The organism is [Borrelia] finlandensis, from assembly GCF_000181875.2.
Lineage (GTDB): Bacteria > Spirochaetota > Spirochaetia > Borreliales > Borreliaceae > Borreliella > Borreliella finlandensis.
The window spans coordinates 1-115,343 of the sequence record NZ_ABJZ02000005.1; the positions used below are offsets into that span (position 1 = coordinate 1).

The following is a 115,343-nucleotide window of genomic DNA, read 5'->3' on the forward strand; positions in this document are numbered from 1 at the left end:
AAAATCTCAGGAGAGGGATCAAATGGGGGATGTATAATTCATCCTTCAAGGGTAAGAGACCCAATTACTACTTTACTTAGTATCGTAAAATTATTAAAAATGAAAGAACTTTACCAAATATGGTGTAAATTGTCTAAAAACCACTATAAAGAAAAGTACAACTTAAAAGATATTTTAAATACAACAAATTTTTATAGTAATGTAATAGTATCATCCAAGAAAGCCAATTTAACAAATCTAAAAATAGAAAATCAAGAAATTTTAAAAAGCAATTATGAAAATCTATTGATTAAAGAGATAAAAAGCAATAAGTTATTTCAAGAATTATCAGTAGTTGATTATGAAATCATTAACTATGAAGGCAAAAGACAATCTAAGATTAGAACAGGAGATTCTTCGGGAGGATTAAAGGTATTGTTAAAAACTAATAAAGAAATTGTTGCAACCTTATGGATGAGAATCTCAAAGACAGAACCAGTAACAAGAGTGCTCAGCGAAGTTGCTTATGCAAAAAGAAATATTTTGTTCAAGCTACTAGAATTTAACAAAAGATTAATAAAAAAGGCAAATCTACCTAAATAAGTTAATTACTAATATAAGTCTAGCATAAAATCAATAATTTTCATTCTTCATTTTTAAATTTTTTCTCAGCACTATATTTTATTCCATTCCAAGTTTTTGAAAGCCCTATTAAATCCTTAACATCTTTTACTACTTTATTTGCAACAAACCTCGCCTTGCTTGTACCATCAAAAATAATTTCATCAATGTAATCTTTTTTTTTGGCTTCATAAAAACTTCTTTTATCTCTTATTGGTTTTAAAAAGCTATTCAAAGCTAAAAACAATTTTTTCTTAACCTCAACATCACCTACTTTACCCTTCTTATACCTACTTTTAAGATCTTCAACTTCTTCATGATTACCATTAAAAAAACTGTGATATATAAAAACGGGATTACCTTCAACATTACCAGGAATATCTGCCCTTATCCTATTTGGATCCGTATACATAGACATAATTTTTTTTTCTAATAAATTTTCATCGTCGTTTAAAAAAATTGCATTATTAAGGCTCTTACTCATTTTATTTTTGCCGTAAATACCCACCAAAGGACGAGAATCTGTGAAAACAGATTCAGGTATTGGGAAAAAATTATTTTTGTACAAATGGTTAAACCTTCTTGCAAGCTCTCTTGCAAATTCAATATGAGATTCATTATCACGCCCAACGGGAACTAAATTTGCTTTTGTCATTAAAATATCTGCACTCATAAGAACAGGATACCCCAAAAGGCCATAAGGAATCTCTTTAAGTCCAGCTGCAATGCTCATGTCTTTTATACTTGGAATCCTTTGCAAGCGCGCAACAGTAACAATCATTGAAAATATTAAATGAAGCTCAAAAAGCTCAGGTATGGCTGATTGCAGATATATACTAACCTTATCAGGATTAATTCCACAAGCAAGATAATCTAAAACCATTTCTCTAACATTAGAAGGTATTGTACCGATGCTCTTCAAGTCAGGCTTTGTAGTCAAAGTATGTAAATCGGCTATAATAAAATATGTTTCATACTCTTCTTGAAATTTTAACCGATTTACTACAGACCCCACATAGTGTCCCAAATGAAGAGCGCCAGTAGGCCTATCTCCCGTAAGCATAACCTTTCTTTTCAAAATCAAATCTCCTTACCTTTACTTGAAATATGGCTAATATTACTTAAAATCTCAGAACCACCCAAAAATACAGAAAAAGACTTAAGCCAGCTCACATTATCAACTATTACCTTTACAATCACAGTAAAAGGATACGATATTAAAAGACCCACGATACCCCAAAGCCATCCCCAAAAAAACAAAAAACATAAGAGCAAAAATGGTGAAATATCAAGTCTTTTCCCCTGCATTTTTGGTTCAAGAATATTTCCAATCAACATTTGAATAGAAGTATTATATATAAAAACATAAAGCACTATGTTTAAATTTGGATAAAATTGAATTAAAGATGTTATTACAATAAAAAACACAGCCAATATGGACCCAATGCTGGGAATAAAATTGAAAACAAAGGAAAGAACTGCCCAAACAAGAGGAAAATCTTGCCCAAACAAAGTTAATCCAATAAACACTAAAATGCCCGTTAAGCAACTAACAAGAATTTTTATTCCCAAATATTTGCCAATTTGATTATTAATGGTATCTAAAGCCCCAATAAATCTAGTAGATATCGGCTTTTTAAAAGCTTTATCAAGTTTCATTTCAAAAACATGTATTTCTGAAAGCAAAAAATACAACAGCAAAAAAACTACTACCAAACTGCTTGTAAATCCGATAATTTCATTATAAGCTCTTGTTAGAAAAGGATAAATGTAACCAGAAAAATTCACATCATTAATAACAGAGCTATCAACTTTATATCGACTAAGCACATCTTTCATGATAAATGCTAATTGGTTTTGATAGTATGGCAATTGCTTCATTAAAACAGTAACGCTGTAATAAACAAAACTAAAAATCAAATAAGAAAAAGAAAATAATAAAAAAAATATAATAAAAACTATTAAAAATTTTGGAACTTTGAATCTTGCTAAAAAAGTATAAACAGGATAAACTAAAAATCCCAACACTATGGAAATAGCCAAAGGTTTAAATACGGCTTCTGCTATTTTAAAGGCCCCAATAAATATTAAAACTATAACAATACAATAAAAAACAGATTCCACTCTCCAAGGCTTTAACCCTTGATTTGTATTTAAATCTTTAAGCATATTCCCCTCTTTTCGTTTTTTTACTGCTTTTATCAACTAAACAAAAGTAAGTTACATGAATCATACGCTCAAGCAAATTTTCTCCATTATCCAATTATACAATTTAGTACCCTTAGTATAATTGGCCTCAGCAAAATCTCCAACTCTATTCTCATAAAACAATTTTTTTGCATTCTTATCATTTCCATGATACACTGTCAAAGTATTTCTACAATGTTTCAAAATATTATTCAAGATTTCAAATGCCGGAACATCGCTAAATCCATCTGCAATGTAAAATATATTTTTAAAAGGAATTTGTCTTTTGCTCTTTGGCACTCTCTCATTAATCTTCTCATAAGACCCTTTATTGATTTCAAAAATAACTCTGGTTTTTATTGTATGATCTACAAAGTAGCAAACACTGCTTAAAATCTTATTTTTAGAAAATTTATCATCTCTGAGCTCGTAAAAAGGCATTAAATAAGAATCTATAAACTCACATGCCCACACTTTACTCACATAAGGCGCAATTTTACTTCCCAAAATCATTTGTCTAAACCCACTTGAAACAATGTAAATTTTAACCTGCGAATTACTATTTTCCAACTTCTTATTTATTTCAGATATCTCATCAAATAAGCCAATAACCCCTTCAAAAAATCTTAACTTAGCACCCAAATTAAATAATGCTCTATTATCCAGACTTTCAAAAAACCCTTCCCTTACGTAGGTTAAAAAATGGGATAAATATATCATTTCATTAGAAATTATATTATAACCGTTTTGCTTATAAACATACTCTAAACCTTCAACTTCTCTCCAAAAAGAACAAGAATCAACACAATACTCATCAAACAGTACTTGCTGCATATTGCCATAAATAAGAGTATTGTCAAAATCAAATATTAAAGCTATAATATTTTCTCTTTCATTCATAAATTCAAAAACAATTTAATTTAATAATTACAAACTGTGCTTATTTATATATTTTATATTATACTAATATAGGTTAATAAGTACAGTGTTTTAACATTGAGTAGAAAATTTATGATAGACATAAATGATTTAAATCAAATAAAAGATACTTTTTCAAGAATCTTAGATCTAAGCTTAATTAGCATCCTAGTATACTACATATATAAAAACGTAATCAATTCTTATTCTACAAATCTATTAAAAGGAATGTTGATCATCATCTCTGTAGGAATTATCTCCTATTATTTAAATCTCTATACTATTAGTTGGCTGTTAAATTATATAGCCAACATATTACCAATAGCAATAGTCATACTTTTTAATCAAGAAATAAAAAAAATAATAATGCAAATTGGAAATTTCAATTTGGCCTTTAAGCTTTCAAATAAAAAAGAAGAAACTTTAAAAGTTATTTCTGAAATCCTAAAAGCAGTCAAACACCTATCTGAAAACAAATCTGGCAGCTTGATATGCATTGAAAAAAAAATACAGTTGGAGCAAATAATAAACAAAGGAACTAAAATTGATGCGCTAATATCTAGTGAACTGCTAATATCACTATTTGAGCGCGAAACTCCTCTTCACGACGGAGCTGTAATAATTAGCAAGAATAAATTAAAATACGCAGGCTCATTTTTACCATTATCTAATGTTGATTCTATTAGCAAAGCATTTGGAACAAGACATAGAGCAGGACTTGGGATTTCTGAAAATTCTGATGCAATAACAATAATAACCTCCGAAGAGACTGGATCTATTTCTATTACAATCAATGCAAAATTGGAATACAATTTAAGCTTAAGTGAAATTAGAAATAAGTTAAATCTCGAGCTAATAGAGTAAAATAATGAAAATAGGCAAAAAAATAATAAATATAATAAAGTTGCTATTTGATGATTGGCAAAACAAAGCTATTTCCATTTTAATAGCTATTTTAATGTTTGTAGCATTTAATTTTAATAAAATAGAATCAATAACAACTGAAAAAGAATTCAAAATTATCTTGAATGATCAAATAGCTCTTGGGAAAATACCAGACTTTAGCAAAATCAAGATTACAATAAAAGTCAACAAAGATGACTTAAAATACCTTGATCTTAATAAAATAATATTATTTATTGAAGCATCAAACATAAAGATTCCTGGAAGCTATAAGCTACCAATAAAAATAAAAAATCTTAACTCAATACACATTGCAGAATATAAGCTTTCAAAAACAAGTGTGTTGCTAAATCTTGATAACAAAGTCTCTAAATTAGTTAAAATAGAGCCCAAGTTTAAACTTATAGAAAAAGATGGCAAAGGAGAATATTTTATTGCAAAATACAATATATTACCTGAGAATTTATTAGTATATGGACCTGAGCAAGAGCTCAAAAAAATAAACACCATTCAAACCAACGTAAAAGAGTTTGACACAAGAACTCTATTTGTATCAGATTATCTTGAAGTAGTTCCACCAAATCCTCTAGTTATGCTTGAAAAAAGTCATGTGGTAGTCAATATTTATTTAAATAAAAAATATTCAAACACAACAATAAAATCTCCTAATCTTATTTTTAATAATCTTAAAAATGGCCTTGAAATTAAAGATAAAGAAAAAATAATAAACTCAGAAAATAAAATGTTCGTAAAAATAAAAACAAGACTTTCTGAAAAACAAATTAAAGCTCATATAAACAATCAAAATATAAGCCTTGCTTTTGATTTAGCAGATATAAAAACTCCCGGAATTTATAACATTACTGCAAATATAATTCTTAAAGAGAATATCAATGAAACAGAAATATATGATTATGAACCCAAAAAAATAAAACTAGAAATAATTGAAAGCTCAGAGATCAAACCATGAAGTCAATAGGATGTGATATAATAAAAGTAGAAAGATTTAAAAATTTTTTAGAAAATAAGAAAAAAATGGAGAGGTTCTTTACACATAAAGAAATTGAAAATTTTAAATTAAAGGGGGGCAGCATTATAGAAAGTTTAGCTGGAAAATTTGCAGCTAAAGAATCTTTAATTAAAGCATTAAGTCCACTGTTGAAATATAAAATAAATTATACCCTTAAAGATATTGAGGTAATAAAATCTTTAAAAGGAAATGCAGAGTTTTGTTTGCATAATGAAGTTGAAAAATTTGCAAAAAAAATGAATTTAAAGCTATACCTAACAATATCCCATGAAAAGGAGTACGCTATTGCATTTGTAATAGTAGAAAGTTAATTCATGAAAAAAATATCATATTTTACAAAAGAAAAAATTGAGTGTCCTATATGCTCTTTTAAATTTCAAAAAGAAGAATTTTTGACCGGAAGCAGTAGATTAATAGCCGGGGAGTTAAAAATTGACCTAAAAAGAGAATATATAAAAAACGACAAATATGGCAACATTTATCCTAGAATATATTCTATAACAGTATGCCCAAAATGCTACTTTGCAGCATTCCCAAGCGAATTTAATTCAGTCCCTGAAAATAAGAAAGAAATTTTGCAAAATAAAAAATACGAAAGAAAAAAAATAAATACAATTTTTGACAACATGATCAACTTCAGCAAACCTAGGACATTAAAAGAAGGAGCTGCAAGCTATATTCTTGCCATGCTGTGTTATGAGCATCTAGAAAAGAATTATAACCCCACATTAAATCAGGCAAAATCAGCAATAAGAGCCGCTTGGACATTCGAAGACCTTGAAAAAGAAGAACCAAACAAAAACTATAATTATCTTCAAAAAATATTTTACCACAAAGCTGCATACCTTTATAAACTAGTTATTGAAAAAGATAAAGACAATTCAGAACCTGTTAGCGCATCAACCATGTTTGGCCCAGATACAGATAAAAATTATGGCTATGATAGTGTACTATACTTATCAGGCCTTCTAGAATACTTTTATGGGAATAAAGACAATAAAGAATACAGATATAAACAATTAAACGACATAAAAACCACTCTTTCCAAAATAGCAGGCATGGGTAAATTTTCAAAAGAAAAGCCTTCAATACTTTTAGATAAAATCAAAGAAGTTTACTTTAAAATATCAAAGGAAATGAAAAATCTTAAATAAATGAAAAAAATATTGGCTGAAATCGCTTATGACGGATCTATATACCATGGATTTCAAATACAACCAACAAAGCCTACAGTTCAAGGAGAAATTGAAAAAGCTCTAACGAAAATCAACAAAAAAAAAGTAAAAATTCATTCATCCGGAAGAACAGATAAAGGCGTTCATGCAAAAAGACAAATAATAACGTTTGATATAAAAATCAATATTCAGCTAAACAATCTAAAAAAAGCTTTAAATGCAATATTATTAAAAAACAGCATAAAAATACTAAAGCTCAGGTATGTGAAAAATTCATTTCATCCACGTTTTAGCGCTCAAAAAAGAAAATATAGCTATTTTATATTAAACAACGACAACTACTATCCTTGGGAAGGCTATCAAGCTCACTATGTAAATAAAAAACTAAACATAAATAATTTAAACCAAATGGCCAAAACATTGATTGGAAAACATGATTTTACCACATTTTCATGCATAAAAGATAAAAGCAAATCTAAATTTAGGCATATACATTTTGCCAAATTTAAAAAAAGAGGAAAATATATTATTTTTGAAATAATAGGATCTTCTTTTTTGTGGAAAATGGTAAGATCAATAATAGGCACAATGCTGGACATTGAAATAAAAAACGAATCAATTTCTACTTTTGAAACAATACTAAAATCAAAAAATAGAAACCTTGCAAGAACAACTGCGCCTGCAAATGCTTTATTTTTAGACAGAGTTTACTATGAATAATGGTGTTTTAACTAAAAAACTTTTTTTACTTAAAATATTGACAAATAATATAGAAGGCAAAATTACAGAAAATTTTGAAGAAATAGACAATGAAATTAAACAAAAAATAGAAAAAGCTAAAAACACTAAAATTTATCAAAAAAACGAAAATATTAAAGAACCTGCAAAATTACCTTTGGAAAACCAAAATTCAAAAAACATATTATTAAATAATAGCTTACAAGAAAAAGGTATCAGCGATCACATCATAATATATGTAAACAAAAACTATCTCAACGAACCTTCAAGGGATATTATAACAAAATGGTGCAAAAGCATAAACATATATAATTATAAAATAATAGATACTATTGAATCACTTAACTTAGAGATCAGCAACAAAAATCCTAAAGCAATTTTATCTTGCGAAGAAATAGATTTTTTCTTAAATCAACCACTAAGAATTCACATTGTAAGAGGAATAGAGCTGAGATTTAAAGGCATTCCATTAGTTTTCACATATCTTCCTACAAATCAAATAAAAAATCCAGAATTAAAAAAAGAAATATGGCAAGATTTAAAAATAATAAAAGGCATAATAAAATATGGTTGAGCATTATTATTCAACTTATTACTATGAAATAGCAATAAATATTCCTTTAAATAAACTTTTTTTTTACAAATTTAACTTAAATCTAGAAATTGGAATAAGAGTAATGGTTAATTTTAATGGCTCCAATAAAATTGGAATAATTATTAAAAAATATTTTGAAAACGAATTTAAAGAAAAATTTGAATTTAAAATAAAAGAAATTATTAAAATAATAGATACAACTAAAATAATAACAGAACATAACATTGATTTAGCACATTGGATTAGTAAAAAAACATTTTCGGGATTTGGAGAAACTTTATTCTTTGGGTTGCCCCAAAATTCAAAAGCTAAAAAAAATCAAACATTATCTTCAATAAATGAGCATCCAGATCATAAAAAATGCCTTGAGCTAAACAACGAACAACAAAATATTTACAAAGAAATTATCGGGTCAGAAAAAACTAATGTTTTTTACCTTTTTGGAATACCTGGATCTGGAAAAACTGAAATATTTATCAAATTGTGTGAATACTATTTAGCACTAGAACAACAAGTGCTTTTTTTGATTCCTGAAATATCATTAGGATATCAAATAATAAAAAGAATAAAATATGCATTAAATATGCACCATAAAATTTATGAATATAACTCCAAAGTTCCGAATTCTAATAAAAATTTAATATGGAATAAAGTTCAAAATGGAGAAAGCCTGGTTGTCATTGGTATCAAAAGTGCTTTAATACTACCCTTCACCAAATTGAAATTAATAATTATGGACGAAGAACACGAAACTACATACAAATCTGAAAACATTCCAAGATTTCACTCAAGACACATATCATTTTTTTTACAAAAAAAATTTAATGCTAAATTTGTAATGGGAAGCGCAACGCCTTCTCTTGAAGCATACCATGCAATGAAAAATAACCAAATAAAAAAAATAATAATGCAAAACAAATTCTCTCAAAGCAAAATAGAAGATATAAAAATAATAAATATGAAAAAAGAACCTAGCACAATTTCATCAGAACTATTATACAGTATACAAAAAAGTTTAAATGAAAAAAGACAATCTTTGATTTTCATTAATAAAAGAGGATATCTAAAAAATCTCGAATGCAACGAATGTGGGCATATAATTTGTTGTCCAAATTGCTCATTTGGTTTGATTTATCATAAAAAAGAAAACAAACTTTTATGCCACTATTGTAGTTATAAAACAAAAACAGCAAGCCATTGTCCTCAATGCGAATCAAAAGACATTAAATACAAAACTTATGGAATTCAGCTTGTTGAAAAAGAATTGAAAAAATTTTTACCAAATGCAAAAATTGCAAGAATAGATTCTGATATTACAAAAATAGAAAATATAGATTCAATAAATAAGTTCGAAAATAAAGAAATAGACATACTTATCGGGACACAAATCATTGCAAAAGGATTTAATTTTGAAAATATAAAAACGCTAGGTATAATCAACGCTGACATTGGAATGGGACTGCCTGATTTTAGAAGTGGTGAAAGAATTTTTACAACACTCTCACAAATTATGGGAAGAGCCGCACGATTCAAGGATGACAACACAATTATTATACAAACAAAAAATCCCAATTATTATGCCATAAAATATGCTTATAAGAACCAATATGAACAATTTTACGAAGAAGAACTAGATATACGAAAAAAATTGAACTATCCGCCGTTTAACAAAATTATTAGAATAATATTTAGAAGCAAAAATGAAGAATCTGCTAAACAAAAATGTTGGGAATTTTTTGAAAAATCTAAAGAATTTTTGCAAGAAGAAATTGAACACTTAGGCCCATCAGAAGCTATTATGAAGAAAATATCTAAAAATTACAGATACAATATAATATACTTGTCAAAATCCTACAGCCTGCTTGAAAAACTAGTTAACAAGACAAAAGAAAAGGTAAAAATGACAAGCACTGTTTATATTGAGATAGATTATTACCCAATATCATTAATTTAGGTAAAATCTAACCCTTCCTTACTTAAAGACTTAAGAAACGTTGAAAGCACATAGAGCGCTTTATCATTGTGACCTCCCTCAGGAATAATAAGATCAGCATATTCTTTGGTAGGCTCAATAAATCTATAATAACCCCATCTAGTGGTATCTAAATACTGATCAATCACCGATTCCACAGTACGTCCTCTTTTGGAAATATCTCTTCTTAAACGCCTAATAAATCTAATATCATTGGGGGTGTCAATATATATTTTAAGATCTATTAAATTTCTTACTCTCTCTTCAACAAAAATCATAATACCCTCAACGATAACAACAGGAGTTGGAACAACCAAAACCGTTTTAAGTTGTCTTTTATGATTAATAAAATCGTAAAGAGGCATATCTATTGGACTATTTTTTTTTAATTTTTTTAAATGTTCATAAAACAAATTATTATCAAAAGCATCCGGATGATCAAAATTTACCTTAGAAAATTCATGCTCATAATCGCCTACACTCTTATAGTAATTATCTTGAGAAATAAGGACAAATTCTGGAATAAACTCACTAATCTTGCTTACAACTGTAGTTTTTCCGCTTCCAGAACCACCAGATATCCCAATAATCTTAGCCATCAAACAACTTCTTTTTTCGCTTGTGGCATGTCTTTCAAGGTACCAGCAACAAATACATTCTTAAATCCCATGCTTTTTAAAACTTTTTTAGCCTCGTAAGACTTATTAAAACTTTTACCATAAACAATTATTGGGGACTCAAAATCACCTAATTTATCCTTTTTAGCAAATAAATTATTAAAAGGAATGTTAATTGACTTAAAATAATGAGACTTACTATATTCTTTGGGAGACCGAATATCCAAAATTTTTGCTCCATTTTGGATTTTTTCTAACAAAAACAGATTAGTTCTTTTCATCCTAAGGATAATAAAAAACCAAATATAAAAAAAAAGCAGAACTATTAATACTGCAAATCTTGCATAATTCATCGCCATAGTTTCATGAACATGATATCAAAAAAAATAAAAAAAGTGAATAAAATTGTTTTTTTTGCAAAATTAATATAGAATTCAAGTAAATTACTAGCTTGTAGCTTAAAAGTGGCTCTAACATTAAGATGAAAAAGAAAAAAAAGATACGTTGTCGTAGAATTAAAAAAAAACTCAAACTATTATTTCTAATACTAATAAAAAAATTAAAGACTATAACTAAAAATCCTAAATTAATATTTGATAGCACAATACAAATAACTTTAGGATCTGCGCTAATGGCAATTTCCACCAATGTTTTGTATATTCCTCATGGACTTCTTAGTGGTGGAATTGGGGGCATTTCATTAATGCTGCATTACCTGTTAAGCTTCAATTTGGGATGGACAATATTTGCATTAAACATACCATTATTTCTTATTGGAATAAAATTTTTAAACCTAACATTTATAATTCAAAGCTGGATTTCAATGGGATTATATTCTATTATCATAAACCACTCCCAGTTTTTACAAAATAAAATACATCTTAATGATATGATGCTGGTATCAATACTAGCTGGACTTATTTCTGGACTTGGGCTTGGGCTAATATTTAAGGGCAAAGGATCTTCAGGGGGATCAGATATAATTGCTATGATCATTAAAGAAAAATATTCAATTAGTATTGGAACAACAAACTTCGTAGTTAATCTTGTGGTATTAATACTTGCAACCTTTTTCTTTAATATTGAAATAGCCCTTTATACACTAATAGCATCATTTGTAACATCTATTATGACAGACAAAACAAGTACTGGATTTGGCAATCAAAAAGCAATATTAATCATTTCGGATAAAGGAAAAGAAATTGCCTATCTTCTTACAAACAAGTTAAAATTAGCCGCTACATTAATAGACGGAAAAGGTGCTTGGGCAGGAACAGAAAAAACTATAGTATTTATAGTAGTCCCAATAATGCGTTTATCAAGAATTAAATATATATCACAAAAAGTTGATCCAAATTGTTTCATTACCGTTATTAACACTAATGAAATCACTGGGGGTAAAATAATAACTGACCCAATCTCATTAAAACAAGAAATTTAAAATTAAAAATCTCTTAAAAAAAGAACCAAATTGTCAATAATCAAATTTAATTCATCACTCTTGTAAAAATTCGACAAAAAAATAACAAATCTTTTGGGAAATTCAGAAATAAATTTCTTAAAAGAATTTTTTCCAACATCAATTTCAAGCTTATAAGAATGAAGCATCAGCGTTATTTTTTTCAAACTGCCATCTACTCTGCCATAAACCTCATCTCCCAATATTGGAAAATTAAGATATTTCATATGAACTCTCAATTGATGAGTACGGCCGGTTTTAGGCTTTAAAGCTAAAAGAGAATATTCCCCAAAATTGAGCAGTAATCTATATTCTGTTAATGCCTTTTTTCCTCTATCCTTAGAAACACTAAATTTTTTCCTGTTGTGTTTATCTCTATCTATAAAAGATTCAATGCTTCCAAAAAAACTATTAAAATTACCCTTAACAATTGCAATGTAAACTTTATTTGTTCTTTTATCTTTAAACTGCTGAGCTAAAAATCTTAAGGTACTAATGTTTTTTGCACAAATTAGAACTCCAGAGGTATCTTTATCTAATCTATGAACAATTCCGGGTCTAATTTTTTCTTCATTAAAATTAATTTTCAAGCTTTTTATATGATATAAAAGAAAATTTACAACAGTATCATCCCAATGTGATATTCCAGGATGACTCAAAATTCCTTGTGGTTTATTCAAAACAATAACATTGGAATCTTCATAAATTATAACAATAGGGATATTACTCGGCCTAAGGCAATCAACTTGACTACTCTCCTCGTCAAATTCAATTAGTATTTCATCGTCTTTAAAAACAGGCTTGGATAATTTTATCTTTAAAAATTTTCCATTACTCTTTTTAAACGCTTCTACATTTCTTCTTTTGATCTGACTTCTGGTAAAAACTTCAAAATTGCCTGATAGGTAAAGATCCAATCTTAAAGCATTTTCTTTAACGGTAAATTCTCTCTTAAGTCTTATCATATCATTAAAGAAAATAATCAAGCAAAGCAATGGTTAATGCAATTATTGCTCCAATAGAAGCTGAAACAATAAATTTTTTATAAATCTCATCTTTTGAAAAACTAGGACCATTTGAAAAAGGATATGGAACGTAATTTGCATTCATTCCGCTATAAAAATAGTAGCCCACATCAAAAAAAAATAAGCTCAAAAATAAAACTATTGGAAAAGATCCAATACTAATAGCTGAAAACCTAAAAAAATCTTTTGCTGATTTTGACTCAAGATCATTCTCAAGATTTAAAGCTTTATTCTCTTGAATATTTTTATAAAGAAAAGAATCGTCATTATCAGCAACAGACATATTATTATTTTTTTTATGAGAAACAAAATTGCCATTGGAAGTCGATTTGTCTTGCAATGGCAAACTTTTAGCATCACTTAACTTTAAATAATTAAAATTGAACTTGAAATAATCAAGTGAATTTGAATAAACATTTAAAACACTAAAAAGCAACAACAGGCTTCCAATAAACATAAATTTACTACTTCAATAATTCTAACTTTAAAGTCTCAGTTATCTCATCAACAATCTCAGAAGAGCCAAAATACTGTACAGGCCCTGGATATAAATACAAATTATCTAAAGCCCACTTATCACGATTTTTAACAAACTCTTTAAATGGTCTTCCTTCTAAATCAACTAGAGCTTTTTTTATAACAGGTTTTTTCTCTCCATACCTTTCTTCCATATTCATCAACATTGTTAGAGGCACTCCCCCTGCAATCCAATCTGTTGGTTTTAAATTTAGATTTTTTATACAAGACATATAGCCTGTTAGACCATTTAAAATAAGAACAACAGCATTATAACCTAAGCTATAACAATAATCACTATCAAAATTAGAGGGAAAAGCGCTTCTGCCTTCATAGCCAAAAAAATGATCAACCGGAGTAAAACTTCCCTTATATTCTCCCCTTTTCTTCAAGTCATTTAATCTTGATTGAATCATTTCAATAAACAATTTTTCAGTAGGAACTCTTGAAACATTAAAATTCCCATGAGGATCTCTTTCTAAAATTGATTTTATAAGTTCAAATTGAATAAACAAAGGCAAAGATAGATAAACTCCCTTCATATAATCACTAAGCTTGGCAACAAAAATTTCTTTCATTTTTTCAATATTAAGCCCCTTAAACTCACCTTCATTTTTATCAAAAATATCACATAATTCAAGCATTAAGGACTTAACTTCTGGAATAAACTCAATTAAACCTTCAGGAACTATAACTACTCCAAAATTATCTCCATTTAAAGATCTCTTTAAAATAACAGACACCATTTCATCGATAATTTCAGACAAAGTCTTCTTTTTAGCTAAAACCTCTTCAGATACAATACAAATGTTTGGATGAGTTTTTAAAGCACATTCCAAAGCAACATGAGATGCGCTCCTGCCCATAAGTTTGACAAAATGCCAATATTTTTTAGTAGACATAGCATCTCTGCACAAATTACCTATCAACTCAGAATAAATTTTTGTAGCAGAATCAAAACCAAATGAAATTTCAATATGATCATTTCTTAGATCAGCATCAATTGTCTTTGGAACTCCAATAACTTGAATATTTTCCCCATTCTTTTTAAAATACTCTGCAAGAATAGCAGCATTGGTATTTGAATCATCACCACCAATAATAATAATTGCATCAAGATTGTTTTCTTTAGCAACAAATAAAGCTTTGTTATAATGTTCTTCAGTTTCTATTTTTGTTCTCCCAGAAGATACAATATCAAAACCCCCAGTATTTCTGTAAGAATTTATTAAACTCTCAGTAAGTTCAATTTTGTCATTCTCCAAAAGGCCTAAAGGGCCTCCCTTGAATCCAAAAAGCTTTGAATTTGGATTAAATTTTTTTATTGCATCAAAAACACCAGATATAACATTATGTCCCCCAGGAGCAGGTCCTCCAGAAAGAATAATTCCAATATTTAAAGCTTTTGAAAAAGATAAACTTGACTCACCTTCGGTAAAACTTATAATTGGCAATCCATAAGTATTCTTAAAAAATTCTTTTAAAGCCTGCCTATCTTGAATTGCTTCAGTATTTTCTCCATAAACTAAACTAATATTATTAAAATCTTTTTTTAAAATATTTGGTAATTTGGGAATATACTTTTGCCTTTCCTGCTTAAAAAGAGAAGTATTCATACATTTTCCTCCTAATTAATTAATTAAGCCTTTATCATAAATTAAATATTAAAATAATTTACAACTAATATCTATATATGATTTAGAATTAACATAGCATCACCATAAGAAAAAAATTTATAACCTTTATTTATAGCTTCTTCATAAGAACTAAACACAAAATCTTTGCCTGCAAATGAAGAAACCAGCATCAAAAGAGTAGATTGAGGTGTGTGAAAATTTGTAAAAAGCATGTCAACAAACTTAAAACAATAGTTCTTGCCAGGATAAATAAAAAGATTTGTACTTTGCTGACCCGTTTTAATTTCTTAAGGTTATTATCATAAGATGACCCCAAAGCCCTAAGCGCTGTGGTAACAACTGACAAAATTCTTTTACCAAGAAGTTTTGCATTCTGCAATCTCTCAGCCACAAAATCTTTTATTAAAAAAGTTTTAAAATACATATTATGTTCTTCAACTTTTTTAGATCTTATAGGAAGAAAAGTCCCAAGCCCCCCACATGAAGAGTGATAAAATCATATTCAATATTGTTATTTTCAAAAGAGCAGAAAACAAATCTCTGCTAAAATGTAACCCTGCAGTTGCAGAAGCTGCAGATCCAACATATTTAGAATAAATAGTTTGATATCGATTTTCATCTATCTTATCATAATCTCTTTTAATGTAAGGAGGCAAAGGAACAAAACCATGTTTTTCAAAATAATCTTCACCAACATCATTGTTAAATTTTAAAACAACCTCACTACTACTTTTTGACAAAATTTTACACATTAACCCTTCGGGGAATTTGTAAAAATTGCCAATAATTTGCTTTTTTGACTTAGAAACTAACGTAGTGAATAAATTAGTGCCAATTCTATTTAAAATTAAACATTACTGCTCATCTCTGATTCTGCATATATTCTTGATTTTCTAACTTTTGAGTTATTAAAAATATTACTATTTCTATATTTTAAAATATTGTTTATAGAATTTTCATGGTAAATTTTTTGCAATTGAGGCTCTAGCACCACTAACCTTGAAGATTCTCTTTTTTTCACTTGGATATTGCGCTATTAAAGAATGGGATAAATTAAAATGAAACTCTTTGGTTTTCATTAAGACCATCCTCTTTCATCTCTAAGTTTAAGTGAAGGTATGCAAACTCAGTAGCTTTACGACCTCTGTGAGTTCTACTGATAAATCCTTTCATAATTAAATAAGGCTCATAAAAGTCTTCAAGAGAATCTGCTGTTTCTCCTACAGAAATAGCTAAAGTATCAACACCTACAGGTCCTCCATTAAATTTCAATATCAAACTTCTTAAAATATTTCTATCTTGCTCATCAAGGCCTTCCCCATCAATTCTAAGCATTTCAAGCCCAATTGAAACAATATCACTTGTAATAACCAAACTTCCAGTTACCTGAGCAATATCTCTTATTCGTCTTAAAAGTCTATTTGCTATACGAGGAGTCCCTCTTGAGCTTCTTGCAAGAAGAAAAGCAGCATCCTCTTCTATTTCAATATTTAAAATAAGAGAATTTCTCTTTATTATCTCAACAAGCTCTATTTCGCTGTAAAGTTCAAATCTTGCAGTAATTCCAAATCTCGAATAAAGTGGAGATGTTACTTTTCCTGGTTTAGTAGTAGCTCCAATCAATGTGAATTTTGGAAGTGGCATTCGAACAGTTCTTGCATTGGCTCCTTGCCCTATTACCCAATCCAGCTCATAATCTTCCATGGCAATACAAAGCATTTCTTCTATTATTGGTCTGAGCCTATGTATTTCATCAATAAATAAAACACTCTTCTCATCAAGACCTGTTAAAATTCCAATAATATCTTTTGGTTTGTCAAAAGCCGGAGCTGAAGTAATCTTAATAGAAGCATTCATCTCAAAGGCAATAATACTTGCAAGAGTAGTTTTCCCAAGACCCGGTGGGCCGCTTAAAAACACATGATCTAGGGCCTCATCTCTCTCTTTAGAAGCTCTTATAAAAATACTAAGGGTTTCTTTAACATTAACCTGACCTTTAAAATCTTCAAAAACTTTAGGCCTAAGCTCATTTTCACTCTTATCATATAAATAATTTTCATTAGAGCTTAAAAAGCTTATACTATTTTCGTCTTTCATAAACATTCCTTAAAAACTATTTTATAACTATAAAAAACTAACAATTAATTCGATATTCTTTTTAAAACCTCCTTAAATAAAAACTGCTCCTTTTCAGAATCTTTTAAATTTGCAAATTCAGCTAAATTGAAAGCCTCTCTAATCTTGCTATTAACAATTTTTCTATCAAATCCCATACTAACAATTGATTCTTCTAATTCTTTAAATCTAAAAAGACCAGTGGATTCAAGCTCACTATTAATCAAAAGCTTACCTTGAAGATGTAAAAACATTTTACCAGCCATTTTTTTACCAATGCCTTTGATTTTAGAAACAAGTTCAATATCCTCTCTATCAATAGCCTCCTTAAACTCATTATACCTTATATTGGATAACACTCTTAAAGCAGCCCTTGGGCCTACTCCGCTTACTCCAATAAGCTCCTTAAAGATCTCTCTTTCATCTGAATTTAAAAATCCAAAAAGTTTTAATTCATTTTCTCTCGTATAAAGATAAGTAAACAACTCAACTTTGTCTGACAAATTAAAATTAGCAAGGCAAAATGCACTAACTAAAAGCTCAAAGTCAAAAACAGTAGTCATTAAAACTAAACTAGATTCTTTTTTTTCTATAACTTTACCATGAATCTTATTTATCATATAATTAAATTATAAATTATATTACACAGAAACATTCAACACTTTAAAGCAAAAGCCTTAAGTAAAAAAAGGACACTAAATGAAAAATCAATTTTTAAATAGCTATTTTCAATTAATTACAACTATTTTCTTAATCTCATCTGTAACTATAGCAGCAGAAGAAAGAATAAGCACACTAAAAGTTCCTAATGGATTTAAAGTCGAAATTTTTTTAAACAATACAATTGAAAAACCTAGAGGAATCACAAGCGATCAAGATGGAAATATATTCATAGGATCTGGAAGCACTTTTGCATACCTTGTAACAAAAAACAAAAAAATTTATACCATAGCAAAAACCTTGCAAAAACCTATTGGTATTGCTTATTGGGATAATAAGCTCTACATATCTTCTGTCGATAAAATATATGTAGTTGAAAATGTAAAAGAAGAAATTAATAAAAGCATAAAATCAAATAAAGACTATATATGGAAAATGCAAATTTTTTCACTTTTGCCAAAAAATAATTCTCAAATGCATGCAGGACGTTACATTAAAGTAGATTCTAAAAATAACAAATTAATAGTAAATATAGGATCCCAGCATAATGTTAAAATTCCCCTAAAAAAAGAAGCAGTAATCCTTAGTATTGATTTAAAAACAAAAAAAGAAGAAATAGTAGCTTTTGGGGTGAGAAACTCAGTTGGGTTTGATTTTCATCCAATTAGCAATGAAATATATTTTAGCGACAATGGCCAAGACAGATTAGGAGACGACATTCCCCCAGATGAAATAAACGTAATAACCGAATATAAAGAACATTTTGGATTTCCCTATGTGTTTGGAAAAAATCAAAAAAATTACGGTTTTTATAACAAAGCACCCAAAAACACTAAGTTTAGTCCATCTATTTACGAACTTCCCGCACATGTAGCTCCACTTGGAATACACTTTTATCGGGGAAATAACTTCCCAAAAGAATACATAAATAAATTATTCATAGCAGAACACGGCTCGTGGAACAGATCTTCTCCTGTTGGCTACAAAATAACAACACTAGACATTGATTCTAAAAGCAGAACAGCAAAAAATTACAAAACTTTTTTATATGGGTTTTTAAAACACGACAACTCTAAATTTGGACGCCCTGTTGATATAATCACATATTATGACGGTTCAATTCTTTTTACAGATGACTTTGGAAATAAAATATACAGAGTTTACTACGAAAAGATTTAAATAAAACTAACTTAATTCTTCTGGGATCTCCAAATTATGAATTACTTCCTGAACATCATCAAAATCTTCAAGCTTTTCAACAAGAAGAATTATTTTTTCTGCTTGCTCTTTGTTTAAAGAAATTTTATTTTCAGGAATTAAAGCTATTTCTGCCACCTCTTCTTTAAATTTGGTTTTTAAAAAAGATAAAACTTTGTCAAAATCATCAGGACTTGTTATAACTTCTGCCTCATTGTTTGAAACTAAAATATCTTCAGCACCAACTTCTAATGCAAATTCCATTATTTCATCTTCAAGATATTTTTCTAAATTGTAAACAATAAGACCCTTTCTGTAAAACATATATGAGACTGAACCTGGGGTACCAAGAGATCCTCCACCTTTTGCAAGAACACTTTTCACATCGCTAGAGGTTCTGTTTTTATTATCCGTTAGGCATTTAATCATTAGAGCCACTCCATAAGGAGCATAAGCCTCATAAGTTATTTCAAAATATTCAACCCCTTCATTACCGCCAATACCCTTTTTTATTGCCTTCTCAATATTATCTTTTGGCATATTGGCAACCTTAGCCTTATTAATAGCTACCCTTAGTCTCGGATTAGATTCAATATCCCCACCCCCTATTTTAGCTGCAATAGTTATTTCTCTTATTAGCTTTGTAAAAATTTTATTACGCTTTGCATCAAGAGCACCTTTTTTTCTCTTTATTGTTGACCATTTACTGTGACCAGACATTTACACCTCCAACAATTTTTCCAACCGATCTAAAACGTCAAACATCCTATTATTAATCAAATGAGCTTTAATTGTATTAAACATTAACATAAGAACCGTAACAGGACCTACTCCCCCCTTAACAGGAGTAATAAATTTAACGCACTCTTTAATATTGTCAAAATCTGTATCGCCTGAGAGAATTTTTCCGTTATCAGTCTCAATTTCAGAAATGCCAATATCAATCACATAAGGCTTTCCGCACAACATGCTTTTATCTATTAACCTAGGCTTACCAACAGCAGAAATAACAATATCTGCCTGCCTTAAATAAACATCTAAATAAATGCTCTTGCTGTGACAAGCAATAACAGTTGCATCATAAGGTTTTGATGAGAGCAATATTGAAATAGGCCTTCCTACAAGAGGACTTCTACCAACCACAACAACCGTTTTTCCCGATGTTTTTATCCCTTCATCTCGCAAAATCTTTAATACAGCAAGAGCTGTACAAGGAATAAATCCTTTTTTATCGCCCAAAATCATTTTTCCTAAATTAACAAAAGATAAGCCATCAACATCTTTTGAATAAACTATGCTATTTAAAATAGAATTTAAATCCATGCCTTTCAAAAGGGGTAATTGCACAATAATTCCATCTGTACTTAAATTTTTATTTTCTCTATCAATTACTTCTAAAATATCGCTTTGAACAGAGTTTGCAGAAAATTTAATTACTTCAACATTCAAGCCAATCTCTTTTGCAACTCGACTCTTAATTGAAACATAAAGATTGCTTGCAGGCTCATCATTTGCTAAAATAACTTTTAATGCAATTTTATCTCTCAAGTCATGCTGTTTTAAGAATTCTTTGAGCATTAAATAATACTTATTCGCAAAATCTTTCCCATTAAACACAATATTCAAAATATACCCCTTAAACCCCAATAAGATTACCTTAACATTATACTTAGATTGTCAACATAAGGAAAGTCAAACAACCAAATTTCAAATTGTAATTAAATTTATTTTAAACTATAATAAACAAGGATAATAATTTTAAAAGAATGGAGAATAATGAGAAAGTATCTTTTTATAATACTAATTGCAGTCTTACTAATTGGTGTAAACATAAAAAAAATTGCGGCTGCAGCCAATATTGATAGGCATACAAACTCCACTTTAGGAATAGATTTAAGTGTAGGAGTTCCTATTTTTTACAACGACTTATCAAAAGCTTATCCTACCAATTTATATCCAGGAGGTATTGGGGCAATAAAATACCAGTACCATATTTTAAACAATTTAGCAATTGGACTTGAACTAAGATATATGTTTAACTTTGATATTAATCATTCTTTTAATATATTAAATCCAGATTCAAGTGTAGGTAAAATTTTTTATAGCGTGCCTATTACATTTTCAATAAATTATATATTTGATATAGGAGAATTATTTCAAATTCCAGTATTCACAAATATAGGGTTTTCTCTTAATACATATGGAGATAGAAACAACAATATTACAAATTTAAGAACTTTTGATGCACTCCCTACAATCTCTTTTGGATCTGGAATTTTATGGAACTTTAACTATAAATGGGCTTTTGGAGCAACAGCATCTTGGTGGATGATGTTTGAATTTGGAAATTCTGCTAAAATGGCACATTTTGCACTTATATCATTATCAGTTACAGTGAATGTAAATAAATTGTAGGATAAAAATGAAACAAAAATATGAAAACTATTTTAAAAAAAGATTAATTTTAAAACTATTAATATTTTTACTACTAGCATGCTCAAGCGAATCCATATTTTCACAATTAGGAAATCTGCAAAAAATCAAACATGAATACAATATTTTGGGCAGTTCAAGCCCAAGAGGAATTTCTCTAGTAGGAGAAACTCTCTACATTGCAGCCATGCATTTATTTAAAAAAGAAAACGGCAAGATTGAAAAAATTGATTTGAGCAATTCTTATGAGTTTATAAACGACATTGTAAATATATCTGGGAGAACCTATCTTTTAGCGCAAAACAAAGAAGAAGAATTAGAAGTTTGCGAGCTAAATGGAAAAAATTGGACATTAAAATTTAAAAAACCCCTAAAAGCATATAAATTCTTAAAATCCGTAGGAAGAGATGGCGTAAAAGAAGCATATATTTTAGCTATAGATAAAAATAATCATGAGAAAATTTTTGATCTACAAGGAGCTGACAAAACACCACCACAAGCTACTGAAAATGACAAATTTTATCAAATATCAAATGAAGAAAACTTAATTACAGGGAATTCACTCAAAATATGGCAAATGAATAACAATACATACACAAATATAGACTATCAACAGGCCAAAGAAATAATGCCTATCATTAAAACAAGCATTAGGGGTTCTTCTGAAGTTTTAGTAATGACTGGTGGTTACAATAATTTAGATACAAAATTTAAGGTTTACTCAAATGTAAATAATTACACAACGCCAATATTTATTCAAGATGAAGTAGGCGAATTTAGCAGCTACTTTGCAAGAGAATTTAATGATGCGATATTAATCGGAAGTAATAATGGATTTGCAGAATTTACAAAAAATAAAGAAGGAATTTTTGCCCTACGGGCACCCTCAAAATCTGTAGAACCTGGGGCTTATAACGGATCTCAGCTAAGCAAAACAGGCCTTAATGATATTATTCCTGTATCAAGCAACACGATTTACATATTAACTCAAGGCAAGGGTTTGTGGAAATTGGAAAACAGAAAATTAACTAAAGAATAAAGAATAAAAATTCGTTATAAATTTTTCATATCTAGATTTATTAAAATCTTCATCATAATATTTTTTAATCTTAATTTTCAAATTGAAATTAATCTTAGATCTAAAATATAAATAATTTATATTATTTATATCAAAAATTCGACCTTCATCATTCATAACCTTAGCCCCAAGATCTAAAAGAAGCTTGGCAAAAAAAATATCTCGAGTAATCACAAGACTGTATCTATCTGCTAAATTCAAAATAAATGAATCAACATTGTCTACCACTTCCAAAGCAACATTTTCTGTTATTTCCAGGCTTAAAAACTTATTAGAAACTACAATGAGTTTTGATTTATTGTGCAATATAAATTTTTGTAAAAATTTTATTATCTTAAAATTACAAGAATCAGCATCAACAAAAATTTTACTTAACAATCTTATAGTCCACTATCTTAAGAGCCAAAAAAGAAACAATAGCATTTTTATTAATGGGTCCAAATATTCTAGAATCATTTAAAACACTTAAATTGTCATTTAATAAAAAGAATTCATTTTTTTTCAAAGTAAAACATTTAATCACTTCGTCTGCATTAAAAAAATCATTCAACTTGTAATAGCTAACCAAATTGCCATTCAAATAAAAAAAATTTGTATCCTTTTTATTTACCAGGACATTCAAACCTCTAACATAAACAGAATCGCCCTGAACAGCTGCTATTCTTGATACCTTATAGCTTGCTCTTTTAAAAATTTTATTTAAAAAAAAGAAATCTTTTATTAAAGTTAACAAAAAATTATTACTTAACCTAAAATCCTCATAAAGAACAATATCATTCATTTTCAAAGGAATAAAAAAAGAAGTTATGTGTGTTGCTACAAAAAATAAACTGGCATTTTTTGTTATTGTTGGCAACATCTCATTACTTTTAATCATAAAAATTTGCAAAACAAACTTTGTGAAAAAAAAATTTAAAATTAAAAATGTTAAAAAATATTTTAAAAAAACTTTTCTTTGCTTTTTCCTTAAAAGCCTTTGTTCGAAAGTTAAATATGGAGCCACTTTAAATAAATCCTACTCTAGAAAATGGAAGATATATTATCAAGGTTCTTCCAAGTACTTTATTCTTATTGATTACTCCAAAAAACCGACCATCATGAGAATTGTCTCTATTGTCTCCAATTGGCAAAATATATCCATCAGGAACATAAATGCCATAATCTCTCATTATAGCTTTTTCCATATAATAATCCACATAAGGCACAAAAGCAGATAAATACTTATATTCCAATCTTTCAAACTCAAACCTATCAATCATTCTAACATCAAAAAATGAAAAATCGGGAGTGCTACTTAAATTTATATTTAACTGGCTAAGAGCAACAAACATAGCAAAATCACCATAAATCCCATAGTCCTCATTTGCCACAATTTTTTTAATTTTAAAATTTTTATCAACCAAATCCCAATAAGAATCTTCTAAAATAAAATTTTCCTCGCCTTCTCTTTTAATATAAGCTTTACCGTTATTAAATCTAACAATTTTACCATCTGCAAATGCACCTCTTTTCACAAGAAATCTAACATTGGGATTGCCATATTCATCTCTATCAAGATCAATAAAAGATAATGTTAACATATAAAGTATTCTTTGAAAGATATCAAAAAAAACACCCTTTGATTTATACTCTGGATTTTCAAAAATAATAATATCGGATTCTTCTGGGGCTTTAAAGCCATTAATTTTAAATAACCCTGGTAAAAGCTCAGGACCGTAAGAAAATTTATCTACAAATAAAAAATCCCCTATTTGAAGAGTATTTTCCATTGACCCTGATGGTATTTTATAAGCTTGAACAAAATATTGATTTATTACCAATACAAAAATTGCCGCTGCTATAAAATCAAATAAAAAGTTAAGCAAAAATCCTCGTTTCTTAGCCCTTAATTTGGAAAAATATTTCTTTCTTTTTCTATGTGTCAAATATTTCTCAACAATGTGTACCAAAAAAGATGCAAATTTATCCAATCTTCTTAAATACATAACCTAACCTCAAGAATTAAATCATACAAAATATTGACACTTATTTAAATACTTTTCTATACTTTAAAAGATGAAAGAAGTTGACGAGAATTCAAATGTTGAGCTTTTTGAAGTTAAATTAAAGCCAATCCTAGGAATAGCCCCTAAGGTTTACGTATTTCTTACAACAACAATATTGCTTTTAAGCTTAATATCAACTTTAATAATCATACCTAAATTTAAAAATCCAGGAGCATATTTAAAAATAGATTCCAATATTGGAAACACTTACATATATTTAAACGAAAAATATATCGGTAGAACCCCGCTTAACAAATATATAAATGCCACTGAAGGAATTATTAGAGCAAAGAGAATGGGATTTAAAACTTACGAACAAAAGATAAAAATTCACAACAAATTTTTTGGAAACTACAGTTTGCAAATAAATTTAGAGCTGGTTGATCCTAAAAAAATCATTAAACAAAGACAAAAAGAACTCTCTATAATGGTGAAAATAAAAAATATTAATGAAAATACAAAACTAATTCCTGTTTTTTCATTAATATCTAGCGAACTTAAAGAACATCCCAAATACATTAAAAAATTTCTAAAAGATTCTATACCTTACTTAAATTCAACCGAAATGTTTAAAGACTTTCTAAATTCATATAAAGCTATATATTCAATAGACCAAGACAACAGTAATCAAGAAGAAATATGGAACTCTTTGAAAACAAATTTTGATTTAGAAAGTAGAGCCATCTTTTGGTTTTTAGAAAATTTAGATAAAGATTTAAAAATACTAACAAAAAATGAGCCTTGGGTTAAAACATTAGCCAAAACTCTAGACAATGAAAATATTCAATTAATTTCTAAAAATGAAAAAATTAATATAAAATTACCTGGATTTAAAAAAATAAATTCAAATAAAATAGAAAAAATTCAAAATTATGAATTAGATTCAAAAAACATTTCACTAAAATCTACCTATAGCATAAAAGAATTTCTTATTCAAGAACAAAATGTTACAAAATACGAGTATCAAGATTTTTTAAAAGAAAATCCAAAATGGGCATTAAATAACAAAGAAAATTTAATTAAAGAACAACTTGTAGATGAAAATTATCTTAAAAATTTTAATCAAATAGGCTTAAATGAGGCTATCACCGGAATATCTTATTTCTCAGCAATAGAATACGCCAACTGGTACTCTAAAAAACTTCCCACAGGGTTCAAAGCAAGACTGCCTATATCACAAGAATGGGAATTGTGCCAAAAAGAACTAAGCAAAAACCCATTAAATATTAATGAAATATCAAAAAAAGTTGGATTTTGGAATTTAATGCAAAATCCAACTTTTAATGAAATCGCAATATTTAAAAATGAAAAAAATTTTTATAGCGAAAATTCAAATTTTTACTCATTGATCACAGAAATTAGAACATATTCCCAGCAAAATAATAATTTACTAAATCCATCAACCAAAGCCTCTTTTTTGAAAAACTGGAGTTCTCCAAACATTGGTTTTAGGTTGATTGTATCAAAGGAATAAAAGGAATAGATTTGAACACAAACACTTTGCTTCTTGAAAACAAAAAAGCAAAATTTAATTACTTTATTGAAGAGAAAATAAGTTGTGGAATAGTGCTAAAAGGAACTGAAGTGAAATCAATAAAGGCAAGAAAATTATCATTTAACAATAGCTTTGCAAGCATAAAAAAAGAAGAATTGTGGCTTGAAAACTTGCACGTATCAAAATATAAAGAAGGTAATATCTTCAATCATGATGAATTAAGGCCCAGAAAACTTTTAATCAAAAAAAGAGAATTGCAAAGACTAAAAAAATTTAAAGAAAAAGAGGGATATACTTTAATTCCTATTAGTTTTTATTTAAAAAAATCAATAATTAAAGTAGAAGTTGGAATATGTAAAGGAAAAAAATTGTATGATAAAAGAGAAATATTAAAACAAAAAAGCATAAAAAAAGATCTTAGTAGAGAAATAAAATACAAGTAAAAGCTCTTTTAATTACAATTGAGCAATTGCAATACAGAATTGCAATCACCCATTTTTGTAATAAATAAAATTAATAGCTTTTTTTGAAAGACAGTTCAAACCCAAGAGCACTGGATTGGCCCATTGCAACATCAAAACTAGGTTCAAATCCTCCTAAAGCTACATTAAGGCTATTTTTTAACTTCCTATTATAACTATTAGCAAATGTAAATGGAAGAATAATTTCTGTCAATCTTGTCACAGCCATAGTAACCACACCTGCTAACATAACTCCCTTACCCCAAGTCCATTGAAAAGCAGCTTTTTTAGTAATACCATCAAGCGCTTTGATATCCAAATAAGCCCCCGTAAGTATAAGTCCTATACCAACCGCATCAAATCCAAGAATAAGAGAACCTCCAAGAATATCTCCTTGAGCAAAGGAGCCTATTCCAAACCCCAAAAAAAGGTTCAATAAAAATGGTACAATAGGATCTTGCTTGCTAGTTTCATAAACCAAAAGTTTTTCCCCAGCGCTCATCCCAAACGCACCATTTTTAGAATCATTAGCTTGAGCAAAGCTAGAAAAAACACAAAAGGTTACCAAAACAAAAACTAAAAGTTTATTCATAAAAACCCCTTTATTAAAACTGGTACTATGGTAACATATTAATGAAATTTAAAAAAGGTTTTTAAAGTTATTTAAATTTAACTTTTTTCAAGTTATTACTTGAAATTCGCTTCCCAATAGAGATTCTTGATTTGACCATAAAATTATCAATTTCAATTCTTTTAACAATGTCTTTATTTGTAGAAAATTCTACAAATTCTGGATTCAATGAAAAATCGACAAATTCATCATTTTCTCCCAAAAATTCATAAACCTTATCTGTAATAAATTTATCTATTTTAAACCTTTTAACATAATAAAAATTGTCAAGCCTGTTAAAATAAATTATTGAAAATATTTGCTCTTTTGAATTATTTATATCATAAACTAAAGCACATACATTCTTTTTATCTATAAATGTCTTGTCTTCAATATTTTTAAGAACATAACTATTTTCTCTAAAAACTAATATTTTATCATAATAACTAGCATTTCCAATAAATTCACCATCAAAAAGACTTGTTCCTACAAAACCTTCTGCCAAGTTCAAATAAACTTTCATATTCTTTGTAGCTATTTCTTTTACATTCTTTGATTTGATTAAAGAAATTTTAGTCTTTCTTTGATGCTCTTTAGAATACTTTGCAAGCAGTAAATCAATAAAATTTATTGAATACCCTTTTATTGAAGAAATATTGCTATTTATACCCTTTAATTCTTTATTTAAAATTTTAATATCCTTGGAATTCTTATCAATATCAAAAAGACTTATTTTTCTAATTGGAATTTTAAGCAAATTTTCAACATCTTCCTTTAAAACTTCCCTTGAAAAAGATTCTTTGTACCTTAAAACCTCTGATAATATTATACTTACAATATTTCCTTCTTTAGAAATTGTTTCAAGAAGTTTATAAATCCGTTTTTCAATAAAAATTTGCTCGAGTGTTTTATAAAATATTTTTTCAAGAATCTTGCTTTTTTGCAATTCAAGTTCCATTTTTAAAATTTTTTGAAGATGGGCTGCATGAAACTTGATAAGATCTTTAATAGTATAAACAACAGGATATCTCTCGCTAAGCAACAATAAATTAACAGAAATTGATATCTGACAATTTGTATAATGATACAACTTTTCAATCACTTCGCTTGCATAAACACCCCTAGGTAAAGATAGCTCTATGGCCACATTTTCAGCAGTAAAGTCATTAATGCTTGAAACTTTAATATAATTTTTTCTAATTGCTTTCTCAATCGAAGATATTAAGCTCTCAGTAGTCTCGCCAAAGGGCAATTCCCTTATTACAATTGTTTTTTCATCTATGGTTTCAATCTTAGCTCTAACTAAAACTTTACCGTTACCATCAGCGTATTCATTAACATCAACTATTCCTCCCGTTGGAAAATCAGGATAAATATCATAACTCTCTCCAAGAAGCTCGCTCTTTACTGCATTTAAAATCTCATTAAAATTGTGAGGCAATATTTTAGCTGCCATTCCAACAGCAATTCCCTCACTTCCTTGAATTAAAATAACAGGAATTTTGGCAGGATAAAGCAAGGGTTCATTATTTCTTCCATCATAAGAAGATTCATAAATTGTTATCTCTTTGCTGTAAAGAACATCAAAAGCTAAGGGAGTTAGCCTACATTCAATATATCTAGAAGCAGAAGCAGGATCACCTGTAAACAAATTGCCAAAATTGCCCTGCTTTTCAATAAATAGATCCTTATTGGCAATATTAACAAGAGCCTCATAAATTGACGTATCGCCGTGGGGATGATATTTCATTGTATTACCAACAACATTTGCAACTTTATGAAAGTTGCCATCATGCATTTCAAAAAGAGAATGTATAATTCTCCTTTGAACTGGCTTAAACCCATCAACAACACTAGCAATAGCACGATCTTTAATAACATAAGATGAATATTGCAAAAAATTATCTTTAAGTACAGTTCTAATATCCATTAAATCAAATTCTCCATAATAAAATTCCGCCTCTCAGGAGTATTTTGTCCCATATAAAAACCCAATTTCTCTTTTATTTCTTTAATATTAAAAAGGTCTACCTTTGTAAGCTTAATGCTATTAATATCAATAAAGCCTTTAAATTCATTTGGAGAAATTTCACCAAGGCCTTTAAACCTTGTTACTTCACATCCCCCCTTAAGCTCAAGAATGGCTTTTTGCTTTTCTTCCTCAGAATAACAATAGGTCGTGATTTTTTTGTTCCTAACCCTAAAAAGAGGAGTTTCTAAAATATACATATGCCCATTTAAAATTAAATCCTCAAAAAAAGTCAAGAAAAAAGTTAACAATAAATTTCTAATATGAAATCCATCAAAATCTGCATCGGTTGCTATTACAACCTTATTGTACCTTAAATTTTCAATTGATTCTTCAATGCCAAGAGCTACCATCATATTATAAAGCTCTTCATTTTTGTATATTTCAGATTTATTCTTTTCAAACATATTTTGAGGTTTTCCTCTAAGAGAAAATATAGCCTGAGTATAAACATCTCTACAAGACACCATTGAACCTGTTGCAGAGTCCCCCTCTGTTAAGAAGATCATAGTTTGTTCTGACTGAGCACTGCTGTCATTAAAATGAAATTTGCAATCCTTAAGTTTAGGGATTTTAAAAGATATTTTTTTTGCTCTCTCTCTTGCTTCTTTTCTTACACTACTTAATTCTTTTCTGAGTCGTTCATTGTCAACTACTTTTTTCTCAATCAATTTTGCAAGTATTTTATCTTTATATAAAATTTCAGAAATTATCTTCTGCACTTCCTTTGCAACATTGCCCCTAGTTTCAATATTTCCAAGCTTATTCTTAGTTTGACTTTCAAATATTGGATCTTTAATTTTAACAGAAAGAGTTGCAACAAGCCCTTCCCTAATATCCGTCGAGGAATATGTTTTTTTAAGAAAATCGTTAATAGCTCTTACAAAGCCTTCTCTAAAACCAGTCTGATGGGTACCTCCATCATTGGTATATTGACCATTAACAAATGAAAAATAAGTCTCCCCATAATTATTTGTATGGGAAAAAGCAAATTCTAAAGTTTTACTAGAATAGTAAACAATATCATAAAGCAAATCATCACTTTTAATTTCTGAATTCAAAAAATCTAAAAGACCATTTTTAGATTCAAAAATTTGATCATTATAGTTTATTATAAGTCCCTTATTCAAACAAGCATAATGGAAAAATCTTCTCTTGAGAAAATCTTCACTATAAGAATATTTCCCGAATATTTCTAAATCTGCTAAAAACTCAACATAAGTACCATCTTTATCAGAAGATTTTATTTCTCTAGATTCCAATAATTTTCCCTTAGAAAACAAAGCCTCAAAAGATTTACCATTTCTTGTTGATCTTACTAAAAATTTTGAACTTAAGGCATTAACTGCCTTAGTTCCAACCCCATTAAGCCCTACAGAAAACTGAAAAACATCGTCATTGTACTTGGCTCCAGTATTAATAACTGAAACACTCTCAATAACTTTTCCAAGAGGAATTCCTCTTCCATAATCCCTAATAGAAATAAGATTATTTTCTTTTTTTATAAAAATTTCATTTCCGTAGCCCATAATAAACTCATCAATTGAATTGTCTATTATCTCTTTAATTAAAACATAAATACCATCATCAATATTAGAGCCATCTCCCAAACGTCCAATATACATACCGGATCTTAATCTAATATGTTCAAGAGAAGATAGAGTGATTATTTTACTTTCATCATAATTTTGAGTCTTCATCTAAATCCTTGCTTTATAAATTAAATTTTAATAGCTTTAAGCTTTTTAACTATTTGATCTCTAATAATACTAGTGAGATTCTCTTTTTCATACTCACTTAATTTTAAAACATCTATCAAAGGATGGACATGAATATAAACAGACAGTCCAGAATTAAAAATAATATTTTTAATAAAAAAGTTATTAGTATTATAAAGAGTAACAGGAAGAATTGATGTTCCTGTTTTTAATGCCATCTTAATTGAACCTTTTTTAAAAACCCTAGTATCTCCCCCTCTATTTCTAGTCCCTTCTGGGAAAATTCCAATAGATCTACCCTCTCTCATAACCTTTATTGCCCTAACCTCAGCAGAAGCAGCAGATCTTATGCTCCTTCTATTAACAAAAATAACACCCATAACAATCAAAACAATATTCACAAAAGGAATCCTAAGCAACGAGTGTTTTGCCAATATTACAAATGGACAGGCAAAAGTATAAATAAAAATTAAAGGATCCATAGCCGCAATATGATTTCCCATTATTATTACATTGCTTTTTTTAGGAATATTCTCAGAACCCGTAACAATAATTTTAATTCCAGCAAGCCATAAGCTAATTTTAATGCAAGCTCGCATCATAATGAAACTAAGTCTAACAACATAACGTTCAATTAAAAAAATTTTACAAACCAAGTAAAAAGGAAATAAAAAAAAAATTAAAATCAAAAAAAACAACAAAACATTAAAATAAGTTATAATACTTCTCAATATTTTCATAAAAACTATTATCATATTTTTTCTATTCGCTCAAGCTTTAATTTTTGCCCTTTAACTAAGCTTACATCATCTTTTAAAATTTTAATAGGATTTAAAATGATTGTAGAAAATTTTTGCTTTTGAACAATTCTTTCGCTATGCTCAAGGAAAAAAGATTCAACAAGCTTGCAACTACCCATGTCAATCTCATATTCAAGAACAAAATTATTTTTTAAAGGAAAAATATTAAAAATGCCATAATAAATTTTATTCTCATCAATATAAGTTAAATTGGGGTAAGAAAAATCATAAATTTTATCCTTATACACGTAATTTCCACTAGGAATAAAATAAATATCACTACTCCCTTTTTTAACATTTAAGACATTCTCATCAAATCTCTTAAATGCACCCGAAAATCCACTATTATCATAAGAATTTGTACTAGTATCAATTTTGATTTCAATATTTTCTTTATCTACAATTTTGATCCAAAAGTTGTAAACTATCAAATCTGAGAAAAGAGACTTTGCGCTAACATTAAGAGTATTGTAAGCAGGTTTTGAAATATATTCAATCTTTGCAACTTCTTGAGAATTTTTCCTAAAAAGATTAATCTCGCTTGATTGCCTTTCAAAAGACAAGAATAAAACTTCATCAATATCTTTAGTATGCATTTTATTATAATCATGAACATCATACCAAACTCCATGCAAAAATTTATAAACTTCATCTTTGCTAAAATTCTTTAAAGTTTTATAAATATTATTATCAATTTTACCAACTTTTTCACTCATAGAAGAAAGATAATATCTGCCCTGAACATGAGAATATTCATATTTTTCAATCTTGCTGATTATTAAATCTTCCCCCACTTTTTCATATTTTTCTAAAGAAATAGGATAGCTTTCTCTTGATCTATTTTCTTCATAAGCTGAAGATCTTGCATACTTATTAATAAGAACAGTGCCATTAACTTTGTCAAAAAATATAGGCCTATAAGAAGACACATCATTTAAAACAGATTTTTGAAAAACATATAAAACAGATTTATCTTTTAAAAATCCTTGAATAACTATATTAAAATCATAATCACCTGTAATATCTTCAAGATACATGTTATAAGAATTTTTTGGATCAATATCTATTTGAGTTTTAAAAAGAATAGTTCCAGCTTTAATTTTAGGATCAAAACCAATAATAAACAAATATGCATTAAGATTTGAAAAATTTTGAGCTAAAACCACCTGCTCAAAATACACATCTAAATTTAAATTTTCCTGCTGAACTGAAAGAATTTTATAACCTTTTAAATCTATAATATCTCCAAAAAAATCTTCCATTTTATTAACTTCTAAAACATTGGAATTTGGATTATCGATCCTGGAAGAAGTCTTTACATCTTTGTTAAAAACAATAAAATCTTTGCTTACTTTGGAGCAAGCAAGCAATGTAAAAAAAAAGAATAAAAACAAAAATTTATAAAAATAATTATAAAATGGGATTAATTCTTTATCCTTACTCAGAGCAATCGCATTAACAACCAAAACCTTTGTCATAACATTTATTTCTTAATTTTGACTAAAGTTTTGCAAAGCAAAAAACGACTCATTAAAATTATTAACAAAATCTTTTTTATTCAGCAAAAAATCTGTAATCAAACCACTATTTGCAATGTTAAAATTGTCAAGAAGTTTTTCATTTTTGATCTCTTCTTTGAGCTGATTAGATCTTTTTTTAACTGAATTGAGAAAAAATAAATAAACTTTTTTATTTGCCACAAAAGGCTTAGACCAAGAATTTTCCTTTAATCTAAAAATAATATCATAAAAAGATTTGCTATTATTAAACTCAACCAACTCCTTTAAAGTATTGGGGTAAACATTAATATTATAAGACAAATTAACAATTTCTTCTTTTAAGCTAAGCTGATATTTTTCAAGAACTTGGCTTAAACTGCTAAATTTAACATCACCAAGAAAATCAGATAGCTTATTTTCCAAATAACCTTCAATAACGCTTGGTTCATAAGTTTCAATGTAATTTTTAACAGAACTAATATCACGATCTAAATTTTTATCAAAATCATGAACATTACTAAATGCCTTATATATTTGATATTCATTTTTATTTTTAATCTTAATAGGCTTGCTAAATTCACCTTCTCTTAAAGAAAAAATTGAATTTAGATCTTCTTTCTTTTCAACATTAAGATCTAAATCAAAATAATACTTATCCAAAGAAACAACTCCCTTGAAATTAGCTATATCATCTGAATAAAGCTTAGCAAGCTCTTCGAATGGAGTTTTGTTTAATAGCTTATCATGAGCATTTCGAGCATCATTCATATTTTTAAAACGAATAGATGCAAGCGATAAATGTTTGAATAAATTTAAATTTTTCTCTGCATAAGATATTACCTCTTTATTAGAAAAATCTTGGTAGGAAAGAGAAAGATATGAAATATGCCTTTCCACAGTACTCATATCTTTAATCAGATTAAAAAGAGAATCGGGAAATATCAAATTACTATTTAAAAAAATTTTAACATTAGAAAACAATATATTTTCTACCATATCATCATAAATTTTAACTTTTTGATAATCAGAAGCTTTATTATATCTTTTAGAACTGAAATTTCCACTAGAGTCTAAATATTCTGGAGATTTAAGTAAATTTTTATTCAACATTTCCTTAGAAATGTAAAAATTATATTTTTTTACTAAGTCCAAAAAAGCAACATCCTCAACATATTTCATAAATGCCAAATACCAGGCATTATAATCTGTATTAATATTTTTAGCATTACCCTGCAATCTAGAATAAAGATTTGAATAATAATTAACATACTTGGCAAACTTACTATCTTTTTTATAGTAAATAGGTTGACCTTTATAAGAACCAAATTTTAAACCAGATGAATGAGCATTATCAAATATCCCTGGAAGTAAAGGTGCAATAATAAATCCGAAAACAATTAAAATAAGAGCAAAAATACCCCACATACCAACTTTTTTTTCTTTAGATTCAAGCACAACTAAATCATTTTTGACTTTTCTACTTCTTTTTCGCATAAAACAACCTTTAATAAGTAAGCATACTAATAATTTAACTACTAAATTATCACAATTGAAAAATTATTGCAATTGAAATATCTAACTTAAGATATACGCTTAAGTATTATAGAACTAAAAAAATTTTACATTTCTAGTATGAAAACGAATCGCTATGGATAAAAAAGGAGAATGAGATCAAAAGTATATGAATATGAATCAAAACAAATTCAACATTAATATAAATATAACTAAGGACGAACTTTTAAGATTAATAAAAATAGTTTACAACAATTTTGGAATCAATCTCAGCGAAAAAAAAAAGCTGCTAATTGAAAGCAGATTATCATCCCTTCTGAAAGTTAAAGGTTTTAAAAATTTTACTGAATACATCAACTTTTTAGAAAAAAGCACTGGAAATATTCAATTAATCGAATTAATAGACAAAATATCAACAAATCATACCTATTTTTTCAGAGAATCTAAGCATTTTGATTTTTTAAATAATAAAATATTACCCAAACTTACTGAAAAAATATTAAACTCAGAAAACTCAGAAATTAGAATATGGTCAGCTGGCTGTTCAAGTGGTGAAGAGCCTTATACAATTGCAATGATACTAAAAGAATACATGGAACATAATAGAGTAAATTTTAAAGTCAAAATCTTAGCAACAGACATTTCAATTAGCGTTCTAAATGAGGCTCGTGAGGGGATTTATCCTGAAGATCGCATAATAAATTTGCCCAAATATTTAAAAATTAAATATTTAAATCAACTTCAAGATGATAAATTCCAAGTTAAAGGAATCTTAAAAAAAATGGTTTACTTTAAAAAATTAAATTTAATGGATGAGAAATTTCCATTTAGCAAAAAATTTGACCTAATATTTTGCAGAAATGTCATGATCTATTTTGATGAAAAAACTAGAAATAACCTTGCCAATAAATTCAACTCCTACCTCAAAAAAGATTCTTATCTTTTAATTGGACATTCAGAAACAATCAGAGGAAACAAAAATCTTGAATACATAATGCCTGCCACCTATAAAAAGAATTAATGCTTATGCGCATTAATTCTTTTTATAATAAATTTTCTATTATGCAAAATTTATTTAGCTTAAAAGGTCTAAAAATAATACTACTAAGTTAGGTTTACTTTTTCACCTATTCTAATAAAATAGAGCAATTCACCAATTGTTGCTACATGATCGCCTACTCTTTCTAAAAAACTATTCAAAAATAATATATTTAAAAGATAATCCAAATTTTCAGGATTTTTTTTCATTGCATCAATAACAATACTTTTCTGCTTTGAAAATAATTTATCTATTATATTGTCATACTTAACTATCTTTAATATTTTGGTAAAATCTCCATCAAAATATGCGTCAAAAATATCAGACAACATTTCTTTAGCTGTATCGGCCATTTCTCTTAAAGGTTTAAAATATAAATTAAGAAAATCAAAATCATCCAAATCTGATTCAAGCAGAAGAACAACCTTTACAATCTTAGTAGCATGATCTGCAATCCTTTCAAGAGAGCTTATTATTTTAATAATTGCTAAAATTTCTCTAAGCTCTGTAGCAACAGGATGCTCAGTTGCAATTATTCTTCCGCACAAATCTTCAATATCGTACTGATAATCATCTATTATTTTTTCATCTTCATTGATTATTTTTTTGGCTAAATTTTTATCTTTAGATTCTAAGGCTATTAAAGAATCATCGATAATCTTAAGCACACATTCTTTCATATCCCAAAGATAATCTTTTATTATTTCAAGTTGTTTAGTAAGCTTTCTCCTTATCATATCATGTCTCCTAAAAAAACCGCTTTAAAAATAAATATCTTATCTTGGCTCTCTCATAATAATAACTAAAAGGGTAATTATCAATAACCAATTTATAGTAATACAAGGCCTTTAAAAAATCTTTATGCTTGCTCTCAGACTCATAAAGTTTTCCCAACAAATAACTATATTTGTCTGAAAAGCTTGAATTAATATATTTAGGAAAGTAAAGAGAGCTAAAATTTAAAGCAAACTCATGCTCTCCCCTTGTTACTAAGAATTCAAAGATCTCAAGATAAATACTCTCAGAAAAATCAACATTCTTTTCAACTAAATATCTGGCGTTCTCCAAAACCTCTTTTTTAATATTTAATTCTATACCAAGCTTAATTAGATCAAAAACAATGCTTTGAAAATATTTACTCTTCAATTTCAAATAATTTTTATAAGATTTTAAATAATCACCATTTTTATAATGAATTTCCGCCTTCAATAAAATATATTTATCGTCATTGAAATTATACTTATTAAGCAAATCTATTGCTCCTTTGTAATCATTTATGTAAGACAAATTTAAAGCCCTGACAATAATCTCTTTAGAGGTTGCCCCGCTAATACTACTCCCCCCAAGTTTAAGATTATTACCACTTTCAATGTTATTGTCCTTGCTAGAGCCGCCACCAACGCCTTGTGGAATTGCAACTTCAAAATTCTTTGTAATTTTCAAGATAATTATTTTATTAAATTCACTTGAATCTTTAACATTTTGATAAGTGAAAACCAATTTAATTTTGCCTTCTTTTTTAAAAGTTTGAAAAGTAAAAACAGCACCGTTATCATAAGATTCTCCAATTAACTTAATAAAAGCTTCATTTTCAATGCTTTTGATATAAATCCAAGACTCACCTTTAAAAGAAAGATTAAATTTTGAATTGGTATTTACACTAATATCTACCTCTCCACTACTAAAATCAAGCTCGTACGAACCGTCTTGACTTATAAAAGCTGGCTTAGAGCAAACTTCAAAAACAATAAATAGCAAACTTATATAAATCAAATATTTTCTAATCATTTGGAAATTTCTAAAATCTTATCTATTAATTTTTCATTCTCCTTCTCAATATCAACGTTAAATAAATTTTCCTTTTTAATCCAAAGATCCTTGAAAAAATTCTCATCAAGAAATTTATTTTTAATCAATCCATCAACAACTAAATTTTTATTTAAATTTTCATTTAAAAAATCAGGTCTTGGAATAAAAAAATCATCCATATTTAGACATTCATTTAAATCAAAATAAAAATCTTCCATATCAACTAATTTAACCTTAGCGTCTAAATTGTCTTCAACAGACTTTTGAGATTTTTCCAACATTTGTGTTGAATAGAAATAAGTAATACCTGAAACAATAAAAATCAAAAATATTGAAACTAAAAAATATTTTCTAAAACTAAACTTTCTATCTTGCATGTTAATTTCCTTAAATCTAACTTAATTATATATTAAACACCCTGCTTTCACCATTATCAAGTGTAATGCCTATCAAATTTTCACCACCCTCAGAAACATATGCATTATGGGTTATTACTAAGAGTTGGATCTTTTTCCCCAATTCCCTTAAAAGTAAAGAAAGTTTTTTGCTATTTTCAAAATCAAGAGCTGCATCTATTTCATCAAGCATACAAAAACAAGCAGGGGAATAATAATAAAGTGCAAATAAAAAAGCCATACTAACCAAAGTACTCTCGCCCCCTGAAAGCATGTTATTGTTTTTGACAAACTTGTTTGAAAAATTTATTCTAATCTCAACATTATCAGTATTTTCATTATAAAAAAGACTAGCGGTTCCTTTAAAAATTTTTTTAAAAAAGAAAGAAAAATTTTTATTAATCTCATCAAATGATTCTCTAAATTTTTTATAAATCTCATTTTTTATTTTTTTTTGAAGCTTTTGTAATGAATATTTTGAAAGCTTTAAATCTTCTACTTGTAAACTTACTTTTTCAAAACGCTCCTTAGTTTCATCAAATTCTTTATCAATATTGAAAAATACATAATCACCCAGATTGATTGCATCTATCTCTTTGCGCAACAACTCTCTGGTTGCAAGATCTTCTTCCAATTTAAATTTATCAGACATTTCATTAGAAGCATTGAAATTTTCTATTTCGCTCTTAATGCTTACATTAGAATTTAAAAGAAATTCGTATTCTGTCTGTTTTTTTATATATTCATAATAATTAGTTTTTTTAAAATCATTTAAAAAAACTAAAGAATTAAAATCTTTCTCCTTAAAAGGCTCACTACTGAATTTTGAAGCACCAATAAGATTGCTTAAATTAAGCTGAATATCGCTTTTTTCTAAATTTAAATTTTCAAGCTTTAAATATAAGTCTTTAAGCTCTTCATCAAGGCTATTCTTAGATTCAAATAAAAATTCTAAATTACCATCTATAAGTTTAATTTCATCCAAATTTTTAAATTTAGAAAGCTCTATATACTCAAGCTCACCTAATACATCATTTAATTGAAGAGTCTTTTCTTCGATTAATCTCTCGATATTTGTTATCTCTTTGGCAAGATTTGATTTTAAAGCATTTTTTTCGAGCAAAAATTTTTTCAAATTAACATTTTGATCGAAAATAGGTTCAATTTTATCCCTCAATAAAGCCAAAAGATTCTCATCTTTGCTTATATACTTGATTAAATTTACCCTAATCTCTTTAATATATTTTATACTCAATGATTCTTCAAAAAGCTTAAGAGAATCCAATATATTCTCTTTTAATAAAACAAATTCTTCTGATTTGGCACTCTTTAATACAGACAAAATTAGATCAACAAGTTCAAAAAAACTTTTAGTATACCTATTAATCTCGTCACTTAAAGAAAAAAAATCATTTTTCTTTTCTTTAAGCAAACTATTTAATTGATATAAATTATTATTTATAGAATTTTTTTTCTCTTCAGACTCAGATTTGCTCTTGACAAACTTATCTTCCAAATTCATCTTTAACGTCTTTTCTTGCTCTAATTTTTGAATTTTAATCTCTAGCCCAAGAATTTTAGACTTCATAAACTCAAGATCTTTTTCTAATTCTTGAATATTATTAATAACATTTTTTTCTCTAAATGAATAAAATTCTAACTTTTCTTTAAAACCAGAAGATAAAAATTTACTCAAACCGTCTAAATTTAATTCGCTCTTCAAGACATTAAGATCAAAATTAATATTGAAAAGCTTTTTTAACGTTATTGTTTTTTCTAAAGCTTCTAATTTTTGACTTAAATCTTGATATTTTTTTCTCAAAAGGAAAACATTTTTTATGTTATCGTACTTTTGCCTTAAATTTTCTTGCAGAGACAGCAAAGATGATAAATTTTGATTAGATTGCTTAAAATTTTTTAAGGCCTCTTCTTCTTCAATTTTTAAAATATCTATTCCGCTTGCTTGTTCAATTAAAGATTTGAGATTTACATTTCTTTCCAAAGAAATATCCTCAACTCTACCTTGAGTTATAAACATATAAGGCGATTTTTTAAACTTAAAACTGTTCAAAAGTCTATTATAATCTTGAAAATTCAAAATTTTATTATTAAAATAATATTCACTTGAACCGTCCTTATAAAGACGCCTGCGAATATAAAAATCTTCATCAAATTCCTTTAAAGTCGATTTTTCAGAGTTAACGTTGCTAAAAAAAAGAGTTATTTCAGCAAAATTTGATTTTCCTAATTTTGAAACAGAAATTAAATCGGAAATATCTTCAACCCTTAAAAATTTCAAATTATCTTCTCCCATACAAAAACGTACAGCATCAATAAGATTGCTCTTCCCACATCCATTAGGCCCCACAATAAAACTTAAATTTTCACCTATTTCAAACTCTTGTCTATTTAGAAAAGATTTAAACCCTAAAAGCACTATTTTTTTTAAAACCAAACTAACTCCCAATTAAAATTAAAAACCAATTACTGATAAATCTACAATTTCATATTATAATAAATAAAAATATTTTAAAAAAAGGTCAATTATGATTTGCGGAATAGATGAAGTCGGAAGGGGTTGTATTTTTGGACCTATTCTAAGTGCTGCTGTGGTTTTTAAAAAAAAAACCAGTTTTATAAACGAATTGGATGATTCTAAAAAACTAAAAAAAGAAAAAAGAGAGTACCTATCCTCATTAATACTTGAAAACTCATATTATGCATTTGCTGAAATTTCAAATATAACAATAGAAAAAATAAATATTCACAACGCATCCCTTCTTGCAATGCAAACTGCATACGAAAACCTAAAATTAAATTGCAGCCTAGTACTTGTAGATGGCAAATTTGTCCCCAAAATAACAGCAAAAAATGTTAAAGCAATAATTAAAGGAGATTCAATAATAGATGAAATAAAAGCTGCTTCAATTATTGCTAAAGTTAAAAGAGACAAACTAATGGATGAATACGATAAAATTTATCCATTGTATTTACTCAAAAAAAATAAAGGATACCCCACAAAAGAACATAAAAACGCAATAAAGAAATATGGGGTTTTAAGCCTTCATAGAAAAAATTTTAAACTAATTTAAAAAATAAAAATAATAAAATTTAATAATCCTTCTTTTTAAATCGCCCGCCTGATAAATAAGATTTCTTATCAAATCTAGAATCGCCTAATTTAGATCTCTCTCCATATTCACCATTCCCTTTATTATGCCTTGCAGAAGAACCACCGGACCCCGTAGATACTTTCTGCTTAATAACCGCTATTGCCTTAAGCAAATTGGATTCAAACTCATTTATATTCTCTTCATATACAAAAATAGAATGTCTTTCAAAATCTCCACTTGGACTTCTTTTGCTCTCTACAATATTTAAAAAATAATCTCCTTTTCTATTTTCCTTGACATTAAAAAAATAAGTTCTCTCGGACTCTGTAAATAGTTTTTCAGAGTATACTTCCCCTCTCTCTCCCATCAATTTCCTCCACACAAGTTTTTGCACTTGACTACATTTAAGCTAAATTAATTGTACTTATTTAAAAAAAAAATTGCTAGCTAAAAATAACATTACAATAAATCTTATTGACATAAATTGATTTTTTTTATATAAGTAAATTATTGTATTGCGTCCTTCGTATAATGGCTATTACCTTAGCCTTCCAAGCTAATGATGTCGGTTCGATTCCGATAGGACGCTTAAAATAATGACAACGAATTTTCTAAGCTTAGCAATGCTTGTTAGGAATAAGAATAATATTTAAAGGATGAACAAAAGAATGAAATAAATGGAGATGGCGGGAATTGAACCCGCGTCCTAAAAATAATACTATAAGCTTCTACAAGCTTATCTAGTATTTTATTAAGCAATATGGTTTGGAAATACTAGCAAACCGCCAAATTGCTCTCAAGTATAAAAGTCCCCAAAAATCAACTTGAAAACATTTTTAAGCAAGCTTTGATGTCGAAAAGAGTATAAGTGAACCTCAAAGCCAAATTCAACAAAACCCCCTGCTAACTTAAGCAGCCATTACAAGATTTGAGCTTGTAAAGTTATTATTTTTTGCATTTATTTTAGAAGTTTTAAGAGATTCCCTCTGCCTGCAACTTACAATATTAACATTTTCAGTCAAATCCAAAACATCCCCTAATATAAAATTCATTTTAGCATAATTTTAAGAAAACAACAATACTTACCACCTTATTTGAAATAACTAAGCTAAAATTTTATAATAGTAAATCAAATATCGATAAAGGGTAATTTTATGTTTAATGAATTTTTATGGTTTGGCGTGCTATTTACTACTTATTCATTTTTGATTATTGTATCCATTTTTTTTAAAAAACCCGGATTATTTGCATGGGTTGCAGTAGCAATTATTATAGCAAACATTCAAGTTTTAAAACAAATTACAATATTTGGAATTAATGCTACATTGGGCAACATTATTTATGCATCATCATACGTTGCAACAGACATACTCTCAGAATTTTATGGGGAAAAAACTTCAAAAAAAGCCGTTTATATTGGATTTATCAGCTTTATTATCTTTGCAGTATTAACAAATGCACAAATTCACTTTATGTCAAATAGAACTCAAGAAAATTTTAAAAGTTTAGGAAACATTTTCTCTTCAATGCCAGCTTTACTACTAGCCTCTCTTGTTGCATACCTAATATCCCAATTAAACGATGTTTATCTATATCAGCTTATTAAAAAAAAATTTCCTAAGTTTTTATTTTTAAGAACCAATGGATCAACATTAATAAGTGGCTTAATAGATACAACAATTTTTGTGGGCATAGCAACATATTTCAAAGTATTTCCAAAGCAAGCTTTCCTAAATATAGTAATTTCCACATACGCAATTAAAGGTGTAGCAGGATTCTTGGGAACGCCTTTTATATATTTTGCAAAATATATAAAACTTGAAAAATGAAAAAGTTCTTTGCAAGAATAAAAAACTTTATCTAAGATAATCAATCTGGTACAATTAAATGCTATGAATAAGGATATGTTTGATTTAAGCTTGTGGACAGGAATGTTTCTATTTATATACACAGCATTGGGAATTCTTTACCGATTTTTTGGAAAATCTGGGCTTTTTTCTTTCAATGCAATTATCTCAACAATGTCAAACATTATAATATTAAGAAATTTAAAAATATTTGGAATGTCCTTAAATTTATCAGGCATTACCTTTTTATCAGCAGCATTCTCTTTAAACTTAATGGTAGAAAAATATAGCAAAAAAGAAGCAACAAAATCCGTGGTATTGAGCCTTTTGCTAAACATAACTTTTACAATTATGCTTTATTTTACGATACTATTCAATCATAATAAATTAGACACCGCAGATATTCATCTTAAAATACTGTTTAATAACTCTACATACATTTTAACAATATTAATTGGAACGTATGTGTTTTTTCTATCCCAATATATAAACATCTTACTATACAATTATTTTAAGCAAATAAAAATAAAATCTTTATGGATCATTCATCCTCTATCAAGATTAATTTCTGGATATCTGGCTAATTTTCTAGTTTCAATATCTATAAATACAATACTTAAATTCTACCCTGAAACAAAAAATATCGAACTTACAAAAGGCTCTCTAATTATTACATTAATAATAATTGCAATCGATACCATTTTTTACCTATTTATAAATTCTTGGAAAAAAATAAAAGAAGCTTAAGAATTAATAAGATTCTCAATAAATTGATAATTTTTAACAACTTGTCTATAATATTTTAATCTCAAATTTGATTTCTCAGCTTCATTTAGCAAGTAATCAATGCTACTTTTTCTTAAGCGAATCAATAAAGAATACATAACTATTGCAACAGCTACAGAAATATTATAACTTTGAGTAAACCCATACATAGGTATTTTTACATATAAATCAGCAGCTCCCAATACTTCTGCACTAAGTCCTGTTAATTCTGTCCCAAAAAATATCGCCATTTTATTGTTAATTGTCAAATTTTCAAGATTTATTGATTTGGGATTCAAAGATGTGGCCACTATACTATATCCATCAGATTTCAACCTATCAATTGCAAACTTAGCATTTTTATACTTATTTAAATTTATCCATTGTGAAGATCCTAAAGTAACATCTGGATTTAAAGTATGCTTATTCTTTTTTTCAATAACATGAACATCACTAAGTCCTAAAATTTCGCCTGTTCTAATAGTAGCACTTGCATTTTGAGACTGAAAAATGTCTTCTAGAACAAATGTTAAATAATTAGTGCGAAAACTTAATACTTTCTCAATCCTAGCTTTTTTTTCATCTGTAATAAATTTAGACAAAACACTTATTCTTTTTAATACATCATCATCCATAATAAAAATTAAATTTCAAAAATAACAAATCAGTCCTTTAATATATTTCAAATTACAAACTATTTCTTATATAATACAAAAATGAAAGTAAAAATTGAAGAATCTTGGAAAGAAGTTTTAAACAATGAATTTAACAAAGAGTACTTTAAAAAGCTTGTGAGATTTATTAAACATGAATATAAAACAAAAAATGGGAAAATATTTCCTCCCCCAAAACTTATATTCAATGCTTTTAATTCTTTGCCATTTAAAGACATAAAAGTGGTAATAATTGGACAAGATCCATACCATGGAAAAAACCAAGCAAATGGACTTGCTTTTTCTGTAGATTCAAAAATTAAAATTCCACCATCTTTGCAGAACATATTTAAAGAAATAGAAAAAAGCTTAAAAATAAAAACCATCCCAAACGGAGATTTAAAAAGATGGGCAATTCAAGGTGTATTTCTAATAAATACAATTTTAACAGTCGAAGAAGGCAAACCTTCTTCTCACAAAGCTATTGGGTGGGAAATTTTTACAGATGAAGTAATAAAAATAATCTCTAAAAATTTGAAAAACATTGTGTTTATGCTTTGGGGCAATTTAGCAAGAAGTAAAAAAGGGCTAATTGACCCAACAAAGCATCTAATCCTTGAAACAAGTCATCCATCTCCATATTCAGCAAACAATGGATTTTTAGGATCAAATCATTTTAGCAGTGCTTTAGATTATTTAAAAAAACACAATAAAAATACAATAGACTTTCAATAAAATTAATAAATTTAATAATGGTTATGATTTAAAATTCCTTTATGTAAAATACTTTGAGTAAATACTACTCATAGTATACACAACAGTAACCAATTTAAATTATTTTTCTTTCAAATTGTTTTCTTTAATTTCATTAATATTAGTATCTGATTCATTATTTTCATCATCCCAGAAAGTTGAACTATTCTTGTTTTCAGTCTTTATGTCATTTAGAAAGCTATCATCTGCTCTTCTAGTGTTTAGAAAAGATAACAAAACTACAAAGATAAAAAAGAGTGCTATAAAAAATCCAGTAATCTTTACAGCAACACTTGAAGACTTTGCCCCAAAAATAGAAGAACTACCACCCCCAAAAACACCACCTATTCCATCACCCTGTTCATCTTGAATTAAAACTAAAAGGATAATAAAAATCGAAACAATAACAAAAATTATAAAAATAAAAAATCTAACTAAATCCAAAACAAACCTCTTTAACTAAAGAACATTATTAATTATAGATAAAAAAGATTCAGCCTTTAAAGATGCTCCACCTATTAGCGCACCATCAATATTAGGCTCATTCATAAGCTCTTTTACATTGTTTGAATTAACAGAACCTCCATACTGAATTATAATATTGTCTGAAGCTGACTTTGAATAAAGCTTCATAATCTCAAGCCTAATTGCCCTATGAACCTCTTCTGCCTCTTCTTTAGTTGCAGTTTTACCCGTTCCAATTGCCCAAACAGGTTCGTAAGCTAAAATTATCCTTTGAATATCTGATTCAGAAACACAATTTAACCCCTTTTTAACCTGATTTAAAACAACCTCTAAAGTTTTTCCAGAATCTCTTTCATCAAGAGTTTCTCCAACACAAAAAATTAAGTATTTGAAAGGATGCTTAAGTCCTGCAAGAATCTTTTTATTTATTATTTCATCTGTTTCTGCTAAATACAACCTACATTCAGAATGACCAAGTATAACATATTCTACTCCAAATTCTAAAAGCATTGAAGGTGAAATTTCACTTGTCCTTGCTCCACTTTCCATATAAGACATATTTTGAGCACCAAGGAGGATGCTACTACCCTTAACACATTCTGAAACCTTAGATAAAGCCGTAAATGGAGGAGTTATCATTATTACAACATCATCTTTCAAGGTCTTAACCTCAGTTGCAATTTTTTTTGCAACAATAGAAGCTTCTGCACTTGTATAATGCATTTTCCAATTTCCCGCTAAAAATGTTTTTCTCATCTTAATTCTCCAAAACCTTAATACCCGGCAAAATTTTCCCTTCAAGATATTCAAGCGATGCACCACCGCCCGTTGAAACATGAGTAATCTTATCAGATAAATTAAATTTATTAACAGCTGCAACAGAATCTCCACCGCCAACAACAGTTAAACCTGAGCAAGATGCTACCATTTCGGCAACCTTAGCAGTCCCTTTTGAAAATGAATCAAATTCAAATACACCAAGAGGACCATTCCAAATTATAGTTTTGGCGGTTTTTACAACCTTTTCAATTTCTTTTAAAGTATTAGCTCCAATATCCATGCCAATCTTGTTTTCAGGAACATTAAAGGAATCAATATGCTCAGGAATTGAATTTTTGTTAAAATCATCAGCTACAATATGATCAAGTGGTAAAATTACTTTAACGCCCAGCTCTTTTGCTTTCTTTAAAAAAGAAGATGCTATACCAATATATTCGTCCTCTAAAAGAGATTTGCCTATAGAATATCCTTCGGAATGCAAAAAAGTATAAGCCATTCCACCGCCAATCACAACTACATTTGACTTTGACAAAAGTGATTCTAGTACCGCAATCTTTGAAGAAACCTTAGAACCACCAATAATTGAAACAAATGGCCTTTCGGGATTTTTTAATATTCCACCAAGAAATTTATCTTCTTTTTCCATTAAAAATCCACCAACAGATGGCAAATAATCAGCAACTCCCACAGTTGAAGCATGAGCTCTATGAGCTGCGCCAAAGGCATCATTTACAAAAACATCTCCATTTTCAGAAAGTTTTTTTGCAAAATTTTTATCGTTTTTCTCTTCTTCTGCATAAAACCTTACATTTTCAAGCAATACAACATCCCCATCCTTCATTTGCAAGGTACTATTTGCAACCTCGCTTCCAATACAATTAGAAAGCATCTTGACATCTTGGCCTAAAAGCTCTGACAATCTATTAGCAACCGGCTTAAGAGAATATTTAGGATTTTTCTTTCCATCTGGTCTACCCAAATGACTTACAAGCACAATCCTAGCTCCTCTTTCTTTTAAATACTCTATTGTAGGCAATGCTGCCTTAATTCTAGTATCATCGCTAATGCTCCCCTCTTTCAGGGGAACATTAAAATCACATCTTACTAAAGCTCGCTTGCCCGCGAAGCTACTAAAGTCTTTCACTGTTTTTATTGACATTTTATTACCTTAAGCTTACTTATTTTACCAATTTTTGAGCAAGATCAACCACTCTTGTAGAATATCCAAACTCATTGTCATACCATGACAATACCTTTGCAAATCCATTTTCAAGAACCATTGTCTCAAGACCATCAACAATAGAAGAATGAGAATTCCCTTTTATATCTGAAGATACAATTGGATCTTCCGTGTACCCCAAAATACCTTTAAGCTCAGGCGTTTCTGATGCCTTCCTGAGCACAGAATTAATCTCTTCTTTTGTAACATCCTTTTTCTTGAGCTGAACTGTAAGGTCAACTATTGAACCTGTTGGCACAGGCACCCTCATTGAAGTACCATTCAACTTACCCTTAAGTTCAGGCAAAACAAGCCCAACAGCTTTTGCAGCACCGGTTGAAGTTGGAATAATAGAAAGTGCAGCAGCTCTTGCTCGTCTAAGATCAGAATGAGGAAGATCCAAAATTCTTTGATCATTAGTATAAGCATGAACTGTTGTCATAAGCCCTTGTTCAATTCCAAATGATTCATGAAGTACTTTTGCAAGAGGAGCCAAGCAATTGGTTGTACATGAAGCATTTGACACGGCCTTTAAATCAGAATTAATATCGTGATCATTTACACCAAGAACTATTGTTTTAATCTCGTCTTTAGCAGGAACTGTTAAAATAACTTTCTTAGCCCCAGCATGATTCACATGATCAAGATATCCCCCTTTATCACTAGTTGCTGATGAAAAAACACCTGTTGACTCAATTACAACATCAATTCCAAGCTTTGCCCAAGGAAGATTTTTTGGGTCTCTCTCAGCAATAATTTTTATTTCTCTTCCATCCACAACAATGGCACCATCTCTTGACTCAACTTTTTTATTATATACCCCAAAAGTCGAATCATACTTTAAAAGATGTGCAAGAGTTTTAGGATCTGTTAAATCATTTATTGCGACAATATCAATTCCTCTTTCAAAAGCAATCTTAAAAACATTTCTACCAATACGCCCAAAGCCATTAATAGCCAATTTCATACAAAATCCTCCAATTTTTTGATTTTATTCTCACTAGAATTATTAAATCACAAATTAACAACAAGTGTCAAACTATCTTTTTATAAGCACAGTGGCTCCTTCTTGAATATAATCCTTTAAAAAGGTAGAAGATTTTATAATGCCTCTGGAGATATAATCACTTATATCCTCAATTAAAATCTCGCCTAAAATATCTGATTTTTTGTAAACAATAAAACCAGAATCTCTGGTATCACCGTTTAAAGCACCTTCTTTAAGAATCAAAAAAACATCGCCTTTTACAACACCGTTTACTTGGCCAAGATTAATAAGAGCATCGTCATTTTTAATTTGAAGAATCTTTCCTTTTTTGGGCAAATAATCATGAAAATCTTTTGAAAGAGAATTTAAAGCATTGCTTAAATAATTAACACCTCCCACATCATAAGAGAAAGAAACAACCTTAATCCCTGTTTTACCTGAAAAAATATTCACTACCAAGGTAGCTGTATTTTTCAAAATATCTGCCTTAAAATCAAAAATTAAAAATAAATCCAAATTATTATTTCTTGAATAAGAAAACCCTTCAGAAAAATTATTAATCAGATAGTCTCTATTTTTATTGTAATCAAAATTATAGTTAACTATTTCCATATTTAAATTACGCTCAAGCACCCTTTCAGCGTATCTCAATATCAAATCATTTGCCCCAAAAAACTTACTCTCACTTTGAGTAAAAATAGCCATTTTATAAACCACTCTGTCATCGTAAAGCTTATTAAAATCAGCAATGCTTTTGTATCCGTATTTATAAAATAAAGACCTTCTAACATCAAAAGACACAACATCGTAAAAATCTAAAATTCTAGAATCAGTAGAATTTCTTTGTTTTGCTAAATAAAAAAGCTGCTCATATGCCATAATATCTAAATTCATAAGCTTGTATATTTTTGAAAGCAAAAACCTAGCACTATCATTATCAGGCCAAATATCAACAGCATTTTTTGCATTAAACAATGCTTTGTTTAAATTTAAAGATTTAAAAGCTTTAAGCCCCTCATTTTCATAATGCTTAGAAATCCTAGCATTGGAATTATTTTTCAAAAAATTTCTAAAATTAGATGCAAAAAAACTCTCCTCAAGAGCAATATTATAAAATTCTAAATCTTTTTTGAGATTTTTAGCTCGCTCTAAATATAAAATAGCCTTTTCAATATCTCTAAATTTTAAGTAAGAATACCCCAATAAATAATAAAGCTCATCAGAATCTTTATTAACTAAAATAGCTTTCTGCAATGCTTCTATTGCATCCTCATATTTAAATTCATGCAAATAAACAAGCGCAAGCAATCGATACGCATCAACAACTCCAAAATCTTTGTAAGAGCTTTCAATTAAAGCCAAATAATTTAAAGCATACTTTTCAGCAAGCCCCAAATTATTAATACTAATATAAAATTCAGCGACTCTTTTATGAAAATCTGGAAAAGATAAAAAATTTACCCTGACTTTATTTATCAAATGTCTAATCTTGTCATGCATTCCTAGCCTTTGATAAATGTCAATAAGATGCTCAAAAGCACTATAATTATTTTGACTATAATCAAGAATAGATAAATAATAATTAGCAGCAGCTATAAATAATCCATTTTTTTCAAAAATTGAAGCAAGTCCAACCAAAGCATCAATATTATTCCTTTGTTTAACTAAAACCTCAGAATAGATTTTTTTTGCTTGATCAATTTTATCGTTTTTTAACAATATATTTGCATAAAGAATTTTATACTCGGTGTCCTTATTAGACATTTTAGAGGCTTTCTCTATAAAAAATTGTGCTTGAGTATATATCTTAAGGGAATAGTAAATTGATGCAATAAATTTATAAGCTTCATAATAATTGGGATTAATTTTTATAGCCTCAACAAGCTCATCAATAGCATCATAATACCTTTTAGATAAATAATACTCATTAGCCCTTTGATAATGTCCTAATGCTGTAGTATCACTTCCTAATAGAACACTAAAATTAAAAAGGAATAACATTAAAAACCAATTAAAATTCATAAACCTTCCTTCTCGGAAATCTTTATCACCTTAATATTTCTTTGATGCATATTTTTAATCGAAAAAACCAAATTGTTATATTCCACCTTTTCATTTTTCAAAGGAATCCTCCCAAAAAGATCATAAACGAAACCGCCAAGAGTATCAAAGTCTCCATTTGGCAAATTTAAATTAAGCTTCTCATTTAAATCCTCTATTAAAATTCTTGCATCACAAAGATAAGATCCATCATCAAGATGAACTATTTCATCAAGCTCATTGTCAAATTCATCTTGAATGTCACCTACTATCTCTTCAAGAATATCTTCAAGGGTTACAAGCCCCGAAACCCCACCATACTCATCAACCACAATTGCAATATGAACATGATTTTCTTGAAATTCTTTTAAAAGAGAGTCTGTTTTTTTGCTTTCGGGGACAAACATAACCTTTCGCATAATATCTTTTAAGTCTATTTCGTAGAAATCTTTTTTACACATATGCAATAGTATGTCTCTTGTATGAATTATCCCAACAATATTGTCAATGGTACCATGATACACAGGAAATCTTGAATGACTGCTAGATGTTACAACTTTTAAAAGCTCGTCCTTGCTCTTAGCATAATCAACAAATATAACTCCTATCCTAGGAATCATAATCTCTTTTACAATAGTCTCTTTAAGCGCATTGAAATTTTTTATCAAAGAAGTTTCAATATTCGACTTATCTTCAAGATCATTTTCTGGGCTTCCTTTTTTCTTCTTTTTGTTTTTAAAATTAAAAAATCCCAACATCTAAAATACCCTTTTATTTTCTTTTAAGATATTTTCTTGAAGAATCAACATACCTTCCTTTTGAAAATCATTGGTTTCATGTTTATATCCCATTAAATGCAAAATCCCATGAATAGTAACACGTTGAAGTTCTTCATAAATTTCAACATTAAACTCTTGAGCACTAAATTTTAAATATTCAAAAGATATTACAAGATCTCCTTGTATTTTACAATTTATGCCATCAACCAAATCTTCGTTAAGCTCATTATGTTCATTATAATTAAAAGAGAGAACATCGGTTGGCTCGTTTTTGTTTCTAAATTTATTGTTCAATTCTTGTATATAAGCATTATCACAAAGAATAACTGAAAGTTCAAAATCGCTAATAGAAAGAGTATTCAAAACAGATACAATAAAATCATAAAAAACACTAAGATGTTCAAATTTAATATTTTCCACCAATAAATTCAAATCAGATTCGGACAAATTAAATATACCCTAAAATAATCCATATATAACTTACAAGTATGATTAATTGCTATAGCAATTAAATTATTTTATTTTGCAAACTAAAAACCAAAAAAATCCTTAATTATGTTTTCAAAAGCATCTTCTTGTAAAAAGCCAACAGAAACCTTTGGCTTGCCATCAACAGGAATAAAAAGAATAGTTGGAAGACTTTGTACTCCAATCGCAGAAGAAATATCTTGTTCCTTGTCTGTATCTACTTTGTAAAAATCAATGCTATTCTCGTACTTTTTAGAAAGTTTTTCAAAAATCGGAGAAAGCATTTTACATGGACCACACCAATTAGCATAAAAATCAATTATTGCGGGCCTATCGCCTCTAAAACTCCACTCTTTATTATTTTTATAATCAAAAACTTTAACAACAAAATCTTCTTCGGTTAAAGAAATAGCCATATATTTTACATGCCCCCCTATCGACTTAAAATTATATCACAAATACAATATTAATAATAAGGAATTATAAGAAATGAATCTAATGTTAATAACTTTTAATGAATTTAAAACAGGAATTTTACTCAATGACACTAGGGCAGAACATCTTGTTAAAATCTTAAAATTAAAAGATAACGACAAATTTAAATTTGGTATTCTTGGAGAAAAGAATATTTACCACTGCATTTACAAAAAAGATAAAAAACTATTTTTCAAGAAAATCTTTAAAATAGGTGAATCTAATAAACTTAAAAAATTATATGTGCTAATTGGAATGATAAGACCAATTGTTGCCAAAAGAATCATAAAAGAACTTGCTAGCATTGGAATATACAAAATATTTTTTTTTAACACTGAGCTTACTGAAAAATCATATTTAAATTCTAAAATCTTTAAAAACAATGATTTCAAAAAACATTTAATAGACGGAGCAATGCAAGGAGAAATAACATACTTACCAAAAATAAAAATTATGAAAAATTTGAAAGACAGCCTTAAATATATTCAACAAGAAAATTTTGAAATAAAAATATTGCTTGAAAAAAATAGTGAAAAAAATTTAATTGATATAGAACAAATAAACAATGCAGCCATTATTGTGGGACCTGAGAGAGGATTTACAGAAAAAGAAAAACAATTAATATCGCAATATAATTTTTCCTCTTACAGTATATCCACAAACACCCTAAGAACAGAAACAGCCACAATTGCTGCATCTATTATTACAGCATCAAAACTAATTAATATGTGATTTTATATTAGAAATTTTTTTATCATTTTAAATCAATATGTTTTTGAGCACAATTAATTTATAACTGTTTGATTAATCAGCTTATCATAAATATAAAGCTCAATCATAGAACCTTTGTTAACCTCATAGGGCAACTTAATCAATCCTCCCCTTGACTTAAAAGAATAAATCAAAGAATTTTTACCATCCACGCCTTTTAACCTAACAGATATATCAACATAAGATGGATGTTGTCTTAATTTATAAGTCAAAATTCCAAAAACAATTTTATTGTCAACCTTGGGCTTTGCAATAGTAATTAAAATTTTATCTGATTCATTTATTTTGGTTCCAGGCGGAATAGACTGAGAAATAATATTTCCAAAATCGCCGATATTTGCCAAATCAATGTCAAAGTTAATGCTATCGCTTAAAAGAGAAGCAATTGCATCTTTATAATAAATTCCAACATAATTTTTAACATGTTTGTCCAAATGATCTTTACCCTTACTAATTAAAAATTGAAGATCCGTTAAACTTGATATTTGACTACCCGGTGATGGATTTTGACTAATTATTATTCCTTTTGGCAATTCGCTCTCAACCTCAAGAGGTTGAAGAATATGGTAAAGTAATTTAGAATTATCAAAAGAATTGGCCTTTAAATTAATAATAACATCGTCAATGTTTTTACCAATAAAACTATCAACTCTGTTTATTATAGCCCCTTTGCTAATGAAAATTATAACCTTATTGCCATGTCTTAAAACAGTACCTGGTTTTGGACCCTGATCTATTACTTTCCCTTTATCAAGAGCACTTGAAGAAAATTTAAATTCAATGTGCGGAATCAACTCTTTTCTCTGCAATTCAAGAACAGCATCCTCAATAGCAAGAGAATAAAGATTTGGAACGACTGTAATCTCATTATTTTCTAAAACCATAAAGAAAATTGCAAAAGAAACAATTAAAGATCCAAAAATAACTAAAAGCAATGCCTTAATTGTGGTTTTGGGCAAAATCAACATTTCATTATTGTAATTTTTGTCACTCTGAGTCAGATCTAATTTATTTTTAAACAATTCCTCTTCATTAGAAAATTTATTTTCTAGATTGTCATTATTATTAAAACTAATATATCCCCCCTATTCTATTGAAGAAAACACTTGCCCTATTAGCTGCCTACTTCCATTATAAAAGGATTTAAAATCCAAAACCCTTCTTCCAGGTCTTTGAACTTCCAAAAGCAAAAGAATCCCTTTCCCGGTATTAACAAATAATCCTTTTTCAGGATTAAAATCAACAATTTCTCCTATTTTTCTATTCTTATATAAATCTACCTCCAAAAAATCGGCACGATGAAAAATAATGTCATTATAATCAAGCCTAGCTCTTACAAGTGGCCAAGGATTGCACGCATTAATTTTATTTTTAATCTCAAATGCACTTAAATTAAAATCTATAAATCCAGATTCTTTTTTTAAAAAAGAACAAAAAGTAGCTTCGCTTGATTTTTGAGGAATTCCCAAAAAACCCTTGCTAATTTTTTCCAAAGCTTCTAGAACAAGGCTTGGACTAAGGCTTGATACAAGTTTTGAAATATCATGACTTGTATCATAAGATCTTATTTTAAATTTTTTTTGCACTAAAATATTACCACTATCCATTTCTAAAGCCATACTCTGAATAGTAACACCACTAACACAATCGCCATTTAAAATTGCAGATTGAATCGGAGAAACGCCTCTATATTTGGGCAAAAGAGAAGGATGAACATTAATACACCCCCTTGGAAAAAGATCTAAAAATTCTTTTTTAAAAATCTTGCCATAAGAAAAAACTAACATTAAATCTGGATTCAAACCCCTAACTAAATTTAATGCATTATCATTAAGAATCAAAAGATCAAGAACTTTAATATTCCTAGCAATAGCCTCTGACTTTATTACATTTTGACTTAACTTTTGTCCTCTACCCTTAGGTTTATCAGGCAAAGTCAAAACTCCCACTACTTCATAATGCTTTACAATCTCCTTGAAAACTTCTAAAGCAATAGAAGAAGAGCTTACAAAAAATATTTTCATTTTGCCTTAAGCCCTCTTTCTCTCATATAAGGCTTTAATAATTTATTTTTTAACTTTTCTTCGTAATAATCAATAAAAAGAACTCCATTTAAATGGTCCATTTCGTGCTGAATAATTCTTGCCAAAAAATCAGAGTTTTCTATAGTAAAAGATTTTCCATTCTCATCATGAAAGTTTATTACAACAGCCTTAGGCCTCATTAAATCATAATAAACTCCTGGGATACTTAAACACCCCTCTTTGTAAGAACTAAGCTCATAAGAGGTCTCTATGATTGAAGGATTGATAAAAACCAAAGGCCTTGCCATTTTATTCTCTCTAACTACAAAAAGCGCCAAATCAAGGCCTACTTGAGGAGCAGCAAGCCCAACCCCACCGCTAATATCCATCAATTCTATCATCTTTTTAGCATAATCTCTAATCTTATCGTCAATATTCTCGACTTGCTTTGTCTTAACACGAAGCAAATCATTAGGATAAAATACCATTTCCATAAAACATCATCCCCCCTTTAAACAAAAAAAAGACACTTATTTTATTTTTCCAAAAAGCTTCCATTCCTCATTTCCCAATAATGAAAAATAAATATTACCAATCCTAGACTTAGGAATAGCATAAAGCTTGTTTTCATTAATATCTTTAAAAACTAAAAATTCTTTAAGATCTGTATCAAAAAGAACAAGCTTTCTGTCTTTACCATTAAACTTTAATCGCCAATCACCTTTTAATGTTTTGTAAAAAAAGGTTCTCTCATCAGCAGTATTAATTTCATAATCTTTTTGCTTTTTTAAAACACTTGTTGATTTTATAGCTCCCATAACATAGCTTAAAAAATCCTTATCAAATTGAACACTGCTCAAAACAGCTCCCACATAAGCTGCCTTTATTTGCTCATTCTTAGAATCAACAAAAAAAATAGTTGGACTTTTTTGTAGATTAATTTTATTAAAAATTTCATTATCCTTATCAATAACTAAAAAAACACTTTTTCTAGATACTTTGTGAATAATTTCACCATTTGTAAAAGAGTTTAAAAAACCTTTTATTAAATTTTCTTTAATATCTCTACCAACCAAAATTAAAACATTTTTATTCAATTTTTGAGCTTTTTTAATTGCAACCTCATAAGAACTCTCAAAAATAATATCTTCCGGTGGCAAAGAAAACAAATTTGAAAATCCTTGATTTAAAATCATTAAAAATGCAATTATAAATCTCATATTTTACTTGTTAGCTTTGCTAAAAATTCCAACTCTCCTTCATTATCAAAACGCTCTTTTAAGGTTAAAAACACACATTCATGATAATCATTGATATAATTTAACTCATCTTCTGAGAGCATTTCTTTTACTATCAACTCCTTTTCAAAAGGAACAAGGGTTAAATTTTCAAACTCTAAAAAAGCTCCAAAGTCGTTTGTAAAAGCTTGCCTTACAAAAACTAAATTCTCAATTCTTATTCCGTGACTAAATGTTCTATAAAGACCAGGCTCAATTGAAACTACCTCAGATCCTTTAAAAAGATAACTAGAATTAGGACTAATAGAAACTGGAAGTTCATGAACATTAAGAAAAAACCCAACACCATGCCCAGTACCATGAATAAAATTCAATTCATTTTTTAAAAGCGGTAATCTACAAATTCCATCGAGAAAAGCTCCAGAAGATCCATATGGAAACTTTAAAGAAGAAAGGCTAATGAAAGCCTTAAGAACCAAAGTATAGTCACGCTTTTCTTCATCAGAAGCATCACCTATTAAAAAAACTCTTGTAACGTCTGTCGTACCAAGTCCAAAATATGAACCCCCAGAATCAATCAAAAGAAGACCATTGGTATTTATTTTTTTACCTCTTTTGGGCTTATAATGCGGAAGAGCTCCATTTTCTCTAAAACCAACTATTGAGTCAAAGCTAGAGCTAAAAAAATCTTTATTCAATTTTCTAAAATGCAAAAGCATATCAGCAATATCTATTTCATCTAATTCAGACAATTCAACCTTGCTAAGACTTTTAAATTTACGTAAAAATTTAATCAATGCAATAGCATCAATAACATGTGCTTCTTTCATCTTAAGAAGTTCATAATCAGTTTTTAATGCCTTAAGACTACTTATAATACTCTCTCCCAAAATGATATTAGTCTCACCAAGAACTTTTAAAACCCTAACATTGGCATAAAATGCAACAAAAAATTTACCTTCGTGCTTTATTTTGTCCAAAAAACAATAAAAATTGCTGTAAGACTCTATTTCAAAATTTTCCATTTCAAGTGCTTCTTTAACGCCTGAATCAAGTTTTTTTATATCAACAAAAAGAACGTTTTTTCGATTTTTATTCCTAGATATTAAAAGAAACGAATAAAACAGTGCTGATTCTTTAACATCTGACCCTCTTAAATTCAGTACCCAAGCAATCTCATCAAGAGCAGTAATAACATAAAAATCTGCCAAATTCTTTTCTAAAATTAAATAAATAGATTTGATTTTTTCAGCTCTTTTATTATTCTTCTCAGCATCAGCCAATTCAAATACATGGCTAAACTCAAGCTGAAGCCTAGATTTCCAAATTAAATCAATTAGATCTTGATTTAAAGCCTTGATATGTGTATTTTTGCATTTTTCAGACAACTCTTTATAAAACTTTATACTAATCTCATCTGAATAAATTCCAAGCTTTGATTCTTGAAGATTCAAATTTATATACGTAAAAATATCAGGAGATCCTTTTACTCCAAGCTTTATTAATGCAACCTCAGTTCCCTTAAGCTCTTGCTCGGCCTGTAAAAAATACCTACCATCTGTAAAAAGAACAGCTTTTGATAATGTTATAATTACCGTACCAAAGCTACCAGAAAAACCTGTAATAAACTTACGAGTGCTATACCTTTCATGAGAATATTCACTAAAATGAGGATCGTAGCCTGCTACTAAATAAGCATCAACTCCATTATCCCTCATATGATCTCTAAGTAAAGCTAATCTTTTATTAATATCCAAAAAAATCCCCTTTATACAACCTTACTAATATTAGTATACCAAATAATTATCAATTTAAAAAAAAAAATTTATTTGATATAATTTAGCTTAAAATTAACTCCTAAAGGATAAAACATGAAAAATATTAAAGCGGTTGCCTCTGATCTTGATGGCACTCTTTTACTATCAAAAAGCTATATTGGAGCCTTTACAGAACTTGTAATTAAAAAATTAACAAAAGAAAAAAAGAAATTCATAATAGCAACAGGAAGAAGTAAAAATGAAATCATTCAAATTGCAAAAAAAACAGATCAACTGCAAGTTTCATTTTTTATTACATTAAACGGAGCAAAAGTTTACAATCAAGAATGGAAATTAATAAAAAGTCATAATTTATCTGCTGAAGTGGTAAAGAAGATTTTAAATTTAAGAGACGAGAAATTTAGCCACATACCTCATTTTTTACATAAAGCAGATCAAAACGACGACCAATTAAATATTGACATCAAGACTAAAATTGCAATTGATCAATGTAAAAAATTGCAAAAAGAATCCAATGTCTTCAGACATGAAATAATCAGCCCAATCAATAAAATTCAAGAAATTAAAGACTTTAACGAGCTTAAAAATTTTGAAAATGTTGCAAAAATAATACTAGCTGGCAGAGAAGAAAGCCTAATAGAATATGAAGCAATGATTTTAGAGAAATATAAAGGAGAAATAAATGCATACCTTTCTACCCCAAATTCACTAGAAATTGTAGATCATAAAGTCTCCAAAGGTAATGCATTAAAAGAGGTTCTTAAAACTATAAATATTGATTTAAGCGAAACCATAGCTTTTGGAGATGGATTTAATGACACTGATATGCTAGAAAATGTTAAAAAGGGATTACTAATGGGAAATGCAAATTATAGATTAAAAGCAATGCTTCCTTACTTAGAAGTAATAGGAACAAATGATGAAGAAGCTGTTGCAAACTACATTAATGAGAATGTCTTAGAAGAACCTATTTAGGAGGAATAAATGGAGAAAGATTTAATAAAATATGCAGAGCTTATAATTTTAAAGGGAATTAATTTACAAAAAAATCAATGTGTTTTAATTCAAGGTTCAATCGACAATTATAATTTTTTGAAAATATTATCAAAAAAAGCTTATGAACACGGGGCTAAGTATGTCAAACTAAACATTAAAGACATTGATATTTTAAAATCAAGACTAAAATTTTCACAAGAAGAAAGCTTGAAATTTATTCCAAATGCAGAAAAAAGCTTTTTAGAAGAAATGGTTCAAGATAAATGGGCAAGAATAAACATCGATGATACAGAAAATTTTGAAGACTTAAAAGAAAGCATTGGTCAAAAAATGTCAATTTATCAAAAAGCTTTAAATTTGGCAAGCAAAACCTTGTCACAAGCAATAATGAGCAACGAAATAGCCTGGTGCGTTGTTTGTGCACCAGGTCCAAAATGGGCTTCCAAAGTTTTAAATAAAAAAGAAGGAAGTCAAACTTTAGAAGAATTTTTTAAAATACAAAAAAAAATATTATTACTCGACAGCGAAAATCCAATAGAAAGTTGGGAATCCCATGGGGAAAAACTTCACAAAAGATGCAAAATATTAAATGAACTTAACCTAAAAAAGGTAATTTTTAAAACCGAAAAAACAAACTTGGAAGTATATCTGCTTGAAACTTCCCTATGGACAGGTGGAAGCGAAAAAATCAAAGGAACAGAAATAGAATTCAATGCCAATATGCCAACAGAAGAAGTTTTTACAACTCCAAACTATAAAAAAACAAAAGGCATTGTGTACGCCACCCGCCCTGTAATGGTCCTTGAGACACTAATATATGGAATGTGGTTAAAATTCGAAAATGGAAAAGTTGTTGACTTTGGCTGTGATGATGAGAAGCAAAAAGAAATATTAAAATCACACATTGAAACCGACATTCAAGCAAAATATATAGGAGAAGTAGCATTAGTTGACAGCAGCTCCCCTATTTATCAAAGCAATCTTATTTTTTACAGCACATTATATGATGAGAATGCAAGTTGCCACATAGCACTAGGAGCTGCATATCCATCTTGTTTAAGCAATGAAGAAGATTTAAAGACCGATGCCGATAAGCTAACTTACGGATGTAACGTTTCATTGATACATACAGATTTAATGATTGGAAGCGATGACTTAAATGTCATTGGTGTAGACAAAAATGGAAAAGAGTACACAATAATAAAAGCTGGTAAATTCGCAATATAAAAGGAGGCTTAATAATGATAGGGGCATTGCTTACCAATGATCTTTTTTTGTCTTGTCTTGTATCAGGAATTTCTGCTCAAGTGATTAAATATGGTATCCAAACTGTAAAAACAAGAAAGTTAAAACTAACTCCAGTACATCTTTTAAAAAAAATTTTTCTAGAAACAGGAGGCATGCCAAGTAGTCATTCATCAACAGTCACCGCTCTTTCAACCTCAATTGCACTAACTGAAGGAATAGATACAAATTTTATAATAGCTCTTGCATTTGCCCTTATTACAATAAGAGATTCTTTCGGCGTAAGATATATGTCTGGAGTTCAAGCAGAATATTTAAATGCATTATCAGAAAAATTAAAAAAAGAAATAAAAATTGACACAACAAAAATAAAAGTGGTCAAGGGACACAAAAAGAAAGAGGTTCTAACGGGTATAATAATAGGAATAGTCTCTGCGTATATTGTGTGCTATTTTTAGCATAGGAAAAAATAAATGGTGCGTTTTTTAGGTTTTTTATATTTAATTACAACAATACCACTTATCAATTCCTGCGATGCAGCTCAATTTGGAGACTACAAACCTTTATACTTTGAAAATGAAAATGATCTAAAAACTGCCAATGAATATATAAATTCACTAGGATACAAAACAATCTCAGAATACACAACAAAAATTGACATTTTAGACTTTCCCGAAAATAAAGAAATCACAATAAATGAGATAAACAAACTTAACAATCTTGACCTGAGAAAAAGCATATTTTTAAAAAAGCTCTCCAATCTTTTCAACATAGAGCACAAAAAACTTCTTTATGTTGAAAACAGGTTCAAAAGTATAAATTTTAAAAACCTAAAAAAAGAACTCAATATTAATGCCGACATACATTCTCTTGACTACAAAACAAAAATCAATTTTATTTCAAGCATAATATTTCTAATCATAATAATTTTATTAATTTTTTTAGACCCAACAAATTCTATATTTACTTTAATTTTTCTATTAATTTCATCTCTTACTTTTATGATAAGCAAAGAAATAATGTATTTTTATCCATTTACAGTTCTCTCTTATTTGTTATTTTCAATAATCAGTAATTTTAACAAAAATTACAATAAAATATATTTAAAAGAAATAAATTTTTTAACACTAATGACAAAAATAAAACACTTACTATTTTTATTTATATTCACAGCTCTATATTTCATTACAATCACAACCTTTTTTACTACAAATATTGATCCCACTTTTATTGCATTTGTCGCAATACCAACCCTTTGCATTTTCTTAATTTTCAGCTGGATAAAAACAGAAAGCAATTTTAAAGGCACTTTCTTATTCCCAATTGAGATTAAAGAGAAAAAAATAGAAGGAAAAAAAGCTTTAAAATCAAAAATAGCAATACATTTACTGCTATTTACACTCTCATTAATTCCTTTTGCTTATTCAAGCTATATGCTAAATTCTTATGAAAACATTAACTACCTTTACAGCAAAAAATTAAATTACTTTGATTATTTAAATCCTAATAATATTTATATAATGCTGGGATACAACAAAGACATGCCCAATATTATAGGGTACCTGTCCCACATTCTTTATCAAAACGAACTAAAATACAATATTACCGCTAAGTATGGGAAAATTCTTAAAGATATAAAAGAAAATTACTTTGAAATCAAAAACGACAAAATAGAAATTCATCCTAAAACTGTTTACGAAGTAGACAAATCATTTATTGATGAAATTCTTAAAAAAGATCTTGCAAGTCTGTTTTTAAAAAATAAAAATCCAATCCTAATATATAAAGAAAACAAGAATAATATCAACACAGATAAAAAAAATTACAAAATACTTTTCTTTTTCTCTTTGCCCTTCTTTGTATTACTATTCCTATTTAAAGCAATAAGATTTACAATTCTTTTAAACATAAATGAAAAAACCTATAAAAAATATATTCAAGGATAAATAGCTAATGCTAGACTTAGAAAAAGTAAAAACAATTTTAAAAAAATACAATAAATACGAAATGAACATTAACGAGATTCAAATACCTGAGTATGCCCTAATACCCCTTGAAACAGAAAATTCAAAATCCATAATATACATAATTGAAAAACAAAAAATAGAAGAAAATCAAATTTTATCCAAAAACTCAAACATAGAGCTATACACATATTCTCCAATATCTGGAATAGTAGAAAAAATATACACAGCCAATTTTCCAGATGGAAAAAATTTAAAATCAGCATTAATCAAATTTCAAGGAAAAATAAAAACTGAAAAAACACCAATTGAAGAAGGAGCCTCAAGAGAAAAAACCTTGGAAAAATTAATTCAACTGGGAATTCCTTGGTTTAACGAAAATTCTTTATTTCAATTCATAAACAAATGTAAAAAAATAGACAAAATGATTTTATTAACAAACGGAAAAGATGCATTTACAAATATTTCAGAAGCACTGATGGCAGAAAAATTAGAAGAAATTTTTTCAGGATTCCAAATAATCGACAAAATATTCAAATTCAAAGAAATAATAATAATATCAAATAAAGACAAACTTAAAAAAGAATTTGAAAAATTGAGTATTTTTAAAAACAGAAAAATAAAAATTAAATCTTTAGAAAATGCATATCCTTATACAAATCACGAAATGATAATGCACTTTTTATACAATAATAAAAATACAAAAGATGATATAAACCCCCACAATAATATTTTATTAGCAAATATTGAAGATCTATACAATGCAAATCTTGTTATAAAAAATAACAACCCTTATAAAGAAAAATTTGTGGCTATAAATGGAAATAAAAAAATAAAAAGTAGAATGCTGAAAGTAAAAATTGGAACCTCTTTCAGCCAGATAATAAATGAGAAAATTGATACAAAAAAATATGAAATTTTTTTAAACAACCCAGCCAATAAAATAAAAATCAATACATTAAACATACCGATAACAAGAGATATTTATAGCCTCACCATATTAAAGAAAAAGTCAATATACGACAAAATTAAAGCATTGTTTATATCAAGCTTTGCACCATTGCAAATGGAAAATATTATTTTTTCATTCTTAAAGAATGAAAAAATAATTAATAGCAGCAAATTAAAAATATTTAATTATACAGACAAAGAAGTAGAAGAAGAAATACATAAGGTTCAAAAAGAAATTAAAAGCAAAATTCTAAATGAAAGCCTAACAAATGAAGTAATATACACTGAAAACAATTTAAAAGACATATACTTTGCTATCATACTATCACTATCACCTAGCCTGATATTTTCTTTCCTAAATAACACAAAATTCATGACAGACACCTTGCTGTTAATATTTATTAGTGTGGTAATTTATATACCTATAATGCTAAAAATTAATTACAAATGTTTGTCTTTTTTTGTTTACGCCGCCTTAATGATAAGCATTATATTACCCTTGGATTTAGAAATTACACTAAAAATAACCTCCTTATTATTTACTTTTTTGGTATTCTTTTACTTTTTCAGACTATCAACATTTTTGGCAAACCCCATATTAATTTCTTTTATGTTTTTGGTATTAAATTTTCCAGTAAGTTTTAAGCAAACCTATCAAGAGGGGCTTAAAAACTCAAATTCAATAATTCCAACCTGGAATGAAATAATTGAAACAAATTCAAACATAAAAAATTTAAAAAGTTTAAATACCTTTACAAGATATGAAAATAAAAAAATAGATGTAATTGAAAACTTTGTAAATCAAAACATTTTTTCCGCTTTTAATATAATTGTCACAAGATTTCATATTGAAAGTCTTTTGGGAGTTAATAATGAAAAAAAAATATCTCCTATCTTGCTTTATTTTGGCCTCTTATTAATAGTTGGCAAATATATAATCAACAAATTAATACCACTGTCATTTTATATAAGCTTAATGGCAATCTCGTACATAGCACATAATATAGAATTGCTAAACCACATCAGCTCCGACATGTTAACACTACTTATTTCCCCAATTCCAATGCTGCTAATATTTACAATGGCAACAGAATTGCAAATAACACCTCACTTTAAATTTGAGCAAATACTCTACGGATCAATATTGGCATTTATATACTTTTTGACATTAAGCTATATTCCTTTTGAAACTTTATCAGTCATAATATCTATTTTCATCTTACAAACAAGCTCAAACTTAATAAAAAAATATAGCTTAACCTTCAAAATTAAAAAAATAATACATGTTTTGAAAACAAATAAAGAAAAAGCACTCAAAACACCTCTTGAAAATGAAAAGGATATAATAAAATTATGACCAATAATTTAATTGCATGCCTAATTATTAACAACTTAACCTTAATACACTTTGTTGGATTTGAGGACATAAAAATAAAAAACAATATAATGCTAATAAAAAAATACGTCATAATAACAATTACTTCTTTATTAATATATTCAATATCGTTTTATCTCTATAAACTGTTTGCAAAGAATAATTTACTGTTCTTAGTGCCAATTTTTTATGTAATTTTAATTTACGTGTTGATATTATTATTTAAAGTATTAAATGATGTATTTATTGCTTACAACAAAAAATCAAATTATTCAAACGATTTCATGCTTTCAAATAGCAGCTTAATTGCAATAACGTTTTTTGCGCTTGATAAGAACAAAGGATTTTTTGAAGGATTAGAAATACTTATTCTATCTGCACTTGGCATACTAATAGCTTTAATGTCAATAACATCAATAAAAAAAAACTTTGACAAAAACCCCAAAATCAATATATTGGAAAACGAACCAATATATTTTTTTATAATGTTTATTTTATCTTTAATTCCAAATATAATTATATTAATATACAATCAATAATAGCGAGAAATAAAAATGAAAGAAAAAATAAATACATTGCTCAAACAGGCCGAAGACATTTGGAGGAAGCTTTGACAAAAATGAAATTCAAGCTAAAATCGAAAAATATGAAAAAGAAATAAACCAGAAAAATTTTTGGAATGATCCTAAAAGAGCTCAAGAAGTAATTAAGGCTCAAAGTATTTTAAAAAATAAAATTGATCCGTGGAAAGAGCTAATAAATAAAATAAAAGACTTAAGCGATTTGTGCGAAATTGCTGAAAATGAAAAAGATACTAGCGGCTTGGAAATCGAATTTAATACGCTTGAAAAACAATACAAAGATTTGCTCACAATTTCTTACTTTAAAGAAGAGCTTGACGCAAACAATGCTTTTTTAACCATTCATTCTGGGGCTGGGGGCACTGAAGCATGTGACTGGGTTGCAATGCTTTACAGAATGTATTCAAGATACGCTGAGAGAAAAAAATACAAAACTGAACTTATTGATTTGCTCGAAGCAGAAGGTGGAATAAAATCTGTTACAATAGAAATCAAAGGTGAGTATGCTTATGGGCTATTGAAAAGTGAAGTCGGAATACATCGTCTTATAAGAATTTCTCCTTTTGATGCTGATAAAAAAAGACATACCTCTTTTGCATCAGTATTTGTTGACCCTGTTATTGATGACAAAATAGAAATAATAATCAAACCAGAAGATATAAGAATTGATACATACAGAGCATCGGGAGCCGGGGGGCAACACGTCAATAAAACATCTTCTGCTGTAAGAATAACTCACATTGAAACAGGAATAGTAACTCAGTCTCAAAGCGACAGAAGCCAGCACAAAAACAAAGACTTGGCAATGAAAGTTTTAAAATCAAGACTTTATGAATACTATAAGAACAAAGAAGATGAAAAAAACAAATCCAAGCAAGACACAAAAAAAGAAATTTCTTGGGGCAACCAAATAAGATCTTACGTATTTCAACCTTACAATTTGGTAAAAGATCACAGAACAAAATTTGAAAATTCAAACACCACTTCGGTTATGGACGGCAACATAGACAATTTCATAGAAGAGTATCTAAAATGGAAAAGCTTAAACTAAAGCTAGCAATACCATTGCTAGTATTTACAATATGCAAAATACATTCTCAAAGTAATATTGAATACAATTTTTCCTATATCATTAATACAAAAAAAGAAAATATTGACCTAAAAAAGGGAATTGAAAAACAATTGGACAAAATCTATGATAAAATAACAGAACATATAGTAAGCAATGATGACAAGAATATTATTGAAGATATTTATATAAATCAAGATATAATAAAAACAGAACTTGAAATTAGCAAATTAAAAAAAGAAATGGATAAAAAAAAACTTCAAAACATAATAACCGCAAAAGAAAAGCATAACACCAAAACCAAAATTGATGAGCTTAAAAAAAATATTCAAAATATTACCAGTAAACAAAAAAAATTTGCAGAATATTTTAACAATTTAAAAAAACTAAAAGTAAAATATAAAAAAATCGAAGAGCAAACAAATATATCAAATTTAAATAAAGAATTTTTTATAAGAGAAGAATTATTTTTTATTAACTATATTGATCTTAAAAAAATAGAAAATTATTATTTGCTAGAAATTAGCAACATCACTCCTGAGAAAATTGAGACTAAAAAAGCGGTATTTAAAACATCATCTTCTGTTAATGAAATTGCAGATCAAATAACAAAATACAGCCTCAAAGAAATATTGGGCAGAGAATTCTTAAAAATCAACATTAACGTCAAAAATAACTCAGATGCAAAAATCTATATAAATGAAAAATTTGTTTCAAAAGGAATCTATCACGATAATATTTTTGACATTTCCAAACTCCCAAACAAAGAAATTGAAATACAAATCACAAGTGCAAATTTCGAAAACTATTCTATTAAAAGAAAGGTAAAAAATGCAGACTCAATAATATTAGATATTGACTTAAAAAGAACAATCTCTAAAAAAGTATCAATTACAAGCAATGTGCAATCTAAAGTTTTTAAAAAAGGAATATTTATGGGAGAAACCCCAATTGAAATTGAAAAACCAGAAAATCAAGATATCATCTTGCTTAAATCTAAAGGATATAAAGATAAATTCAAGTTAATAAATAAAGAAGAAGATCCGGTAGAAATAGAAATGATAAAAACTAACAAAAATAGACTTATCGACACAAGAGATAAATTTTATGTCAATCTGGCTGTCTTTACATTAAGCACAATAGGAACCATTTTTACAGGAACATTACTTAACAATTCAGAAGCACTTTATAAAATAACGGGCAATCACTTTATTAACAAAAGATTAACAGCAGAAGATGTTTATATGGCAAAAGCGGAACAAATGACTGCAACATTTCTATTTGGAGTAGGAATCACTTTAACTATTGGAAGCTTTATCTCATTAATAACTCATTTAGTAGAATATATTAAAGAAGCAAATATGGGAGAATAGATTTAATAATCTGCAATCAAATAGGAGAACAAACTTTTGGGCATTTTAGAAAAAATAAAAAATTTATTTAAAAGCAAACAACAAGAAAATGTTATTGAAAATTTAGAAGACATTTTATTAGAATCAGACATTAATAATGAAATTGTAATAGAGATAATAAATAAATTAACAAAAGAAAAAAATGAAAACGAAAAAACTATTATTGGGAAACTAAAAGAACTTTTAAGCAGCTATATTAACACAAAAAAATTTACTCTAGAAAATAACAAATTAAATATTTTATTAATAGTTGGTATAAATGGAATTGGAAAAACATCAAGCATAGCAAAACTTGCAAATAAATTAAAAAATGAAGGCAAAAATATATTAATATCGGCTGCTGATACATTCAGAGCAGCTGCAATTGAACAAATGAAAATTTATGGAGAACAAATCGGCGTTAGAATAATATCTCAAAACCAAGGAAGCGATCCATCAGCTGTAATATTCGACAGCATATCAAGCGCTAAGCTTAAAAAGCACGATGCATTAATTATTGACACAGCCGGAAGATTGCAAAACAAAGAAAATTTAATAAAAGAGCTTCAAAAAATAAATAATGTAATATTAAAGCAAATAAAAAACACCAACATTAATTACCAAAAAATACTTGTAATAGATTCTACCATTGGAAAAAATGCAAATAGCCAAGCAGAAATTTTTAATAAAGCAATAGAAATAGACGGAATAATAATCACAAAACTTGATTCATCCTCAAAGGCAGGTACAATAATAAATATTTCAAAAATTCTTGAAAAACCTATATACTTTACTACCTTTGGAGAAAAACTAGAAGATATTAAAGAATTTGATATAAATGAATATTTTAATAAATTGCTATGAAAAAAAACCAATTAATACTTCTTCTATTTATGCCACAAATTATTTATGCAAAAAGCTATTTTGCATCTGATGTATTTTTTAATAAATACCAAAAATTAAATGAAAAACCAAAAACGGGATTTTACATTGAATATTATTCTGTTGATGATACTGAAAAACTCTACTTATACAAAGAAAATAACTTAATAAAATACAAAACAATTCAAATCATAGAAAACACAAAAAAAATTACATGTTATGATACAAAAGATACAAAAAGAAAAGAAGAAATTTACGATAATTTAAATAACAAAATACAAGAAATTGAATATGATAGCAAAGGAAAAATTCTTGAAACAGCAAATTACGTTTATGAAAACGAAAACTTAATATCTAAAAATTTAAAAACAATAAACCAAAAACCAAAATTAATATATTATTCTAAAGACGACAATGGTAAATTACTAAAAATAACAGGATCAAATTTCCAAATTTGGAACTATGGAATTAATGGCGACATAAAATCTACATATTTTGACATCAAAAAAGCAACAACAAAAGTGATAAAATATGATGATAAAAAAAGAAATTCAAACAGTACAATAATTGTTAATAATAAAATAAAATCCAAAGAAAAAAACCAGTATTTAGATGAAGAAACAATAGTAAATACCTTTGAAGAAGAGAATACAAAAATCATATCTACCTATAAGGCAAACAACCTAATTAAAGAAGAAACATATAAAAATAATGAACTTATAAAAGTAAATGATTTTCAATACAACGAATCTGATATGATAATTTTTCAAAACACTAAAGAAAAGGATAAAGACCAATACACCAATACTAAAATTGAATACGAATATAACAAAGACAATCAATTAAAAAGCAAAAAAATTTATGAGAACGATATAATTTATCTAAAAACTGAATACCACAATGACAATGAATATGAAGAAGAAATATACTACAATAAAAAACCTGCTCTTAGGGTAAAACACAAGAATGGAAAAGTCACAGAAGAAAAACCAATAGGAACAAATTAAATGGGTATAAGAAATTTTTTACTTAAAAGATTAATACTAGAAGAAAAAAATAGCCTAGCCCTCACAATTGTAATAATATTAAGCATTGCATTAGGCGAAATAATAATTATTCTAACAATATCAATCATGAATGGTTTTCAAAACGATTTTTTTCTTAGCATTACAAATGTAGAAAGTGGAAACTTAAAAATAGAAAATGAACTAACTCAAGAAGAAATCAAAAAAATTAAAAAGATTGAAGGAATAAAACATATAAATAAAATATACGAAACACAAGGCATTGGAATTCAAAATTATTATTATCCAACTATTTTAAATATCATTGCAGTTGATATTAAAGATCTCAAAAAAGATCAAAATTTTATTTCATTTACAGGACTTGAAAAAGATGAACTGGATCTTAAAGACAATGAAATCATTATTGGAAATGTACTCTCTCACAATTTCAACTTATTCGAAAATGATCCCCTAGAATTAATAATAACCGATGAAATAAAAACACTTATATCGCTAGAAAATGATATAAAAAGCTTTAAAATAAAATCGATTTTCAAAAGTAATTATGCAAAAATAAATGAAACTTTAATTTTTATGAATATAGACTATTTCATTAAAAATAAAATTTTACATAATTCTGGTATTAATTACCAAGTAAAAACAAAAAATTTAAATCCAAGCAACAAATTAATTGAAAAGATTAAAGCTGTTAATCCAAAAATTAAAGCAAAAACTTGGAATGAATACAATAAAGAATTCTATAAAATATTGAAAATAGAACGAAATACAATGTTAATTATTTTAGCAAGCATTTTCATTGTTATTGCCGTTAATGCATATTATCTTCAAAAAAGAATAATAATAAACAAAAATAAAGCTATTTTAATACTATTAGCCATGGGACTTAGAATAAAAAAAATAAAGCAAATTTTTTTTATTCATTCAATAATAATTTGCACTGTAGGAGGACTTCTTGGCTTGACACTGGGAATTTCCATTTCCCTAAATATAAATGAAATTTTAAAAATAATTGACAATCTGGTAAACACTTTAATAAATTTTTTAAATCAAATATTGGCTTTAAAAATAGATGGCATTAAAATACAAATAGTAAAAAATACAATTACTCCTAAATTATTTTTAAGCGATTTAGCATTTACTTTCTGCTTTGCATGCTTTTCTACAATGTATTCAAGCATGAAGGCAACAAAAAAAATTGGAAGTCAAAAAAACATTGAAACTATTAATGGGCAGTAAAATGGAGAATATATTAATTATAAAAAATCTTTGCAAAGCATATAAAAAAAATAAAACAAAAATTCAAGTAATAGAAAATCTAAACCTAACTGTAGAAAAAGGTGAATTTATTTCAATTCAAGGAAAAAGTGGTTGTGGAAAATCGACTCTTTTTAACATGATTTCAGGAATTGATAAAATAGATTCCGGAGAGATAATATCGTGTGGAATATTTTTGAAAAATACAAATGAAAAAACATTAAGTTTGTACAAAAACAGACAAATAGGCTTAGTATTTCAAAATTATAATTTAATAAATGAATTTAGTGTAATTGAAAATATAATTTTACCCCAAATTATCTCAGGCCAAGAAACAAAAGAAACAATAAATAAAAAAGCTTTAGATCTAATGAAAATATTAAAAATAGAAAACAGAGCAAATCATTACCCTTCAGAGCTCTCAGGGGGCGAATCACAAAGGGTTGCTATTGCTAGAGCGTTAATCAATGAACCTAATATAATATTGTGTGATGAACCCACGGGAAATTTAGACTTAAGCACAGCCAAAACTGTAGAAAATCTACTTATCAATACAGCAAAAAATTTTAAAAAAACCTTAATACTAGTTAGTCACAACCCACAATTTGCAAACAAAGCAGATTCAAAATACGAATTCAAAGATAGGACATTGAAAAAATTATGATACTAAGGCTACCAGAAATTACAAAAATTGCATATTTAATTTTCAAAAATTCAACAAATAAAATAGCTTTAATAGGTTCTGGAATATCATTAAGTTTAGTAATGATCCCATTAATTATTGTTTACTATATGTCTAGCAACATCATGACTTCTACTATTAATAAATATATTGAAAGTGAAGGATTTTCAATGCAAATAGAATACAACGAAACAAATAGAACTCATTATTTAAAAGACAGATTAAGCTTATTGAAAAAAAAATATAATTATAAGGATCTAAATTATTTTTTCGAGAAAAGAACCTATGGAATTATTGGAAACAATAAAAAACAAGGTGTATTAATAAGAGCAATAGAAAATAAATTCATATTAGAAAACAAATCAATAAAATTAATAAAAGGTACTAAAAATTTAAAAAAGGATTCTATACTCATTTCAAATCAAATCAAAAATAAACTTAATTTAAATCTTAATGAAAAAATTGATATTTTGATTCCAAATACAAAAAATGATAAAATAATGCCCAGAATAAAAAAATTTAATATCTCGGGAATAATTGAAACCGGATTAAAAGATATTGATAATAATTTGGTATTGATTTCTTTTGAAAACGAGAATTTAATGTCAAAAAAATTTTCAAAAAGCATAATTGGACTTAAAATAAATTCCAATTCCATAAAAAATAATGAAATCTTAAAGCAGAATTTAGAAACCGAATTTCAAGAATTCCAAATAAAAACATTCTATGAACTTTACTCAAATAAATACAATAATCTAGATATAAGTAAAAAACTTTTAATATTCATTATGGCTTTGATTATAATATTCGCAAGCATCAATATATCTTCGTCCCTTTCAATGCTTATCTTTGAAAATAAAAAGAAAATTGCAATACTAAAATCAATTGGAATGAGTAATTTAAATATAAAAATAATATTTCTTTTGATATCGCTCACATTAAGCACTGCCTTTTGTGGAATTGGAATAATAATTGGAAATTATTTAACACTTAAAATATCTTATTTAATAAACTTTGTTGACAATGTTTTAAACTTTTTTTTAAAAATACTTGGAGAAGAAAATTCTGAAATATTAAACTCAGAATATTATGTATCTGAATTTCAAATACATTTAAGCCTAAGCTTTGGCTTAACACTTCTTGGCCTTTATATGTTAATAAACATTTTAACTACACTGATTCCGCTTAACATTGTCTCAAATCTAAAAGAAAAAGAAATCTTAAGATAGCTTAAAACTTTATTTAATCATCACATTATAAATTTTAATAGAAGAAAAATCCTTTTCAATTGTAGGATAAATCTCATTTGGGAAAATCGTACTAATTGTGAAACTCTGCTTGGATTTAGACTTTAAAAAAGAATTGGCAGAAGAAATTAATTTGCGTCTCAAAGACCTAATGATTCTACCTTCCTTATCAATATAACCAATTTCAATCTCCAAATTTTTAACAACATCTTTTGAAGAATTGAAAACTTCTATAACAGTATTTGCCTTGCAAATCCCAAAAGACTTTTGAAAATAATTTCCAATATATTTAAATTTTAATATAAAAGAATCTGAGTCAAGATTTACACCAATTTTATCATCAACATTCTCAAAAAAATCAATGTCAATGATATCTAATACTATTTTTTTAGGATTAACATCAATAGCTCTTGGTATGCTTGATATAACATCAATTGGAATATAAACATCTTTACCCCATTTTGCAGAAAAATCACTTTCTTTAGAAAAAATCTGATTAAACACAGATTTGCCAAGATCATCGTAAACTGTAACTCTGTAGGAAATCTTTTTAACAGGGTGCATTGTTGAGATAATCCCAGCTTTAAGCTGATACGAATGCGCATCTTCAAATACCAAAACTTTAGCGTCCTCTATTTCTATGTAATATAGATCTTTGGGACTTGAAATAAGATTAACAGCTTCAACTACTAAATCCGTAGCCATAGTAATAGGAGGAAGGCCTTGCGATGTAAAAGAGGGAGCAAATTTTTCTTTTAAAGCCATTGCACCATTCCCGTTCATACTCATGAAACCCTGAAAAGATCTGTAAGTAATCAAAGAAATACAAAATATCAAGATAGAGCTTATGGTTAATATTAACATCCTGTTCTTGGATTTCTTAAATTCATAATAGTCGATTAAATCTAAATCATCTCTTATTCCAAATTCTTTTGCTTGTAAAGTTACATGGATCATTTTTTTTTTAGATTCTTTAGTATTTACCTTATCAGCAACTTCTTTAAAAAGAAAAAAAAATAAACTAAACATTGACTTGTCGTGAAGAGAATAAAAATAGATAGATTCAAGCTCTCTAAAAGCAATATCTATCTTGCCTATATCAACAAATTTTTTGGCTCTCGCATAAGATCTTTTAAAGTGAAGACCCATATTTTCAATGTCATTATCAGAAATATCTGATACTTCAATAATATTTTTAATACTCTTTTTGCTTAAAATTTTATTTCTATGCTTCTTAAGCTTAGATAAATAAATCTTAATTCTATCTTCAGATGTTTTACTACTATTCATTGTCTTCTAATTCATCAACTTTTTTTAAAAGCCAATACGCAATATTTCTAGCAGTGGTCTTTGTAATAGAAATCCCTATAAAAGAGTTGATTAATACTATTTTTCCCTCTTCTCCACTTTTAAATTCTTTTGAAGCCTCTTCTAAAACACCTTCTTTGGTTTTTGTGTAAGCAATCTCCTCAGAAATCTCTGTGGATTCAAAAACAAGATCACAAAAAATTTCTCCTGTATTAGTTACATTCCCATAAATATTATTAACAGGAACTAATTTATAATCTTCGGCTTTTTCAAACCTATAAATTACTTCTTTCATATAAACGAGTATATCATAATCAAAAAACATAGCCAATAAACAAAATTTATATAAAAATAAATTTCAATTAAAAAAAAATGATTATTAATTAATAATCATTTTAAACTTTTCTTTTGAAATAAAAAATAATGATATAATAATTAAAAGCTAAAAATTAAAATAAAGGAACTTATAAGGATTATGGATTTCAAACAAATAAACAGCAATGTCGAAAAGGTTAAATTTTTAAGAAAAGATTTTCCTATTTTAAATAAAAAATTTGACAATAAGCATATAATTTACTTTGATAATGCAGCAACCTCTCAAAAGCCCAAAAACGTAATTTATTCTAACGTTGAATATTATGAAAATTACAACGCAAATGTACACAGAAGCGGACATAAATTTGCAATTCAATCGAGCATAAAAATAGAAAAAACAAGAGAACTTGTAAAAAATTTCATTAATGCAGAATCTGCAAAAAATATAATATTCACCTCTGGAACTACTGATGGAATTAATACCATTGCAAGTTCATTTTTTTATTCAAAATACTTTAAAAAAAAAGATGAAATTATTCTTACAACTCTTGAACATAACAGCAATTTGCTACCCTGGGTAAATCTTGCAAATTTAGCTAATTTAAAAATTAAATTAGCTAAATTCAATGAAATGGGAATTATTACCCCTGAAGAAATTGAAAAACTTATTACAGAAAAAACAAAGCTCATCAGTATTTCAGGAATAAATAATACCTTAGGAACCATTAATGATTTGGAATCTATTGGAAAAATCGCAAAAAAATACAATATATGTCTTTTTGTAGATGCTGCACAAATGGCCCCTCATATAAAAATAGATGTTAAAAAAATTGGCTGTGATTTTTTGGTATTTTCTGGACATAAAATGCTTGCTCCAACAGGAATAGGAATTTTATATATTTCAAATAATATGGTTGAAAAACTTCACAGCTCAAAATTGGGGGGAAATACTGTAGAAGAAATATTTATAGAAAATGAAAAAATTAAATTTAAAGCATCTGATTCTCCCAATAAATTTGAATCGGGAACCCCAAATATTGCAGGAATTATTGGACTTGAAGAGGCAATAAAATATATTGATAATATTTCTATGGATTTTATTTTAGAGCATGATAAGCAGTTAATCGAATATGGGGTAAAAAAATTACAAGAGATTGATGAAGTTGAATTTATACTAAATACAAATCTTAAAAGAAATTCAATAATATCATTTACAGTAAAAAATATTCACTCTCACGATATTGAAACATATCTAGATACAATGGGAATAGCAACCAGAGCCGGAAGAACTTGTTCCTATGTGGCATTTTTCCCAGAAAATTTAAATAAAAACCATCTTTTAAGAATTAGCTTTTATTTTTATAATACACAAGAAGAAATTGATAATTTCATATTGGGATTAAAAAAGGTAATAAAAGAACTTTCATAAAAATTTATAAAATAAAGGTCTTAACAAAGTTAATCAAAAATTATATTTTTGATTAACTTTAATTTTGGGATTAATAAGAATTGTTTTAATTTTTAAAAATATAAAAATAATTTCAACTGTATACTATATTTTTAAAGTTTTTTATTTAAAAATCTTTATATTATCTTTTATTATTGATTTAATAAATCAAAGAAAATAAAATTAAATTATGCTCACTGAAAAAACTAAAAAAGAATTAATAAGGTTAAGTAAAGTAAATAATTACATAATAAAAGTAGAAGCAAACCAGAATTTCAAACATAAATCTAAATGTGGAGACCAAATTTTATTCCAAATAATAGAAACCAATAATGGGAAATTTAATTTAAAACATCATGCATCTGGATGCATAGTTTTACTTGCAAGCGCAAACGCTTTAAATAAATTGTGCAATAACAAACCAAAACCCGAAATCCTAAATTTAGTGCAAAAAGTGATAAACAGTGATTTTGCAAATCTAGATGAAATTGACGTAAGTTTAAAAATTTTTAACGTATTTACAAATACAAATAGAAAAGACTGCTTTTTGCTGCCATACAAATCATTAAAAGATAGTTTGGAAAGCCATAAGCCTTTAAGGAGAACTATCAGATGAAAGTCTATTCACACTCATCAATCGGATATGAAGGAGAACTAATTGAGATTGAAATAGACATTAAAAAAGGAATTTCTGGAATTGATATCGTAGGACTTGCTGGGAGTGAAATTAAAGAATCAAGAGAAAGAGTAAAATCAGCTATCAAAAATTCAAATTTTCATTTCCCCAAAAATAGAATATTAATCAATCTTGCACCAGCTGGAATTAAAAAGCTTGGAACAGCTTTTGACCTTTCGATCGCTATTAGTATTATTAAAATCCAAGAAAGCAAAGATAATAAAAATTTAGAAATCTTAATATTAGGAGAATTGCAATTAGATGGCAAAATAAGATCGATAAAAGCGGTTTTACCGGCTATTGCACTTGCCAAAGAAAAGGAAATAAAATTTGCAATAGTTCCCTTTGAAAATTTAGAAGAAGCTAGCCTAATAAATGGTTTAAATATTTGGGGTGTTAAAGATTTAAAAGAAACTATAAAAATAATAGAACAATTAAACAGCAATATACTCCCCCCAAGAACAAATACTAAGCCTCAATCAATAATTGAAAAAGATTATATTATAGATTATGACTTTAAAAACATAAAAGGACAACAAAGGGCAAAAAGAGCAATTGAAATAGCAATTGCCGGTGGACATAGCATCATGTTATTTGGTCCACCTGGAAGCGGAAAAACACTTAGTATTAAATGTGCCCAATCTATTCTTCCCCCACTTACAAACAAAGAGCTTATAGAAACAAACAGAATATGGTCAATATCTGGGAAATTAATAGACAGAAAAATAATAAAACAAAGACCTTTTAGAAATCCCCACCACACTGCTAGCAAAGAAGGAATAATCGGTGGAGGTCCCAATCCTTTACCTGGAGAAGTGTCTCTTGCCCACAACGGAATACTATTTTTAGATGAAGCTTTGGAATTCAAAAAATCTATCCTACAATCTTTACGCGAACCTATTGAAGACAAATCAATTTCAATCTCAAGAGCAAGCTCTAAATTATTCAAATACCCCGCTAACTTCCAATTAATGCTTGCAATGAATCTTTGTCCTTGTGGAAATCTTGGGAAAAAAAATACAGATTGTTTTTGCTCACAACAAGAAATTTCAAATTATTGGAAAAAACTTGGAGCCGCAATGCTTGATAGAATTGATATTAGAGTTCCAACAAGAGCAATTAATAATGAAAAATTACTCAGCGAAACAAGCGAAAGTTCAAGTGAAATAAAACAAAGAATAATAAAAGCAAGAAATATTCAAAATATAAGATACGAAAATTTTGCAAACATAAATAAAAATTCTGATCTTAATTCCGATCATATTGAAAAATTTTGCGAATTAAGTGCAATCTTAAAAAATGATTTGATTTACATTTTAAATAAACTCAACATATCTTCAAGAGCAACACATTCAATACTAAAAATTGCAAGAACAATCTCCGATTTAAAGGAAGAAAAACATATTTCAAGAGAAGCATTGCTTGAAGCAATTGAACACAGAAAAAACGGAGAAAATATGCTTGAAAAATGAAAACCCCCCAAAATATTTGGGGTCTTAATACTAAAATTCTATTTTATCAATATAGCTTTTAAGCTGATTAGCAGAACTGTTAAACTTATCAAGCTCTTTAGGGCTTATCTTAAAGTTTAAAACTTCTTTGACTCCTTCCTTGCAGACTATAGCAGGTGCTCCAATATAAATATCTTTAATCAATCCCCCATACTGACCATTAATATAAGAAGATATTGGCAGAATAACATTTTGATCTCCAATTATTGCATTTACAATATTCTTAATACCAAGTCCAATAGCATAATAAGTTGCCCCCTTTAACTTAATAACTTCATAAGCAGCATTCACAACCTTTTTATGAATTTTATCAAGCTCCAACTCAGTTATTTTGCCTTCAGCAAGATATTCTGACAAGGGCTTCATTGCTATTTTTGTTTCATCCCACGTAGCAAAAGAACTGTCACCGTGCTCACCCATAATATATGAATGTATATTTTGAGTGTTCACATTAAAATGATCACTTAAAAAATATCTAAGTCTTGAAGTATCAAGAATAGTCCCAGTACCAATAACCTTATGAATAGGAAATTTGGAATATTTCATTGTAACATAAGTCATAATGTCTACAGGATTGCTTGCAACAACAAAAATACCATCAAAACCACTAGATACAACATTAGTTATAATATCTTTAAAAATTTTAGAATTTTTATCAACCAAATCAAGTCTTGTCTCACCAGGCTTTTGATTAAGTCCTGCTGTAATTACAACAATATCTGCATTAGCGCAATCTTTGTAAGTCCCAAACAATACATTAATATTCTTCTTTAAAAACATTTGGCCATGATTAAGGTCCATGACCTCCCCTTTTGCCTTACTTTCATTAACATCAATAATTACAAGTTCATGTACAAGTGAATTGTCTATTGTCAAGGCATACGCAAAGCTTGAACCAACCCCACCAGCTCCAATAAGAACAACTTTATTAGACTTAAGCATAATTACTCCATATAAATTAAAACTATATACAAAACTAATTTTAAATAAGTAATGATAAAAATATTCTATCGCATTTCTAAGGGCTTTGCCAATCACATACCTTTAAAAATTAAAAACAAATTTAATTATCATTGGATTTTAGAACCGCAAGAAAAGCACTTTGTGGAATCTCAACATTTCCCACCATCTTCATTCGCTTTTTACCTTCTTTCTGCTTTTCCAAAAGTTTTCTCTTACGAGTAATATCACCACCATAACACTTGGCAGTAACATCTTTTCTAACAGGAGAGATTGTCTCTCGAGCGATAACATTAGAGCCAATAGCACCTTGAATGGCTATTCTAAATTGTTGCCTTGCTATTTCATCTTTCAACTTTTTACAAATCCCAATAGCCTTAGTTCTGGCGCTATCTTTAAAAACCAACTGAGAGAGCGCATCAACTCTATCTCCATTGACTAATATGTCTAATCTTACCAAATCTGTATATTCATAATCTAAAAGCTCATAATCAAAAGAAGCATATCCACGGCTCACGGATTTAATTTTATCATAAAAATCAAAAAGGATTTCAGAAAGAGGCATTTTATAAATAAGTTCAACACGCTTAGTATCAAGATAAATTAAGTTCGTCTGAACTCCTCTTTTCAATAAACACACACTCATAATATTGCCCAAAAATTCTGTAGGAACAATAATATTGGCCTTAATATAAGGTTCAAGAACGCTTTCAATAGCTTCATTTCCGGGAAATTGCTCAGGAGTTTCAATAAAATAAGATTCTCCCTTTTTAGGAATTATTTTGTATCTAACAGAAGGAGAAGTCAATATCACATTTAAATTAAATTCACGCTCAATGCGTTCTTGAATAACTTCTAAATGCAAAAGACCAAGAAATCCACACTTAAAACCATGCCCAAGAGCAGATGATGAATCTTTTTCAAATGTTAACGATGCATCATTAAGCTTTAATCTATCCATTGCCTTTAAAAGATCATCATATTGATTAGCATCAACAGGATAAACTGAAGAAAACACTACAGGCTTAACTTCTTTAAATCCCTCAAGAGGAGATAATGCGGGGAAATCACAAAGTGTTACTGTATCTCCAATTTTCACATCTGATATATTTTTTATTCCTGCAATAAAATATCCAACATCTCCTGCTTCTAAGGTATCTTTTCTTTCAAGTGATATTTTAAAAATTCCGATCTCTTCAATTAAATGCTCGCTATTAGTATGCATTAACCTAATCTTATCGCCCGTTTTGATTTGTCCTTCGAAAATCCTAAAGTGAACAACAACTCCTCTATAAGAATCATAATGAGAATCAAAAATTAATGCTCTTAATGGATCCTTAATACTTCCCCTAGGAGATGGCACATACTTACAAATAGCTTCAAGCAAATCATCAATTCCTATTCCATTCTTAGCAGAAATCGAAATAGCAATTTCTTCATTTAATCCTAAATCATTTTTTATTTGCTTTTTTACAAAATCAACATTAGCATTTGGAAGATCTATCTTATTAATAACGGGAATAATTTCTAAATCATGCTCAAAAGCCATATAAAAATTAGAAACTGTTTGGGCTTGTATTCCCTGACTTGCATCAATTAATAAAAGAGCACCCTCACAAGATGAAATTGCCCTTGAGACTTCATAAGAAAAATCAACATGGCCTGGAGTATCTACAAAATTTAACTCATAAAAATCACCATCATTACTTTTATAGGTAATTGTTACTGCCTGACTTTTAATTGTAATTCCTCTTTCTCGCTCAATATCCATACTGTCAAGCATTTGACTTTTAAAATCACGATCAGATATTATTTTAGCCTTTTGAATAAATCGATCAGCTAATGTAGATTTACCATGATCAATGTGTGCAATAATGCAAAAGTTTTTCTTACGAATACTAATACTACTTCCCCCCTGAACTACAAGTCAAAATTTAAAAATTATTTTTTTTTAAATATACAGAATCTTTAATTTGACTTCTTGATTTCGCAATATAAGGAGAAAACCTTGGTGCAAGATCTACTATTAATTTCCAAGTATCTATTGCTCTAAATTTATAATTGCCATTAGAATATGCATAAGTAGCAGTAGCAACATTATAAACTATTTCCCAAAAATCTGTAGATTCAAAAGCATTTTTTATTGCCTTGTACTTATTAATTTTTTGAACAAAAGACCTTAAATTTTTAAACTGATACACAGGTTCATAATAACAAACATAATCATACATTCTTGTTAAAATTCCTACTGCAGCTATAAGTCCATGAGTAATTGAAAGTTCATAAGCTTTTAAGTGCAAATAAACTTTTGACAATAATTGATGAGTATCAATAACATTGTAGTTTTTAAATCTGTAAAGATTAAAAGTAAAATCAATACCAAAAGCTCCTCTTACTTGTTTTAAATAAGAAGTCAAATAAAATGAAGCATTAAGTTCATTGTTTGGCATACTATTTTCGCCTTGAGAATAATCATGATAACTATAATAATCTTTTTTAGTTGAAAACTTATTTAATATGTCATTCAAATAATCAATAGTATCAACATAATTATTCTCAAGCTCAGCCATTTTAGCTAAAGAAAAAAGTATTTTTTTTTCAAAAGATTCATCTAGTAAATAATATCTGTCTTCAAAAGACTTGTAAAGGTTTAATTTTTCAAGAATAGCATTGCCAGACATACCATAAGCTACTGACAAATAATAACTAGCTTCAGGATAAACGCCTTTTCTAAGCAAAGCTTCCTGCAAATAATTAATAGCATGTGTAAGATTAGACTTACTAAATTCAGATTTAGAATAAAGAAATTGCCTGCCTTTTTCAAGTAAAATCCAATACGGAAAATTTTTATTACTTGAAGAATTCAAAGAAATAGAAAAAGGCAAAGCAAAAAAAAATAAAACCACATTTCTCATAATAATAAATATATTAAATTAACTCATAAATTACGAGAAAATTTAATATTAAAAGAAATAATAAATCAAAATTAAACAAACTTAAATATCATTAAGAATACCATTACAAAAAGAGCAACAGATTCTATTAATCCTAAAACTAATAGATATGTGGCAAATCCTTTCCCAGTTTCAGAAAATGCATCGCAAGCACCTGCTGCCGCTTTACCTTGAGCAAACCCAGAAACAGCAATGGCAAGCCCACCACCAATACCAGCTCCAAGCAACAACCATGGATTTGTCTGCATCATTACCTCATATAACGTGTTCATCAAAATATATCCATATATTATTTGAGTCAATGGTGCTGAAACAAAAACGATCAATAAAAATGGTGCTGGCTTTCCTTGCATATAGCATCTCTTCCATGCTCCAATAGCAGCACTACCTGCCGCCCCCATACCCAACGCAGAACCTATTGCTGAGATTGTTAAAGCTGAATTAACCCCTATTAAACCTATATCCATAAGTACTCCTTTTTATTTATTTTTTCATTTTTTTAAAAGGCCTATAAGCACATCCACTCCATTCTTGCCCTAAATGGTTTGAAAATTCAAGCATATTAAGCCTTACTCCATGAACAATCACTGAAAGCAAAGATAACATTATATTTAAAACATGCCCAAAAAGTATGACAATAATTCCAGCTACTATAAGACCAATATTAGAAGATTTTAACAAAGGTATTGACATAGTATTAAAACTTGCTGATATTGAAAGCCCCGCAAGCCCAACTGCAAAAAGTCTAATATAAGATATTATATCTGCAAACCCCGACACAGTGGTTAAAAACTGTTCTATAATACCCCCAAAACTTTTCAATATACACTTGAAAAAATTTGAACCATCTTGCTTACCAAAAACAAATACAAGTGCAACGCCAAAATATATTACATTATAAACAACATTATACATGGGAAATCTAGATTGACTTAGTATTAAATTCAAAACAAGATAATAAAGTCCAACTATACACATAAGCCAACCAATCTGTGCAATTGAATGAATATGGGGCTTTTCTTTTACCTGTCTGAAAAAATTCCAAACATGCGCCAATGAAATTTGCAAAACCCCTATTGAAAAACAGATAAAGATAATATTTTGTACACTATTTTTCTCTGTCAAATAACTAACTTTAAATGAATTTAAAATAGGAAACATTTCAAGAATTAAAGGACTACCAAACCAAGTCCCAGTCATAGCACCATAAATTATCGATGATACACTCAGATAAAATATTAACCCATGAAATGGCGTTAAGGGCTTGCCCTTAAGAAGAAAACTCAAACTAAGCAAAATTCCTATCAAAAAAAATATCACTCCATAAGCTGCATCACCTATTATCATACCAAAAAACACAAAGAAAAATAACATAAAGATAAAACTTATATCCCTTTCTTTGTACCCAGGAATTGTCTCTAAAATATTAAAAATGGGTGCAGCTAAATTGGCAATTCCTTTTCTTTTTATATAAGTTGGAATAATATCATTTTCTTCAGGATCTGCAAATTGCGCTGCAAAACCTGCTTTTAAAACTGCGCTTTTAAGAGATTCTTGACTTTCAGCTGGAACAAATCCTGTAATATACGAAAAATCTTCAAAATCAGTTTGCATATCAGCTAAAACTTGCTCAAACTCTACGATTTGATCGTAATTTTTTATCTCATCTCTTAAAATATCAATATATTTATTAAAAAGAGAAATTTGTGTTAATTTTTGATCTAAAATCTCATCAACAACCTTTAATTTATTATTAATATAATAAAGATCAAAATTAAATTTAAACTCATCGGCAATTTCAATTTTTTGCTCAAACTCACCAACACTCACAAAATAAGAAGTGTTTTTTACATTTTTAATCAAAAGCACATTGACATTAGGGTCTCTTAATAAATTTTTATATTCACTTTTTTGGATTTTAAAAAATTGAATATAAATGTTAGACTCTTTTAATTCGTCAATATTCTCTAAAGAAAAATTTCCCCAAACAGAAATCAAATTCCTTTCATGTAATAAAGATCGTTTAATATCTTGAAATTCTTTAATTTCATTGCCTAAATTGACTATGCTTTTTGCAATATCTAAAAAATTTCCATTAGAAGATTTTAAAGCTTTAACACCTCCATCTTCTTTAAGCAGGGAAAAAGCTTGCATTAAAATTCGTCTATCATCAATGCTTTTTTTTAAAGAATCTGAATTCTTGTTGCAAGAATTAATATGAACTGCTCCAAAATCTCTTAAAATCTCTAATGACTCTTTTTTATATTTTGATAAAGTTAAAAGTAAAACTTTTTTCATTTTTACAATCATAAGCTGTTCCTATTTTTTTTTATCAAACTAGATTTAGCAATTTTGCCTCTTACAACAGCCGAAGTTTGCTGATCTCCAAGATATATATTAATTTTTTTTATATTAGCCTTAGCTGTTGGTATCATAACTTTCTCAAATAAATTAACCCTCTGAGATGTTATTCGAAACTCTCTTAAAAGCAAATCAATCTGTTTTTTTAAAATTTTAAGTTCTACATCAATTTGAATCACAACTTTAAGAATCTCAATCCCCTTATCTACCCAATAAGGAGTAAAAAGTAAATCATGCCTTATGTCTTCATATTCAATAGAATCGAATATAGGAATTGCAACTCCAGCAATATTTAAAGACTTTTTGACCACTGTTTTTACTTGAATCCAACTCTCAAAAGGAAATTTTTCACTAAAAAGAGAAATCCAATTAGAAATATTCTCCTTAAGTTTTTGTTGCTCAAGATTTTTGATCTTGTAAGAATTCTCAATTTTAACAATTTCCATATAAAGCTGATGCTTCTTAAGCTGCAAAGTAGGCAAATATCTCTTAAACATTTTAAGTTCGTCTTTTTGCTTTTTAAGATCATTTTTGGTCAATTTAATTTTAGACATAATCAATAAGTCTCTTTTTTAGGCCAATATTTTTCAATAAGATCTGTTTTTATTCCCGTTTCTTTTGGGCTAAAACAACTAGCAAGAATGCTCCAACCTAAATCTAAAGCCTCTTCTAAAGGAATATTAACAGACAAATCCATCATCTTGCTTTCAAACATATTGCTATACTTGAGCAATTTTTCATCCCACTTAGTCATATTAAACCCCATAGCCTTTTTTTCTACAGACTCTTTTGAAGATGCATAAAGCTTGATCATTGAATCCATTATAGTCCTGTGATCGTCTCTAGTTCTACTATTTACCATTTGCTTAAGTCTTGAAAGAGACCCAAAAGGCTCTATTCTGCCGCCTTTTAAATAGTATTGGCCTTCTGTAATGTATCCAGTATTGTCAGGAACAGGATGAGTAACATCGTCACCCGGCATTGTTGTAACTGCAAGTATTGTAATTGATCCTGCACCTTCAAAATCAATAGCCTTCTCATAACGATATGCAAGCTGAGAATATAAATCCCCGGGATAACCTCTGTTAGAAGGCACTTGTTCCATTGTAATAGATATTTCTTTCATTGCATCAGCAAAATTTGTCATGTCTGTGAGAAGCACCAAAACTTTTTTGCCCTTTAGAGCAAACTTTTCAGCAACAGAAAGTGAAATATCGGGAACAGTTAAAGATTCAACAACAGAATCATTAGCGGTATGAACAAAAAAAATTGCTCTACTTAAAGCACCTCCCTTTTCCAAAGAATCTTTAAAAGTTAAATAATCATCATGCTTAAGTCCCATTCCGCCAAGAATTATTAAATCAACTTCTGCTTGAAGTGCAATTCTTATAAGAAGCTCATTATAAGGCTCACCAGAAACAGAAAAAATTGGCAATTTTTGAGATTCAACAAGAGTATTAAAAACATCTATCATTGGAAGCCCTGTCCTTATCATATTTCTAGGAACAATACGTTTTGTAGGATTTGCAGAAGGCCCACCAATTTCAATCAAATTATCATCAAGAGAAGGGCCCCCATCTTTAGGATTCCCAGAACCATCAAAAATTCTACCCAACAAATTGTCAGAAAATGAAACCTGCATTGAATGCCCTAAAAACTTTATCTCGTCTGACGTGGAAACACCTCTTGTACCACCATAAACCTGAAGAGAAACTTTTTCTCGATCAAGCTTAATTACTTCGGCTAGAGAACTTGTATCTTTTGCTTTCACAATAGCAAGCTCACCATACTTAATACCTTGAGCTGTAACAGTTATTACATTGCCTGCTATAGACTCTATTTTACTATAGACTCTTTTCATATATATATTTCTCCAACCCCCCCCCTAAATTACCTTTTTAAAATTTATCAATTCACCCAAAGCATGCTCCAACTTATTAAACTTATGATCCTTAAAAGAAGAAAGATTCATGTCTAAAAGATTTTGCCTTAACTCATTTATAAAATCTCTTGCTTGAAGCTTATCAGAAAACTCAAAGTTAGTTTTAAGAATGTTATAAACTATATCAAACATATAATTCTGACGCTCTGAACTAACAGCAGCATCAATAGAATCAAATGAATTTTGCTGTAAATAGCATGAATCAAGTAGCTCGGATTTTAAATAAATTAAAAAATCATCGTTACTTATGCCTTCTTCTCCAACAACTTTCATCATTTGATTAATTTCGTTACCTTTCACCAAAAAAGATCTTGCATATTCGGTCTTTTTTTGATCAATAACGCCTTTATATTTACTCCAAGATTCAAGAGGACTAATAGCTGGAAATTTCCTAGCATCAGACCTTTCTCTTGTAAGCCCGTGAAATGCTCCTACAACTTTTAAAGTTGCTTGAGTAACTGGCTCTTCAAAATTACCACCAGCAGGACTTACAGAGCCACCAACTGTTACAGATCCAATATCCCCATTATTAAGAACTACAATGCCTGCCCTTTCATAAAAGGAAGCAATAACAGACTCAAGATATGCCGGAAAAGCCTCCTCACCAGGAATTTCCTCAAGGCGACCAGACATTTCTCTCATTGCTTGAGCCCATCTTGAAGTTGAATCTGCCAAAAGAAGAATATCAAGGCCCATTTGCCTGTAATACTCACCAATAGTAATAGCAGTATAAACAGAAGCTTCTCTAGCTGCAACTGGCATTGAAGATGTATTACAAATAATACAAGTCCTGTCCATTAAAGATTTACCAGTTTTTGGATCCATTAATTCGGGAAATTCTTTAAGAGTTTCTACCACTTCTCCTGCTCGCTCACCACAAGCTGCAATAATCACTACATCAACATCAGCATTTCGACTTGTAACCTGCTGAAGAACCGTTTTTCCTGCTCCAAAAGGCCCTGGAATACAAAAAGTTCCACCTTTGGCAACTGGGAAAAATGTATCTATAATTCTAGTTTGAGTCAACATAGGTTCACTAGGAATAAGGCGTTCCTTATAATTAGTAATAGGAACTTTAACAGGCCAATGAAAAGACATTGTAATATTATGCCTCATACCAGAATCATCTTCAATTACAGCAATTTGCTCATCAATCGAATAATCGCCATCACTTACAATCTCCACAATTTTATAAGAATCCCTTTTATAAAATGGAATCATTATTTGATGGTGAACAGTTCCCTCAATTACAAAACCCAAAAAATCTCCTGCAATAACGATGTCTCCAACTTTGGAGGTTTTTTTAAAATTCCACTTTTTATCTTTATTCAAGGGCCTTAAGTATACTCCCCTTTCTAAAAAAAATCCACATTGAATAGCCAATTCAGGCAAAGGATTTTGAAGCCCATCATATACTTGAGTTAAAAGGCCCGGTCCAAGTTCAACTGTTAAAAGTTTGTCTGTAAATTCAACTAGATCTCCAACAGATATCCCTTTTGTTAATTCAAAAACCTGTGCATCAACTTCATTGCCCCTAATACGAATTACTTCTGCTTTTAAATTTCTACCAGCAGTCTTTACAAATAAAACTTCATTCATAGAAACTGAACCTTCTACCTCAATAGTAACTAAGTTTCCATTAACTCCAACGACTTTTCCTTTTGTATTCATTTAAATTCCTTTTCTAAACTTTTTCATTAGTTTTATCAATTAAATTTTTACAAATATTGTCAAAATTTTGAATACCCAATTTTTCTTTAAATAAATTATGCCTTAAAAATAACCTTAACTTTAAAAAGTAAATTATTAATTTTTCAAAATCAAATTCATGCCCAACCTCAAGATCAGTTAAAAATTGCCACTTAAGAAGGTCAAAACTTAATTCTATTTCAAAAGGATTTTCTTTCAAGCAGATGTTTTTCAAAATACTCAGATAGTAACTTGAAAAATAAGTAGATTCTAAATAAAAATCCTTAGACAATCCCAATTTTTCTGCCCTTAAAGCTGCAAGTGTATACCTTATTGTATCTTCAAAATCAAGAAAAAGGTCAATAACTCTTGACTTACCCCTATCTACCCTAAATTCTAGCAACTCTTTTAAAAAATTGAAGTCCTTTTTACTTAAAGAAATTTCGACATTATTTAAAAAATCTGAAACACTATAATTTTTCAAAGATTTTAAATCAATATAAGGCAAAGAAGATAAAACATAATAATATGAATCCAACACAAAAGTCTCCTAGATCACTTTTATAACTTCCTTAAATCTTGGATTAAGATAATCAAAAAGAATGTCTGCAATAGTTTCAGCTGAAAAATCATAATGCAAACCAATATTCTTTTTTTGAATCTTAAAACCTTTGCTTATGCCTCTGAAAGGCCTAAGCTCCATCCCTTCCTTAAGCTTATTGCCAAGCTTTAGTCTTAATATCTGCTCTAAACTAAAAAAATCAGATTCATTTAATTGAATAACTAATTTTTCTCCCTTAGCCCATGAATCCGTTACTTTAATTATAAGCTCTGCTAAGAAATTATTATCACTTAAAACTTCCGTCACATTATCTTTTAAAGCATTTTCAAAAAGAGATTTAAGATTCTTTTCAACTCCAATAATTAAATCTCTTATTGCCTGACGAGAAGCTTCAAGGGCATGACATTTATAATCATTAGCTTCTTTCTCTGATTTTGCCTTTAATACTCTAGCAGCTTCTTCTGCTCTAGCAACTATTTCTTCTGCCTCTCTTTTAGCCTTCAAAATAATATCATTAGATGCTCTCTCAGCTTCTTCAAGCCCATCTTTTTTAATTTTATTTATCAGATCCTTTACTTCAAATTGCATCAAAACTCCTTATCATATAAGATAAAAATAATAACTTAACACTTATTAGCAAACAAAACTTTAAAAAAAAATTTCTAATATCAAAAATTTTACAATATTAAAAAACATATCAAGTTGGCGCAATAATACTTCTTTAAAGAATATATTTATTCTCAACTATTAGAAAATACTACAACCATTAAAAAAATGGTCCAATAATTTTATAAACATTACCATCAAGCACTATATCAAGATTTTTGCTTGGAAATTTATTTTTAAGTCCTTCTCTAAAGATTTCAATACCCCTTTTATTTATCTTATCCCAAAATTCATCATCAACAAAATTTAAAGTTAATATCTCAATAATAATCAAATAACCTCTTCCAAACTTAGATCCATAGCCTGACGTAAAAGTTGTTGTAACACTAAAAAGACCATCTAAAAGACCATTTGCAGCCTTACCCCTAAAGGGCCTGTTGGGGTGAATATCATAAGAATTGCCAAATTCATTCTCAAGCACAAAATCAACATCAAGGCAAATGTGAAACAATACATTTTCAAATTCATTAAATTTCGATATATTCACTTAAATTAAATCTCAACTATGGTTTTTCCAGACCCTCCATCACTAGGGTGAGCAAAATAATATTTTCTAACAAACTTCAATTCTTTTAGTAAATTGTGAACTTCTCTCATAAGATGGCCTTCCCCTTTTCCATGAATGATCTCAAATTTATTAATACCATTTAATATAATATTATCTATTTTCTTATTCAAAAAGTCTAGAGCATCAATAGACCTCATACCCCTAATATCAATGGTAAAACTTAATAAATTTTCCTTATTATAATCAATTAAAAAGTTAAAATTTTTTCCATTCTCTTCTTTTTCTTTAAAGTTTTCCAAAGATATCTCTGAGCCAGAAACACTAACGTTAAAAGCACCTACATTAACGGTGATCTTCTTTTTTGAAATCCCGACTATTTTTCCTTTTGCATTAGAATTAACTATTCTAACTCTGTCTCCTATTTTAAAATCTGCAAACACATTTCTCTTATTGTTAAGAGAATTCACTTTATTTGTCTTGAGGTCTATATTTTTTTCCAAATCTGATATAAAAGCTTTATTCTTTGCAACATTAATATTGCCCTCTTTTATTTCTCTAACCAAATTTTCTAAAACTTTTCTTGAATTTTTTAAAAATTCATTCTGCTCATTTAAAAGCTGTGTCTCAATATTTTTTTCCCTTAATAAAAGATCTTGATAAAAATTTTCTAGCTCTTTTTCTTGCAATTCTATTTGGATTAATTTCTTATCCATACTTTCTTTAATTAAAAGCAAATCTTTTTCTTTTTCTATTAATTTTTCTAAAATTTCATTAATTTCTGTTTTTTGAGATGAATAAATTTCATTAGCACGAATTAATATGCTCCTGTCAATCAAAGCCTTGCTAGCAACATTAAACGCATAACTTTCACCAGGAATGGAAAAAATTAAATTATAATTAGGCTGCATTGTCTCTAAATCCATCCGCATAGAAGCATTAACAACACCTTTATGGGTATATGCAAAATATTTAAGAGCATTATAATGAGTTGATATTAAAACATAAGAATTAATATTGATCAAATATTCAAGAATTGAAATAGCAAGCGCCTGCCCTTGATCAATGTCTGTTCCTGAGCAAAATTCATCAAATATTACAAGGCTATCTTTTGTAGTATGTTTTAAAATATAAGAAATATTGCTCATATGGCTTGAAAAAGTTGAAAGAGAATTAGAAATTGACTGCTCATCTCCAATGTCAATAAAAATGTTATCAAAAATTTTAAAAGTGCTAGACTCACCAACAACAATAGGAATCCCAAATTGAAACATTGCACTAAGTAGTCCAATTGTCTTTAAAGTTACCGTTTTTCCACCAGCATTAGGACCAGTAATAATTACAACACGATTCTCAGCAGGAGTAAAAGTTATTGCCTTTGAATCCTTTAACAAAGGATGATGTGCATCAAAAATATTTAATACATTTGAAATCTCGGGAAATACCCCTTTAGTTTTGATTCCATAAATCGCTCGTGCTTTTAAAGAATCATAATACAAAAAATTATTATAAAGATTATATAAAAGAACAATGTTGCTATGAACTTTAGCAGAAAGATTTAGTAAAATTTTCAAAATTATTCTTTCTTTTTCTAAGCTCAAATAATTTAACCTGTTGTTATCACTTACAATATCGTTTGGCTCAATATAAAATGTTTCACCCGATGAAGAAATAGAAATAATATTACCCTTAATTTTGCCTTTAAAATTAGACTTAAGAGCAAGAGTATATTTATTCGATTTATAATAAACAAAATTAGAAGTCAAATATTCTGTGTTTAAACTAATTATTTTTTTTATCTGATTTTCAACTCGCCTATTTAAATTTTTAATTTCAAATTCAATCGAATCATATTCTTTTACAACACCACTTTTCAATTCAAGAGCATCAACATCTATATATTCTTTCAATTCATTAAGCAAATTTTTTAGCTCTGGGTTTAAAAATAATAAATCAGATAAAATCTGAACATTAAGATGCTTGATATCGCTAGTTTTATGCAAAAATAAATTTATTCTTAAAACCTCATCTAAAAACACTATAATATCTCTCAAATTTTCAATAGAAACTCTTGAATTTTCTTTTGATAATAATGAAATGGGATATTTTAAACTATTTATAAAAGAATTTGGATATCCTTTACAACTTTCAAAAAGCATTCTAATCAGACTTACAAAGGAAAATATTTTCTCTAAACTTTCTTTTGTTTTTAATATTTTTTGATTACTTAGTAAATTAACAGTGTCCGGATTAGTAACGTATTTAGATACTAAAGATAAAATTTCATAAAAGTCAATATTTTTTAAATATTTATCTTGTTCATCTTGCATAATTTTTATAATTTTTAAGCTCTGACAAAATCTTTAAATAGCTTTCGTATCTAAGTTTAGAAATCCCATTATCCAAAGAACTTGTAACAGAACAATAAGGTTCGCTAACATGCAAACAGGATTTATATTTACAAAAACTAGCAAAATTTTCAAACTCTTTAAAATAATACTTAAGATTCTCAAAGGGCAATGTTTCAATTCCAAACTCCTTTATTCCTGGAGTATCAACTATTATTCCGCTCTCAGAATGAAATGATATTGAATAAACGGTAGTATGTTTTCCCCTAGAATACTTATGTGAAATTTCATTTACCGATTGAGAAGCTCTTGAATCAATCAAATTTATCAAAGAAGATTTACCAACGCCAGACTGGCCAATAAAAGAAGTTCTTGAATTTTTCAAAACCTCTTTTACTTCTTTAATGCCCTCAGAAGTTTTAACAGAAGTTTTTAAAACCTTGTATCCTAGATTTTCATAAATTTCAGAAAATTCTTGTGCCTTTTGGCTTATTCCTTTGTCAATTTTATTAATCACAATAATAGGAACAATATTTTGTTCTTCTGCAACAACAAGAACTCTGTCAATAAAAAAATTTTTCATCTCAGGAAAATTAGCAGAACTTACAATCAAAACATTATCAATATTAGAAACAATTGTCTGTCTAAGATCTGCTTTCTTATTGTAACGCCAAAGAATATTTTTCCTACTTAATCGCTTATCAATATACACTTTGCGAGAACTATAAATATATCCTAAGACTATATCCCCTGGAACTAAAGGACTGTACTCCTTGCAACCTGTCTCTAATACCTTACCTTTAAAAATTCCTTCATAAATTAACTTACTGTTAAGCTCTAAAATAGAATATATGTTATTAACTCCCCAAATAACTTCAAATTCAAGATAATTCAAACTATCATTCCCTTAAAGCGGAGATTATATTTTTTGCAAAAATTTTGATAAAAAGTTAAATTTTTATTTTCGGTCAAATAAAACTCATCATCTACAAAATCAAAATCATTCTTATAATAATTACCTTTATGCTCAGAAAAATTCATTGATCTAATAAGATTTTTTACCACTAATTCACGATTCTCATAAACAGGAATTTTTAAAAAATCTTCTATCATTGCCTTAAGATGCAAATAATGCGTGCATCCAAGAAAAACAATTTCTCTACCAGTATTTACAACTTCAAATTTTAAAGCTTCTAAACATCTAAGAGCATCTTTTTTGTAATTCTCTCCATATTCAACAAAATTAACAAGCTCTCCAGCGGCTTTTACAATCAAATCATTATGTATATTTACTTGATCCTTAACAAATTTGCTTTCAAGAGTAGTATTTGTTGCAATCAAAAGAACTCTTTTTAAAACAAGATCTGAAACTGAACTTACATCTGGCAAAGTATAGACTACTGGAAAAACAAAATTTAATTTATTGTATACACTAACAGAAATTGTATTACAAGCCAAAACTAATGCACCAATATTATAGATTTTTTTAAGTTTCTCAATCAAAAACAAAACTGCTTCTAAAAGATATTCAGGACTTTTTTCTCCATAAGGGAAATTTTTATTATCGGCAACATAAACATATTGGCATTCCCCTATTCTACTTTTAATATATTTAAAATAAGAAAGCCCTCCTATTCCTGAATCAAAAATAATTATTACTTCTTTGAAATTTTTCATTACAAAATAATAATCACCCCTAAAAAGTAAAGTATAAATATTAACAAAGTTAATATCAAGAATTAAAATAATAAAAATTGTTAAATGTTTTTTTAAAAAAAAGTTTTAAGCTATAATAAAATTGATTTAACAATATTAATAAGTTAAGTATTTAGGATGATAAATAAAATGTTTGCAAGCATTAAAGATATTTTAAAAAACCCAATTTTAAACAGCAATGTTACAATAAACGGCTGGATTAGAACCAAAAGAAGTAACGGCAAAATTGGATTTATAGAAATTAATGATGGTTCAACGCTTAAAGGAATTCAAGCTGTAATAAACGAAGAAGAAAATCAATTTAGTGAAAAAGATCTAAAAAAATTAACAACAGGAACAAGTATATCGTTAACGGGCCTATTAGTAGAAAGTCCTGCAAAAGGGCAAAATTATGAAATAAAAACACATAGTTTTAATGTAATCGGAGAAACAGACCCAGAAACTTACCCATTGCAAAAGAAAAGACATTCTTTTGAATTTCTAAGAGAAATACCCCATTTAAGAATACGAACCAACACATTTGGAGCTATTGCGAGGGTAAGAAATAAAATTTCATACAAAATTCATGAATATTTCCAAAAAAATGGTTTTTTTTATATTAATACACCAATAATTACATCAAATGATGGGGAAGGTGCTGGAGAAATGTTTAGAGTTTCCACACTAAAATTTAATAAACTAAACAATGCGCCTAGCAATATTGATTTTAAAGACGATTTTTTTGGAAAAGAAGCTTTTCTCTCTGTCACTGGCCAATTGCATGGGGAAGCATACGCAATGGCTTTATCTAAAATATATACATTCGGACCAACATTTAGAGCAGAAAATTCTAACACCACACGCCACGCTTCAGAATTTTGGATGATAGAACCAGAAATGGCTTTTTATAAGCTTAACGACAATATTGCCCTAGCAGAAGATCTCTTGAAATATCTTTTAAGTTCAATTTTAAACGAATGCTCACAAGATATGGATTTTTTAGAAAATTACATTGAAAAAGGTTTAATTAAAAAACTAGAAAATGTAATAAATTCAAATTTTGAGGTTATTACCTATACTAAAGCAATTGAAATTCTTGAAAACTCAAAAAAAAATTTTGAAATAAAGCCTTACTGGGGAATAGATTTGCAAACAGATCACGAAAGATACCTAACAGAAGAGACTTTTAAAAAACCGGTAGTGGTCATTGATTATCCAAAAAATTTCAAAGCATTTTACATGAAAGCAAATAAAGACAATAAAACTGTTAAAGGAATGGACATACTTGTTCCAAAAATTGGAGAGATTATAGGGGGAAGCGAAAGAGAAGATGACCTGCAAAAATTAGAAAATAGAATAAAAGAATTAAACTTAAACATTGAACATCTAAACTGGTATATTGATCTAAGAAGATTTGGTTCGGCTCCTCATTCTGGTTTTGGACTTGGGCTTGAACGATTGGTGCAATACTCAACAGGAATATCTAACATAAGAGATTCAATACCATTCCCAAGGACCCCTAAAAATCTTTATTTTTAATCAAAAGAAAGGAAACAAAAAGATGAAATTACCAAAACTTTACAAATTAATGCTACTCCTTCTTTTTACAACAAGATTATTTTCAGTAAAAGATGAAAAATCAGACAATAAATTGGAATTATTTTCAAACGTAGAAACAAAAATAAAAAAAAATTCTAAAAATTACGATTCAAGTTCAAACAACAAAAAAATTAAAAAAGAATCAATTTTAAAAAGAGATACAAAAAGAGAAAAAAATATAAATTCCAATATATACATACAAAAATCAAAAAAAATTAATTACCCCAACAGAAATTTAGGCAATAATATCAACCAAAAAACTGCAAATGATATAAATTTTACAAAAACTAGTTACGTTAAAGTTTATCCTAACTATAAAGATGATAACTTTCAAGAAATTAAAAATGCTAATAAATTTCCAGTTAAAACCAAAAAAACTCACATGCTAATCGGCCCAATATTAAAAGATAATCTAGGAATAATAATTAAAATGCTAAAAACAAAGGGATACACTTTAATAGAATATATAGAGGACAATAATTAAGATTTATTTTTTGCCAAAAATTTTAAAATCTCATTAAGCTCATCATCTATGTATTTGAAACTATTCTTATATTCACTTTCATTTAATCCTGTCAGCTCATGATTTCCATAATGAATCCAAGTATTTAATTCTTCTTGGTTATATTTATTAACATAATAATCAGGGATATAATCTACAAATCCATGATCCTTATAATCGTAAACTGCTATTTTAACATTTTTACTCTCTATGCCTTTTTTTAAAACTTCATTTCTCAAATAAACAATAGTACGACCCGTATCAAAAATGTCATCAACAAATAAAACTTTATCGCCTGCCCTTAAATATTTTGGATCATAAGTCCAGCCATCTATCATTATCTTTTTTTGCTCATTAAAAATATCATAAGATCTAGCAACAACAGCAGCATATAAAAGAGGTTTATCTACTTTTACAAATTTAAAAAATTCGCTAATAATATTGCCAAGATAGGCTCCTCCTCTCAGAGAGACATACATAATATCTGGAATAAATCCATCTTTATAAATTTTATAAGCAAGCTTAAATCCATTAATTCTTATCTCCTCATAAGAAACATATTTCTTCATAATTCAAACTTATTCCTTTTATTCTTTCCTAATAACAATAAAATTTATTTAATCAAAATATTTTAACTTGCAAATTAACACACAAATATTTGCATAAAATAAAATCATTACAATCTAAAAGCTTTGCAACTATATGTAAAAAAGGGCTAAGATCAACTCTTAACCCAAAACTAAAATTTACTAAAATGTAATTTTAAAAGAATCGTTTCCTCTTAAAATTTTATAAGTATTTTTTCCAACCTCAAGAGCATCATAAAATTCTCTTAAATTAGAAACACTTTTTGAATTTACAGAAAGAATTACATCTCCTGATTTCATTTTAATATTTGATGCTAAATTTTTATCAATATAATCAACAACAACACCTTTAATCCAATTTCTTAAATTAAGCTGAGCTTTAATGTCCTCAACCAATGGATACACAACAAAACCTGGAAGCATCTTTGAAGAAGAAAGCTCTTTATCCTTAGGTCTAACAGCAAGAACAATCTCAATATTTTTTTTGACATTACCTCTTAAGATTTCTACATTTACTTTCTCACCAGCATAAAAATCACTAATATATGATGTAACATCTTGAAAAACGCTCATGGAAACCCCATTAACCTTCATAATAATATCCCCTGCTCTAAGCCCTGACTTAACAGCGGGTGAACCTGGATAAAGAGAAGCAATAATTGCAGCTGAAACATCATTACTTTCAACCCCCAAGCTTTTTAGCACCTCAGAATCTCTTGTCTTTAGCGGATAAAAAGAAATTCCAAGCCACGCCGATTCAATTTTTTTACCTTTAAGGAAAAAATCTACAGTGCTTTTAATATTGTTAACAGGAATTGCAAAACCTAGCCCAATATTTCCACCAGAATTTGAAGCTATCCAAGCATTAATTCCAATAACCTCGCCCTTTATATTTACAAGAGGACCACCTGAATTACCCCTGTTGATTGCAGCATCGGTTTGAATAAACAAATTCCTTGATTGCAAATTAGGATTTGCAGAACGTTGCAATCCACTCACAATACCTGCTGTAACTGTAAAACTAAATTGAAAAGGGCTGCCCACTGCCATAACCCAATCACCTATTTCAAGCTTATCACTATCTCCAAGATCAGCTACTTTAATAGTTGCGTCATCGCTTTCAAAGCTAATAAGGGCAATATCTTTTTTTTCATCTTTGCCAATTAACTTAGCCTTGTGCTTTTTTTTATCATAAGATACAACTTCAAGTTCAGTTGCTTTATCTACCACATGACTATTCGTAACTACATAAAATAATGATTTTTTTTGAGAATCTCTACCAATTATTACTCCAGACCCCGCCCAATTGCTTTTTCTCTCAGAATCAAATTCTGGCATATCAAAAAAGAAAAATGGAATAGGAAAACTCTGCTTGATTACCCCTGTTGCATGAACTTCCACAGATGATGGTAAAATTTTCTTGGAAACCTCTCTAAAAGAATCTTGTAAGGCTCGTACGGTATTGTCCTTTTCTTCTGCAAAAACAATGTTGCTTCTATTAGAATCTAAATAATGCATTCCAATAAAAAATCCAATACTCAAAGCCAAAAAACTAAGAAGAAATCCAGAAAAAAACTTTTTTTCCACTTTTATAACCTCCACATAATTACTCAATTTTATAAATAATATTTAAATATTTGATTAATTTAAAATTTAAACTTCACTTAAAATTAAAGGCAATCCATCAACAACAGCAACAGTATGTTCAAAATGTGCAGAATAACTAAGATCAGATGCAAAAACAGTCCAACCATCACTTTTTATTGAAACCTTGTGCCCCTTTAAGTTTACCATAGGCTCAATAGCCAAAACCATACCCTCTTGAATTCTAATATTTTTAAAAAAAGGAGCATAATAATTTGGAACACTTGGTTCTTCGTGAAGTTCAAATCCAACACCATGACCTGTATATTCTCTAACTATTCCAAAACCAAACGGCTTTATATAATCTTCTATTGCCTTTGATATATTTAAAATTCTATTTCCAACTTTCATCTCAGAAATACCCTTGTAAAGAGAGGCATTTGTAACTTCTAAAAGTTTATCGATACTAGAATCCACATTTCCAACTTTAAAAGTTTTTGCCATATCGCTATAAAACCCATCAAGAATAACCCCACAATCAATACTAACAATATCCCCATCCGCTAATTTTCTTTTTCCGGGAATGCCGTGAATAACCTCTTCATTAACAGATGCACAAATAGTGCCCTTAAATCCACGATATCCCTTAAAAGCAGGCTTAGCTCTATTTTTAATAATAAAATCATAGGCTATCAAATCAAGCTCCTTGGTGCTAATACCAGGAACAATATTTCTCTCGACTTCTAACAAAGTAAGCGCTAACAAACTTGCTGAAGCTTTTATTTTTTTAATCTCATCTTTGGATTTCAATCTTAGTTTAGTCAAAATTCAACTTCCTTTCTCTAAGTGTATCTATCATATTTTTATAAAGCCTTCCTTCATCGGTTTCGTAAAAAGAATAAGAAGCCAAAATAGACTCTTTGCCTTTTTCCATTTTTCCTAAATAAAGATAATTAATTCCTTGTTTTAAGTAGATTTTTGATACAAGCTCACGCCCATAGGGGGTAGTAGAATCTTTATCGTAAAAACTACTAGGCAATAAAGATATTCCTTTATTAAAATATCTTTCCGCTTCTTTATAGTCTTTTTCAGAAAAGCTCAAAACTCCAAGATTATAATAAATTCCAAACATATATTTTTGAGATTTATTGTCAAAAATTATCTTTTTTGAACTAATAAAATCTCTTTTAAGGAAATAATAATAAAATTTATAAAAATCATACCAATCTTGTTTATTTTCAGAAAAATTATAAATTCTAAAAAATAAATCCAAGTCCTTTAAATCTGAATAAAGTAGCAAATTCCAAGCCAAAAATTGAGCAATACTAGAATTATACTCAGTCTTATAAAATAATCGCCACAAATAAGATTTTTTTGCCTCATACTTAGAATTTGCATAATTTAATGCAAAATAAAGTTTAAAAAATAACGGATCTTCCTTATAATTAGCCGTAATTTCATTAGCTTTAAAATAATTTTTAATTCCAAAGTATATGTTTGCTAAATAATAATTTATTATCTTATTATCTTTAAACACCTCATTAGCCTTATTTAAATAAGAAATTGCTATTTTATAATCATTCTCACTATTAGCTATGAGTGCAAGATTTAAATAAACAAGAACATTGTAATCAGGAAATCTTGTATAAAGCTTTAAATATTCATTCTTAGCATTCTTAATATCTCCTTTTTTAAAATAAGCATCGGCAAGCAAAAAAAGTAAAGTGGGATCTTCTTCATTTTTAATGGACTTAAGATTGGAAATTGTATAATCTAAATCATTAAGATTATATGAAATATATGCAAGTTCTTTTAAAAAACTTTTGTCTTCTTTGATTTTAAAAAGTATACGCTTAGCAGAATCTATGTTTTTTTTCTCTATATACAAAAGCATTGCATTTATTAAAAATGCATTATTTTTAAGATTTAAACCTATCTCTTCAAAAATACGAGCATCCTTTTCTTTATAGATTTTATCAATAAATTTGTTAAAATCTAAAATCCCATTATCTGAACTTAAATTTTTAATAAAAACTTCATCATAAAGACCTTGATACTCTTCGCTATTTAAAAGATATTCATTTGCAATTCTATAAGCATCTTTTAAAAGCCCAATTTTAAGCTTAGAATAAACTTCCAAAGCTCTTAATTTCAAATTCCCCGGCAAAACTTTAACACCAAGATTTACTATCTCCCCCATGAGATGATAATCACCTGTATTTAAAGCCCAAAGTTTAGCTCTTTTAGCAAGGGCTAGCCATTTAAATTCAGTATTAGCATAATATGATGAAAATAGCATTGCTTTTTTAGCATCAGCAAATTTTTTTTTATCAATATAAAAATCAATTCCCATAATAAGTTTGCTAAAATCTTTCTCACCTTTTAGAAGATATAAAATATTTGGATCGAAATAGAAATAAAAGCCACCTAAAAAAACTGATAATAAGAATAATGAAATGAACACTAAAGTTTTATTTTTTTTCAATACAACTCTCCATATTTTTAAGCAAAGCATCAAGTATACCATTTATAAACTTGTAAGAGTTTTTACTGCCATATTTCTTGGCAATCAAAATTGCCTCATCAATTACAGCACGTTTTGAATTTTCAAAATTTTGGAACTTCAAAGAATAGACGCCCATCCTAAGTATTGCAAGATCAACCTTATCCATGCGTTCTAAAGACCAATTCAAAGAAATATCCCTAATGAGGCTATCAATATGCTCTAAATTATTAAAAGTGCCAATTACTAAAGAAGAATAAAACGACTTAATAGATTCATTTTCTATGTCTAATCCTTTATCTTCAATATTAAAAATATCAAAAATATCGTCCATTGCGCTTTGATTAATATCAATGCTATAAATCTTTTGAAAAGCTAAAACTCTAACTTCATGCATTAAATCCATAATAAAATTATATAAATAAAAATATGTTTTATTTTAGACTAGAATCCAAGATTTGTATATTTGCAGACTTGTTAAGCTTACCATACATATCTTGCTGCACTTGAACAACAATTTGCTGTTGCTGAACATTAATCATATTATTTCTTATTGCATCTTTGACAATCAAATCTGCAGTAGGAGACACTTTATCATTCAAACCCAAAAATCTCTGAGCATATTTTTCTGTAACTTTAACAATATGAAACCCTTCCTTTGAAGCAATAGGCGAAGATATATCACCCTTATTAAAATTAAAAACCTCTTTCACAAAATCGGCTCCAAGAAGATTTTGAGCATTTTGATCGCCTCTTGATAAAAACCCAAGATCACCATTTTTAGCCTTAGAAGATTCGTCATTTGAATATTTTCTTACAGCTTCTTCAAAAGTAATTTTTTTTGATCTTATTTGGCTTAAAATATTTTTTGCTTGATCTAAAACATCTGATCTTTTTTTATCTTTAGTAGAAAAAAATATATGACTAACCCTTGAAATATCAGGATTTACAAATTTAGTTTTATTAGCCTCATAATACTCAATAATTTCTTTCTCACTAGGAGTTTTAATTTCAGAAAACTTGGGCTGAGCTTGCTTTAAAACAAGCTTTTGAGAAGACAGAGATCTTTTCATTGAAGACAAAAGCTCGCCCCAATTTGTACCTTGTTTTTCTATCATCTGCTTGATTTGTTCATCAGTAAAATTCACAAGTCCAAATTGAGTTCTAATTGTTTGCATAACCTCATCATCTGAAATTTTAATTCCTTGTTTTGAAGCCTCTTGACTAAAAAGAACATCTGCTATTAAAACTTGCAGAACTTGCTTTTTCTCAGCATCAGTTAAGTCTCTACCTTGGGTCTTTTTAAATATATCAACCTTAGAATCAAAACCGGTTTTAGTAATAATTTCATTCTTATATAAATTAATAATAGCAACAGGAGTATTTTGAGCAAAAGAGCTAATCCCTACAGTTCCCAATATTACCCAAAATAAAAAACTCTTCATAACATAACCTCTTATTAAAGAATCACTTACCCACTAATTTAACAAAATTTTACATTTAAATCTAGTTAATAAAACATTTTCATCTATACAAAAAACTAGAAATTCCTTGTCCGCCACCAATACAAACAGATACTATTCCTTTTGTTTTATTCTTCATTTTCATAGAACGAGAAAGTGTTAATAAAATTCTTGAACCGCTAACGGCAAACGGATGCCCCAAAGCAATAGCACCACCATTTACATTAATAATATCACTAGTTATATTGTATTTTTTAAACAAGGCCTTTTCAATGCTTAATGCTTGAGCTGCAAATGCCTCATTTACCTCAATCAAATCTATTTCGCTAGGATTTAAACTTAATTTACTAATAATACCTTCAATAGCCATATAAGCTCCAAAACCCATATAAAGTGGATCAAGCCCCACGCTTTTAAATCCCCCAATATAAGCTAATGGACTTACCCCTAAACTTTTTACTCTTTGCTCACTTGCTAAAATTAAAAAACAAGCACCATCATTTAAACTTGAAGAATTTCCGGCAGTTACTGTGCCTGATTCTTTAAAAACAGGATTAAGAGATGCTAGCTTATTTAAAGTTAAATTTTCTCTTATTTCCTCATCACTTGAGATAGTCATGCTAGAGTTGGTCTTCTTATCAAAAACAGTCAGGGGATAAATTTCATCCTCAAAATATCCAAGCTCTCTTGCCTTTAATGCCTTTACATGAGAATTATATGCAAATTCATCTTGCATTTCTCTTGTTATTCTATATTTTTTTGAAAGATTTTCAGCTGTAAGCCCCATGGAAATAAAATTCAGAGAATCTACTAGGGCGTCTTTTTGGATTGAATCTTCAATTCCAAAATTACCAAATTTAAGACCGTCAAATCTAATCTTTTTAGGCAATAAATAAGGAGAATTGGTTAAATCTTCAACTCCTCCAGCTAAAACAATATCATTGTCTCCAAGAGCAATAGAATTAAATGCAAGCTCCAAGGCCTTAAGCCCAGAACCACAAACTTTATTAACGCTAAATGCAGGCACAGTATCGCCTAAGTCAGACTTTAAAGCAATTTGTCTTGCAATATTTTGACCAAGTCCCGCAGATATTACATTCCCAATAATAACCTCATCCACTTTGTATAACTTATTTCTTTCAAGCAAAGCTTTAACAACTTTTGAAGATTCATCAATAATATTTAAACCCCTAAAAGAACCTCCAAACTTAAAATTAGGTGTTCTAAGTCCATCAATAATAGCTACCTTTTTTATCACAATTACTCCTAAAGTCTTAATAAACTTATTGAATTATACAATACAATAGATCATATAAAAACTAAGTTTATTTAATAAAAATAAACTATTTAACCTGAATTATTTAATAAACAAGCTAAAATGTTATAATTTTAAAATGCGGTTTAAAAAAATATTTTTAATAATATTTATAATTTCTAATTTAAAAGTTTATTCTTATAATTATGCAATCCAATATAAAAATGAAGGTATTGACAAATATTATTTTGAAATACTAAATGATGGATTCGGATTTTCATTAAGCGATTTTTTTGATGACTTGAGAAGTGGTTCTCTTATTTTTACCTATGTTTCAAAATACAATTTTATAATAAATTTAGAAGCACACATGTTAACCTATAGGGGTTATAAAGACTCTCCGAAATCTTTAATTAGTAGAACAGACTTAATTGAAATAGGCTTCATGTACTATTTTCCAATCTTGTTGCTAATTAATGGAAAAAATTTTGGAGAAATAGACTTGGGAATTGGAGTTAAAAACTTATTATTTGGAGACTGGGGAGGGCATTTAATGCAAAGCATAATTCACCTCATTTTAAATCAACACCGTCCAATTCCAAGTATAAAAAGCTACGACAGCTACAATTATAGAGGATTTTTAAGCTTTGCTCTAAATTACTCTTACATGAATTTTTTAAATTTAGAAAATTATATGGATCTATCTTATTTTGCAGATTATTTTATTAAAAACAGTATTGGAATTACCTTAAAAAATGAAAATATTGGATTTGATATAAAACTTTATTCCCAAATTCAAAATCAAATCAAAAGCCTCAAAACATATTCAAAAACACAAGAAGCAGAAACAGGAATTGGAATAAATTATCAATTTTACTCTAAAAATTTTTTCATAACCAATAATTTAAACATTAAAAATTTTTCAACCAAAGAAAATTTCTTAAGCATTGGGGGATTTGGAATAATCATTACACCTGAAGAATACAAAAAAATATCAGAATCAAATAATGAATTTAATGTTGTAAGTAATAATTTTTACTTTGGATTTGATATTATGATCCCATTAAAAATAAGAAATTCATTATTTTATAAAATAAATGAAAACATCAACCATTACTTTTCAATATCAACAAATTATTACACTAATTATAATGAAACTAATAGCTTTACAAATCAATTATCATCAGGCATCATGTATGAATTTTTACCACAAAAAACATTCAATCCTTACCTAATTTCGGGATTATTTTTTGCCTATAATCAAAATAACAAAGATATTAAAAGCATCTCAAGACCAATAAGAATAAAAAACATTCTTCAAGTCGGAATTGAAAATGAATTAGGATTTTTGTTCAAAATGCTAAAATACCGAAACACTGAGTATATTTTCAAAATATATTCAAAAGTTAGCTATATTCCTATAGCTTATAACTTAGATGAAAAAAAATTAGAAAAACATTCTATTAACTTTAATTATTTAGGAATTGGAATAGTCGTTAAATAACAACTAATACTGGTGGTCTTTGTTAACAAACTTAGTAATGTGTGGCAAAAATAATATATCTGCCCTACCTGTAGGGCCATTTCTATGTTTTGCTACAATAACCTTGGTTTCTATTGGTTCTATCTCAGCAGAAGACTCAAATTTAAAATCCTTATCCCTATGAAGCAAAATTACAATATCAGCATCTTGCTCTAATGCTCCTGATTCCCTTAGACTAGCAAGATTAGGCTCGCGCCCTTCTGTATCTCTTGTAAGCTGAGACAATGCAACAATAGGAATCTCAAGTTCTCTAGCAAGTTCTTTGAGAGATTTACTAATCGAAGCAACTTGTTCATGCCTTGGAAGATTTTTTGTTTCAAAAGAAATCAGACTGATATAATCAACAAATATTATATCTATACCATAAAATCGCTTAAGTTTTCTAGCTTGAGTTGCCAAAGTTAGCAAACTAATATTGGGAGTATCTTCAATATAAAGCTCAGAATCACTAATTTCATTTATAATATCATTTAATGATTTTATCTCCTGTCCAGATAAAATGCTATTTTGAACTTTAAAGCTATCAATACAAGATTGAGAAGATATTATTCTTTTTATTAAAGCATCTGCTGTCATTTCAAGGGAAAAAAATCCTACTTTTTTCTTTTCTTCTTTTCTTAATGCTATAGAAGAAGCAATATTTAAAGCAAATGCCGTTTTACCGATGCTGGGACGAGCACCAACTATAATAAAATCACTATTTCTAAATCCCCCAATAAGAGAGTCGACCTTTCTAAAGCCACTTGGAATGCCAAAGTTTGCTTCTTTTTTCTTCATGCTACGCTCATATATCTCATTATGAACACGTTCTGCAATAACTTTAGCATGATAGAGGTTCTTACTAGAATAATCTAACTCAATTGAAAGAATTTTTTGTTGAGATTCTTCAACAATCTCATTAATAGATTTTGTAGAATCATTTATATAGTCATTAAGCTCCTTAGAAACATTTAAAATGCTTCTGCGAACACTCTGTTCTTTTACAATTTTCGCATAAACATTTATAGTTCTATCTGTTGGCAAATAAACTGAAAGTGAATCTAAATAATCAGGCAAATTGATTAAATCTTTTTTAATCAAAAGTTGCGTTTTTGAAACATGCTTAGATACTTCTTCAAAAACAGTAATAGGATCAATATTTTCCCTTTTTTCATAAAGCGAAACCATTGCTTTGAAAATCAACCTATGAGTTTCATTGTAAAAATCATCAGCTCTTACATGAAAAGCAATTTGCTCTATCTTATCTGAATTATAAAATATACTAGAAATTACCGCTTTTTCTGCACCATCATTAAAAAGAAGTGCAGAATTCGAAAAAGCTGCTAAAGCCACAAACTACACCTCTACTCTTTCACCTTGTTCATCTGCTTTATTCAACTTTTTACTTAAAGACTTTTTATCCTCTTGCTTTCTTTCTTTTTTTATCTCTACTTTAATAATAGAGCTAATACCTTCATAAAGCTTAATTGTCACATCATAAGTTCCAAAAGTCTTTAAAGTTCCATGATGTATATCTATTTTTTTTCTCTCTATATCAAAACCAAGTTTTAAAAGTTCATCAGCAATATTTAAACTGTTAATACTATGAAACAATTTGCCAGAATCATTAGATTTCATAAAAAATTCTAATTTAACAAGATCAAGCTTGGATTTCAAATCGTTGGCCATTTGTTTTTTTGCTTCCTGCTTTTTTAATATTGATCTTCTTTTTTGATTAAAAATCTCAACATTATATTTATTTGAAAAAACTGCAAAACCCTTGGGTAGTAAATAGTTTCTTGCAAATCCATCTCTTACCTCTACAGTATCTCCTTCTTTTCCAAGATTAATAAAATCTTCCTTTAAAATCACTTTCATAATTACCCCCAAATAATCATTTTTTTACAAAAGGCAACAAAGCCATATATCTTGCCCGTTTAATTTCTAATGCCAAGCGCCTTTGATGCTTAGCAGAAGTTCCAGTAATTCTTTTGGGTAAAATTTTACCTTGCTCGGTAATAAACTTTTTAAGAAAATCAAAATCCTTATAATCAGGATGTTTACCAGAATCACAAAATTTACATGACTTTCTCTTAAAAAATCTGAAATTTGAATTTTTTTTAAAGCCATCCTGCTGATTTTCAAATCTTGAATCTCTTTGATTTGTATCTCTATCTTTATACATAACTTAAACTCCATTAAAAAGGTATATCTTCGCTAAATTTATCATCAACAATATCAATATCCTTAACTACATCTTCTTTTTTATGATTTGTCAAACTATTAACATCTGAATCTTGCATTTGAATAGTATTAGAACCTGAACTAAACATTTGCAAATTATCTACAAATATATTTATCTTACTCCTCTTGTCACCTGTATTTCTATCTTGCCAGCTTTCATATTTAAGAGATCCACTTACCACAACTTGTTTGCCCTTTTTCAAATAATCGTTGAGACTTTCGGCTCTTTTTGAAAAAATAACACAATCAAAATATTGTGGATAATCAATCCATTCATCATTCTTCTTCATTCTTCTATTATTAGCTATAGAAAATCTAAGAACAGCCATACCACTTTCTGTATAAGAAAGCTCAGAATCTCTTGTAAGCCTACCAGACAATACTAATGAATTAATATCAGCCATTAAAAACCCTCTTATTTCTCCTGAATATCTGCGCTTTCAGGACCTGTTGGTGTTTCAACTTTAGAGGCACCTTTAAGACTGTCTTTGTCAATATTGTCTCTAAATTCTCTAAAATTTCTTCTTTTGATTTTTTTAGTATTGATCTTTCTAACTATTTTCACCAAAATCATATACCTAAGCAAGTTTTTAATTAACTTAAGCCTTGATTCAAGTTCTTTTAAATTATTGCCTTCCATACTAAACTCTATTATTTCATAACGACCTCTAGCCTGCTTTTTGATAGGATATTCTAAGGCTCTCTCTCCAATAAAATTGCTAACAACATCAGTTGCACCAAAAAACTCTAAAGATTTTTTAACCTCTTCTAAAGAACCCTTATATTCAATTTCTTCACTTTTAAACAAAAAACATGCCTCATATCTTTTAATCATTACTAAAACTCCTTATGGTCTATCGCATTGCAAAATATGCAACAAAGGTTACTTAGTTAGTATATAAAAGAGACTAATTTTTTTCAACAATAAAAACTTTTTATAACATACAAAATGTAACTGAAAAATAATCTTAAACCCTAATCTTCTTCTAATTCGCTAAGCTTATAGGTTTTCCCTGATTTACCTTGCTTTTCAAGTTTTTTGTCTTCCTTCATTTCAATATAAGTCTTAAAGCCTTTTTTTACATTATCAACTGCAACCATAACACTAGCTTCAAAAAGACTCTTTGGAGAATAGGTATCAATGGCCTTTTTAATATAATAAACATTAGATCCATAAAAAAGCTGAACCTTGCCATTAACAAGCCCTATTTTAAGAACTCCAGCCTCTTTAAGCAAATCATTATCAACAAGCTCAGTATTAACAACATCTACATGCAATCTTGTAGAACAAACATCAAGCTTTGTAATATTATCAAATCCACCAAGACCTTGAATTAAAAGATGCGCAATCCCTAGACTCTCTAGCTTTCCTTCTTGGCCTTCAAAAAATGGATCGTCTGTAACAAATATCTGAAAATCAAAGTATCTATAAAGCCAACTAAAAGTAAAATAATAAAGAGCAAAAAACATTGCCCCCAAAGGTAATACACTAATCCAATTTGTCTTAGAATTTCCTTGAAGTATCCCAAACATAAAAAAATCCAAAAATCCAGTAGAAAAGGTATTGCCAATCGTAACATCAAAAAAATTAGCAAGCAACAATGCAAATCCCGAATAAGTGGCATGAACAAAATAAAGCAAAGGCGCTGTGAAAATAAATAAAAATTCCAAAGGCTCAGTTATTCCTGTTAAAAAAGCTGTCAAGGCCCCAGAAAAAAGAAGCGCTGCAACCTTATTTTTATCTTCATGAACAATGCCCTTGTAAACCCCCAACGCCGCTCCAGGAAGTCCAAACATAATAGAGAGATAAAACCCACTACTAATTTTGGCAAAACCTGATGAAAATTTACCAAGTGATGGGTCTAATAGCTGAGCATAAAATATATTCTTAAGACCTCTAACAGTATCGCCATTAACTATCTCCACGCCTCCTAAAGAAGTAAACTCAAAAGGAAAAGATAAAATAGAATGCAATCCCAAAGGCAATAAAAGCCTATTTAAAAATCCATAAAGAAAACTGCCAAAATATTCAAACTTAAAAACAAACACACCTAAAGATGTAATTAACTTGTCAAAACTTGACCAAATTAAACAAAAAAATATAGCCAAAACAACACAAAAGGGTAAAATTATTACTATAGGCACAAAATGGCACTCTGAAAAAAAAATAAAAGGCTTGGGCAGCTTCATATTATAAAATTTGTTATGCAAATAACCAACTACAAGGCCTACCGCTAAAGAACCTGCAATTCCCGTATTTAAAGTTTGAACACCAAAAAAATTTATACGCCCAACAGAAGACATTGTCTCTGCTTCAACAAGCCCTGAAAAAGCCTCAATAAAATAATTTTCGGTAATATTAAATGTTAAATAACCAATAAGGCCCCCCAAAGCCGCTGTTCCCTGCCCCATTCTTGCAACTCCAATAGAAATTCCAATAGAAAAAATTAACGGCATATTGAGAAGAATAGCATTGCCTATAGCCTTCATTAAGCCTAAAACATTTTGAATAAAAATTTTATCAACATAAACAATACTAGAAGAATTTGAAAATACAGATCCAATACCAATCAATAAACATGAAACTGGTAAAATAGAAATAGGCACTCGTAGTGCTTTAGAAAATTTTTGCAAACTTGAAAAGTTAATTATTTTAATAAAATTAATCATGCTAAGCCTCTCCAATGCTAATTTCAGCAAACACTATTTTATTATAAAGCTTTTTTTGCAAAAAAAAACTTTACTTGCTAAACAAGCCAAATAATAAGATTGGATAAATCAAGCAAGATTTAATTTGATCTTGAGAAAAACTTACAATTAAAGTAAGGTATTATATATTTTTTATAAATAAGTGATAAAACGGAGGCAAAGCTGTGCTTAGAGAAAATAAACTTAAAAATTACTCGTTAAGCGATGTTAATACAAGCAAAATACCAAAAAATGAGCTTTTTAGTTCAATCTCGCATCTTTTTGGAATTATTTTGTCTATCATTGGAACAACAATTCTTGTTACAATATCTACTCTTAAGAAAAAAGATTTACATGTAGTTGTATTCTTAATTTACGGATTTTCAATGACCCTATTATATGTAATGAGCACTCTTTACCACATATTCCCAAAAGGAAGTAAAATAAAAAAAATATTTAGAAAATTTGATCATATTTCAATATTTATTCTAATAGCAGGAACATATACTCCTGCATGTGCAATCCTTGTGCCAAACAAATCAGGACTAATAATCTTATGCGTAGTGTGGAGCCTGGCTATAATTGGAATAATTTTTAAAATAATATTTACAAACAGCCCCGGATGGTTTAATGGATCCATATTTATAATCATGGGGTGGATTATCATTTTTAAAATTAAGCCCATTTATAAGGCCCTCAGCGGAAAAGGATTTTTTTGGCTAGTTTTTGGTGGAATTGTATATACAATAGGTGGAATAGTATACATATTAAGTAAAAAATTCAATCCAACAATTAACATGAAAATGCATGATGTATTTCATATATTAATAATAATCGCATCAGCATCTCACTTTTGGCTTATGCTAAAATACATTTCTAATTTTTAATTAAATATATTTAAAAGACCTTTCAAATCATTAAAAAGGCCTAAACCAAAAAGAAACAGCCCAAAAAAAATACCAAAGCTATAAAAAGAATAAATGGTTTTGGCCTTAAATCTTTTTCCACGCAAAAGCTCAATAAAGCTGATAAAAATTTGTCCCCCATCAAAAATAGGTATTACAATAAAAAATAGATTCATACCAGCAAGAATTAAGCTCAAGAAAGAAATGCTATTAATCCAATACAATATCCCTAAAGAATAAGATGAAGAGAGAATGCCCACAATTCCAACAGGGCCTGATACACTCTTAGAAGTATTTAAAAAATTTGTCATTAATAAAAAAATAGAATATAAAATGTCTTGCAAAGCATTTACAACCTTAAAAAAAGAATTTTTAATGGCACTTAAAACATTTTCTACTTTAACTACCCTTTTTAAAGGTGGTGAAAAATATATGCCAACCATTTTATTTTTATCATGAAATACTAATTTAGAGGAAAAAATCTCCCCATTTCTAGAAAACTTAATTTCCACAACATCCGAATTTAAATTCTTAAGAAAATAATCTAAATCTCTTTTATTTTTCAAAAGAACATTATCAATGCTGATTATTTCGTCACCCGGCTTCATTCCCGCAATCTTAGCAGGCGAATTTGAAACCACATCTGCTATCACAAGATCAACCCAAGGGCCAATTTCTTTTAAAAAATCTTGCAAACTAACAGTCTCTTTAACAGTAATATTTTCTTTTTCCCTTAAAACATCAAACGTAACTGTAGATTTTTCCTCAGGAATAACTTTTTTTAAATCAGAAAAATATTCAATTTTTTTATTATTAACCTTTAATATAACATCACCGTCTCTAAATTTATCTTTTAAAAAAGAATCTTTATTTAAAATACTAACTCTTGAAGAATAATCAAAATATATAATACCCGCCATACTTATAAAAATAAAAACAACAAATGAAAAAATCAAATTAAACAACGGACCTGCAAAATATATTAAGATTTTTTTAAAATGTGAAATTCCAAACAAAGAATCTTTATCTGCTTCTAATTCTTTATTTGCCTTAAGCTCTTTTTCTAAGTGATCAAATCCCTTAAGCTTACAATATCCTCCTAGAAGGATTGGGGAAAGTCTATACTCAGTATTATTAATTTTAAACTTTAATATGCTAGGACCTATACCCACAGAAAAAACTTCAACCTTAACTTTAAAAAGTTTAGCAAATAAAAAGTGCCCTAGCTCATGAATAAATATTATAAAACTGAGAGCCAACACACTAAAAAGAATATACATAATTTCCTCCAAAAATCACTAAGACAGGTATAAATAAAATATCGGGCCTGTTAAAAGAAAAGAGTCAATCGAATCAAGAGCTCCGCCTCTACCAGGAACGATTTTCCCAGAATCTTTTACTCCAGCACTTCGCTTTAATCCAGATTCAAACAAGTCGCCAATAATGGTAAAAACTCCAATCAAAATGCCTAAAATAATAGATTCTCCATAGCTTAAATTTATTAATTTAAAAACTACCGCAAATATAGCAGTAAGCACAGAAAACAAAATGCCCCCAAAAAAACCCATTAATGTTTTATTTGGGCTAATAATAGTGGGGCGATAACTGTTTTTCCCTAAGAAATAACCAAAAAGATATGCAAAAGTATCGTTTCCACTTACCATAGCAAAAAGCATTAACATTAAAAATGGTGCCTTGGGTAAGGTTGTAATAGAAACCGTAAAAGACATTAATACCCCAGGATATATAAGTATAAAAAGTATTGACGTTGCTTGAGACAAAAAGTTTCCAATCTCATGCTCTTTAATAAACACCAAATCAACAATCCAATTGCTAAAAACTAAAGCTATAAACAAGTAATATATTACATTCATGCCTAAATAAAAAACATTAAAATGAATATATGTTAAAATTGGGGGAGCAAATCCTAAAAAAAAAGATAATATGCTCGAAAGTCCTGAAAATTTGAATTTTAATTTTAATAAATCATTAACTTCTTTTGCCGCAAAGCCACTAAATATAAAAATTAAAATATTAAGGAATAAATAATTTTTAAAATCTAGAAATATTAAAAATAAAATCAAAGGAACAAAAAATAGAAATGTTCCCAACCTTGCAAAAAAAGCAAATCTCTTAACCTTACTCAACAAATCATCTCCCAAAATTTCTTCTTCTAAATTGGAAACATTCCAAATCCTTACTATATCTAGTGTCATAATATTCAGGCCATAAAACATTTGAAAAAATTAATTCAGAATAAGCAATCCTCCATAAAAAAAAATTACTTATTCTAATATTTCCGCCTGTACGTATTAAAAGATCAAGATCAGGTAGTTCTGGATTGTCTAAAAAACTGGAAAAAATATTCTCATTCAAAGACTCTAAATCAAAATCACTTGAAACAAATTTTTTAACAGCTCTAAGTATTTCATTACGACCCCCATAATTGATTGCTAAATTTAAAATAAGGTTGTTGAAATTTTTAGAAAAGCTAATAGAGTCTTTTATAGAACTTTTTACTTCCCTGCTTAAAGACTCAACATCTCCTGAAACTATTATTTTTATTCCATTTTTTTCGTAAAAATCAAATTCGGCTCTCAAATAATTAGCAATTAAAAACATTAAATTTTCTATCTCACAATCATCCCTTCTCCAATTCTCAGTAGAAAATACATAAAAGGATAAATATTTAATACCTACCCTTAAAGAATACTTAACTATTTCTTTTGCTCTTTTAAGACCCTCTTTATAACCTTCTAAAAAAGACAATCCTTTGCCTAAAGCCCACCTTCTATTGCCATCCATAATAATTCCAACATGACTTGGAAGAGAACCTTTATTCATGGATTTAAGCTTCCATTATTTCTTGAATTTTAGATTCTAAAATAGAATCTATCTTTTTAATATACATATCTGTAGATTTCTGAATATCATCTAAAATTCTTTTTAAACTGTCCTCTGTAATTTCAGATTCTTTTTCTTGCTTTTTAACCTTATTATTTAAATCCTGTCGTATATTTCTAGTTGAAATTTTATGTTCTTCTGCTATTTTTTTAGCATGTTTTACAATGTCTTGCCGCCTTTCACTAGTTAACGCTGGAACCTTAATTCTAATAACAGAACCATCACCTGAAGGGTTCATAGAAAGATCAGAATTAAGTATGGCTTGTTCTATCTTATTCAAGATGCTTTTATCCCAAGGCTGAATAACAACAAGCCTTGCTTCAGGAATTCTAATGCTTGACACTTGAGTTATAGGTGTTCTTTGGCCATGGTATTGAATAAAAATTCTATCAAAAATATTACTACTAATTCTACCTGTTCTTAACGTTTTATATTCATTATCAAGTGATAAAAGAACTTTGCTCATCTTTTCATCTAGAAAAGCCTTATAATCTTCCATATAAACTCCTCCTTGCTGACAAAAAGCATATTATCTACCCTATTCTTAAATATTTAAACTCAACTATTTCTATCTTGCTTGAAACTGTCTTTGAAATCTCTTCAAGCATTTCCCTTACAGTAATTTTATCATTCTTTACAAAACTTTGCTCAAGAAGAGAAATCTCAGCAAGATGTTTTTTAATTTTCCCCGCAACTATACTCTTGATTATGCTTTCTGGCTTACCACTGGATTCTAATTGTTTGGCAAATATCTCTTCTTGCTCTTTAATATAATTTGGACAAACATCGTCACTTCTCAAATAAACAGGAGCAAACGCAGCCACATGCAAGGCTAAATCCATAGCAAAATCTTGAAACATTTTATCTTCGGTTTTAGAAAAATCATCTACTTTTAATTTAACTAAAACACCTATCTTGGATTGTTCACCATGCAAATAAATTTTTACAAACTCATTAGATTGAATTTCGGTAATAAAAATTTTTTTAACCTGAATATTTTCTTTTATTGTAGCTGCTAAATTTTTAAGCTCTAACTCTTGAGAAGTAGTTAAAGAATCTATTCCACTTTCTACCAATTCCCTGATCAAGGAATTGCCAAAATTAACAAAATCGTGATTCAAAGCAACAAAGTCTGTCTCACAAGAAACAAGCAAAAGCCCAGCATGAATATTGTTTGAATATGAGAATACTCTACCTTCTTTTGCATCTCGGTCAAGTCTTTTCTCAGCAGATGCAATTCCCATTTCTCTAAGTTTTTTTTTAGCCAATTCAAAGTCTCCACCAGCAGCGGACAAAGCTTTTTTACAGTCTCCAAAACCAGCATTGGTTTCTTCTCGAAGCTTTTTTACATCTTGAGGACTAATACTGCTCATAAATTACTCTCCCCTTTCTTCAATAGAATCACTTTTATCATTTTTAATTTCAATTTCTTTCATCAAATCTTCTTCATTCAAATTTTCAATTATTTGAATACCAACCTCTTTATCACTTTCTAAAATAGCATCAGATATTATTTTGGTAAACAAAGCAACAGAACGAATCGCATCATCATTACCAGGAATTG

119 protein-coding genes, 1 tRNA gene, 1 other RNA gene and 1 pseudogene (1 of these 122 running past the window's edge) are annotated in these 115,343 nt (G+C 28.3%); 41 read left to right on the forward strand and 81 right to left on the reverse strand.

Going from position 1 to position 115,343, the window contains the following annotated elements:
- Positions 1-582: pseudogene (locus tag BSV1_RS01200) on the forward strand (phosphoglucomutase); the annotation flags it as partial.
- Between the two features lie 40 nt (positions 583-622).
- Here the strand turns inward: BSV1_RS01200 and trpS are convergent.
- The 3 genes from trpS to BSV1_RS01215 are packed head-to-tail and all read right to left on the reverse strand — an operon-like array spanning position 623 to position 3,687.
- Positions 623-1,678, reverse strand: coding sequence for a tryptophan--tRNA ligase (trpS, locus tag BSV1_RS01205; protein ID WP_008882783.1), 1,056 nt, complete (start codon positions 1,676-1,678; stop codon positions 623-625).
- A 2-nt stretch (positions 1,679-1,680) separates the two neighbouring features.
- A complete protein-coding gene (locus BSV1_RS01210; RefSeq protein ID WP_008882434.1) occupies positions 1,681-2,769 on the reverse strand; it encodes an AI-2E family transporter in 1,089 nt (362 codons plus the stop codon).
- A 60-nt stretch (positions 2,770-2,829) separates the two neighbouring features.
- Positions 2,830-3,687: an HAD family hydrolase gene (locus BSV1_RS01215; protein WP_008882691.1), complete on the reverse strand. Its 858-nt coding sequence runs from the start codon at positions 3,685-3,687 to the stop codon at positions 2,830-2,832.
- Between the two features lie 111 nt (positions 3,688-3,798).
- Between BSV1_RS01215 and cdaA the strand changes: the two genes are divergently transcribed.
- From cdaA to priA, 7 genes are read left to right on the forward strand one after another with little or no spacing between them, the layout of a single operon-like run.
- The gene (cdaA, locus tag BSV1_RS01220) at positions 3,799-4,569 is read left to right on the forward strand and encodes a diadenylate cyclase CdaA (RefSeq protein WP_002656665.1); all 771 of its coding nucleotides are present in this window, start codon (positions 3,799-3,801) and stop codon (positions 4,567-4,569) included.
- Between the two features lie 4 nt (positions 4,570-4,573).
- Positions 4,574-5,578, forward strand: coding sequence for a CdaR family protein (locus BSV1_RS01225; protein ID WP_008882680.1), 1,005 nt, complete (start codon positions 4,574-4,576; stop codon positions 5,576-5,578).
- Complete coding sequence (gene acpS, locus BSV1_RS01230; protein WP_008882602.1) at positions 5,575-5,949, forward strand: holo-ACP synthase; 375 nt, start codon at positions 5,575-5,577, stop codon at positions 5,947-5,949. Before BSV1_RS01225 ends, acpS begins: the two co-directional genes overlap by 4 nt.
- 3 nt (positions 5,950-5,952) lie before the next feature.
- Positions 5,953-6,792 carry a DUF2225 domain-containing protein gene (locus BSV1_RS01235; RefSeq protein ID WP_008882537.1) on the forward strand — a complete coding sequence of 280 codons (840 nt, stop codon included), beginning with the start codon at positions 5,953-5,955 and terminating at the stop codon, positions 6,790-6,792.
- Positions 6,793-7,533 carry a tRNA pseudouridine(38-40) synthase TruA gene (gene truA, locus BSV1_RS01240; protein ID WP_008882465.1) on the forward strand — a complete coding sequence of 247 codons (741 nt, stop codon included), beginning with the start codon at positions 6,793-6,795 and terminating at the stop codon, positions 7,531-7,533.
- The gene (locus tag BSV1_RS01245) at positions 7,526-8,125 is read left to right on the forward strand and encodes a uracil-DNA glycosylase family protein (protein ID WP_008882338.1); all 600 of its coding nucleotides are present in this window, start codon (positions 7,526-7,528) and stop codon (positions 8,123-8,125) included. Before truA ends, BSV1_RS01245 begins: the two co-directional genes overlap by 8 nt.
- On the forward strand, positions 8,118-10,100 hold the full coding sequence (gene priA, locus BSV1_RS01250) for a replication restart helicase PriA (protein ID WP_008882765.1): 1,983 nt from the start codon (positions 8,118-8,120) through the stop codon (positions 10,098-10,100). Before BSV1_RS01245 ends, priA begins: the two co-directional genes overlap by 8 nt.
- Here the strand turns inward: priA and udk are convergent.
- Both udk and BSV1_RS01260 read right to left on the reverse strand, forming a co-directional pair.
- Positions 10,097-10,717, reverse strand: a complete 621-nt coding sequence (gene udk, locus BSV1_RS01255; RefSeq protein ID WP_008882515.1) for a uridine kinase — start codon at positions 10,715-10,717, stop codon at positions 10,097-10,099. The genes priA and udk overlap by 4 nt on opposite strands.
- Entirely contained in the window at positions 10,717-11,088 is a 372-nt protein-coding gene (locus BSV1_RS01260; RefSeq protein ID WP_008882397.1) for a rhodanese-like domain-containing protein, read from the reverse strand. Before BSV1_RS01260 ends, udk begins: the two co-directional genes overlap by 1 nt.
- A gap of 128 nt (positions 11,089-11,216) precedes the next feature.
- Here BSV1_RS01260 and BSV1_RS01265 point away from each other — a divergent pair, with 128 nt between their 5' ends.
- Entirely contained in the window at positions 11,217-12,176 is a 960-nt protein-coding gene (locus BSV1_RS01265; RefSeq protein WP_039949449.1) for a YitT family protein, read from the forward strand.
- A 2-nt stretch (positions 12,177-12,178) separates the two neighbouring features.
- Here BSV1_RS01265 and BSV1_RS01270 read toward each other — a convergent pair whose 3' ends face one another.
- The 10 genes from BSV1_RS01270 to ruvA all read right to left on the reverse strand — a co-directional run bounded on the left by BSV1_RS01270 (position 12,179) and on the right by ruvA (position 18,107).
- Entirely contained in the window at positions 12,179-13,159 is a 981-nt protein-coding gene (locus BSV1_RS01270; RefSeq protein ID WP_008882681.1) for an RluA family pseudouridine synthase, read from the reverse strand.
- Positions 13,160-13,163: 4 nt separating this feature from the next.
- The gene (locus BSV1_RS01275; protein ID WP_008882572.1) at positions 13,164-13,676 is read right to left on the reverse strand and encodes a hypothetical protein; all 513 of its coding nucleotides are present in this window, start codon (positions 13,674-13,676) and stop codon (positions 13,164-13,166) included.
- A 7-nt stretch (positions 13,677-13,683) separates the two neighbouring features.
- Positions 13,684-15,351 carry a diphosphate--fructose-6-phosphate 1-phosphotransferase gene (locus tag BSV1_RS01280; protein ID WP_008882506.1) on the reverse strand — a complete coding sequence of 556 codons (1,668 nt, stop codon included), beginning with the start codon at positions 15,349-15,351 and terminating at the stop codon, positions 13,684-13,686.
- Positions 15,352-15,422: 71 nt separating this feature from the next.
- A complete protein-coding gene (locus BSV1_RS07190; protein WP_008882671.1) occupies positions 15,423-15,584 on the reverse strand; it encodes an S-adenosylmethionine:tRNA ribosyltransferase-isomerase in 162 nt (53 codons plus the stop codon).
- Complete coding sequence (locus BSV1_RS07555) at positions 15,542-15,796, reverse strand: S-adenosylmethionine:tRNA ribosyltransferase-isomerase (protein ID WP_008882650.1); 255 nt, start codon at positions 15,794-15,796, stop codon at positions 15,542-15,544. Before BSV1_RS07555 ends, BSV1_RS07190 begins: the two co-directional genes overlap by 43 nt.
- A gap of 19 nt (positions 15,797-15,815) precedes the next feature.
- Positions 15,816-16,220, reverse strand: a complete 405-nt coding sequence (locus BSV1_RS07380) for an S-adenosylmethionine:tRNA ribosyltransferase-isomerase (RefSeq protein WP_342626640.1) — start codon at positions 16,218-16,220, stop codon at positions 15,816-15,818.
- Positions 16,220-16,348, reverse strand: coding sequence for an S-adenosylmethionine:tRNA ribosyltransferase-isomerase (locus BSV1_RS07385; RefSeq protein ID WP_008882398.1), 129 nt, complete (start codon positions 16,346-16,348; stop codon positions 16,220-16,222). Before BSV1_RS07385 ends, BSV1_RS07380 begins: the two co-directional genes overlap by 1 nt.
- Complete coding sequence (locus BSV1_RS07390) at positions 16,329-16,451, reverse strand: S-adenosylmethionine:tRNA ribosyltransferase-isomerase (protein WP_008882322.1); 123 nt, start codon at positions 16,449-16,451, stop codon at positions 16,329-16,331. The genes BSV1_RS07385 and BSV1_RS07390 overlap by 20 nt, the downstream gene beginning before the upstream one ends.
- Positions 16,426-17,469: a Holliday junction branch migration DNA helicase RuvB gene (ruvB, locus tag BSV1_RS01290; RefSeq protein WP_008882584.1), complete on the reverse strand. Its 1,044-nt coding sequence runs from the start codon at positions 17,467-17,469 to the stop codon at positions 16,426-16,428. The genes BSV1_RS07390 and ruvB overlap by 26 nt, the downstream gene beginning before the upstream one ends.
- Positions 17,470-17,513: 44 nt before the next feature.
- Positions 17,514-18,107 carry a Holliday junction branch migration protein RuvA gene (gene ruvA / locus BSV1_RS01295; protein ID WP_008882501.1) on the reverse strand — a complete coding sequence of 198 codons (594 nt, stop codon included), beginning with the start codon at positions 18,105-18,107 and terminating at the stop codon, positions 17,514-17,516.
- 79 nt (positions 18,108-18,186) lie between these two features.
- On the opposite strand from ruvA, the gene BSV1_RS01300 reads away from it, so the two are divergent.
- Entirely contained in the window at positions 18,187-19,326 is a 1,140-nt protein-coding gene (locus tag BSV1_RS01300; RefSeq protein WP_008882697.1) for a PQQ-dependent sugar dehydrogenase, read from the forward strand.
- Positions 19,327-19,332: 6 nt separating this feature from the next.
- On the opposite strand, the gene BSV1_RS01305 is transcribed toward BSV1_RS01300, so the two are convergent.
- On the reverse strand, positions 19,333-20,064 hold the full coding sequence (locus BSV1_RS01305; protein WP_008882620.1) for a YebC/PmpR family DNA-binding transcriptional regulator: 732 nt from the start codon (positions 20,062-20,064) through the stop codon (positions 19,333-19,335).
- Complete coding sequence (locus BSV1_RS01310) at positions 20,065-20,970, reverse strand: bifunctional 5,10-methylenetetrahydrofolate dehydrogenase/5,10-methenyltetrahydrofolate cyclohydrolase (RefSeq protein ID WP_039949452.1); 906 nt, start codon at positions 20,968-20,970, stop codon at positions 20,065-20,067.
- Positions 20,971-21,120: 150 nt separating this feature from the next.
- On the opposite strand from BSV1_RS01310, the gene BSV1_RS01315 reads away from it, so the two are divergent.
- Both BSV1_RS01315 and bamB read left to right on the forward strand, forming a co-directional pair.
- Positions 21,121-21,759, forward strand: coding sequence for a BB0027 family outer member beta-barrel protein (locus BSV1_RS01315; protein ID WP_008882721.1), 639 nt, complete (start codon positions 21,121-21,123; stop codon positions 21,757-21,759).
- Positions 21,760-21,766: 7 nt separating this feature from the next.
- Positions 21,767-22,816, forward strand: a complete 1,050-nt coding sequence (bamB, locus tag BSV1_RS01320; RefSeq protein ID WP_008882323.1) for an outer membrane protein assembly factor BamB — start codon at positions 21,767-21,769, stop codon at positions 22,814-22,816.
- On the opposite strand, the gene BSV1_RS01325 is transcribed toward bamB, so the two are convergent.
- From BSV1_RS01325 to lepB (BSV1_RS01335), 3 genes are read right to left on the reverse strand one after another with little or no spacing between them, the layout of a single operon-like run.
- Positions 22,802-23,233 (reverse strand): DUF188 domain-containing protein, encoded by a 432-nt coding sequence (locus BSV1_RS01325; protein WP_008882523.1) that lies wholly within the window; start codon positions 23,231-23,233, stop codon positions 22,802-22,804. The two genes, bamB and BSV1_RS01325, sit on opposite strands and share 15 nt — an antisense overlap.
- Positions 23,223-23,858 (reverse strand): signal peptidase I, encoded by a 636-nt coding sequence (gene lepB, locus BSV1_RS01330; protein WP_008882430.1) that lies wholly within the window; start codon positions 23,856-23,858, stop codon positions 23,223-23,225. The genes BSV1_RS01325 and lepB (BSV1_RS01330) overlap by 11 nt, the downstream gene beginning before the upstream one ends.
- Position 23,859: 1 nt before the next feature.
- Positions 23,860-24,840 (reverse strand): signal peptidase I, encoded by a 981-nt coding sequence (gene lepB, locus BSV1_RS01335; protein ID WP_008882774.1) that lies wholly within the window; start codon positions 24,838-24,840, stop codon positions 23,860-23,862.
- A gap of 70 nt (positions 24,841-24,910) precedes the next feature.
- Between lepB (BSV1_RS01335) and BSV1_RS01340 the strand changes: the two genes are divergently transcribed.
- Together BSV1_RS01340 and smpB are read left to right on the forward strand one after the other, a co-directional pair.
- Entirely contained in the window at positions 24,911-26,374 is a 1,464-nt protein-coding gene (locus BSV1_RS01340) for an SUMF1/EgtB/PvdO family nonheme iron enzyme (RefSeq protein ID WP_008882835.1), read from the forward strand.
- 11 nt (positions 26,375-26,385) lie between these two features.
- A complete protein-coding gene (smpB, locus tag BSV1_RS01345; protein WP_008882663.1) occupies positions 26,386-26,838 on the forward strand; it encodes an SsrA-binding protein SmpB in 453 nt (150 codons plus the stop codon).
- A 70-nt stretch (positions 26,839-26,908) separates the two neighbouring features.
- Here the strand turns inward: smpB and BSV1_RS01350 are convergent, their stop codons facing one another.
- The 6 genes from BSV1_RS01350 to BSV1_RS01375 form a co-directional block, all read right to left on the reverse strand.
- Positions 26,909-27,448 carry a P13 family porin gene (locus BSV1_RS01350; RefSeq protein ID WP_008882478.1) on the reverse strand — a complete coding sequence of 180 codons (540 nt, stop codon included), beginning with the start codon at positions 27,446-27,448 and terminating at the stop codon, positions 26,909-26,911.
- A 67-nt stretch (positions 27,449-27,515) separates the two neighbouring features.
- The gene (locus BSV1_RS01355) at positions 27,516-29,396 is read right to left on the reverse strand and encodes a DNA topoisomerase IV subunit A (protein WP_008882732.1); all 1,881 of its coding nucleotides are present in this window, start codon (positions 29,394-29,396) and stop codon (positions 27,516-27,518) included.
- The gene (locus BSV1_RS01360) at positions 29,396-31,195 is read right to left on the reverse strand and encodes a DNA topoisomerase IV subunit B (protein ID WP_008882664.1); all 1,800 of its coding nucleotides are present in this window, start codon (positions 31,193-31,195) and stop codon (positions 29,396-29,398) included. The genes BSV1_RS01355 and BSV1_RS01360 overlap by 1 nt, the downstream gene beginning before the upstream one ends.
- A 20-nt stretch (positions 31,196-31,215) precedes the next feature.
- Positions 31,216-31,968 (reverse strand): 1-acyl-sn-glycerol-3-phosphate acyltransferase, encoded by a 753-nt coding sequence (locus tag BSV1_RS01365; protein WP_008882591.1) that lies wholly within the window; start codon positions 31,966-31,968, stop codon positions 31,216-31,218.
- Positions 31,965-33,491: a pallilysin-related adhesin gene (locus BSV1_RS01370; protein WP_008882445.1), complete on the reverse strand. Its 1,527-nt coding sequence runs from the start codon at positions 33,489-33,491 to the stop codon at positions 31,965-31,967. Before BSV1_RS01370 ends, BSV1_RS01365 begins: the two co-directional genes overlap by 4 nt.
- A gap of 12 nt (positions 33,492-33,503) precedes the next feature.
- A complete protein-coding gene (locus BSV1_RS01375) occupies positions 33,504-35,006 on the reverse strand; it encodes a peptidylprolyl isomerase (protein ID WP_008882669.1) in 1,503 nt (500 codons plus the stop codon).
- 187 nt (positions 35,007-35,193) lie between these two features.
- Here BSV1_RS01375 and BSV1_RS01380 point away from each other — a divergent pair, with 187 nt between their 5' ends.
- Positions 35,194-36,045, forward strand: coding sequence for a protein-glutamate O-methyltransferase (locus tag BSV1_RS01380; protein WP_008882441.1), 852 nt, complete (start codon positions 35,194-35,196; stop codon positions 36,043-36,045).
- 83 nt (positions 36,046-36,128) lie between these two features.
- On the opposite strand, the gene phoU is transcribed toward BSV1_RS01380, so the two are convergent.
- Genes phoU through BSV1_RS01400 form a run of 4 tightly spaced genes read right to left on the reverse strand, consistent with a single transcriptional unit; the run spans position 36,129 to position 40,722 of the window.
- Complete coding sequence (gene phoU / locus BSV1_RS01385; protein ID WP_002556647.1) at positions 36,129-36,800, reverse strand: phosphate signaling complex protein PhoU; 672 nt, start codon at positions 36,798-36,800, stop codon at positions 36,129-36,131.
- Between the two features lie 10 nt (positions 36,801-36,810).
- Positions 36,811-37,851 carry a tetratricopeptide repeat protein gene (locus BSV1_RS01390; RefSeq protein ID WP_008882808.1) on the reverse strand — a complete coding sequence of 347 codons (1,041 nt, stop codon included), beginning with the start codon at positions 37,849-37,851 and terminating at the stop codon, positions 36,811-36,813.
- Positions 37,848-38,249 carry a hypothetical protein gene (locus BSV1_RS01395; protein WP_008882438.1) on the reverse strand — a complete coding sequence of 134 codons (402 nt, stop codon included), beginning with the start codon at positions 38,247-38,249 and terminating at the stop codon, positions 37,848-37,850. Before BSV1_RS01395 ends, BSV1_RS01390 begins: the two co-directional genes overlap by 4 nt.
- Positions 38,250-38,274: 25 nt before the next feature.
- Entirely contained in the window at positions 38,275-40,722 is a 2,448-nt protein-coding gene (locus BSV1_RS01400; protein ID WP_008882672.1) for an AAA family ATPase, read from the reverse strand.
- Positions 40,723-40,813: 91 nt separating this feature from the next.
- Between BSV1_RS01400 and BSV1_RS01405 the strand changes: the two genes are divergently transcribed.
- Positions 40,814-41,359, forward strand: coding sequence for a ribonuclease HII (locus BSV1_RS01405; protein WP_008882554.1), 546 nt, complete (start codon positions 40,814-40,816; stop codon positions 41,357-41,359).
- A 19-nt stretch (positions 41,360-41,378) separates the two neighbouring features.
- On the opposite strand, the gene bpuR is transcribed toward BSV1_RS01405, so the two are convergent.
- On the reverse strand, positions 41,379-41,747 hold the full coding sequence (bpuR, locus tag BSV1_RS01410) for a transcriptional regulator BpuR (RefSeq protein ID WP_008882590.1): 369 nt from the start codon (positions 41,745-41,747) through the stop codon (positions 41,379-41,381).
- A 150-nt stretch (positions 41,748-41,897) separates the two neighbouring features.
- Between bpuR and BSV1_RS01415 the strand changes: the two genes are divergently transcribed.
- Positions 41,898-41,969: transfer RNA gene (locus BSV1_RS01415), tRNA-Gly, on the forward strand.
- A gap of 86 nt (positions 41,970-42,055) precedes the next feature.
- Here BSV1_RS01415 and ssrA read toward each other — a convergent pair.
- Positions 42,056-42,417, reverse strand: a transfer-messenger RNA (tmRNA) gene (ssrA, locus tag BSV1_RS06520).
- Positions 42,418-42,534: 117 nt separating this feature from the next.
- Between ssrA and BSV1_RS01425 the strand changes: the two genes are divergently transcribed.
- Complete coding sequence (locus BSV1_RS01425) at positions 42,535-43,209, forward strand: queuosine precursor transporter (RefSeq protein ID WP_008882731.1); 675 nt, start codon at positions 42,535-42,537, stop codon at positions 43,207-43,209.
- A 75-nt stretch (positions 43,210-43,284) separates the two neighbouring features.
- On the forward strand, positions 43,285-43,974 hold the full coding sequence (locus BSV1_RS01430; RefSeq protein ID WP_039949457.1) for a queuosine precursor transporter: 690 nt from the start codon (positions 43,285-43,287) through the stop codon (positions 43,972-43,974).
- On the opposite strand, the gene BSV1_RS01435 is transcribed toward BSV1_RS01430, so the two are convergent.
- Positions 43,971-44,627: a TrmH family RNA methyltransferase gene (locus BSV1_RS01435; RefSeq protein ID WP_008882577.1), complete on the reverse strand. Its 657-nt coding sequence runs from the start codon at positions 44,625-44,627 to the stop codon at positions 43,971-43,973. The two genes, BSV1_RS01430 and BSV1_RS01435, sit on opposite strands and share 4 nt — an antisense overlap.
- Positions 44,628-44,708: 81 nt before the next feature.
- Between BSV1_RS01435 and ung the strand changes: the two genes are divergently transcribed.
- Entirely contained in the window at positions 44,709-45,380 is a 672-nt protein-coding gene (gene ung / locus BSV1_RS01440; RefSeq protein ID WP_008882700.1) for a uracil-DNA glycosylase, read from the forward strand.
- Between the two features lie 99 nt (positions 45,381-45,479).
- Here the strand turns inward: ung and secG are convergent, their stop codons facing one another.
- From secG to trxA, 8 genes are all read right to left on the reverse strand, one after another.
- Positions 45,480-45,842, reverse strand: a complete 363-nt coding sequence (secG, locus tag BSV1_RS01445) for a preprotein translocase subunit SecG (protein ID WP_008882507.1) — start codon at positions 45,840-45,842, stop codon at positions 45,480-45,482.
- 15 nt (positions 45,843-45,857) lie between these two features.
- The gene (gene tpiA / locus BSV1_RS01450; RefSeq protein WP_008882746.1) at positions 45,858-46,619 is read right to left on the reverse strand and encodes a triose-phosphate isomerase; all 762 of its coding nucleotides are present in this window, start codon (positions 46,617-46,619) and stop codon (positions 45,858-45,860) included.
- A gap of 1 nt (position 46,620) precedes the next feature.
- Positions 46,621-47,802: a phosphoglycerate kinase gene (locus BSV1_RS01455; protein ID WP_008882679.1), complete on the reverse strand. Its 1,182-nt coding sequence runs from the start codon at positions 47,800-47,802 to the stop codon at positions 46,621-46,623.
- Positions 47,803-47,821: 19 nt separating this feature from the next.
- Entirely contained in the window at positions 47,822-48,829 is a 1,008-nt protein-coding gene (gap, locus tag BSV1_RS01460) for a type I glyceraldehyde-3-phosphate dehydrogenase (RefSeq protein WP_002656453.1), read from the reverse strand.
- A gap of 72 nt (positions 48,830-48,901) precedes the next feature.
- Entirely contained in the window at positions 48,902-50,872 is a 1,971-nt protein-coding gene (locus tag BSV1_RS01465; RefSeq protein WP_008882780.1) for a tetratricopeptide repeat protein, read from the reverse strand.
- Entirely contained in the window at positions 50,869-51,648 is a 780-nt protein-coding gene (locus tag BSV1_RS01470) for a hemolysin family protein (protein WP_008882479.1), read from the reverse strand. The genes BSV1_RS01465 and BSV1_RS01470 overlap by 4 nt, the downstream gene beginning before the upstream one ends.
- Positions 51,649-52,116 (reverse strand): rRNA maturation RNase YbeY, encoded by a 468-nt coding sequence (gene ybeY / locus BSV1_RS01475; protein ID WP_008882331.1) that lies wholly within the window; start codon positions 52,114-52,116, stop codon positions 51,649-51,651.
- An 83-nt stretch (positions 52,117-52,199) separates the two neighbouring features.
- Positions 52,200-52,553 (reverse strand): thioredoxin, encoded by a 354-nt coding sequence (gene trxA, locus BSV1_RS01480; protein ID WP_002556664.1) that lies wholly within the window; start codon positions 52,551-52,553, stop codon positions 52,200-52,202.
- 73 nt (positions 52,554-52,626) lie between these two features.
- Between trxA and BSV1_RS01485 the strand changes: the two genes are divergently transcribed.
- A complete protein-coding gene (locus BSV1_RS01485) occupies positions 52,627-53,343 on the forward strand; it encodes a 16S rRNA (uracil(1498)-N(3))-methyltransferase (protein ID WP_008882419.1) in 717 nt (238 codons plus the stop codon).
- 53 nt (positions 53,344-53,396) lie between these two features.
- Here the strand turns inward: BSV1_RS01485 and BSV1_RS01490 are convergent, their stop codons facing one another.
- The 5 genes from BSV1_RS01490 to BSV1_RS01510 all read right to left on the reverse strand — a co-directional run bounded on the left by BSV1_RS01490 (position 53,397) and on the right by BSV1_RS01510 (position 58,401).
- Entirely contained in the window at positions 53,397-54,404 is a 1,008-nt protein-coding gene (locus tag BSV1_RS01490) for a PASTA domain-containing protein (protein WP_008882819.1), read from the reverse strand.
- Positions 54,405-54,467: 63 nt separating this feature from the next.
- Positions 54,468-55,406, reverse strand: coding sequence for a methionyl-tRNA formyltransferase (gene fmt / locus BSV1_RS01495; RefSeq protein WP_008882786.1), 939 nt, complete (start codon positions 55,404-55,406; stop codon positions 54,468-54,470).
- Positions 55,403-55,900, reverse strand: a complete 498-nt coding sequence (def, locus tag BSV1_RS01500) for a peptide deformylase (RefSeq protein WP_008882607.1) — start codon at positions 55,898-55,900, stop codon at positions 55,403-55,405. Before def ends, fmt begins: the two co-directional genes overlap by 4 nt.
- Positions 55,901-55,936: 36 nt before the next feature.
- Entirely contained in the window at positions 55,937-56,626 is a 690-nt protein-coding gene (locus tag BSV1_RS01505) for a hypothetical protein (RefSeq protein ID WP_008882667.1), read from the reverse strand.
- The gene (locus BSV1_RS01510; protein WP_008882477.1) at positions 56,623-58,401 is read right to left on the reverse strand and encodes an aminopeptidase P family protein; all 1,779 of its coding nucleotides are present in this window, start codon (positions 58,399-58,401) and stop codon (positions 56,623-56,625) included. The genes BSV1_RS01505 and BSV1_RS01510 overlap by 4 nt, the downstream gene beginning before the upstream one ends.
- A gap of 114 nt (positions 58,402-58,515) precedes the next feature.
- Between BSV1_RS01510 and BSV1_RS01515 the strand changes: the two genes are divergently transcribed.
- The 13 genes from BSV1_RS01515 (at position 58,516) to BSV1_RS01575 (ending at position 73,066) form a co-directional block, all read left to right on the forward strand.
- A complete protein-coding gene (locus tag BSV1_RS01515) occupies positions 58,516-59,397 on the forward strand; it encodes a Cof-type HAD-IIB family hydrolase (protein WP_008882840.1) in 882 nt (293 codons plus the stop codon).
- 9 nt (positions 59,398-59,406) lie between these two features.
- Positions 59,407-60,645, forward strand: coding sequence for an aminopeptidase (locus BSV1_RS01520; protein WP_008882610.1), 1,239 nt, complete (start codon positions 59,407-59,409; stop codon positions 60,643-60,645).
- A 14-nt stretch (positions 60,646-60,659) separates the two neighbouring features.
- A complete protein-coding gene (locus tag BSV1_RS01525) occupies positions 60,660-61,121 on the forward strand; it encodes a divergent PAP2 family protein (protein ID WP_008882623.1) in 462 nt (153 codons plus the stop codon).
- A gap of 15 nt (positions 61,122-61,136) precedes the next feature.
- Positions 61,137-62,609: a hypothetical protein gene (locus BSV1_RS01530; RefSeq protein ID WP_008882812.1), complete on the forward strand. Its 1,473-nt coding sequence runs from the start codon at positions 61,137-61,139 to the stop codon at positions 62,607-62,609.
- A gap of 7 nt (positions 62,610-62,616) precedes the next feature.
- Complete coding sequence (locus BSV1_RS01535; protein ID WP_008882748.1) at positions 62,617-64,935, forward strand: RnfABCDGE type electron transport complex subunit D; 2,319 nt, start codon at positions 62,617-62,619, stop codon at positions 64,933-64,935.
- Complete coding sequence (locus tag BSV1_RS01540) at positions 64,932-65,492, forward strand: hypothetical protein (RefSeq protein WP_008882387.1); 561 nt, start codon at positions 64,932-64,934, stop codon at positions 65,490-65,492. The genes BSV1_RS01535 and BSV1_RS01540 overlap by 4 nt, the downstream gene beginning before the upstream one ends.
- 15 nt (positions 65,493-65,507) lie before the next feature.
- Positions 65,508-66,585 (forward strand): peptide chain release factor 2 gene (gene prfB, locus BSV1_RS01545; RefSeq protein WP_193374758.1). Its coding sequence is split into 2 segments (ribosomal slippage): positions 65,508-65,563 and positions 65,562-66,585, totalling 1,080 coding nucleotides; the frame shifts between segments, so codons are not numbered across the junction.
- A complete protein-coding gene (locus BSV1_RS01550) occupies positions 66,567-67,976 on the forward strand; it encodes a hypothetical protein (protein ID WP_008882380.1) in 1,410 nt (469 codons plus the stop codon). Before prfB ends, BSV1_RS01550 begins: the two co-directional genes overlap by 19 nt.
- Positions 67,977-68,012: 36 nt before the next feature.
- On the forward strand, positions 68,013-68,858 hold the full coding sequence (gene ftsY / locus BSV1_RS01555) for a signal recognition particle-docking protein FtsY (RefSeq protein ID WP_008882489.1): 846 nt from the start codon (positions 68,013-68,015) through the stop codon (positions 68,856-68,858).
- Positions 68,855-69,883: a hypothetical protein gene (locus tag BSV1_RS01560; protein WP_039949463.1), complete on the forward strand. Its 1,029-nt coding sequence runs from the start codon at positions 68,855-68,857 to the stop codon at positions 69,881-69,883. Before ftsY ends, BSV1_RS01560 begins: the two co-directional genes overlap by 4 nt.
- Positions 69,884-71,137, forward strand: coding sequence for an ABC transporter permease (locus BSV1_RS01565; RefSeq protein ID WP_039949466.1), 1,254 nt, complete (start codon positions 69,884-69,886; stop codon positions 71,135-71,137).
- Position 71,138: 1 nt separating this feature from the next.
- The gene (locus tag BSV1_RS01570) at positions 71,139-71,819 is read left to right on the forward strand and encodes an ABC transporter ATP-binding protein (RefSeq protein WP_008882413.1); all 681 of its coding nucleotides are present in this window, start codon (positions 71,139-71,141) and stop codon (positions 71,817-71,819) included.
- Positions 71,816-73,066, forward strand: a complete 1,251-nt coding sequence (locus BSV1_RS01575) for an ABC transporter permease (protein ID WP_008882378.1) — start codon at positions 71,816-71,818, stop codon at positions 73,064-73,066. The genes BSV1_RS01570 and BSV1_RS01575 overlap by 4 nt, the downstream gene beginning before the upstream one ends.
- 9 nt (positions 73,067-73,075) lie before the next feature.
- Here the strand turns inward: BSV1_RS01575 and BSV1_RS01580 are convergent, their stop codons facing one another.
- Positions 73,076-74,374 carry a hypothetical protein gene (locus tag BSV1_RS01580; RefSeq protein ID WP_008882576.1) on the reverse strand — a complete coding sequence of 433 codons (1,299 nt, stop codon included), beginning with the start codon at positions 74,372-74,374 and terminating at the stop codon, positions 73,076-73,078.
- Positions 74,367-74,687, reverse strand: a complete 321-nt coding sequence (locus tag BSV1_RS01585) for a hypothetical protein (RefSeq protein WP_002656160.1) — start codon at positions 74,685-74,687, stop codon at positions 74,367-74,369. The genes BSV1_RS01580 and BSV1_RS01585 overlap by 8 nt, the downstream gene beginning before the upstream one ends.
- 180 nt (positions 74,688-74,867) lie before the next feature.
- Here BSV1_RS01585 and BSV1_RS01590 point away from each other — a divergent pair, with 180 nt between their 5' ends.
- The 3 genes from BSV1_RS01590 to BSV1_RS01600 all read left to right on the forward strand — a co-directional run bounded on the left by BSV1_RS01590 (position 74,868) and on the right by BSV1_RS01600 (position 78,302).
- Entirely contained in the window at positions 74,868-76,136 is a 1,269-nt protein-coding gene (locus BSV1_RS01590) for a cysteine desulfurase (protein ID WP_008882802.1), read from the forward strand.
- A gap of 208 nt (positions 76,137-76,344) precedes the next feature.
- Positions 76,345-76,770, forward strand: a complete 426-nt coding sequence (locus BSV1_RS01595) for an iron-sulfur cluster assembly scaffold protein (protein WP_008882655.1) — start codon at positions 76,345-76,347, stop codon at positions 76,768-76,770.
- Positions 76,767-78,302, forward strand: coding sequence for a YifB family Mg chelatase-like AAA ATPase (locus BSV1_RS01600; protein WP_008882454.1), 1,536 nt, complete (start codon positions 76,767-76,769; stop codon positions 78,300-78,302). Before BSV1_RS01595 ends, BSV1_RS01600 begins: the two co-directional genes overlap by 4 nt.
- 30 nt (positions 78,303-78,332) lie before the next feature.
- On the opposite strand, the gene BSV1_RS01605 is transcribed toward BSV1_RS01600, so the two are convergent.
- From BSV1_RS01605 to murI, 14 genes are all read right to left on the reverse strand, one after another.
- A complete protein-coding gene (locus tag BSV1_RS01605; protein ID WP_008882358.1) occupies positions 78,333-79,283 on the reverse strand; it encodes an L-lactate dehydrogenase in 951 nt (316 codons plus the stop codon).
- A gap of 121 nt (positions 79,284-79,404) precedes the next feature.
- Positions 79,405-81,204, reverse strand: coding sequence for a translation elongation factor 4 (gene lepA / locus BSV1_RS01610; RefSeq protein WP_162470429.1), 1,800 nt, complete (start codon positions 81,202-81,204; stop codon positions 79,405-79,407).
- 31 nt (positions 81,205-81,235) lie between these two features.
- Positions 81,236-82,216 carry a hypothetical protein gene (locus BSV1_RS01615; protein ID WP_008882446.1) on the reverse strand — a complete coding sequence of 327 codons (981 nt, stop codon included), beginning with the start codon at positions 82,214-82,216 and terminating at the stop codon, positions 81,236-81,238.
- Positions 82,217-82,287: 71 nt separating this feature from the next.
- The gene (locus tag BSV1_RS01620) at positions 82,288-82,722 is read right to left on the reverse strand and encodes an ATP synthase subunit K (protein ID WP_008882539.1); all 435 of its coding nucleotides are present in this window, start codon (positions 82,720-82,722) and stop codon (positions 82,288-82,290) included.
- Positions 82,723-82,738: 16 nt separating this feature from the next.
- Positions 82,739-84,565, reverse strand: coding sequence for a V-type ATP synthase subunit I (locus tag BSV1_RS01625; RefSeq protein WP_008882839.1), 1,827 nt, complete (start codon positions 84,563-84,565; stop codon positions 82,739-82,741).
- Positions 84,562-85,170 carry a V-type ATP synthase subunit D gene (locus tag BSV1_RS01630; RefSeq protein WP_008882795.1) on the reverse strand — a complete coding sequence of 203 codons (609 nt, stop codon included), beginning with the start codon at positions 85,168-85,170 and terminating at the stop codon, positions 84,562-84,564. The genes BSV1_RS01625 and BSV1_RS01630 overlap by 4 nt, the downstream gene beginning before the upstream one ends.
- Positions 85,171-85,172: 2 nt before the next feature.
- Positions 85,173-86,477, reverse strand: a complete 1,305-nt coding sequence (locus tag BSV1_RS01635; RefSeq protein ID WP_008882586.1) for a V-type ATP synthase subunit B — start codon at positions 86,475-86,477, stop codon at positions 85,173-85,175.
- 24 nt (positions 86,478-86,501) lie between these two features.
- Positions 86,502-88,229 carry a V-type ATP synthase subunit A gene (locus BSV1_RS01640; RefSeq protein WP_002656082.1) on the reverse strand — a complete coding sequence of 576 codons (1,728 nt, stop codon included), beginning with the start codon at positions 88,227-88,229 and terminating at the stop codon, positions 86,502-86,504.
- A 13-nt stretch (positions 88,230-88,242) separates the two neighbouring features.
- Positions 88,243-88,788 (reverse strand): hypothetical protein, encoded by a 546-nt coding sequence (locus BSV1_RS01645; protein ID WP_002661908.1) that lies wholly within the window; start codon positions 88,786-88,788, stop codon positions 88,243-88,245.
- Positions 88,789-88,797: 9 nt separating this feature from the next.
- The gene (locus BSV1_RS01650) at positions 88,798-89,397 is read right to left on the reverse strand and encodes a V-type ATP synthase subunit E (RefSeq protein WP_008882568.1); all 600 of its coding nucleotides are present in this window, start codon (positions 89,395-89,397) and stop codon (positions 88,798-88,800) included.
- Positions 89,398-89,575: 178 nt separating this feature from the next.
- Positions 89,576-89,962, reverse strand: a complete 387-nt coding sequence (locus BSV1_RS01655) for a hypothetical protein (RefSeq protein ID WP_008882625.1) — start codon at positions 89,960-89,962, stop codon at positions 89,576-89,578.
- Positions 89,963-89,967: 5 nt separating this feature from the next.
- The gene (locus BSV1_RS01660) at positions 89,968-92,310 is read right to left on the reverse strand and encodes an endonuclease MutS2 (RefSeq protein WP_008882823.1); all 2,343 of its coding nucleotides are present in this window, start codon (positions 92,308-92,310) and stop codon (positions 89,968-89,970) included.
- Positions 92,300-93,223: a ribosome small subunit-dependent GTPase A gene (gene rsgA / locus BSV1_RS01665; RefSeq protein WP_008882364.1), complete on the reverse strand. Its 924-nt coding sequence runs from the start codon at positions 93,221-93,223 to the stop codon at positions 92,300-92,302. Before rsgA ends, BSV1_RS01660 begins: the two co-directional genes overlap by 11 nt.
- Positions 93,220-94,005: a glutamate racemase gene (murI, locus tag BSV1_RS01670; protein WP_008882716.1), complete on the reverse strand. Its 786-nt coding sequence runs from the start codon at positions 94,003-94,005 to the stop codon at positions 93,220-93,222. The genes rsgA and murI overlap by 4 nt, the downstream gene beginning before the upstream one ends.
- 168 nt (positions 94,006-94,173) lie before the next feature.
- Here murI and asnS point away from each other — a divergent pair, with 168 nt between their 5' ends.
- Positions 94,174-95,562 (forward strand): asparagine--tRNA ligase, encoded by a 1,389-nt coding sequence (gene asnS, locus BSV1_RS01675; RefSeq protein ID WP_008882798.1) that lies wholly within the window; start codon positions 94,174-94,176, stop codon positions 95,560-95,562.
- 22 nt (positions 95,563-95,584) lie between these two features.
- A complete protein-coding gene (locus BSV1_RS01680) occupies positions 95,585-96,106 on the forward strand; it encodes a hypothetical protein (protein WP_008882699.1) in 522 nt (173 codons plus the stop codon).
- Here the strand turns inward: BSV1_RS01680 and BSV1_RS01685 are convergent.
- The 7 genes from BSV1_RS01685 to BSV1_RS01715 all read right to left on the reverse strand — a co-directional run bounded on the left by BSV1_RS01685 (position 96,103) and on the right by BSV1_RS01715 (position 103,519).
- Positions 96,103-96,693, reverse strand: coding sequence for a phosphoribosyltransferase (locus BSV1_RS01685; RefSeq protein WP_008882511.1), 591 nt, complete (start codon positions 96,691-96,693; stop codon positions 96,103-96,105). The genes BSV1_RS01680 and BSV1_RS01685 overlap by 4 nt on opposite strands.
- Before the next feature lie 180 nt (positions 96,694-96,873).
- Complete coding sequence (htrA, locus tag BSV1_RS01690; RefSeq protein ID WP_002663698.1) at positions 96,874-98,298, reverse strand: DegQ family serine endoprotease HtrA; 1,425 nt, start codon at positions 98,296-98,298, stop codon at positions 96,874-96,876.
- Positions 98,299-98,364: 66 nt separating this feature from the next.
- Positions 98,365-99,120 carry a type I methionyl aminopeptidase gene (gene map, locus BSV1_RS01695; RefSeq protein ID WP_008882715.1) on the reverse strand — a complete coding sequence of 252 codons (756 nt, stop codon included), beginning with the start codon at positions 99,118-99,120 and terminating at the stop codon, positions 98,365-98,367.
- The gene (locus tag BSV1_RS01700) at positions 99,113-100,780 is read right to left on the reverse strand and encodes a tetratricopeptide repeat protein (RefSeq protein WP_039949478.1); all 1,668 of its coding nucleotides are present in this window, start codon (positions 100,778-100,780) and stop codon (positions 99,113-99,115) included. Before BSV1_RS01700 ends, map begins: the two co-directional genes overlap by 8 nt.
- Positions 100,767-101,195 carry a transcription antitermination factor NusB gene (gene nusB, locus BSV1_RS01705; protein WP_039949481.1) on the reverse strand — a complete coding sequence of 143 codons (429 nt, stop codon included), beginning with the start codon at positions 101,193-101,195 and terminating at the stop codon, positions 100,767-100,769. The genes BSV1_RS01700 and nusB overlap by 14 nt, the downstream gene beginning before the upstream one ends.
- A gap of 37 nt (positions 101,196-101,232) precedes the next feature.
- Positions 101,233-102,243, reverse strand: a complete 1,011-nt coding sequence (locus BSV1_RS01710) for a peptidylprolyl isomerase (protein ID WP_008882452.1) — start codon at positions 102,241-102,243, stop codon at positions 101,233-101,235.
- A 79-nt stretch (positions 102,244-102,322) separates the two neighbouring features.
- Positions 102,323-103,519: an acetyl-CoA C-acyltransferase gene (locus BSV1_RS01715; RefSeq protein WP_008882651.1), complete on the reverse strand. Its 1,197-nt coding sequence runs from the start codon at positions 103,517-103,519 to the stop codon at positions 102,323-102,325.
- A 136-nt stretch (positions 103,520-103,655) separates the two neighbouring features.
- Here BSV1_RS01715 and BSV1_RS01720 point away from each other — a divergent pair, with 136 nt between their 5' ends.
- A complete protein-coding gene (locus BSV1_RS01720; RefSeq protein WP_008882336.1) occupies positions 103,656-105,020 on the forward strand; it encodes a hypothetical protein in 1,365 nt (454 codons plus the stop codon).
- Positions 105,021-105,023: 3 nt separating this feature from the next.
- Here the strand turns inward: BSV1_RS01720 and dnaB are convergent, their stop codons facing one another.
- From dnaB to BSV1_RS01750, 6 genes are all read right to left on the reverse strand, one after another.
- A complete protein-coding gene (gene dnaB, locus BSV1_RS01725; protein ID WP_008882543.1) occupies positions 105,024-106,391 on the reverse strand; it encodes a replicative DNA helicase in 1,368 nt (455 codons plus the stop codon).
- 3 nt (positions 106,392-106,394) lie between these two features.
- Positions 106,395-106,916, reverse strand: coding sequence for a 50S ribosomal protein L9 (gene rplI / locus BSV1_RS01730; protein ID WP_008882747.1), 522 nt, complete (start codon positions 106,914-106,916; stop codon positions 106,395-106,397).
- Positions 106,917-106,932: 16 nt separating this feature from the next.
- On the reverse strand, positions 106,933-107,223 hold the full coding sequence (rpsR, locus tag BSV1_RS01735) for a 30S ribosomal protein S18 (protein WP_002556715.1): 291 nt from the start codon (positions 107,221-107,223) through the stop codon (positions 106,933-106,935).
- Between the two features lie 13 nt (positions 107,224-107,236).
- Positions 107,237-107,686 carry a single-stranded DNA-binding protein gene (locus BSV1_RS01740; protein ID WP_008882656.1) on the reverse strand — a complete coding sequence of 150 codons (450 nt, stop codon included), beginning with the start codon at positions 107,684-107,686 and terminating at the stop codon, positions 107,237-107,239.
- Positions 107,687-107,697: 11 nt separating this feature from the next.
- Positions 107,698-108,117, reverse strand: coding sequence for a 30S ribosomal protein S6 (gene rpsF, locus BSV1_RS01745; RefSeq protein ID WP_008882471.1), 420 nt, complete (start codon positions 108,115-108,117; stop codon positions 107,698-107,700).
- A gap of 140 nt (positions 108,118-108,257) precedes the next feature.
- Positions 108,258-109,952: a PTS transporter subunit EIIC gene (locus tag BSV1_RS01750; protein ID WP_008882390.1), complete on the reverse strand. Its 1,695-nt coding sequence runs from the start codon at positions 109,950-109,952 to the stop codon at positions 108,258-108,260.
- 203 nt (positions 109,953-110,155) lie between these two features.
- On the opposite strand from BSV1_RS01750, the gene trhA reads away from it, so the two are divergent.
- Positions 110,156-110,857: a PAQR family membrane homeostasis protein TrhA gene (gene trhA, locus BSV1_RS01755; protein ID WP_008882788.1), complete on the forward strand. Its 702-nt coding sequence runs from the start codon at positions 110,156-110,158 to the stop codon at positions 110,855-110,857.
- On the opposite strand, the gene rseP is transcribed toward trhA, so the two are convergent.
- The 6 genes in view from rseP to rpsB are tightly spaced (at most 34 nt apart) and all read right to left on the reverse strand, a layout consistent with a single transcriptional unit that may run on beyond the window.
- The gene (gene rseP, locus BSV1_RS01760; protein WP_008882792.1) at positions 110,854-112,155 is read right to left on the reverse strand and encodes an RIP metalloprotease RseP; all 1,302 of its coding nucleotides are present in this window, start codon (positions 112,153-112,155) and stop codon (positions 110,854-110,856) included. The genes trhA and rseP overlap by 4 nt on opposite strands.
- Positions 112,156-112,173: 18 nt before the next feature.
- Positions 112,174-113,025 carry a phosphatidate cytidylyltransferase gene (locus BSV1_RS01765; RefSeq protein ID WP_008882712.1) on the reverse strand — a complete coding sequence of 284 codons (852 nt, stop codon included), beginning with the start codon at positions 113,023-113,025 and terminating at the stop codon, positions 112,174-112,176.
- Position 113,026: 1 nt separating this feature from the next.
- Positions 113,027-113,719 carry a polyprenyl diphosphate synthase gene (uppS, locus tag BSV1_RS01770; protein WP_008882643.1) on the reverse strand — a complete coding sequence of 231 codons (693 nt, stop codon included), beginning with the start codon at positions 113,717-113,719 and terminating at the stop codon, positions 113,027-113,029.
- Between the two features lie 4 nt (positions 113,720-113,723).
- On the reverse strand, positions 113,724-114,278 hold the full coding sequence (frr, locus tag BSV1_RS01775) for a ribosome recycling factor (RefSeq protein WP_008882588.1): 555 nt from the start codon (positions 114,276-114,278) through the stop codon (positions 113,724-113,726).
- Between the two features lie 34 nt (positions 114,279-114,312).
- The gene (gene tsf / locus BSV1_RS01780) at positions 114,313-115,152 is read right to left on the reverse strand and encodes a translation elongation factor Ts (RefSeq protein ID WP_008882400.1); all 840 of its coding nucleotides are present in this window, start codon (positions 115,150-115,152) and stop codon (positions 114,313-114,315) included.
- 3 nt (positions 115,153-115,155) lie between these two features.
- Positions 115,156-115,343, reverse strand: the end of a protein-coding gene (gene rpsB / locus BSV1_RS01785; RefSeq protein ID WP_008882320.1) for a 30S ribosomal protein S2. The gene runs 595 nt beyond the window's last position; the window shows 188 of its 783 coding nt (coding positions 596-783); its start codon lies off the right edge, out of view; it ends in the stop codon at positions 115,156-115,158.

Coding starts and splice junctions, on each gene's coding strand:
- BSV1_RS01550 (WP_008882380.1), top strand. CDS start 66,567: ATGGAAAAGCTTAAACTAAAGCTAGCAATACCATTGCTAGTATTTACA.
- BSV1_RS01470 (WP_008882479.1), bottom strand. CDS start 51,648: ATGTTGGGATTTTTTAATTTTAAAAACAAAAAGAAGAAAAAAGGAAGC.
- BSV1_RS01340 (WP_008882835.1), top strand. CDS start 24,911: ATGAAAGAAGTTGACGAGAATTCAAATGTTGAGCTTTTTGAAGTTAAA.
- nusB (WP_039949481.1), bottom strand. CDS start 101,195: ATGCATGAAGTTAGAGTTTTAGCTTTTCAAAAGATTTATAGCATTGAT.
- BSV1_RS01590 (WP_008882802.1), top strand. CDS start 74,868: ATGGATTTCAAACAAATAAACAGCAATGTCGAAAAGGTTAAATTTTTA.
- tpiA (WP_008882746.1), bottom strand. CDS start 46,619: ATGAGAAAAACATTTTTAGCGGGAAATTGGAAAATGCATTATACAAGT.
- BSV1_RS01560 (WP_039949463.1), top strand. CDS start 68,855: ATGAAAAAAAACCAATTAATACTTCTTCTATTTATGCCACAAATTATT.
- bpuR (WP_008882590.1), bottom strand. CDS start 41,747: ATGGGAGAGAGAGGGGAAGTATACTCTGAAAAACTATTTACAGAGTCC.
- BSV1_RS01650 (WP_008882568.1), bottom strand. CDS start 89,397: ATGCAATTTGAAGTAAAGGATCTGATAAATAAAATTAAAAAAGATGGG.
- BSV1_RS01465 (WP_008882780.1), bottom strand. CDS start 50,872: ATGAATTTTAATTGGTTTTTAATGTTATTCCTTTTTAATTTTAGTGTT.
- murI (WP_008882716.1), bottom strand. CDS start 94,005: ATGAAAAATTTCAAAGAAGTAATAATTATTTTTGATTCAGGAATAGGA.
- BSV1_RS01585 (WP_002656160.1), bottom strand. CDS start 74,687: ATGAAAGAAGTAATTTATAGGTTTGAAAAAGCCGAAGATTATAAATTA.
- BSV1_RS01615 (WP_008882446.1), bottom strand. CDS start 82,216: ATGAGAAATGTGGTTTTATTTTTTTTTGCTTTGCCTTTTTCTATTTCT.
- BSV1_RS01260 (WP_008882397.1), bottom strand. CDS start 11,088: ATGAATTATGCAAGATTTGCAGTATTAATAGTTCTGCTTTTTTTTTAT.
- rpsR (WP_002556715.1), bottom strand. CDS start 107,223: ATGTATAAAGATAGAGATACAAATCAAAGAGATTCAAGATTTGAAAAT.
- BSV1_RS01370 (WP_008882445.1), bottom strand. CDS start 33,491: ATGACAAAGGTTTTGGTTGTTAATGCGATTGCTCTGAGTAAGGATAAA.
- BSV1_RS01630 (WP_008882795.1), bottom strand. CDS start 85,170: ATGTCTAAAATTAAATTGACCAAAAATGATCTTAAAAAGCAAAAAGAC.
- BSV1_RS01425 (WP_008882731.1), top strand. CDS start 42,535: ATGTTTAATGAATTTTTATGGTTTGGCGTGCTATTTACTACTTATTCA.
- cdaA (WP_002656665.1), top strand. CDS start 3,799: ATGATAGACATAAATGATTTAAATCAAATAAAAGATACTTTTTCAAGA.
- asnS (WP_008882798.1), top strand. CDS start 94,174: ATGTTTGCAAGCATTAAAGATATTTTAAAAAACCCAATTTTAAACAGC.
- lepB (WP_008882774.1), bottom strand. CDS start 24,840: ATGTATTTAAGAAGATTGGATAAATTTGCATCTTTTTTGGTACACATT.
- BSV1_RS01275 (WP_008882572.1), bottom strand. CDS start 13,676: ATGTTTATTGGAAGCCTGTTGTTGCTTTTTAGTGTTTTAAATGTTTAT.
- BSV1_RS01625 (WP_008882839.1), bottom strand. CDS start 84,565: ATGATTGTAAAAATGAAAAAAGTTTTACTTTTAACTTTATCAAAATAT.
- BSV1_RS01580 (WP_008882576.1), bottom strand. CDS start 74,374: ATGAATAGTAGTAAAACATCTGAAGATAGAATTAAGATTTATTTATCT.
- BSV1_RS01215 (WP_008882691.1), bottom strand. CDS start 3,687: ATGAATGAAAGAGAAAATATTATAGCTTTAATATTTGATTTTGACAAT.
- BSV1_RS01505 (WP_008882667.1), bottom strand. CDS start 56,626: ATGAGATTTATAATTGCATTTTTAATGATTTTAAATCAAGGATTTTCA.
- BSV1_RS01365 (WP_008882591.1), bottom strand. CDS start 31,968: ATGATAATAGTTTTTATGAAAATATTGAGAAGTATTATAACTTATTTT.
- BSV1_RS01455 (WP_008882679.1), bottom strand. CDS start 47,802: ATGTCAATAAAAACAGTGAAAGACTTTAGTAGCTTCGCGGGCAAGCGA.
- rplI (WP_008882747.1), bottom strand. CDS start 106,916: ATGAAAGTGATTTTAAAGGAAGATTTTATTAATCTTGGAAAAGAAGGA.
- BSV1_RS01405 (WP_008882554.1), top strand. CDS start 40,814: ATGATTTGCGGAATAGATGAAGTCGGAAGGGGTTGTATTTTTGGACCT.
- BSV1_RS01530 (WP_008882812.1), top strand. CDS start 61,137: ATGGTGCGTTTTTTAGGTTTTTTATATTTAATTACAACAATACCACTT.
- BSV1_RS01390 (WP_008882808.1), bottom strand. CDS start 37,851: ATGATTAGAAAATATTTGATTTATATAAGTTTGCTATTTATTGTTTTT.
- BSV1_RS01355 (WP_008882732.1), bottom strand. CDS start 29,396: ATGGATATTAGAACTGTACTTAAAGATAATTTTTTGCAATATTCATCT.
- BSV1_RS01435 (WP_008882577.1), bottom strand. CDS start 44,627: ATGGATGATGATGTATTAAAAAGAATAAGTGTTTTGTCTAAATTTATT.
- phoU (WP_002556647.1), bottom strand. CDS start 36,800: ATGATAAGGAGAAAGCTTACTAAACAACTTGAAATAATAAAAGATTAT.
- ruvB (WP_008882584.1), bottom strand. CDS start 17,469: ATGAAAGACGAAAATAGTATAAGCTTTTTAAGCTCTAATGAAAATTAT.
- BSV1_RS01265 (WP_039949449.1), top strand. CDS start 11,217: ATGAAAAAGAAAAAAAAGATACGTTGTCGTAGAATTAAAAAAAAACTC.
- BSV1_RS01605 (WP_008882358.1), bottom strand. CDS start 79,283: ATGCTTAAGTCTAATAAAGTTGTTCTTATTGGAGCTGGTGGGGTTGGT.
- BSV1_RS01710 (WP_008882452.1), bottom strand. CDS start 102,243: ATGAAGAGTTTTTTATTTTGGGTAATATTGGGAACTGTAGGGATTAGC.
- BSV1_RS01235 (WP_008882537.1), top strand. CDS start 5,953: ATGAAAAAAATATCATATTTTACAAAAGAAAAAATTGAGTGTCCTATA.
- BSV1_RS01280 (WP_008882506.1), bottom strand. CDS start 15,351: ATGAATACTTCTCTTTTTAAGCAGGAAAGGCAAAAGTATATTCCCAAA.
- BSV1_RS01245 (WP_008882338.1), top strand. CDS start 7,526: ATGAATAATGGTGTTTTAACTAAAAAACTTTTTTTACTTAAAATATTG.
- priA (WP_008882765.1), top strand. CDS start 8,118: ATGGTTGAGCATTATTATTCAACTTATTACTATGAAATAGCAATAAAT.
- BSV1_RS01520 (WP_008882610.1), top strand. CDS start 59,407: ATGGAGAAAGATTTAATAAAATATGCAGAGCTTATAATTTTAAAGGGA.
- uppS (WP_008882643.1), bottom strand. CDS start 113,719: ATGAATAAAGGTTCTCTTCCAAGTCATGTTGGAATTATTATGGATGGC.
- BSV1_RS01270 (WP_008882681.1), bottom strand. CDS start 13,159: ATGATAAGACTTAAGAGAGAATTTACCGTTAAAGAAAATGCTTTAAGA.
- BSV1_RS01575 (WP_008882378.1), top strand. CDS start 71,816: ATGATACTAAGGCTACCAGAAATTACAAAAATTGCATATTTAATTTTC.
- BSV1_RS01635 (WP_008882586.1), bottom strand. CDS start 86,477: ATGAAAAGAGTCTATAGTAAAATAGAGTCTATAGCAGGCAATGTAATA.
- BSV1_RS01640 (WP_002656082.1), bottom strand. CDS start 88,229: ATGAATACAAAAGGAAAAGTCGTTGGAGTTAATGGAAACTTAGTTACT.
- BSV1_RS01685 (WP_008882511.1), bottom strand. CDS start 96,693: ATGAAGAAATATGTTTCTTATGAGGAGATAAGAATTAATGGATTTAAG.
- BSV1_RS01375 (WP_008882669.1), bottom strand. CDS start 35,006: ATGCGAAAAAGAAGTAGAAAAGTCAAAAATGATTTAGTTGTGCTTGAA.
- BSV1_RS01540 (WP_008882387.1), top strand. CDS start 64,932: ATGACCAATAATTTAATTGCATGCCTAATTATTAACAACTTAACCTTA.
- BSV1_RS01485 (WP_008882419.1), top strand. CDS start 52,627: ATGAATCTAATGTTAATAACTTTTAATGAATTTAAAACAGGAATTTTA.
- BSV1_RS01750 (WP_008882390.1), bottom strand. CDS start 109,952: ATGATTAATTTTATTAAAATAATTAACTTTTCAAGTTTGCAAAAATTT.
- BSV1_RS01315 (WP_008882721.1), top strand. CDS start 21,121: ATGAGAAAGTATCTTTTTATAATACTAATTGCAGTCTTACTAATTGGT.
- BSV1_RS01525 (WP_008882623.1), top strand. CDS start 60,660: ATGATAGGGGCATTGCTTACCAATGATCTTTTTTTGTCTTGTCTTGTA.
- BSV1_RS01600 (WP_008882454.1), top strand. CDS start 76,767: ATGAAAGTCTATTCACACTCATCAATCGGATATGAAGGAGAACTAATT.
- ruvA (WP_008882501.1), bottom strand. CDS start 18,107: ATGATAAATAAGATTCATGGTAAAGTTATAGAAAAAAAAGAATCTAGT.
- BSV1_RS01740 (WP_008882656.1), bottom strand. CDS start 107,686: ATGGCTGATATTAATTCATTAGTATTGTCTGGTAGGCTTACAAGAGAT.
- acpS (WP_008882602.1), top strand. CDS start 5,575: ATGAAGTCAATAGGATGTGATATAATAAAAGTAGAAAGATTTAAAAAT.
- tsf (WP_008882400.1), bottom strand. CDS start 115,152: ATGAGCAGTATTAGTCCTCAAGATGTAAAAAAGCTTCGAGAAGAAACC.
- BSV1_RS01210 (WP_008882434.1), bottom strand. CDS start 2,769: ATGCTTAAAGATTTAAATACAAATCAAGGGTTAAAGCCTTGGAGAGTG.
- ung (WP_008882700.1), top strand. CDS start 44,709: ATGAAAGTAAAAATTGAAGAATCTTGGAAAGAAGTTTTAAACAATGAA.
- BSV1_RS01350 (WP_008882478.1), bottom strand. CDS start 27,448: ATGAATAAACTTTTAGTTTTTGTTTTGGTAACCTTTTGTGTTTTTTCT.
- BSV1_RS01660 (WP_008882823.1), bottom strand. CDS start 92,310: ATGCAAGATGAACAAGATAAATATTTAAAAAATATTGACTTTTATGAA.
- rpsF (WP_008882471.1), bottom strand. CDS start 108,117: ATGATTAAAAGATATGAGGCATGTTTTTTGTTTAAAAGTGAAGAAATT.
- BSV1_RS01720 (WP_008882336.1), top strand. CDS start 103,656: ATGCGGTTTAAAAAAATATTTTTAATAATATTTATAATTTCTAATTTA.
- BSV1_RS01680 (WP_008882699.1), top strand. CDS start 95,585: ATGAAATTACCAAAACTTTACAAATTAATGCTACTCCTTCTTTTTACA.
- BSV1_RS01595 (WP_008882655.1), top strand. CDS start 76,345: ATGCTCACTGAAAAAACTAAAAAAGAATTAATAAGGTTAAGTAAAGTA.
- trxA (WP_002556664.1), bottom strand. CDS start 52,553: ATGGCTATTTCTTTAACCGAAGAAGATTTTGTTGTTAAAGTTTTTGAT.
- BSV1_RS01225 (WP_008882680.1), top strand. CDS start 4,574: ATGAAAATAGGCAAAAAAATAATAAATATAATAAAGTTGCTATTTGAT.
- BSV1_RS01300 (WP_008882697.1), top strand. CDS start 18,187: ATGAAAAATCAATTTTTAAATAGCTATTTTCAATTAATTACAACTATT.
- BSV1_RS07390 (WP_008882322.1), bottom strand. CDS start 16,451: ATGAAAACCAAAGAGTTTCATTTTAATTTATCCCATTCTTTAATAGCG.
- BSV1_RS01360 (WP_008882664.1), bottom strand. CDS start 31,195: ATGAAGACTCAAAATTATGATGAAAGTAAAATAATCACTCTATCTTCT.
- BSV1_RS01430 (WP_039949457.1), top strand. CDS start 43,285: ATGTTTGATTTAAGCTTGTGGACAGGAATGTTTCTATTTATATACACA.
- bamB (WP_008882323.1), top strand. CDS start 21,767: ATGAAACAAAAATATGAAAACTATTTTAAAAAAAGATTAATTTTAAAA.
- BSV1_RS07190 (WP_008882671.1), bottom strand. CDS start 15,584: ATGCTTTTTACAAATTTTCACACACCTCAATCTACTCTTTTGATGCTG.
- BSV1_RS01565 (WP_039949466.1), top strand. CDS start 69,884: ATGGGTATAAGAAATTTTTTACTTAAAAGATTAATACTAGAAGAAAAA.
- BSV1_RS01570 (WP_008882413.1), top strand. CDS start 71,139: ATGGAGAATATATTAATTATAAAAAATCTTTGCAAAGCATATAAAAAA.
- BSV1_RS01380 (WP_008882441.1), top strand. CDS start 35,194: ATGAATATGAATCAAAACAAATTCAACATTAATATAAATATAACTAAG.
- def (WP_008882607.1), bottom strand. CDS start 55,900: ATGGAAATGGTATTTTATCCTAATGATTTGCTTCGTGTTAAGACAAAG.
- BSV1_RS01305 (WP_008882620.1), bottom strand. CDS start 20,064: ATGTCTGGTCACAGTAAATGGTCAACAATAAAGAGAAAAAAAGGTGCT.
- BSV1_RS01395 (WP_008882438.1), bottom strand. CDS start 38,249: ATGCAAGATAGAAAGTTTAGTTTTAGAAAATATTTTTTAGTTTCAATA.
- udk (WP_008882515.1), bottom strand. CDS start 10,717: ATGGCTAAGATTATTGGGATATCTGGTGGTTCTGGAAGCGGAAAAACT.
- truA (WP_008882465.1), top strand. CDS start 6,793: ATGAAAAAAATATTGGCTGAAATCGCTTATGACGGATCTATATACCAT.
- BSV1_RS01535 (WP_008882748.1), top strand. CDS start 62,617: ATGCTAGACTTAGAAAAAGTAAAAACAATTTTAAAAAAATACAATAAA.
- frr (WP_008882588.1), bottom strand. CDS start 114,278: ATGGAAGATTATAAGGCTTTTCTAGATGAAAAGATGAGCAAAGTTCTT.
- gap (WP_002656453.1), bottom strand. CDS start 48,829: ATGAAATTGGCTATTAATGGCTTTGGGCGTATTGGTAGAAATGTTTTT.
- BSV1_RS07555 (WP_008882650.1), bottom strand. CDS start 15,796: ATGTATTTTAAAACTTTTTTAATAAAAGATTTTGTGGCTGAGAGATTG.
- fmt (WP_008882786.1), bottom strand. CDS start 55,406: ATGAAAATATTTTTTGTAAGCTCTTCTTCTATTGCTTTAGAAGTTTTC.
- rseP (WP_008882792.1), bottom strand. CDS start 112,155: ATGTATATTCTTTTTAGTGTGTTGGCTCTCAGTTTTATAATATTTATT.
- BSV1_RS01620 (WP_008882539.1), bottom strand. CDS start 82,722: ATGGATATAGGTTTAATAGGGGTTAATTCAGCTTTAACAATCTCAGCA.
- BSV1_RS01515 (WP_008882840.1), top strand. CDS start 58,516: ATGAAAAATATTAAAGCGGTTGCCTCTGATCTTGATGGCACTCTTTTA.